The sequence below is a fragment of the Ammoniphilus resinae genome, assembly GCF_017873965.1.
Taxonomy (GTDB): Bacteria; Bacillota; Bacilli; order Aneurinibacillales; family RAOX-1; genus Ammoniphilus_A; species Ammoniphilus_A resinae.
Genome location: NZ_JAGGKT010000005.1, coordinates 1 through 115,343, shown reverse-complemented (window position 1 = coordinate 115,343; position 115,343 = coordinate 1). Strand labels below are relative to the sequence as shown.

116 protein-coding genes and 1 riboswitch (1 of these 117 running past the window's edge) are annotated in these 115,343 nt (G+C 46.0%); of the genes, 78 read left to right on the top strand and 38 right to left on the bottom strand.

The genetic code is table 11. From position 1 onward, the window contains the following. A protein-coding gene (locus tag J2Z37_RS10575; RefSeq protein WP_209810227.1) for an HpcH/HpaI aldolase family protein crosses the window boundary here: on the top strand, positions 1-237 show its final stretch. Its footprint begins 588 nt before the window's first position; only the last 237 of its 825 coding nucleotides appear in the window; the start codon falls outside the window, past its left edge; it ends in the stop codon at positions 235-237. Continuing rightward, positions 234-1,010 (top strand): SDR family NAD(P)-dependent oxidoreductase, encoded by a 777-nt coding sequence (locus J2Z37_RS10570; RefSeq protein WP_209810226.1) that lies wholly within the window; start codon positions 234-236, stop codon positions 1,008-1,010. Before J2Z37_RS10575 ends, J2Z37_RS10570 begins: the two co-directional genes overlap by 4 nt. 175 nt (positions 1,011-1,185) lie before the next feature. Here J2Z37_RS10570 and J2Z37_RS10565 read toward each other — a convergent pair whose 3' ends face one another. From J2Z37_RS10565 to J2Z37_RS10555, 3 genes are read right to left on the bottom strand one after another with little or no spacing between them, the layout of a single operon-like run. Then, on the bottom strand, positions 1,186-1,593 hold the full coding sequence (locus J2Z37_RS10565) for a cbb3-type cytochrome c oxidase subunit I (protein ID WP_209810225.1): 408 nt from the start codon (positions 1,591-1,593) through the stop codon (positions 1,186-1,188). A 28-nt stretch (positions 1,594-1,621) separates the two neighbouring features. Then, positions 1,622-2,050 carry a hypothetical protein gene (locus tag J2Z37_RS10560; protein ID WP_209810224.1) on the bottom strand — a complete coding sequence of 143 codons (429 nt, stop codon included), beginning with the start codon at positions 2,048-2,050 and terminating at the stop codon, positions 1,622-1,624. Between the two features lie 3 nt (positions 2,051-2,053). Then, complete coding sequence (locus J2Z37_RS10555) at positions 2,054-2,362, bottom strand: alpha-helical endospore appendage domain-containing protein (protein WP_209810223.1); 309 nt, start codon at positions 2,360-2,362, stop codon at positions 2,054-2,056. Between the two features lie 275 nt (positions 2,363-2,637). On the opposite strand from J2Z37_RS10555, the gene J2Z37_RS10550 reads away from it, so the two are divergent. Further along, a complete protein-coding gene (locus J2Z37_RS10550; RefSeq protein ID WP_209810222.1) occupies positions 2,638-3,015 on the top strand; it encodes a DUF4870 domain-containing protein in 378 nt (125 codons plus the stop codon). 53 nt (positions 3,016-3,068) lie between these two features. Here the strand turns inward: J2Z37_RS10550 and J2Z37_RS10545 are convergent, their stop codons facing one another. After that, entirely contained in the window at positions 3,069-3,830 is a 762-nt protein-coding gene (locus J2Z37_RS10545) for a sulfite exporter TauE/SafE family protein (protein WP_209810221.1), read from the bottom strand. A 390-nt stretch (positions 3,831-4,220) separates the two neighbouring features. Between J2Z37_RS10545 and J2Z37_RS10540 the strand changes: the two genes are divergently transcribed. The 4 genes from J2Z37_RS10540 (at position 4,221) to J2Z37_RS10525 (ending at position 7,325) form a co-directional block, all read left to right on the top strand. Beyond that, entirely contained in the window at positions 4,221-4,538 is a 318-nt protein-coding gene (locus J2Z37_RS10540; protein WP_209810220.1) for a hypothetical protein, read from the top strand. 193 nt (positions 4,539-4,731) lie between these two features. After that, complete coding sequence (locus J2Z37_RS10535) at positions 4,732-6,141, top strand: sedoheptulokinase (RefSeq protein WP_209810219.1); 1,410 nt, start codon at positions 4,732-4,734, stop codon at positions 6,139-6,141. Then, the gene (locus tag J2Z37_RS10530) at positions 6,138-6,899 is read left to right on the top strand and encodes an HpcH/HpaI aldolase family protein (RefSeq protein ID WP_209810218.1); all 762 of its coding nucleotides are present in this window, start codon (positions 6,138-6,140) and stop codon (positions 6,897-6,899) included. The genes J2Z37_RS10535 and J2Z37_RS10530 overlap by 4 nt, the downstream gene beginning before the upstream one ends. 6 nt (positions 6,900-6,905) lie before the next feature. Continuing rightward, positions 6,906-7,325 carry a VOC family protein gene (locus tag J2Z37_RS10525; RefSeq protein ID WP_209810217.1) on the top strand — a complete coding sequence of 140 codons (420 nt, stop codon included), beginning with the start codon at positions 6,906-6,908 and terminating at the stop codon, positions 7,323-7,325. A gap of 13 nt (positions 7,326-7,338) precedes the next feature. Here the strand turns inward: J2Z37_RS10525 and J2Z37_RS10520 are convergent, their stop codons facing one another. Beyond that, positions 7,339-7,752 (bottom strand): VOC family protein, encoded by a 414-nt coding sequence (locus J2Z37_RS10520; protein ID WP_209810216.1) that lies wholly within the window; start codon positions 7,750-7,752, stop codon positions 7,339-7,341. Between the two features lie 365 nt (positions 7,753-8,117). Beyond that, positions 8,118-10,031 (bottom strand): FUSC family protein, encoded by a 1,914-nt coding sequence (locus J2Z37_RS10515; protein ID WP_209810215.1) that lies wholly within the window; start codon positions 10,029-10,031, stop codon positions 8,118-8,120. A gap of 224 nt (positions 10,032-10,255) precedes the next feature. Between J2Z37_RS10515 and J2Z37_RS10510 the strand changes: the two genes are divergently transcribed. Both J2Z37_RS10510 and J2Z37_RS10505 read left to right on the top strand, forming a co-directional pair. Beyond that, a complete protein-coding gene (locus tag J2Z37_RS10510) occupies positions 10,256-10,795 on the top strand; it encodes a peroxiredoxin (protein WP_209810214.1) in 540 nt (179 codons plus the stop codon). A 22-nt stretch (positions 10,796-10,817) separates the two neighbouring features. Then, a complete protein-coding gene (locus J2Z37_RS10505; protein ID WP_245203723.1) occupies positions 10,818-11,267 on the top strand; it encodes a redoxin domain-containing protein in 450 nt (149 codons plus the stop codon). A gap of 29 nt (positions 11,268-11,296) precedes the next feature. On the opposite strand, the gene J2Z37_RS10500 is transcribed toward J2Z37_RS10505, so the two are convergent. Beyond that, positions 11,297-11,965, bottom strand: a complete 669-nt coding sequence (locus J2Z37_RS10500) for a ribulose-phosphate 3-epimerase (protein ID WP_209810213.1) — start codon at positions 11,963-11,965, stop codon at positions 11,297-11,299. Positions 11,966-12,281: 316 nt separating this feature from the next. On the opposite strand from J2Z37_RS10500, the gene J2Z37_RS10495 reads away from it, so the two are divergent. From J2Z37_RS10495 to J2Z37_RS25995, 3 genes are all read left to right on the top strand, one after another. Next, positions 12,282-13,001 (top strand): ribonuclease activity regulator RraA, encoded by a 720-nt coding sequence (locus J2Z37_RS10495; protein ID WP_209810212.1) that lies wholly within the window; start codon positions 12,282-12,284, stop codon positions 12,999-13,001. Continuing rightward, positions 12,995-13,843 (top strand): SDR family oxidoreductase, encoded by an 849-nt coding sequence (locus J2Z37_RS10490; protein ID WP_209810211.1) that lies wholly within the window; start codon positions 12,995-12,997, stop codon positions 13,841-13,843. The genes J2Z37_RS10495 and J2Z37_RS10490 overlap by 7 nt, the downstream gene beginning before the upstream one ends. Positions 13,844-14,257: 414 nt before the next feature. Beyond that, positions 14,258-15,400 carry an SEC-C metal-binding domain-containing protein gene (locus J2Z37_RS25995; protein ID WP_342453812.1) on the top strand — a complete coding sequence of 381 codons (1,143 nt, stop codon included), beginning with the start codon at positions 14,258-14,260 and terminating at the stop codon, positions 15,398-15,400. Here J2Z37_RS25995 and J2Z37_RS25825 read toward each other — a convergent pair. Beyond that, entirely contained in the window at positions 15,397-15,522 is a 126-nt protein-coding gene (locus tag J2Z37_RS25825) for a hypothetical protein (protein WP_280922195.1), read from the bottom strand. The two genes, J2Z37_RS25995 and J2Z37_RS25825, sit on opposite strands and share 4 nt — an antisense overlap. Positions 15,523-15,622: 100 nt before the next feature. After that, positions 15,623-16,576: a carbon-nitrogen hydrolase family protein gene (locus J2Z37_RS10480; RefSeq protein WP_209810336.1), complete on the bottom strand. Its 954-nt coding sequence runs from the start codon at positions 16,574-16,576 to the stop codon at positions 15,623-15,625. A 178-nt stretch (positions 16,577-16,754) separates the two neighbouring features. Between J2Z37_RS10480 and J2Z37_RS10475 the strand changes: the two genes are divergently transcribed. The 5 genes from J2Z37_RS10475 (at position 16,755) to J2Z37_RS10455 (ending at position 21,834) form a co-directional block, all read left to right on the top strand. Then, complete coding sequence (locus tag J2Z37_RS10475) at positions 16,755-17,954, top strand: CaiB/BaiF CoA transferase family protein (RefSeq protein WP_209810210.1); 1,200 nt, start codon at positions 16,755-16,757, stop codon at positions 17,952-17,954. A 21-nt stretch (positions 17,955-17,975) separates the two neighbouring features. Next, positions 17,976-18,809: an HpcH/HpaI aldolase/citrate lyase family protein gene (locus J2Z37_RS10470; protein ID WP_209810209.1), complete on the top strand. Its 834-nt coding sequence runs from the start codon at positions 17,976-17,978 to the stop codon at positions 18,807-18,809. Between the two features lie 11 nt (positions 18,810-18,820). After that, the gene (locus J2Z37_RS10465; RefSeq protein WP_209810208.1) at positions 18,821-19,843 is read left to right on the top strand and encodes a LacI family DNA-binding transcriptional regulator; all 1,023 of its coding nucleotides are present in this window, start codon (positions 18,821-18,823) and stop codon (positions 19,841-19,843) included. A 104-nt stretch (positions 19,844-19,947) separates the two neighbouring features. Continuing rightward, positions 19,948-20,727 (top strand): N-acyl homoserine lactonase family protein, encoded by a 780-nt coding sequence (locus J2Z37_RS10460; RefSeq protein WP_209810207.1) that lies wholly within the window; start codon positions 19,948-19,950, stop codon positions 20,725-20,727. 24 nt (positions 20,728-20,751) lie between these two features. Then, positions 20,752-21,834 carry a TRAP transporter substrate-binding protein gene (locus J2Z37_RS10455; RefSeq protein ID WP_209810206.1) on the top strand — a complete coding sequence of 361 codons (1,083 nt, stop codon included), beginning with the start codon at positions 20,752-20,754 and terminating at the stop codon, positions 21,832-21,834. A 24-nt stretch (positions 21,835-21,858) separates the two neighbouring features. Here J2Z37_RS10455 and J2Z37_RS10450 read toward each other — a convergent pair whose 3' ends face one another. The 4 genes from J2Z37_RS10450 to J2Z37_RS10435 form a co-directional block, all read right to left on the bottom strand. Further along, a complete protein-coding gene (locus J2Z37_RS10450; RefSeq protein WP_209810205.1) occupies positions 21,859-22,005 on the bottom strand; it encodes a hypothetical protein in 147 nt (48 codons plus the stop codon). Positions 22,006-22,073: 68 nt separating this feature from the next. After that, positions 22,074-23,369 carry a glycoside hydrolase family 18 protein gene (locus tag J2Z37_RS10445; protein WP_209810204.1) on the bottom strand — a complete coding sequence of 432 codons (1,296 nt, stop codon included), beginning with the start codon at positions 23,367-23,369 and terminating at the stop codon, positions 22,074-22,076. Positions 23,370-24,140: 771 nt separating this feature from the next. Further along, on the bottom strand, positions 24,141-24,503 hold the full coding sequence (locus tag J2Z37_RS10440) for an ArsR/SmtB family transcription factor (RefSeq protein ID WP_209810203.1): 363 nt from the start codon (positions 24,501-24,503) through the stop codon (positions 24,141-24,143). 17 nt (positions 24,504-24,520) lie between these two features. Then, positions 24,521-26,278, bottom strand: a complete 1,758-nt coding sequence (locus J2Z37_RS10435; protein ID WP_209810202.1) for a SulP family inorganic anion transporter — start codon at positions 26,276-26,278, stop codon at positions 24,521-24,523. Between the two features lie 191 nt (positions 26,279-26,469). Here J2Z37_RS10435 and J2Z37_RS10430 point away from each other — a divergent pair, with 191 nt between their 5' ends. The 9 genes from J2Z37_RS10430 to J2Z37_RS10390 all read left to right on the top strand — a co-directional run bounded on the left by J2Z37_RS10430 (position 26,470) and on the right by J2Z37_RS10390 (position 34,279). Next, positions 26,470-27,141, top strand: a complete 672-nt coding sequence (locus J2Z37_RS10430; protein ID WP_209810201.1) for a DUF421 domain-containing protein — start codon at positions 26,470-26,472, stop codon at positions 27,139-27,141. 173 nt (positions 27,142-27,314) lie between these two features. Then, positions 27,315-27,650, top strand: coding sequence for a hypothetical protein (locus tag J2Z37_RS10425; protein ID WP_209810200.1), 336 nt, complete (start codon positions 27,315-27,317; stop codon positions 27,648-27,650). A gap of 287 nt (positions 27,651-27,937) precedes the next feature. Beyond that, a complete protein-coding gene (locus J2Z37_RS10420; RefSeq protein WP_209810199.1) occupies positions 27,938-28,654 on the top strand; it encodes a FadR/GntR family transcriptional regulator in 717 nt (238 codons plus the stop codon). A gap of 38 nt (positions 28,655-28,692) precedes the next feature. After that, positions 28,693-29,631, top strand: a complete 939-nt coding sequence (locus J2Z37_RS10415; RefSeq protein ID WP_209810198.1) for a phosphotriesterase family protein — start codon at positions 28,693-28,695, stop codon at positions 29,629-29,631. Positions 29,632-29,650: 19 nt separating this feature from the next. Continuing rightward, complete coding sequence (locus J2Z37_RS10410; protein WP_209810197.1) at positions 29,651-30,706, top strand: TRAP transporter substrate-binding protein; 1,056 nt, start codon at positions 29,651-29,653, stop codon at positions 30,704-30,706. Positions 30,707-30,779: 73 nt separating this feature from the next. Beyond that, positions 30,780-31,259 (top strand): TRAP transporter small permease, encoded by a 480-nt coding sequence (locus J2Z37_RS10405; RefSeq protein ID WP_209810196.1) that lies wholly within the window; start codon positions 30,780-30,782, stop codon positions 31,257-31,259. Then, complete coding sequence (locus tag J2Z37_RS10400; RefSeq protein ID WP_209810195.1) at positions 31,259-32,554, top strand: TRAP transporter large permease; 1,296 nt, start codon at positions 31,259-31,261, stop codon at positions 32,552-32,554. The genes J2Z37_RS10405 and J2Z37_RS10400 overlap by 1 nt, the downstream gene beginning before the upstream one ends. Before the next feature lie 16 nt (positions 32,555-32,570). Then, entirely contained in the window at positions 32,571-33,356 is a 786-nt protein-coding gene (locus J2Z37_RS10395; RefSeq protein ID WP_209810194.1) for an MBL fold metallo-hydrolase, read from the top strand. 8 nt (positions 33,357-33,364) lie between these two features. Next, positions 33,365-34,279 carry a DMT family transporter gene (locus J2Z37_RS10390; protein WP_209810193.1) on the top strand — a complete coding sequence of 305 codons (915 nt, stop codon included), beginning with the start codon at positions 33,365-33,367 and terminating at the stop codon, positions 34,277-34,279. A 366-nt stretch (positions 34,280-34,645) separates the two neighbouring features. Here J2Z37_RS10390 and J2Z37_RS10385 read toward each other — a convergent pair whose 3' ends face one another. After that, entirely contained in the window at positions 34,646-35,803 is a 1,158-nt protein-coding gene (locus J2Z37_RS10385) for an MFS transporter (RefSeq protein WP_209810192.1), read from the bottom strand. Between the two features lie 175 nt (positions 35,804-35,978). On the opposite strand from J2Z37_RS10385, the gene J2Z37_RS10380 reads away from it, so the two are divergent. The 3 genes from J2Z37_RS10380 to J2Z37_RS10370 are packed head-to-tail and all read left to right on the top strand — an operon-like array spanning position 35,979 to position 39,654. Beyond that, a complete protein-coding gene (locus J2Z37_RS10380) occupies positions 35,979-38,333 on the top strand; it encodes a xanthine dehydrogenase family protein molybdopterin-binding subunit (RefSeq protein ID WP_209810191.1) in 2,355 nt (784 codons plus the stop codon). Further along, complete coding sequence (locus J2Z37_RS10375) at positions 38,330-39,178, top strand: FAD binding domain-containing protein (protein WP_209810190.1); 849 nt, start codon at positions 38,330-38,332, stop codon at positions 39,176-39,178. The genes J2Z37_RS10380 and J2Z37_RS10375 overlap by 4 nt, the downstream gene beginning before the upstream one ends. Then, positions 39,175-39,654 (top strand): (2Fe-2S)-binding protein, encoded by a 480-nt coding sequence (locus J2Z37_RS10370; RefSeq protein WP_209810189.1) that lies wholly within the window; start codon positions 39,175-39,177, stop codon positions 39,652-39,654. The genes J2Z37_RS10375 and J2Z37_RS10370 overlap by 4 nt, the downstream gene beginning before the upstream one ends. A gap of 550 nt (positions 39,655-40,204) precedes the next feature. On the opposite strand, the gene J2Z37_RS10365 is transcribed toward J2Z37_RS10370, so the two are convergent. Beyond that, positions 40,205-40,624: a hypothetical protein gene (locus J2Z37_RS10365; protein WP_209810188.1), complete on the bottom strand. Its 420-nt coding sequence runs from the start codon at positions 40,622-40,624 to the stop codon at positions 40,205-40,207. A 109-nt stretch (positions 40,625-40,733) separates the two neighbouring features. Between J2Z37_RS10365 and J2Z37_RS10360 the strand changes: the two genes are divergently transcribed. The 10 genes from J2Z37_RS10360 (at position 40,734) to J2Z37_RS10315 (ending at position 52,498) form a co-directional block, all read left to right on the top strand. Further along, entirely contained in the window at positions 40,734-41,342 is a 609-nt protein-coding gene (locus J2Z37_RS10360; RefSeq protein ID WP_209810187.1) for a nucleotidyltransferase family protein, read from the top strand. A gap of 6 nt (positions 41,343-41,348) precedes the next feature. Beyond that, positions 41,349-42,299 (top strand): XdhC family protein, encoded by a 951-nt coding sequence (locus J2Z37_RS10355; protein ID WP_209810186.1) that lies wholly within the window; start codon positions 41,349-41,351, stop codon positions 42,297-42,299. Between the two features lie 142 nt (positions 42,300-42,441). Beyond that, complete coding sequence (locus tag J2Z37_RS10350) at positions 42,442-43,341, top strand: PEP/pyruvate-binding domain-containing protein (RefSeq protein ID WP_209810185.1); 900 nt, start codon at positions 42,442-42,444, stop codon at positions 43,339-43,341. 16 nt (positions 43,342-43,357) lie between these two features. Next, positions 43,358-44,989, top strand: a complete 1,632-nt coding sequence (locus J2Z37_RS10345; RefSeq protein WP_209810184.1) for a PEP-utilizing enzyme — start codon at positions 43,358-43,360, stop codon at positions 44,987-44,989. After that, positions 44,976-46,316 (top strand): MFS transporter, encoded by a 1,341-nt coding sequence (locus J2Z37_RS10340; protein ID WP_245203722.1) that lies wholly within the window; start codon positions 44,976-44,978, stop codon positions 46,314-46,316. The genes J2Z37_RS10345 and J2Z37_RS10340 overlap by 14 nt, the downstream gene beginning before the upstream one ends. A 188-nt stretch (positions 46,317-46,504) precedes the next feature. Beyond that, entirely contained in the window at positions 46,505-47,527 is a 1,023-nt protein-coding gene (locus tag J2Z37_RS10335) for an NADP-dependent oxidoreductase (protein WP_209810183.1), read from the top strand. A 155-nt stretch (positions 47,528-47,682) separates the two neighbouring features. Next, complete coding sequence (locus J2Z37_RS10330; protein WP_209810182.1) at positions 47,683-49,431, top strand: sensor histidine kinase; 1,749 nt, start codon at positions 47,683-47,685, stop codon at positions 49,429-49,431. Beyond that, on the top strand, positions 49,428-50,162 hold the full coding sequence (locus tag J2Z37_RS10325; protein ID WP_209810181.1) for a LytR/AlgR family response regulator transcription factor: 735 nt from the start codon (positions 49,428-49,430) through the stop codon (positions 50,160-50,162). The genes J2Z37_RS10330 and J2Z37_RS10325 overlap by 4 nt, the downstream gene beginning before the upstream one ends. Before the next feature lie 494 nt (positions 50,163-50,656). Beyond that, positions 50,657-51,220, top strand: coding sequence for a TRAP transporter small permease (locus J2Z37_RS10320; RefSeq protein ID WP_425340315.1), 564 nt, complete (start codon positions 50,657-50,659; stop codon positions 51,218-51,220). Then, on the top strand, positions 51,221-52,498 hold the full coding sequence (locus J2Z37_RS10315) for a TRAP transporter large permease (protein WP_209810180.1): 1,278 nt from the start codon (positions 51,221-51,223) through the stop codon (positions 52,496-52,498). 127 nt (positions 52,499-52,625) lie between these two features. Here J2Z37_RS10315 and J2Z37_RS10310 read toward each other — a convergent pair whose 3' ends face one another. Beyond that, positions 52,626-53,546 (bottom strand): DMT family transporter, encoded by a 921-nt coding sequence (locus J2Z37_RS10310; RefSeq protein ID WP_342453811.1) that lies wholly within the window; start codon positions 53,544-53,546, stop codon positions 52,626-52,628. A 180-nt stretch (positions 53,547-53,726) separates the two neighbouring features. Here J2Z37_RS10310 and J2Z37_RS10305 point away from each other — a divergent pair, with 180 nt between their 5' ends. Next, a complete protein-coding gene (locus J2Z37_RS10305; RefSeq protein WP_209810179.1) occupies positions 53,727-54,023 on the top strand; it encodes a HesB/IscA family protein in 297 nt (98 codons plus the stop codon). A 164-nt stretch (positions 54,024-54,187) separates the two neighbouring features. On the opposite strand, the gene J2Z37_RS10300 is transcribed toward J2Z37_RS10305, so the two are convergent. Both J2Z37_RS10300 and J2Z37_RS10295 read right to left on the bottom strand, forming a co-directional pair. Further along, the gene (locus tag J2Z37_RS10300) at positions 54,188-54,418 is read right to left on the bottom strand and encodes a hypothetical protein (protein ID WP_209810178.1); all 231 of its coding nucleotides are present in this window, start codon (positions 54,416-54,418) and stop codon (positions 54,188-54,190) included. Positions 54,419-54,510: 92 nt separating this feature from the next. Next, positions 54,511-55,017, bottom strand: coding sequence for a DUF3189 family protein (locus J2Z37_RS10295; protein WP_209810177.1), 507 nt, complete (start codon positions 55,015-55,017; stop codon positions 54,511-54,513). Positions 55,018-55,176: 159 nt separating this feature from the next. Here J2Z37_RS10295 and J2Z37_RS10290 point away from each other — a divergent pair, with 159 nt between their 5' ends. The 5 genes from J2Z37_RS10290 to J2Z37_RS10270 all read left to right on the top strand — a co-directional run bounded on the left by J2Z37_RS10290 (position 55,177) and on the right by J2Z37_RS10270 (position 59,836). Then, positions 55,177-55,407, top strand: coding sequence for a FeoA family protein (locus tag J2Z37_RS10290; RefSeq protein ID WP_209810176.1), 231 nt, complete (start codon positions 55,177-55,179; stop codon positions 55,405-55,407). Further along, a complete protein-coding gene (gene feoB, locus J2Z37_RS10285; RefSeq protein ID WP_209810175.1) occupies positions 55,404-57,416 on the top strand; it encodes a ferrous iron transport protein B in 2,013 nt (670 codons plus the stop codon). The genes J2Z37_RS10290 and feoB overlap by 4 nt, the downstream gene beginning before the upstream one ends. 19 nt (positions 57,417-57,435) lie before the next feature. After that, positions 57,436-57,603: a FeoB-associated Cys-rich membrane protein gene (locus J2Z37_RS10280; RefSeq protein ID WP_209810174.1), complete on the top strand. Its 168-nt coding sequence runs from the start codon at positions 57,436-57,438 to the stop codon at positions 57,601-57,603. 99 nt (positions 57,604-57,702) lie between these two features. After that, positions 57,703-58,482, top strand: a complete 780-nt coding sequence (locus J2Z37_RS10275) for an SDR family NAD(P)-dependent oxidoreductase (protein ID WP_209810173.1) — start codon at positions 57,703-57,705, stop codon at positions 58,480-58,482. 130 nt (positions 58,483-58,612) lie between these two features. Beyond that, a complete protein-coding gene (locus tag J2Z37_RS10270) occupies positions 58,613-59,836 on the top strand; it encodes a cytochrome P450 (RefSeq protein WP_209810172.1) in 1,224 nt (407 codons plus the stop codon). A 90-nt stretch (positions 59,837-59,926) separates the two neighbouring features. Here J2Z37_RS10270 and J2Z37_RS10265 read toward each other — a convergent pair whose 3' ends face one another. The 6 genes from J2Z37_RS10265 to trhA all read right to left on the bottom strand — a co-directional run bounded on the left by J2Z37_RS10265 (position 59,927) and on the right by trhA (position 66,502). After that, the gene (locus tag J2Z37_RS10265; protein WP_209810171.1) at positions 59,927-61,024 is read right to left on the bottom strand and encodes a GerAB/ArcD/ProY family transporter; all 1,098 of its coding nucleotides are present in this window, start codon (positions 61,022-61,024) and stop codon (positions 59,927-59,929) included. Between the two features lie 15 nt (positions 61,025-61,039). Beyond that, the gene (locus tag J2Z37_RS10260; protein ID WP_209810170.1) at positions 61,040-61,279 is read right to left on the bottom strand and encodes a hypothetical protein; all 240 of its coding nucleotides are present in this window, start codon (positions 61,277-61,279) and stop codon (positions 61,040-61,042) included. 8 nt (positions 61,280-61,287) lie between these two features. Then, a complete protein-coding gene (locus tag J2Z37_RS10255; RefSeq protein ID WP_209810169.1) occupies positions 61,288-62,484 on the bottom strand; it encodes a Ger(x)C family spore germination protein in 1,197 nt (398 codons plus the stop codon). Further along, entirely contained in the window at positions 62,481-64,079 is a 1,599-nt protein-coding gene (locus tag J2Z37_RS10250) for a spore germination protein (RefSeq protein WP_209810168.1), read from the bottom strand. The genes J2Z37_RS10255 and J2Z37_RS10250 overlap by 4 nt, the downstream gene beginning before the upstream one ends. 25 nt (positions 64,080-64,104) lie before the next feature. Continuing rightward, complete coding sequence (locus J2Z37_RS10245; protein ID WP_209810167.1) at positions 64,105-65,652, bottom strand: FMN-binding glutamate synthase family protein; 1,548 nt, start codon at positions 65,650-65,652, stop codon at positions 64,105-64,107. A 208-nt stretch (positions 65,653-65,860) separates the two neighbouring features. Next, positions 65,861-66,502, bottom strand: a complete 642-nt coding sequence (trhA, locus tag J2Z37_RS10240) for a PAQR family membrane homeostasis protein TrhA (RefSeq protein ID WP_209810166.1) — start codon at positions 66,500-66,502, stop codon at positions 65,861-65,863. A gap of 388 nt (positions 66,503-66,890) precedes the next feature. Here trhA and J2Z37_RS10235 point away from each other — a divergent pair, with 388 nt between their 5' ends. Both J2Z37_RS10235 and J2Z37_RS10230 read left to right on the top strand, forming a co-directional pair. Next, complete coding sequence (locus J2Z37_RS10235) at positions 66,891-67,607, top strand: SOS response-associated peptidase (protein WP_209810165.1); 717 nt, start codon at positions 66,891-66,893, stop codon at positions 67,605-67,607. A gap of 64 nt (positions 67,608-67,671) precedes the next feature. Continuing rightward, positions 67,672-69,384 (top strand): hypothetical protein, encoded by a 1,713-nt coding sequence (locus J2Z37_RS10230; protein ID WP_209810164.1) that lies wholly within the window; start codon positions 67,672-67,674, stop codon positions 69,382-69,384. A gap of 1,531 nt (positions 69,385-70,915) precedes the next feature. Here the strand turns inward: J2Z37_RS10230 and J2Z37_RS10225 are convergent. The 3 genes from J2Z37_RS10225 to J2Z37_RS10215 all read right to left on the bottom strand — a co-directional run bounded on the left by J2Z37_RS10225 (position 70,916) and on the right by J2Z37_RS10215 (position 73,523). Then, positions 70,916-71,815 (bottom strand): DMT family transporter, encoded by a 900-nt coding sequence (locus J2Z37_RS10225; protein WP_209810163.1) that lies wholly within the window; start codon positions 71,813-71,815, stop codon positions 70,916-70,918. A gap of 90 nt (positions 71,816-71,905) precedes the next feature. Then, the gene (locus tag J2Z37_RS10220) at positions 71,906-72,805 is read right to left on the bottom strand and encodes a DMT family transporter (protein ID WP_209810162.1); all 900 of its coding nucleotides are present in this window, start codon (positions 72,803-72,805) and stop codon (positions 71,906-71,908) included. Between the two features lie 118 nt (positions 72,806-72,923). Then, entirely contained in the window at positions 72,924-73,523 is a 600-nt protein-coding gene (locus J2Z37_RS10215; RefSeq protein ID WP_209810161.1) for a TetR/AcrR family transcriptional regulator, read from the bottom strand. Between the two features lie 186 nt (positions 73,524-73,709). On the opposite strand from J2Z37_RS10215, the gene J2Z37_RS10210 reads away from it, so the two are divergent. Next, positions 73,710-74,255 carry a histidine phosphatase family protein gene (locus tag J2Z37_RS10210; protein WP_209810160.1) on the top strand — a complete coding sequence of 182 codons (546 nt, stop codon included), beginning with the start codon at positions 73,710-73,712 and terminating at the stop codon, positions 74,253-74,255. A gap of 43 nt (positions 74,256-74,298) precedes the next feature. Here J2Z37_RS10210 and J2Z37_RS10205 read toward each other — a convergent pair whose 3' ends face one another. Together J2Z37_RS10205 and J2Z37_RS10200 are read right to left on the bottom strand one after the other, a co-directional pair. Beyond that, positions 74,299-77,376 (bottom strand): efflux RND transporter permease subunit, encoded by a 3,078-nt coding sequence (locus tag J2Z37_RS10205; RefSeq protein ID WP_209810159.1) that lies wholly within the window; start codon positions 77,374-77,376, stop codon positions 74,299-74,301. After that, positions 77,376-78,758 carry an efflux RND transporter periplasmic adaptor subunit gene (locus J2Z37_RS10200; RefSeq protein ID WP_209810158.1) on the bottom strand — a complete coding sequence of 461 codons (1,383 nt, stop codon included), beginning with the start codon at positions 78,756-78,758 and terminating at the stop codon, positions 77,376-77,378. The genes J2Z37_RS10205 and J2Z37_RS10200 overlap by 1 nt, the downstream gene beginning before the upstream one ends. 282 nt (positions 78,759-79,040) lie before the next feature. Between J2Z37_RS10200 and J2Z37_RS10195 the strand changes: the two genes are divergently transcribed. From J2Z37_RS10195 to J2Z37_RS10185, 3 genes are all read left to right on the top strand, one after another. After that, a complete protein-coding gene (locus J2Z37_RS10195; RefSeq protein WP_209810157.1) occupies positions 79,041-79,610 on the top strand; it encodes a DeoR family transcriptional regulator in 570 nt (189 codons plus the stop codon). After that, positions 79,603-81,183, top strand: coding sequence for a copper resistance CopC/CopD family protein (locus tag J2Z37_RS10190; protein ID WP_209810156.1), 1,581 nt, complete (start codon positions 79,603-79,605; stop codon positions 81,181-81,183). Before J2Z37_RS10195 ends, J2Z37_RS10190 begins: the two co-directional genes overlap by 8 nt. Positions 81,184-81,291: 108 nt before the next feature. Continuing rightward, positions 81,292-81,867, top strand: a complete 576-nt coding sequence (locus tag J2Z37_RS10185) for a DUF1775 domain-containing protein (RefSeq protein WP_342453810.1) — start codon at positions 81,292-81,294, stop codon at positions 81,865-81,867. A 401-nt stretch (positions 81,868-82,268) separates the two neighbouring features. Here the strand turns inward: J2Z37_RS10185 and allB are convergent, their stop codons facing one another. Both allB and J2Z37_RS10175 read right to left on the bottom strand, forming a co-directional pair. After that, complete coding sequence (allB, locus tag J2Z37_RS10180) at positions 82,269-83,666, bottom strand: allantoinase AllB (protein ID WP_209810154.1); 1,398 nt, start codon at positions 83,664-83,666, stop codon at positions 82,269-82,271. 370 nt (positions 83,667-84,036) lie between these two features. Then, positions 84,037-84,654: a LysE family translocator gene (locus tag J2Z37_RS10175; protein ID WP_209810153.1), complete on the bottom strand. Its 618-nt coding sequence runs from the start codon at positions 84,652-84,654 to the stop codon at positions 84,037-84,039. A 222-nt stretch (positions 84,655-84,876) separates the two neighbouring features. Here J2Z37_RS10175 and J2Z37_RS10170 point away from each other — a divergent pair, with 222 nt between their 5' ends. The 4 genes from J2Z37_RS10170 (at position 84,877) to J2Z37_RS10155 (ending at position 89,392) form a co-directional block, all read left to right on the top strand. Further along, complete coding sequence (locus J2Z37_RS10170) at positions 84,877-86,025, top strand: iron-containing alcohol dehydrogenase (protein ID WP_209810152.1); 1,149 nt, start codon at positions 84,877-84,879, stop codon at positions 86,023-86,025. Positions 86,026-86,039: 14 nt separating this feature from the next. Continuing rightward, complete coding sequence (locus tag J2Z37_RS10165) at positions 86,040-87,467, top strand: NAD-dependent succinate-semialdehyde dehydrogenase (protein WP_209810151.1); 1,428 nt, start codon at positions 86,040-86,042, stop codon at positions 87,465-87,467. 64 nt (positions 87,468-87,531) lie between these two features. Then, a complete protein-coding gene (locus J2Z37_RS10160) occupies positions 87,532-88,626 on the top strand; it encodes a C-terminal binding protein (RefSeq protein WP_209810150.1) in 1,095 nt (364 codons plus the stop codon). Positions 88,627-88,741: 115 nt separating this feature from the next. Beyond that, a complete protein-coding gene (locus J2Z37_RS10155; protein ID WP_209810149.1) occupies positions 88,742-89,392 on the top strand; it encodes a GntR family transcriptional regulator in 651 nt (216 codons plus the stop codon). Positions 89,393-89,567: 175 nt separating this feature from the next. Here J2Z37_RS10155 and J2Z37_RS10150 read toward each other — a convergent pair whose 3' ends face one another. After that, positions 89,568-90,161, bottom strand: coding sequence for a nitroreductase family protein (locus J2Z37_RS10150; protein WP_209810148.1), 594 nt, complete (start codon positions 90,159-90,161; stop codon positions 89,568-89,570). 194 nt (positions 90,162-90,355) lie between these two features. Here J2Z37_RS10150 and J2Z37_RS10145 point away from each other — a divergent pair, with 194 nt between their 5' ends. Further along, on the top strand, positions 90,356-90,760 hold the full coding sequence (locus tag J2Z37_RS10145) for a hypothetical protein (RefSeq protein WP_209810147.1): 405 nt from the start codon (positions 90,356-90,358) through the stop codon (positions 90,758-90,760). 485 nt (positions 90,761-91,245) lie between these two features. On the opposite strand, the gene J2Z37_RS10140 is transcribed toward J2Z37_RS10145, so the two are convergent. Then, positions 91,246-91,977 carry an SDR family NAD(P)-dependent oxidoreductase gene (locus J2Z37_RS10140; RefSeq protein WP_209810146.1) on the bottom strand — a complete coding sequence of 244 codons (732 nt, stop codon included), beginning with the start codon at positions 91,975-91,977 and terminating at the stop codon, positions 91,246-91,248. 226 nt (positions 91,978-92,203) lie between these two features. Here J2Z37_RS10140 and J2Z37_RS10135 point away from each other — a divergent pair, with 226 nt between their 5' ends. From J2Z37_RS10135 to J2Z37_RS10110, 6 genes are all read left to right on the top strand, one after another. Next, a complete protein-coding gene (locus J2Z37_RS10135) occupies positions 92,204-93,007 on the top strand; it encodes a sensor histidine kinase (RefSeq protein ID WP_209810145.1) in 804 nt (267 codons plus the stop codon). Continuing rightward, positions 93,001-93,648, top strand: coding sequence for a response regulator (locus J2Z37_RS10130; protein WP_209810332.1), 648 nt, complete (start codon positions 93,001-93,003; stop codon positions 93,646-93,648). The genes J2Z37_RS10135 and J2Z37_RS10130 overlap by 7 nt, the downstream gene beginning before the upstream one ends. A gap of 127 nt (positions 93,649-93,775) precedes the next feature. Continuing rightward, entirely contained in the window at positions 93,776-94,315 is a 540-nt protein-coding gene (locus J2Z37_RS10125) for a TlpA family protein disulfide reductase (protein WP_209810144.1), read from the top strand. Further along, complete coding sequence (locus J2Z37_RS10120; RefSeq protein WP_209810143.1) at positions 94,312-94,998, top strand: cytochrome c biogenesis CcdA family protein; 687 nt, start codon at positions 94,312-94,314, stop codon at positions 94,996-94,998. The genes J2Z37_RS10125 and J2Z37_RS10120 overlap by 4 nt, the downstream gene beginning before the upstream one ends. A gap of 15 nt (positions 94,999-95,013) precedes the next feature. After that, positions 95,014-95,511, top strand: a complete 498-nt coding sequence (locus J2Z37_RS10115; RefSeq protein ID WP_209810142.1) for a FixH family protein — start codon at positions 95,014-95,016, stop codon at positions 95,509-95,511. 79 nt (positions 95,512-95,590) lie between these two features. Beyond that, positions 95,591-96,376 carry an HAD family hydrolase gene (locus J2Z37_RS10110; RefSeq protein ID WP_209810141.1) on the top strand — a complete coding sequence of 262 codons (786 nt, stop codon included), beginning with the start codon at positions 95,591-95,593 and terminating at the stop codon, positions 96,374-96,376. A 151-nt stretch (positions 96,377-96,527) separates the two neighbouring features. On the opposite strand, the gene J2Z37_RS10105 is transcribed toward J2Z37_RS10110, so the two are convergent. After that, positions 96,528-96,737: a hypothetical protein gene (locus tag J2Z37_RS10105; RefSeq protein WP_209810140.1), complete on the bottom strand. Its 210-nt coding sequence runs from the start codon at positions 96,735-96,737 to the stop codon at positions 96,528-96,530. A 161-nt stretch (positions 96,738-96,898) separates the two neighbouring features. Next, positions 96,899-98,005, bottom strand: a complete 1,107-nt coding sequence (locus J2Z37_RS25990; protein WP_342453809.1) for a histidine kinase N-terminal domain-containing protein — start codon at positions 98,003-98,005, stop codon at positions 96,899-96,901. 419 nt (positions 98,006-98,424) lie between these two features. On the opposite strand from J2Z37_RS25990, the gene ectA reads away from it, so the two are divergent. The 6 genes from ectA to J2Z37_RS10070 all read left to right on the top strand — a co-directional run bounded on the left by ectA (position 98,425) and on the right by J2Z37_RS10070 (position 103,313). Continuing rightward, positions 98,425-98,937 carry a diaminobutyrate acetyltransferase gene (ectA, locus tag J2Z37_RS10095; protein WP_209810139.1) on the top strand — a complete coding sequence of 171 codons (513 nt, stop codon included), beginning with the start codon at positions 98,425-98,427 and terminating at the stop codon, positions 98,935-98,937. Between the two features lie 14 nt (positions 98,938-98,951). Then, positions 98,952-100,235, top strand: coding sequence for a diaminobutyrate--2-oxoglutarate transaminase (ectB, locus tag J2Z37_RS10090; RefSeq protein WP_209810138.1), 1,284 nt, complete (start codon positions 98,952-98,954; stop codon positions 100,233-100,235). An 18-nt stretch (positions 100,236-100,253) separates the two neighbouring features. Continuing rightward, positions 100,254-100,670, top strand: coding sequence for an ectoine synthase (locus J2Z37_RS10085; protein ID WP_209810137.1), 417 nt, complete (start codon positions 100,254-100,256; stop codon positions 100,668-100,670). Next, a complete protein-coding gene (thpD, locus tag J2Z37_RS10080) occupies positions 100,667-101,554 on the top strand; it encodes an ectoine hydroxylase (RefSeq protein ID WP_209810136.1) in 888 nt (295 codons plus the stop codon). Before J2Z37_RS10085 ends, thpD begins: the two co-directional genes overlap by 4 nt. Positions 101,555-101,936: 382 nt before the next feature. Continuing rightward, positions 101,937-102,098 (top strand): hypothetical protein, encoded by a 162-nt coding sequence (locus tag J2Z37_RS10075; protein ID WP_209810135.1) that lies wholly within the window; start codon positions 101,937-101,939, stop codon positions 102,096-102,098. 420 nt (positions 102,099-102,518) lie between these two features. Next, positions 102,519-103,313, top strand: coding sequence for a sugar phosphate isomerase/epimerase family protein (locus J2Z37_RS10070; protein ID WP_209810134.1), 795 nt, complete (start codon positions 102,519-102,521; stop codon positions 103,311-103,313). Here the strand turns inward: J2Z37_RS10070 and nrdF are convergent. The 3 genes from nrdF to nrdI are packed head-to-tail and all read right to left on the bottom strand — an operon-like array spanning position 103,303 to position 106,722. Next, on the bottom strand, positions 103,303-104,283 hold the full coding sequence (gene nrdF, locus J2Z37_RS10065; protein ID WP_209810331.1) for a class 1b ribonucleoside-diphosphate reductase subunit beta: 981 nt from the start codon (positions 104,281-104,283) through the stop codon (positions 103,303-103,305). The genes J2Z37_RS10070 and nrdF overlap by 11 nt on opposite strands. Positions 104,284-104,300: 17 nt before the next feature. Beyond that, positions 104,301-106,376 (bottom strand): class 1b ribonucleoside-diphosphate reductase subunit alpha, encoded by a 2,076-nt coding sequence (nrdE, locus tag J2Z37_RS10060; protein WP_209810133.1) that lies wholly within the window; start codon positions 106,374-106,376, stop codon positions 104,301-104,303. Beyond that, entirely contained in the window at positions 106,363-106,722 is a 360-nt protein-coding gene (nrdI, locus tag J2Z37_RS10055; protein WP_209810132.1) for a class Ib ribonucleoside-diphosphate reductase assembly flavoprotein NrdI, read from the bottom strand. Before nrdI ends, nrdE begins: the two co-directional genes overlap by 14 nt. 149 nt (positions 106,723-106,871) lie before the next feature. Next, a riboswitch (cobalamin riboswitch) is annotated at positions 106,872-107,057 on the bottom strand. A 172-nt stretch (positions 107,058-107,229) separates the two neighbouring features. Here nrdI and J2Z37_RS10050 point away from each other — a divergent pair. From J2Z37_RS10050 to J2Z37_RS10005, 10 genes are all read left to right on the top strand, one after another. After that, complete coding sequence (locus J2Z37_RS10050; protein WP_209810131.1) at positions 107,230-107,886, top strand: RraA family protein; 657 nt, start codon at positions 107,230-107,232, stop codon at positions 107,884-107,886. 304 nt (positions 107,887-108,190) lie between these two features. After that, on the top strand, positions 108,191-109,489 hold the full coding sequence (locus J2Z37_RS10045) for an aspartate aminotransferase family protein (protein WP_209810130.1): 1,299 nt from the start codon (positions 108,191-108,193) through the stop codon (positions 109,487-109,489). A gap of 71 nt (positions 109,490-109,560) precedes the next feature. Then, positions 109,561-110,325, top strand: a complete 765-nt coding sequence (locus J2Z37_RS10040; protein WP_209810129.1) for an IclR family transcriptional regulator — start codon at positions 109,561-109,563, stop codon at positions 110,323-110,325. 56 nt (positions 110,326-110,381) lie between these two features. Beyond that, positions 110,382-110,726: a YckD family protein gene (locus J2Z37_RS10035; protein WP_209810128.1), complete on the top strand. Its 345-nt coding sequence runs from the start codon at positions 110,382-110,384 to the stop codon at positions 110,724-110,726. 476 nt (positions 110,727-111,202) lie between these two features. Then, entirely contained in the window at positions 111,203-111,376 is a 174-nt protein-coding gene (locus J2Z37_RS10030) for a hypothetical protein (RefSeq protein ID WP_209810127.1), read from the top strand. A gap of 146 nt (positions 111,377-111,522) precedes the next feature. Further along, positions 111,523-111,864, top strand: a complete 342-nt coding sequence (locus J2Z37_RS10025; RefSeq protein WP_209810126.1) for a hypothetical protein — start codon at positions 111,523-111,525, stop codon at positions 111,862-111,864. Positions 111,865-111,889: 25 nt separating this feature from the next. Beyond that, positions 111,890-112,771, top strand: a complete 882-nt coding sequence (locus tag J2Z37_RS10020) for a YitT family protein (protein ID WP_209810125.1) — start codon at positions 111,890-111,892, stop codon at positions 112,769-112,771. A 9-nt stretch (positions 112,772-112,780) separates the two neighbouring features. Next, positions 112,781-112,945 (top strand): hypothetical protein, encoded by a 165-nt coding sequence (locus J2Z37_RS10015; RefSeq protein WP_209810124.1) that lies wholly within the window; start codon positions 112,781-112,783, stop codon positions 112,943-112,945. 80 nt (positions 112,946-113,025) lie between these two features. After that, a complete protein-coding gene (locus tag J2Z37_RS10010) occupies positions 113,026-113,805 on the top strand; it encodes an SDR family NAD(P)-dependent oxidoreductase (RefSeq protein ID WP_209810123.1) in 780 nt (259 codons plus the stop codon). Between the two features lie 142 nt (positions 113,806-113,947). Further along, positions 113,948-115,222 carry an S-layer homology domain-containing protein gene (locus J2Z37_RS10005; RefSeq protein ID WP_209810122.1) on the top strand — a complete coding sequence of 425 codons (1,275 nt, stop codon included), beginning with the start codon at positions 113,948-113,950 and terminating at the stop codon, positions 115,220-115,222. Positions 115,223-115,343 lie beyond the last annotated feature (121 nt).

Below are 115,343 nucleotides of genomic sequence, written 5' to 3'. Positions count from 1 at the left end.
GAAACCCTGCAAACCATGGTTGATCAGGCCGCCCGAAAAAACATTGACATCATCGCTCCTATGCTGTTGGAAAGCACCCAACAGGAAATAGAAAAGTCTACCCATAAATGGCGCGACCTTGGGTGCAAAATCATCACCGTTGGCGGAGACCGGGCGATTCTTTCGATAGGATTTCGAAGCTTTTTAGACCATGCTCAAAAAGCAACTGAAGCTGCAAAAACAAAGGAGAACGTATGAAAAAATTTAGTGGAGAAGTCGCTGTTGTAACAGGTGCTGCACGCGGACTGGGCAGAGAAATTTCCCATCAGCTGGCTGCGGAAGGTGCCAAGGTCGTCATCACCGATATAAATGAGGCAGGGGTAAACGAAACGGTAGCCGCCATTAACCAAATCTACCCCGAAACCGCCATAGGGATCGTGATGGATGTAAGTGACCCGGAATCCATAGCAGCCGCCGCCAGACAAGTCGAAGAACAGCTCGATTGCGTAGACATTTTAATCAATAATGCTGCAATGCTGCGCTACAAACCGATTTTTGAACTGACGATCGAAGATTGGAAAAAGATGATGGACATCAACCTCAACGGCTATTTTTACTGCAGCAAAGAATTTGCGAAAATCATGGCCCGTGCGAACAAAGGAAAAATCATTAATGTCAGCTCGATCTCATCCCAATTGGGCGTCGCGGGTGCAGCAGCTTACTGTGCTTCAAAAGGGGGAGTGAACGGGTTGACGAGAGCTTTGGCGATTGACCTAGCACCCTACAACATCACGGTCAATGCCGTTGCGCCAGGACCGATCGAGGGGGAATTGATGAACACCATCAGCACCGAAGAAGGAATCAAAGAGCGCAGCAGCAGGGCGCTTTTTAAACGCTTGGCAACTTACGAAGAAATCGCAGGCCCTGTCGTTTTCCTAGCCTCTAGAGAAGCAAACTGGATGACAGGGACAGTGCTCACCGTAGACGGTGGGTTTTCGGCAGTGGCAGCCGGGTCGGCGCCAAAATCGTAACAAAACGTTAATAAAACCCTAACAAGTCCTTCACTCATTTTTCATCATTCCCTCCTATAATGAAAACTAGGCGGGATGACAAATGGGGTCATCAGCATCGACAGCGAAGGTTGGGGCTGGCGATAAACTTTCTAAGAAAATAAAAAACGAGCCCAGAAAGGCTCGCTCTCAAATTCTACCCCTGAATATTACGCTTTGACGAAGGGCCCCGACTAACGGTGGCCTTTAAATTTGCCACGACATTATAAACGAAAGCAATAATGCCAATCGTGGTGACCGTCGCTCCAATCGCAATCACGGGTTCGATCGCAGTATTTCCAGATTCCAGGATAATTAATCCGATCATCATAACGGGAAGACCAATGTTATGCAGCCAAAAGTGGGTTTTTGCCAATTTATTCTCTGCGATGTTAGGAAACAAATGATAAATGATACCGGCTAATGCAAGAGAAACCCACCCCAACAAGTTCATATGTGCATGCGATGGTGCGTATTGAAATTGATGCGAAATCGACATAAACATCCCCATGAAAACTGCAACGAGGAAATAAATCACGGCAATCTTAAGAAAACGAATTCCCAATATTTTCACCTCCTTTACCCTAATCATATCATCCCAAAGTCCGTTTGATAACTCCCGATGTGGTGAAATAGTCATCATTTTTTACCTTGACATGGGACAAAAGCCATGGTGGGGAGGGGGTGGGAATGTCTCCTGAAAGATACTTTTGGATTTCCCGCAACGTAGAGGAAATTTGCCTCTCGATCCTCTGGTCTTCATCAAAGAAGCGCCTGAATGCCGCACTTTGTTTCACATCTCTCCCAAGCAAATGGATTTTTTGACAATGGATCTGCCGAATCATTTGCAAAGAGAATAATAGACGTGGAAAAGATAGCGCTAGCGCCCCTTGCAACTGTTTCTGGCGACCCAAAGATTTGAGAAAACGCTGATATTCCCGTAGAAAAGTACAAAGTGCCCTTTTCATATTTAGAGTGGTCTCTAACAGTAAAAAAGTGGAGCGTTCCATTTTCCCATCCATTTCTTACTCCTCAAAATCCACCTGCATCCCTATTTGGGATACCGTTTCTAGTTTACGGAGCAAAAATAACTCTTTAAACATCAACGTTTCCATTAGACGAAGAACGGTCACGTTGAATCTTAAAATATCATTGTTACTTGGATTCGACGGAAAGTCCAAATCCTTCCCGACAAAAGCCTGCAAATTTTCCGCTTCGGCATTAATTAAATGGGAGAGGGCAATTTCTTCAAGGGCAATGGATTCCAACAAGTCAATGATCGTTTCATCGAGATCCGGCCTGTGCTTTTCTTCCGGTATTTTTGGCATACTCATGGAATCAACCCCTTTCCCGGGCGAATAAAAGAAGATGCTACATTTTATGTTCTGGAAAACCATTCGGTTCATGAAACCCGCCTCCTCCTCCCACTTCACAAAATGTGCTCTTGCGGATATATAATTCCAAAGACCCATGCATAAGATGAGATAGGAGGATAGGGAAGCGACCAAAACCGCGGTAGTTCTTCAAACTTCGCCGCGATGGCATGAACCCGGGTAGACTCCAACGGCAAAGCGATTCATCAAGAATCTTCTTAGGGGGTGTAACGATTATGAATCAACAGGAAGTGAACGATCCAAAACAAAAGGAAAAGTCTTCAACCGGGATGGATGTGAATTTGGCTGGGGTTCTTAGTTATTTACTGGGGATCATCACAGGTATCATCTTTCTTGTTTTAGAAAAGGAAAGCCGCTTTGTAAAATTCCACGCAATGCAATCCATCCTCGTATCTGTATTCTTGATCCTGTTAAACATCGTTCTTGGCTTTATTCCTATCATTGGTTGGTTAATTGGCCTTTTGGTAGCACCCATGTCTTTAATCCTCTGGATCTACCTCATGTTACAAGCTTACAAAGGGAGATGGTATAAGCTTCCGGTTCTAGGCGAGATGGCAGAAAAGCAGCTGAAAGATCAGAATTTGGATGTGTAAAGCAGAAAAACGCTCTGTCTTCTTAGAGGCAGGGCGCTTTCTCTGCTTATTCCCTATTGATTTAACGACTGCAAAAGTGAAGAGACGCCGACAATAATTAGTAGAAGGTAAACTAACTTTTTAAAATTAAGCTCGTTGATCGATTGGCGAATCGGGTGTGCCAGTAAAAGGCCGAGCAAGGTAGGCACCATTAAGATTAGCACTGTAATAAAGAGATCACTTGTCAGCGCCTCCGTATGAAAGACGAAGGAAAGACCGATTGCCGTTAAGAAAATAGTTAAAAAGTAGGCCACAATCGTAGCGAGGAATTCCTCTTTTTTCAACATCTTAATCAACACGGCAACTGCTGGAGGTCCAGGGATTCCCGCCACCCCGGTCAGCAATCCCGCTGCAAAACCTGCAAGATCAAAGCCCCTCACACGTTCCCCGCTCTCGATCGGGACTTGCTCCTTTTTCCGCTGAATCAATTGAAAGAGCACATATCCCAGTACCACGACCCCGACAATTCCTTTAAGGTGGACCGCATTCAGCATCCCGCTTGTCAGTAAACCAATGATTAACCCCGGAACCCCAAAGCCGACTAAACGGCGAACTAAGTCCCAACGCGGCCGCGAGTGATTTCTCAGCATTTGTACGGAAATTGAAAAGGAGGACAGCACAAGGCTAATCCAAATTGCTTCATACCCCGGATAAAAATAAAGCAGGATCGGCACACAAATCAGCGAGAAGCCAAATCCCGTTAAAACCTGCAGCCCCGCCGCAAAAAAAACGGTCACACCGCTTAGAAATAAAGGATATCCAAATAGATCAGTCATTGCCTCTCTCCCTAACATTCCATTTCCTTCTATCGTAGCATACTCGGGATCAGACCTCGGTCGGAATTTGTCGAATCCATCTATTTCTCGGATTAAAAAGAAAGGTAGTTACTACTTGTTTTGATTTGACCAATTTCGAAAGAGATCTGACACCGTTTAAAAGGTTTTAGCAGAGATCGATTTTTCTCTCTGGAACCAAAGGGCTAGTGGACAGAGGCCTGCAGCCCACACCCCACATCCCCTATATCCCTGTGGATCAGACAAAATCCGCCACCTTCCAAAAGAAATTTGTTGGACGATTCCTTTTCCCCTCAAGCGAAATCCATATTATGATAAATATACAACGACGAAACTAGATCCCTGGCATCACATTCGCGGGAGGTAAAGAGGATGAGCATAAAAATACAGATTAGTAATCCGATTGCAACCAAAGATGCGTTGAAAATATCTATAGAGGCCACTTATGGGGATTTATCGACATACCAAATGGAAAATTTGAAAGCGTTTATCTTGCAATTGCCAAACACATTCCAACTACTGACGATCTCACTCACAACCGATACACTGATTGATCTTATGATGTGCATGCGCTATTTAAAACAGACCCACACGTATACGTGGTTAAGAGGCGATTTTAAAAGGCTTTTGGATGAACTGGAGATAGATTTGGTCACAGCCTCTAAAAAAAAACTACAACTCAAAAAATAGGCTCCCTGCTCACCGGGTATCGAAGTAAACGGTTTAATCGGCCGCGCCGGCTCCTTCCCTAAAATCCCTTAAAATTAGTTTTCCAAAAAAACAAATTTTATAGTAAAATTTAAATGATTCAAACATGACAGAAGGGGATAGGAGCCACCGCACGTAGCGATGAGTCCCCATCCAAGAGGAAGTGACCTGAAATTTGAAATATATAACCGTTGATCTTGGCAGTACGTTTATTAAATCAGCCATATTGGACATCGAAGGGCTTACGATCACACGTCATCCGTCCTTCCCCATGCCACAAAGGTTAGAGGATACCGGAAGAAGATTTGAAGTAAGCGCCGAACAAATCTATTCGATCACCAAGCAGATTATTGACCGTTCGATCGAACAGTATGGCGAGGAAATAGGGGGGATTCTCTTTTCTACGCAGATGCATGGGTTCGTTCTTGCGGATAACCGGGGAAAACCACTGACACCGTATGTTTCTTGGCAGGATGAGCGCTGCCTGGAGGAGGTGCCGGGTCGCGCTGGCGTGAGCTATTTGCAGCACTTGGAAACCCTAATCAGCAGGGATGAAATGGAGGAAACAGGAGTCTACCTCAAAGCGCCCCTTGCTTTATGTAATCTCTATACGATGATTCAGCAGGGTTTACCCCCGACAGACAGCGGCAAAACCCACTTTTGCACATTAGGATCTTATCTGATTTTCCGTCTGACCGGTCAAAACGTCTCCCACCTGACCAATGCCGCCCCCACGGGATTGGCTAACGTGGTCCAAGTGGAGTGGGAGCAATCGTTAATTCGTAAAATAGGCTGCGAAGCATTTGAGTTTCCTAAGCTGCGGGATTCGCTGGACATTGCCGGTTTTTATTCATATCAAGGGCTCGATATCCCCGTCTATCCGGATGTGGGGGATCAGCAAGCAGCGATTTTGGGGACCTTGGCAAAACCAGGGACGGACGTGAGCATTAATATCGGCACGGCCGCACAAATTTCGATGATCCAACAGGATTTTCGTAGCGGGCATTACGAGATCAGACCTTTTTTTGACGGACAGTATTTGTATACAATTTCACGCATGCCGGGCGGGCGAAACCTCGATGTGCTGATTCAGTTTATCCAGGGGATCGGTGCCTCGGTGTTCGGGGTTCAGGTCGATAAAAACGAAATTTGGACAAGCCTTCAGGGGATCATTGGGGATTCCTCAAAGGGGTTGAGGGTGAACACCAGCTTTTTCAAAACGATGGAGGCCGATGCGGGGGCAATTAGCCAGATCACAAATGAGAATTTCGAAATCGCCACTCTTTTTGCGGCGGCTTATGAGGACATTGCGGCGACCTACGACAAGTACATCAGTGTGATTTGTGAAGATCGAGGGGCTCTTGAACGGATTGTTTTCTCCGGTGGGGTCTCGGGGAAAAATCCGAAGCTGCTTGAGGTGATTAAGCGAACGACGGGATTAGAAGGCGCGCTGCCGCCTTTGCAGGACGAAGTGTTCTTGGGCTTGTTCCGCTTGGCCCTTGTGTGTGCTGGAGTATGCGGGACTTTGGCTGAGACGGATACGTTTCTTAAAAATAAATCGATGCCGGTGGTGAGAGAGCAATGAGTCATTTGAAAATGGAGTTTGTCGAGAATAAAAATGTTTTCGGAACGATGCTTTCCGAGATGTACGTGCCGAATATTGTGCGGATTTTTAAACGGAGTGGCTTTGACTTTGTGATCGTCGATTGTGAGCATGGGTCTTTTGATTATACCAATGTGGCGAATATTGCGGCGGTTGCAAAGGGGGTCAACCTAACCTGCATTGTGCGCATTCCGAAAATTGACCGAGAATGTATTTTGAAGTATCTGGAGGCAGGGGTCGATGGCTTGTTGGTGCCGATGGTGTCTTCTGCAGAGGAAATAAAGCAAGTGGTCGACTATGCGAAGTATGCTCCGCTGGGGAAAAGGGGGATTTCTACTTTGCGTGCACATACTGACTACAATTCCTCGAATATGGCAGAGTACATTGAGCGGGCAAACCGGGATACTTTTATCATTCCGCAGATTGAGACGGTTGCAGGCCTTGAGGCGGTGGGGGAAATCGCTCGAGTCGAGGGTGTCGATGGAGTCGTTGTGGGACCAAATGACCTCTCGATGGAACTGGGGATCCTCGGCGATTATCAACACCCATTGATGCAGGATGCAATGAAAAAAGTAGCGGACGCTGCGAAGGATGCTGGAAGCTGGTCCGGAATCATTAGCTCGAATAAGAAGCTGCTCCTACAATGTCAGGATCTAGGCATGCAATTTTTCAGTTGGAACAGTGAAATCGGGATGATCATGGAAAGCGCCAAGGGCACATTAAGTTATTTGCGAGGGTAGAAATCTATGAAACCACGTATTACGGTCATTACACTCGGTGTAGACAATTTGAAAAAATCGCTGGAATTCTATCGTGATGGACTCGGGCTGCCAACGGAAGGGATCGTCGGCGAAGAGTTTGAGCATGGTGCTGTCGCCTTTTTTGATTTGCAAGGAGGCTTAAAGCTGGCTTTGTGGAACCGCAGGGATCTTGCCCATGAGGCGAAGGTGCAGGCGGGGAACGAGCCAAGCCCCACTGAATTTACGATCGGACACAATGTGGGGAGTAAAGAAGAAGTTGATCAAGTGATGGGACAGGCCGAGAAAGCTGGTGCGGTGATCACAGACCCTGCGCATGATACTTTCTGGGGTGGATACTCTGGTCACTTTCAAGACCCGGATGGGCATTTGTGGGAAGTCGTTTGGAATCCAGCTTGGGAGGAATAGGGGGGAAGTCCCCCTATCCTTCAAGACTCAATTGCCACCCGATCCCAAATTTATCCGTCACCATGCCATAGCATTTGCTCCAGAAAGTTTCCTGTAAATCCATTTTTACTTCCCCACCCTCTTTGAGCTGGTTGAATATCGAGGTGATTTCATCTCGATCCTTACTGATGACCACAAGCGTGATATTGTTGCCTTGGTTGAACTCCATCCCCGGAAAAACATCCGAAAACATCACCCGGCCCCCACAGATATGAAGCTCCGTATGCATCACCAGATTCTTTGCCTCCTCTAGCAATGGGAATTCCGGATTCGGCGGTGCCTCTCCAAAAGCCATAATGCGCGGTGCTTCTGTGGAAAAGACCTGTGCATAAAACTCCACAGCCTCCCGGCAGTTTCCATTAAAGTTGATATAGACATCGATCGCCATCTTTTCGCCTCCAATTGGTATATGATGATTACAAGGTTACAGAATTTTTTGATGAATATCAAATAGGGAAATGAGCGAACCCACAATCCGTTGAATTGGACGAAAACTGACAACCTTCAGGGACACTCTAACCATCATTAAGCTCATCAACGGGGTGATGATGACCGAAATTCCATTTAGAAGATGCGAAAACGGTCATCATTGGGGGGATGATGACCAAAATCCCGTTTTGAAGATGCGGAAATAGTCATCATCGGGGTTATGATGACCGAAATTCCGTTTAGAAGATGTGAAAACGGTCATCATCGGTGGTATGATGACCAAAATTCCGTTTAGAAGATGCGGAAATGGTCATCACCTTCCTGTCATCTACCAGCCCGCCCCTGGCAAGCCAACCCCAATGCCTCCTGCAACGCGGCGATCTCCGACTGTATCTTCGGAAACCCAGGGATCACGGGGACCGATTTCCTATCCGGCACCCGTCCCTGTTCAGTTGCTTTTGCCATATTCTCAAACACAAGCAGCAGCTGGGCAAGGTCCTCATCGGACAACACCGGACGCTCAGGGTTTATGAGGCTGGCATTCAACAAATAGCCCAACTGCTCAATGGAAAAGATCACCGGCCAGAGAAACTGCAAGGCGGTCCGATCAATCGGAATCTCCCCAAGCGCCGTCGAGAATACGGTCTTTAGATTCGCGTGGTTAGTCTGCATTTTGCGGCGTTCATTCGTTTCCGAAGCCTCACCGACAGAACCACCACCAAACAATACAAATAGAAACTGCGCCTGGCTGCGCAGGGTTTTTGCGATTAAATGGGGAAGGCGGCTGGACGCAGAGTGCCTTCCAATTAAAAAGGTACCAAGCAGGCCGATCACACAACCAATCACAATATCGATCAACCTGGCGGAAATAAAATAGGAAACATCATGCATCTGGGTCGTTGTTTCGGCGATCAACAGGGCATTCGGGGTAAAAAAAGTCGCCGCAAGGGCATAGTTTCGTACAATAAAAAGCTCAGTACAAAAGGTGAGCAGCATCATCACTAGTGCGATCACAAATCCTTCGGGCTGCATCCATAGAACAAACGAAGCAACCAGGATCCCGACAACGGTACCGATCGAACGTTGGATCGCGCGGTGAAAAGTGGTTACAATCGTTGAACCGAGCATGACCGCTGCACAGGACAAAGGGATCCAGTAGGATCGATGAAAATGAAAAGAATCCGCAATCAAAGCAGCAAACGCCAGAACAGCCCCATACCTCAAGGAAAAAAGAAAACTGACGGAGTTTTTATCGAAGGCACCTAAAAACACGTTCCGAAGCGGTGGTCTGGACAGCTTGATTTCCTGATTAATCGGCAGACAAAGAAAACGATGGGCCTCCTCGATAAGGGACATGAAATCACCAAAGGCCCTCTCATCCCCCTCAACACCCGACCCGCAAACTTCGCCCCTTTTCCCTCGATCATCGATCCCCACGGCAATTTCCCGCAACAACCCTGCAATGCTCACCGGGATCCCCGCTACTCGCTCTGAAAAATGCTCCAGCACATACAACAAGATCGCATTCGCCTGATGGTTTAAGAGCAGGAGCCGCCTGTATTCCTCCGCACTCCACCAGGGGATGTAGCCCGCCAAAAGGATCTGTTCTGCATCCCCCAGCTGCACCACAATCCGCTGCCTAGCCTCCGTCTCCAGCTTCTCCTTCCCAATCGATTCGAGAAAAGCGGCCAACTCCAGGTAAACCCTTTTCACAGCAAGCCTTTCCGGGCGATGGGGGGAGTAAAACCAACCAATCATCCCGACGACCCAGGAAAAGACGCCACCGAGCAAAACCAGTCCAGCCCGCACCGGGGCTTGTACAGGATCCTCCGGCATCCCTGTCGCCAAAGCAAATCCCAGAACAAAAAAGATTGCCGCCGGGCCAGGAATCCTTAGTGCACCGAAAATAAAAGTTGCGACAGTTCCGATCACCCCGAGCATCAGGGCTGCTCCGAGGGGATTTGGAGCCAAGAGAGTACCGAGCCCAACTGACAACGCCATCCCGATCATGACAAAAAACAGCTTTTTCGCCCGCTCGGCATATGGTTCATGAAAAACATATAAGTACGTAAAACCCACGATTCCCGCCATCAACCCATACTGCAGATTGCCGATCAGCCACCCGATCAGCACCGGTAACCCAGAACAGATGGCAGCACTGATTGCCTTCTCCCAGGGGAGGGGATTCTTTTTCATTTCAAGTGCTTGTTTCATCGTTTGCAAAAGGGAGGAAGCCATCACGACACTCCTTGAATAAACTTAAATAACGCTTCTAGCTTCTGCATTTTAATGGAAAAATATCCCGCCACTATTCAGTCAAAGCGACTCCCACACCGCCTCTCTGAACCACCGGGATAATGCCCACAGCATTGGGAAAAGGTACTAACCAAAGGGTCTCGCCAGTGTTAATATAGGGTTATACATACATTAACTTTATGAAACGACAGGAGGAACTAAAAACCATGGCACAGCGTTTAGTCGGACTGCCTGCACCTTACTTTGAAATGGAAACCGCACTTGGGAACGGGAAGGATTTTGGAAAGGTTTCACTCCAGGATTATCGGGGAAAGTGGCTCGTTCTATTTTTCTATCCATTGGACTTCACCTTTGTGTGCCCAACCGAAATCACCGCGATGAGTGATCGCTATGAGGAATTTCAGCAATTAAATTGTGACATCATCGGTGTTTCCACGGACTCCAAGTATTCCCACCGGGCCTGGATCAACACCCCGCGCGATGCGGGCGGACTTGGCAGCTTAAAATATCCACTAGGCTCAGACATCACCCATAAAGTATCCCGCGACTACGGTGTCCTGATTGAAGAGAGTGGTGTTGCCCTGCGCGGACTGTTTATCATCGACCCAAATGGGGAATTAAAATACCAAGTCGTTCATCACAACGACATTGGACGTTCCGTAGAAGAAACCTTGCGTGTACTGCAGGCTCTTCAAGCTGGAGGACTTTGCCCAGCAAACTGGAAACCTGGAGAGAAAGTGCTGTAAAAGGAAGGAGGGAGCCGACCAAATGATACCGATGCGGCTCAGAACCCCGATGCCGCCAATGGAAGGTGCGACGAAATGGTTGAACGAGGGCGGATTTCAAGCGAAAGATCTGCAGGGAAAGCCGGTGCTTGTTCATTTCTGGGCAGTGTCCTGCCAGATTTGCCATGAAGTAATGGAGGAAGTGGTCTCCTACCGAAAGAAATACGGAAGCCAAAGACTGCAGATCGTGGGTGTGCACATGCCCAAGCGAGCCGCGGATATTGATGTAGACAAAGTAAAACAAGATGTCGCCCAATATCACATCGAACACCCCGTTGCCATCGATAACCACCATAAAATTAGAGAGGCCTTTCAAAATGAATTTGTTCCGGCCTTTTACCTGTTCGATCAGGAGGGAAAGCTGAGTTTCCGCGCAGCAGGGAACAAAGGGTTTGCCAACCTCGAACCGAAAATTGAACAGCTTTTACAGTAAAAAAGGAGTGGCACATAGCCACCCCTTTCCTATTTCACCGTACTCATTTCCCGCTCAAAACGCAGGCAAGCGTCTTTTAAACCGTCCGGTTGATTAAACACGGTGTAGATCCCAGTAATCAGAATGTCCGCGCCCCTTTTCACACTTTCGTATGAATTGGGATAATCAATCCCACCGTCCACCGAAATCAAAAAGGAAGCTCCATGTTTTTCCCGGAGTGCATTTAGTTCATCTAGTCTTTGCAAGGAACCGTTCATAAACTTCTGCCCAGCGAATCCCGGCTCTACTGTCATCAACACAACATAATCGAGGTAGGGGATTAAAGGCTCAATGATTTCAATCCGTTGTGAAGGGTTGATGACAATTCCGGCTTTCATCCCCAGATCGCGAATTCTTCTCAGCAGTCGAATCGAAAAGCTGGTGCTGTCGATATGGAAGCTGACATAGTCCGCCCCATATTCCTTCAACAAGTCCACATAATCCTGAGGGTTCGTCACCATTAGATGAACGTCCGCGATCACCTGTGGAAATTTGGTTTTGATTGCTTTGACAATGCTCGTCGGCAAGAAAAGGTTGGGGACATAATGCCCATCCATTAAATCAATATGCAGGAAATTTACATTCCCCGCGATCATCTCATCGATTTGTTTCCCCATATTCAGCAGATCACAGTTGGCAATCGAAGGTGCATTAATCATTCGTGTAACTAACTCCTTTCCTACGGCCTAGCAAAACTCTGAAATTTTAGTTTTGTTTCTTTTATTTTCTCGATGATTTCCAAATCTCCTTCTGTCAGGGGAAGATTATCAGAAGCTTTCTCAGTGCCTAGTCGATTTTTTACTTTGCCTGTGCCGTAGATTTCAAAAAAACCAAAAAATAAGGATTTGACGTTTTCAGATGTTTTGTATAATAATTACAAGTGAGTCTTGCGAAAATATTTTACCAATAAAGGGATTAGAGATTCGCCGTCAAATGACAGGGTTCTAAACCCCGGGTTCAGAGGAGTGGAAAAGAATGAGATTAACAGCAGATGCATTTGAGAAGTTACACCATGTTTCAACAGCCAGTTTAACTTCAGAACTGTTGAAATTAGGCTTTCGCAATACCTTTATGAAAGGTGTTCATCCCCTAAAAAAAGGTAAGAGTCTTGTTGGATACGCTTTCACTTTGCGTTATATTCCAGCTCGCGAAGACCTTGATCTTGAGGTGGATTATGATAATTTAACCAACCCGCAGCGGATTGCTGTAGAAAAAGTTGAACAAGACGAGGTGCTTGTCATTGATGCACGTGGAGAGGTTTCCGCAGCATCTTTAGGACATATTCTTTGCACCCGTTTAATGTGCCGCGGAGCAGCAGGGGTTGTCACAGATGGAGCATTAAGAGACTATCCTTCCATCCAGGAACTTGATTTTGCTACATATGCAGCTGGAGCACATGGGACAACCAGTTCTGTACTGCACCACCCGGTTGATTTTCAAGTACCGATCGGATGTGGCGGCGTGATGGTTCAACCTGGAGATGTGATTGTCGGCGATGATGAGGGGGTCGTTGTGATTCCTTCTCAGGTAGCAGAGGAAGTCGCGCATAAATGCTATGACAGAGACCGCCTGGAAAGCTGGATACAACAAAAAATAGCAACTGGTGTGAGCATCATTAACGTATATCCTCCAAACGAAGAAACAAAAGCTGAATATAGAAAGTGGTTGGCGGAGCAAGGGGAGAAAACATGCTAGGGATTCATGAAAATCTAAAAGGAAAAGTCGCTGTCATCACCGGTGGAAGCGGTGTATTGTGCGGTACGATGGCAAAGGAACTAGGCCGTCAAGGAGTGAAAGTTGCCATTCTTAATCGCAACGCAGAAAACGGCGAAAAAATGGTCGCGGAAATTCGCAGTGCAGGTGGGGAAGCGATGTCCGTTTCCTGCAACGTACTCGATGTGGAAAGCGTAAAGCAAGCTGAACAAACGGTTCGGGAAAAATGGGGCGCCTGTGACATCTTGATCAACGGAGCAGGGGGAAACCATCCGGATGGCACCACGACCAAAGAAACTTTGTCTGCCTCGGATATGCAGAATAACGAGGTGAAGACTCTTTTTGACCTGAGCGCAGAAGGATTCGGATTTGTGTTTAATCTTAACCTTCTCGGAACCTGGATCCCGACCCAAATCTTCACCCGCGGGATGATCGGAAAACAAGGAGCGATTGTGATCAACATCTCTTCCATGAGCGCACCTAGCCCAATGACTAAGATTCCTGCTTACAGTGCAGCGAAGGCTGGCATTGACAACCTAACCCAATGGCTTGCCGTCCACCTGGCCGAGGCAGGGATCCGAGTCAATGCGATTGCACCCGGCTTTTTCCTAACCGAACAAAACCGGAGCCTATTAACCAATCCAGACGGCTCCTTGACTGAAAGATCGAACAAGATCATCACGCACACCCCAATGCGCCGTTTTGGCGTCCCCGAAGACTTGCTCGGCACCATGCTTTGGCTCGTGGACGACAGCATGTCTAGTTTCGTCACCGGAATCACCGTGCCGGTTGATGGCGGATTCTTGGCCTACTCAGGGGTGTAGGGGTTGGCTGGCAGTAATGCTAGACCAATGGCAGGACCACTAATTTTTTAGAAAGAGGCCCCGATCAGGGGTCTTTTTTAATGGAGCTCGAGGACTCGAGGTGAAAAAATGTACCCATTTCATTTTTCAGGGGGGTATCTGATCGATTTTGGCTCTCGAAAATAACCCGGTTGCTCCCGTTTGGCTTAATCAGTTACCTCAGATCCCAAAATAGCTTATCCAGGTCACAAAATCGGTGGTTCAGATCACGGGAATTAGGGTTCAGGTCACGGGAAATGAATTTCTGCTCACATTGGTGTAATCATTACAAATAAATACCCCGACCTGTATGTTTTTCGAAGATAAAGCCCCCATTTTGTTCACCAAAGTTTCAATGGTACAATTTAGATAATTAATAACAAAGGGTGGATAAACGTGGAATTTTTACAGAGAATTGAACCCCATTTACTAAATGATGACCCGCTCGTTCTAGAATTCGTCCTTCGCGTTTTAGAAGACTATCCAGCCGTACCGCCAGAGTGGACGGAGCGACTTTTAAAGGAGGCCATGCAGTCGAAGAAAAAGGAATTCCTCATTCTTTCTCACCTGAAAAGTCATTTTCTCAACGATGGCGCAGTACAAGCCCTCATTCAAGGTATGCAGCAACGAAAAAACAAAAAGTTGGACTATGAATACAAGGGGCTAATCAACAAAATTAAACCTGTGCAGGCGATGAGGTTTAAAGCAGAATTACAGCCTTTTATTAAGCGTGAAATGTGGGATTTCTATCAACTTCTCATAAATGGGTCGGAGGAGGAAGTTTGGACCGAATATGGGGGAGCCCTGGCTGAGCTTGATGGATCACCTGAGTATGATCATGAACTATTTATAAAGGCAAAAATGTTGGCAGAGGTGATCGTGCAGAACGGGTGGTTTTCGCAAAGCGACACGGACATTGTGATGAGGGAGCAATTGGAAGAGGGAGAATGGTTTACTTTTGAGGGAATTCTCAACGTGTACTACATCAAGCTTCTCCAGCAAAAAAGGTTTATTCCCCAACTATCGAGTCTGCTGGTGAGGAGTGAAGATGTTCTTTTGGAAGAGGTGTCTGATGCCCTGTCCTCCTTTCAGTCGGATGAGGTCGTTGAGGCTGTAGCCCCGTATGTAATAAATAGGGATTCGGATATTTATTCCTTTTCTATTATCCGAAATATCAAGACACCCCTTGCGACCAAGGTTTTGCTCGATGCACAGAACCATGTCGAAGAAGACAGTTGGGAACTGCTTATCGAATCACTATGCTTTCAACTATCACCGGATGTTGTCCCCACTATTGAAAAAATGGTAGAAGAGGGCTACACCTCCTTTATCACAGAACTGGAAACTAGTCTTTATGGCTTCTACAAGGTAATGGGGCTGTCACATCCAGATTTGGAAAAGTGGAAAAGGATTGCTGAGGAAAGAAATGAGAATTTCCTTCAAGACATGGGATTAGTCGAATCCAAGCCAAAAGTGGGGCGCAACGATCCTTGCACTTGCGGCAGCGGCAAGAAGTATAAGAAGTGTTGTGGAGCCTAGACAGGTACAGCCCCTTCAAAGAGGTAATGAAGGACATCCCCCCCGTTTTCCACAGGGGTTTGTCCTTCATAAGCTCGATGAAGGACATATCGCCTCGGTTTCCGGAGGGTTTTGTCCTTCATAAGCCAGATGAAGGACATTCCTCCTCGTTTTCCACAGGGTTTTGTCCTTCATAAGCTCGATGAAGGACATCCCACCCCGCTTTCCGCAGAGTTTTGTCCTTCAGACCCACTTCACACTTTCCTTTTTCTCTTCATTCACAATCAACTGAAACACATCCGGCCGAGCATAGTGCCCCACCACATCAAAGTCAAACTGGCTGTACGCAATTTCACGCAAATCGAGTTCAGCGTATAGGATCTCCTCCCGGCCGTAGACTGGTTCAATCAGGTAATCCCCGAGCGGACCGACAATCGCGCTGCCGCCGCGGCACATCTCATCAGGAGAAGACTCCAGCTCCTCATAGCAGGCGAGGTCTGTTGGATACATATCCTTGGTAAAATATTGATTGCACGACAAAACAAAACAGCGCCCCTCGGCGGCGATATGGCGGATTGTCGATTGCCACAGATCCCTCGCATCCGCTGTAGGGGTAATATAGATCTGCACCCCTTTTGAATACATCGCTGTTCTCGCCAATGGCATATAATTCTCCCAGCAAATCAGGCTTCCGATTTTCCCATATGGGGTATCAAAAACCGGCAAGGTACTACCATCGCCTTCTCCCCAAATTAACCGCTCCGAACCTGTCGGCTTTAACTTGCGGTGCTTGCCGAGCAGACTTCCATCCGGGCCGAAAAACAATACTGTACAATATAGCGTGGCTCCGCTTGATTCATGATCCCGTTCAATCACACCGATGACAAGATAGGCATTGGCCTTGCGCGCGGCTTCGCCAAGCATCTCTGTGATGCGACTGGGTACGACGACAGAACTTTCCCAATAACGCAACCAGTCCTGCCGTCCTTCCGCCGATCGTTTTCCGACGTTGGTCCCGAAGGTCAATCCGCGGGGATAGCCTGGGATAAACGCCTCTGGAAACACAATCAGATTTGCCCCTTTTACTGCCGCCTCCATCGTGAGCGCGACAGCCTTTTCCGTCGTCGCCTCACGGTCCATGATGACCGAGGAAGCTTGTACAACCGCTACCTTTACACGTTGCTGCTGTTCTGTCATGTCTACAACTCCTCCTATCCATTGATAAATCAACTACATCTATCATAGTAGAATAAATATTCAAAGTATATGTTTAGTTTAATACAAAACAAAAATTAATAATATTGACAATAATATGCACAGGTAGTACGATTTAGAAAACGATTTCTGAAATCGATTTCGAAAGGCGTGATCCCGATTGAAACCGAAACATAGACTTCCCCTGGAAGGATTGCGGGTAATCGACGCTTCTACTGTCCTGGCCGGGCCAATGCTTGCAACGTATTTGGGGGATTTTGGCGCGGAGGTCATTAAGGTCGAACACCCCAAGGGGGATCCCTTGCGCAATGCAGGGAATCAAAAAGACGGAAAGTCTCTCGAATGGAAGCTGGTTTCCCGCAACAAGAAACCGATTACGCTGAATTTCAACAGTTCAGAGGGGCAAGCCCTGTTTCGCAAACTCGCAGAATCCGCGGACATCCTAATCACCAATTTCCGGCCGAAAACGCTGGAAAAGTGGGGGATGAAGTATGAGCTGCTTTCAGAAAACAACCCAGGGTTGATCATGGTCAAGGTTTCAGGGTTTGGGGAAGAGGGTCCCTACAAGGATCGCCCGGGTTTTGGCACCTTAGCCGAGGCGATGTCTGGTTTCGCCCAGATCAATGGGTATCCCGACCGCGGTCCGCTTTTGCCGAGCATCGCTTTAGCCGATCAAGCAACAGCCCTGTTAGGTGCTTATGCCACCATGGTTGCTGTATATGAGCGGGATCGCTCTGGTGGGCAAGGGCAATATATCGATTTGCCGATTTATGAGGGATTAATGGGGATGCTTGGAAACCAAGTGATGGAGTATGACCTGCTAGGCCTCATTCCGGGTCGCAAGGGCAACCGCACGGGGTGGTCGGTCCCGAGAAATCTGTACGAAACAAAGGACGGCAAATGGGTCGCGATCTCTGGAAGTGCGCAGCAAATCGTGGAGCGAATTTTTAAAGCGATCGATCGCGAAGACCTGATCACCAATCCTAAATTTGTCAATAATCAGGTCCGCTTGCAACATGCGGATGAACTCGAGGAGATTATTGGGGAGTGGATGAAGCAGCATGATCAAGCGGAAATTATCGATCGGTTTATCACCTTTGAGGCGACGATCGCACCTGTTTATGATATCGAAGACATTATGCAGGATCCCCATTTTCAGGCGAGAGGAAATATCGCGGAAGTCCCTGATTCCGATTTTGGTTCAGTGAAGATGTTGAATGTTGCTCCGAAATTGTCCCGGACTCCTGGTCGCATCCGTAATGCGGGTCTTGACCTGGGATCTAGCAACGATGAAGTGTACGGGGAACTGGGTCTCAGTCCTGAGGAGATTGCAAAGCTGAAAGTGGATGGAATTATCTAAAGAGAGGCGGGCGGTGGAATCATGCATTATCGGAGTTTGCTTTTTACCCCAGGAACACAAAAGGAAAAACTGCTTAAATCGTTAAACAGTCATGCCGATGCGCTGATTTGGGATCTTGAAGATGCGGTGCATCCGGATGAAAAGATGGCAGCCCAGGCAACGATCACCGAGGTATTCGAGGAACTCGAAGGCAAAGCGATTTCAAAACCCATTTTCCTGCGCGTCAATGCGTTTGAAACCCCGTGGTATGAAGAGGATGTCAAGTTGGCTAGGTGTGAGGGCGTGACTGGGATCTTGCTGCCCAAGACGGAAAGTAAACAACAGGTAGGGAAAAGTTGGGAGCTGATGGGGAATCGAGGAGAAATCATCACCTTGATTGAAACAGCCCGCGGGATTTTACATCTCGAAGAAATTGCCAAATCCCCGTCGATTACTGGGATAGCCCTTGGAGCGATCGATCTCGCCGTTGACCTGGATCTCACCTTAACCGATTCAGGATGGGAGTTAGCCTTTGCCCGTTCAAAAATTGTAACCGTTGCCAAAGCGTTCAGCATCAAAGGGATCTATGACTCTGTTTTTGCAGATATCGAGAATGAGGCAAGCCTGCGGAAGCGGGCAAGTGTGGCCAGACAATTTGGCTTCAACGGACAGATGGCCATTCATCCTAAGCAGCTTTCCGTAATCCATGAGGTATATAGTCCATCGGAGGCGGACATTGTCTGGGCGAAGCGCGTGTTGGATGCGGCGGATCAGGAGGCGAAGGGGCAAGGCGTTTTTACCCTTGATGGAAAAATGGTAGATCGTCCTGTCATTGAAAAGGCGAAGCAAATCTACGCTGCTGCACAGAGAGTGTGAGAGATTTGAAGATGCGTGTAACGATAGAGGATGTGGCAAAAAAAGCAGGGGTTTCCAAATCGACGGTGTCGCGGGTGATGAACCAAAACTATCATCATATCACGGAGGAAAAGCGGCAGAAGGTTTTCCAGGCGATCCGCGAACTAGATTACCGACCCAATGCCCTTGCCAAAGGCTTGAAACAAATGAAGACCAGTACCATAGGGGTTATCTTATCCAATCTGCAAAACCCCTTTTGGATGAAGGTGCTAGAAGGGATCGAGGATCTTTGCCAGGAGGAAGGGTACAGTCTGATGATCGTCAACTCGCGGGACAATCTGGCGCGGGAAGAGGAAAATGTCAAAGGTTTTCTGATGCGACAGCTCGATGGTCTAATCATTAACCCTTCCTTAGGTCAGAATCCCGTCTTCCAGTCGCTTGAAGCCTACCACGTGCCCTATGTTTTTCTTAATCGAAAGGTGCAGGACATCCAAGCAGACACGATCGTTGTGGATAACATCAAGGGCGTGTCCCTGGCGGTAGATCATTTGGTCGGATTGGAGCGGAGGCGGATTGCCGTCTTTCTCTATCCGCCTGAGGGAATTAGTCCCCGACTGGAGCGGATTGAAGGATATTTGAAAGCATTACGCGCCAATAGGATCGAGGTGCGGGAGGACTGGATCAAAATCGTCACGAACCGGGAGGATTGTAGGCGAGAGATGCAGGTGCTGCTCGAAGCGCAGGAGCGGCCGAATGCGATCCTTTCCACAAACAATATGCTGACCTTGGATATTTTGGAATCGTTAAAGGAGTCAGGATATCGGGTTCCCGAGCAGATCGGCGTGGTCGGATACGATGAAACCGAATGGTCCAAACACCTCGACCCGCCGCTCACCACGATTGTTCAACCAGCCTATGAAATGGGCAAAGCCGCGGTGAAACGGCTGATCGAGCGAATCCGCGCGAAGGAGCAGAAGGTTCAACTGGCGGCGGAAACGATGGAGCTAGAGCCATCGCTGATTGTGCGGCGGTCCTGTGGGGGCTTGGGGGATTAACCGGATTTTCTCCGCTTATTGAAACCCGGTCCCGTAAACCCTATCCCTTCTGATCAGAAGGCAAAGAAACTATCCCATTTTCATAGATAAAAGGAGGTCAACTCATGAAAAATTGGCAAGTATACGCAATCAAATACGCTACACGTGAAGCAAAAAGCAGAGAAAACTTCTACGGTCCCAGTGATCCCCACGAGGATGACTCGATGCCGCTAGATTACTATATTTGGGTGGCGGTTAACGGGAAAAACGTAGTTGTCGTCGATACGGGATTTAATGAAACGGTTGCGAATCAAAGAGGACGAACCTTCTTCCGCTGTCCAGTAAGCGTCCTGCCTCAAATAGGAATCGACCCGGCAGATGTGTCCCATGTCGTCGTTTCGCATATGCACTACGATCACGTTGGAAACTCGGAGAAATTCCCGCAGGCCAAATTTGTCGTGCAGGAGTCAGAAATGAGCTTCTGGACCGGGAAGTATGCCTCCAAATATGGCTTCAACCACTTGGTGGAAGTAGATGATGTGGTTTACCTCGTGAAAGAAAATTTTAAAGGAATGGTTCATTTCGTGAATGGCAGCGAGGAGATTCTTCCAGGAATCACAGTGACCAAAACAGGCGGACATTCGGCCGGGTTGCAGGTCGTAACGGTAGAAACAGAGAAGGGAAAAGTGGTCCTGGCTGCGGATGCGACCCATTTTTACCGAAATATACAGGAGGACCGACCTTTTTCCGTTGTGGGGAATTTGGCCGAGATGTATGACTCTTTTGAGATTGTACGCAAGCTGACGATTCCTGAATTGATTATCCCTGGCCATGATCCACTGGTAATGGAGAAATTCCCGCCGGCAACGGCAGAACTTGAAGGAATTGTTGTACGGATTGCCTAAACATTTAAGAAAAGAGGGGAAAACATGTCCAATAAATGGTTAAGCCTTTCACTCGTTGCTGCCTTGTCTGCAGGAGTGCTTGCGGGTTGTGGGGGATCAGGAACACAAACGAATGCAGAACCCAAGCAACCAGAACCAAGCAGCCAACCGAAAAGTGAGCCAAGCCCAAGCAGCAGTGAATCGCAGTTTGAAGAAATGAAAATTGTCATGGGCCATATCCAGGCCAATTCGCAGGATTCTCCTTATCAGCAAGGAACCCAGAAATTCAAGGAACTCGTTGAAAAGGCAACCGGCGGAAAAGTCACGATCGAGATTCACCCATCAGGGGAACTTGGTGGAGAGCGAGAGATGATGGAAGCTGTGCAGCTTGGAACGATCGACATGATGCTGGCTTCGACTGGACCACTGGGGAATTTCACACCGATTTCCAATGCATTTGACTTTCCCTTTTTATTCCGTGATCGCGACCATGCCTACAAAGTGCTAGATGGCGAAATTGGTGACGAAGTGGCGGGTGAATTGGACAAGTCAGGAATTAAAGTGCTTGCTTGGGCAGAAAATGGGTTCCGAAATATCACCAACAACAAGCAACCAATTAAGAAACCGGAGGATCTCCAAGGAATCAAGATCCGCACCATGGAAAACAAGATCCATATGGAAAGCTTCACCGCCTTCGGCGCAGCCCCTACACCGATGTCGTTTACAGAATTATTTACCTCCATGCAGCAAGGCGTTGTTGACGGACAGGAAAATCCTCTGAACATTATCGTTCCGAGTAAATTTTACGAAGTCCAAAAGTATCTAACCCTGTCGGGACATTTCTACAACCCTGCTTTATTCATCATCACGAAAACCAAATTTGATAGTTTCTCACCAGAATTGCAAAAAGTCTTCCTAGAAGCTGCAGCCGAAGCACGCGACTACGAACGTGAGTTTATCCACAAGAAGAATGAAGAGTACTTGGATGTCGTGAAAAAGGCGGGAATGGAAATAGTTACCGAAGACGAGGTCGATTTCGATGCCTTCCTAAAGGCCTCACAGGAGGTCTATCAAAAGTATGACAAAGAGTACGGAGATATTATTCGCCGCATCCAGGCGGTAAAGTAAAGGAAAAAGGCTGATCCTAAGGGATCAGCCTTTATTCTCTGATTCATACGCGATTAAAACTATATTTTCATTGGCCTGATTGCGCAATTCACTTTCCAAATTCTTAATCCTCTGTATCTGCTCTGCCGTCAAATGGGCCGGTGAGAAATCAGTGTTGGAGTTGGGCTGCATCGGGTGGTCCACCTTTCTCATGATCTATAGATAAAGGTTATGGACATACGCAAAGTTTTATACGTTTCCTATGTTTGTGCAGGTGCAACGCGTTTTCGAACGACAAAGTTGTCTTCGATCAGCAGCCAATTTTGCGGGAATTCATGCCCTAATACCCAATAGAAAAATCCACGGATCCCCAATTCTTTTACTAAATTGAATTTCGCTTGAATGCTTCTGGCATCTTCAAACCAAACTTCGTGGGTCCGTCCCTGTTCATCGACATAACGGAAGAACGGAGCTTGGGAAACGGGGTCATAGCTGATTGCGACACCGTATCGTGCAGCTAATTCAATGGCTTGTTGCGGACTGATGGATCGTGCCCGCTGCCCGCCCTGTACATAAGGCAGGGTCCAGTCGTACCCGTATAATGGAATCCCCATCATGACCTTGTTTCGGGGGACAACGGAAACCGCATACTCTAAAACCCGACGTACCTGGTTAATCGGGGATACCGCCATCGGAGGTCCACCAGACCAGCCCCACTCATAGGTCATAAAGAAAATGAAATCGACGATTTGCCCATGTGCCGCATAATCGTGTCCCTCATATAATACACCTGTTTGTTCGGAACTGATTTTGGGTGCTAATGCGGTGGAAAGAAAATAGCCTCTTGGTTTCAAGCGAGCTCTCGCTTTTCGTAAAAATTGGTTATACCTCTCCCGATTTTCTGCTCCCAAATATTCAAAGTCAAAATCCAAACCGAGATATCCTTTTTGCTCCATCACCTGTATCGCTGCATCAAGTACTTGATCCTGTAAAGCGTCGTTGGTCAAGAGCGTTGTAGCTAGTTCTTGACTGAACATGCCATTTTCAAAATTGGTTAGCACCATGAGCGGTGCAACCCGGTGCCTGTATGCGGCATTAATAAATGGTTGGTCGTTGACAGGGGTCAAGCTGCCATCCCGGTTGAAGGCATAGCTAAAGATATTGAGAAAAGTTAAATGGTCACCCACATTATCGACGACCTGTGGGGTTGCCACCCCCATCCTCGGATCGATATATGCCCCGACATCTTTGGTTGGTCTTGCTTTTTGGGGAATATAGAGGCGAAGTCCTACAGGGATCTGACTGGGGTTTGAGATGTTATTAATGCGCAGGATTTCTTGGACCGTTGTATTGTACCTTCTGCTGATCGTGTACAAGCTCTCGCCGGGTGCCACCCAATGGTAGCTTCCCCAAATCGGAATGACAAGGGTTTGCCCAACAACCAAGTTGTTTGGGTTTGGAACTTCATTAGCCGTTACCAATTGGTTAAGGGGAATGCTATAAGCTTGGGATATACCCCATAATGACTCCCCTGGTCTAATTACATGGATTTGCATTTGTTCGTCCTCCATAGAAAACATTTCCGTTAAGTAAAATCTCTTCCATAGAGTATTCAGTTGTTTTAGGTTAGGTTACTGCCTATGTGGTGAAAACAGAGGCCTTTCTTTCTGCGGGGAGGGGGGATAAGGGTAAAAACATCTCTTATTCTAAAGCGAAACAGAACACATGTACTTATTTACCAAATTATGCTATACTCTAAAATGTACAAACGAATAGGCCCGTTCAAGGGTGGTCGGCTCCCTCATTCCTATGGAAGGAGGTGAGTGCTAGATGGTCTCAGTAGCTGATACAATGATGATTGCTATTTCAGCGGCAGCATTAATAGTAGGACTAGCCACTTTAATTGTTGCAATTGTGGCACTGAGCAAAAAGAAGTAGACCTCCCTTGAGCCCACACAGCCATTGGAGGTCCATTCCCTTTAATTAAAATATGGGCCGATCCCTTTAGGGAATCGATTTGTACATCTGGCTACAGGTGTTAGCGCATCTGTAGCTCTTTTTAGTATCTCCATTATATCACGAATAGAACTAGAAACAAACGTGAGAATATTAGCTTTTCATGAGTCAATGGGAGAATGGTCATAGGTCGGCAATAAAAAAGCGTTCGCTCACCAGTACCTGAGGACATTCTGAATCAAAGGGAGAATGGTCACAAATCACCAAAAAGAAATAGGATTGTGCCCACCTATCAGACCACCTTGAGCGGAATGCACTTAATTAGTCGATTAACTAACTCTCTACAATCCCCGGCATACCAGCACCCTCCCTTACTCCCTTTCCCTCATCACTCTCGTCGATGGGATTCGCACTCCTTTGTTACTGCTTAACACGGCAATCGTGTCGACCAGGTGATTATTGAAAATTTGTTGGGTTACCCGCATTAATTCAATAATCATTGGATCTCGCAAGGAGTAAATCACGCGATTGCCATCTTTGGACCCGGTGACGATATTTTTAGCCCGTAAGATCGTTAGTTGCTGGGATACTGCTGACCCTTCACTGCCAACGTGACTCTGAATTTCATTGACGTTCTTGTCGCCATCGGCCAACAATTCCAGAATTCGAATCCGTAATGGGTGTGCGAGCGCTTTGAAAAAATTAGCTTTAAACTGCTGAAGTTCCGCATTCAACTTGACCGGCCCTCCTTTCAACGCGTGATCGGTTCCCTCACTTCTGGACGAGAGTCAAAAGCACCTGAGAGGGAAGTGCATTCCCGAAAAGCAAAATGTTTGCAGCCCAAGCATTTCTCTCTATTAAGATGTTGGAGTGCAAAGTTTAAGGCTTCACCAGAATGCTCGAAAAAGTGATCTTCACCGATCAACTCATAAACGCCCATTTTTTTCAACACACTTTTCGGTTGTGGCTTCACCCCGGATATTACGATGGTTCCGTGCTTCGAGAAATCCCGAATAATACTAATTAGATGTGATGCCCCGGTGGTATCCATAAAAGGCACTTTTCCCATGCGCAAAAACAGGACGCGCGGTTTATAGTTAATTGCAGACATGATCGACTGCTCGAATGTTTGCGCTGCACCAAAAAACAAGGGACCTTCGACATTATAAATACTGATTTGCGGACAATCACGGGAATCTGTGACCATGTGGGTCGCGATTCGTTGTTGTTTATCCTGCGGATTCGGCAGGGCTTTGGCCGCGACTAACAATTCGCTCATCTGTTTGGTAAATAGTACGACAGCCAGCACCAACCCCACTTCAACGGCAACCGTCAAGTTGACCAACACCGTGAGCAAAAAGGTGACAACGAGCACGAGTGAGTCTGCAGTTTTGGTTTTCAACAGGTGCATGAATACATGTCGTTCACTCATATTCCAGGCGACGACCATCAGAATCGGCGCCATGCTGGCAAGCGGGATACTTGAGGCATAAGGAGCAAACAGAAGCAAAACAAACAGCACCATGACCCCATGCACAATCCCGGACATCGGGGATACCGCTCCATTTTTAATATTCGTTGCGGTTCTCGCAATCGCCCCTGTAGCTGGGATTCCGCCGAATAGGGGAGTGATGACGTTGGCAATTCCTTGACCGACCAACTCCCGGTTGCTATGATGGCGGCTATTCGTCATGCCATCGGCAACCACCGCAGACAATAACGATTCAATCGCCCCAAGGATGGCAATCACAAAAGCGGGTTGAATCAACTGCACGACCTTTTCTATGGTGATCTCAGGCAGTGCAAATTTTGGCAGGGTACTGGGAATATCACCAAAGGTGGAACCGATGGTTGCTACATGAGTGGGATAAAACACAGATGCCACAATGGTTGAAAGCAGCAAACCGATCAGTGGACCTGGCACTTTTGGCGCGAACTTGGGTGTCAGGATGAGCGTGACAAGACAAATTCCTGCTGTGAGTACACTGTAAACACTTATGGTATGAAAATGGACAATGATCTCCTGGATATTGAGCAGGAACCATTCGTGGCTTTTTACGCCGGTAAGGCCTAGGAAGTTTGCAATTTGACCGGAAAAAATAATCACCGCGATTCCTGATGTAAACCCAATCGTAACTGGCTTTGGAATAAATTTGATCAAGGATCCCATTTTGAAAATCCCCATTAAGATCAAAATAATCCCGGCCATAAACCCAGCGATTAAAAGATTTTCATACCCGTAGGTCAATACAACGCCAAGCAAAATTGGAATAAACGCACCCGTCGGGCCACCAATTTGAAATTTGGACCCGCCGCAAAGTGAGATCAGGATCCCGGCAATAATCGTGGTGTAGATCCCGTACTCAGGTTTCACTCCTGAGGCAATGGCAAACGCCATCCCCAATGGGATTGCGATCACCCCCACGACAAGCCCTGACAACAGATCCTTTTGAAAGCCGTGTAAAGAGTACCCGCGATATCTCCCCGTAAAAAACCATTTCTCCCGCATGAACCATCCTTCTCCACTGTTTTATTTTTGTATCTCTGTATATTTGAATATAACATAATACAAATATAATTTAAACACCATCTTAGTGATGATAATTAAAGCATGGGAAAAGGGTTATTGCTGTATGTTTTTGAGGCATTCGAGACACGATAGAAAAGGAAAATGTTCTCAGGAAAGGGGTGGAAGAACGGATGAATTTTATTTGGCACGCAATTGTGATGCTGTCCGTGGGTTTTGTGCTGATCCGAATCCTCGGAAAGAAGACCGTAGGAGAAATGACCGGACTAGAAATTATCACCCTGCTGGCGATGGCGTCGATGATCGGACACGCAATGCCCGATCATGGCGTGATGAAGACAATTATTATTTTGTGCATTTTTGTATCCCTATTAATACTCGTACAATTTCTTTCCCTGAAATATGACACCCTGGAAAAATGGATCATGGGAAAAGCCTCCCTCGTCATCCGAAACGGCACTGTACAACATAAAAACCTAAAAAAACTGCGCCTGACTGTGGACCAATTGGAAGCCAAATTGCGGGAAAAGGGGATTACCTCTTTTGCCGATGTGAAAACAGCAACCATCGAAATCAGCGGAGAACTTGGCTACGAACTGACGAAACAAGCCAAACCGGTGACCGTTGGCGAACTGGAGCAAATTCTGTACCCCTTTCAAAAACAGCTGGCCGAGCAAAACCTATTACTGCAGGAACTAAAAATGATGCACCCATCATCTTTCATCAATCCGCAGCCCCAACAACAGCAAGTGCCTGAACCCAATAAACCAATTATCTCCCCCAATCTGTTCGATGAGGTCGTATACAAACAGCACGAACTTCCCGTTGAGGAGAGATGGGATTGACTAGGGCAGAACGGAACAAAGGTGGAGGCGTCAAATCATGCGAATGAATCGAAGGATTCCATTTCTCCAAAATCAGGGGAGAATTCCTAAAAAATCAACAAATCAACCAGAATAGAAACCTATACGACCCACGACCCTCTTGCATTTACTATGGGTAGACAGGAGGGATAAATATGAAAAAAAGAGCATTGAAAGGTTTAAAAGCAGGCGTTAAACACAAAAAGGTTTCTGTCTCGGCAAAGGATGCCAAAATCAAGCAAGATTTAGGCGGTGGATTCTTCCGTTATGTTTTTTTCCGTACTATAGGCGCCAACCAATTTTACACCTTCACCTTCTTTGGCGGAAGCCAAAAAACCATTAGCGGTGGATGGTGGATCGCGAATAACACCCAATTTGTCGCCACCCCAGTCAGCAGTTACTCCCAGAATGACCGCGACTGGATCATTGTGCTATTCAACCCCACTAGTTTCGCTCGCTCAGTAGCTTTTACTTTTATTACAAAGACATAGGAAGAATATGAAAAAATAGGAAGGGCTTCTACCAACTGTATAGTTGGTGGAGGCCCTTTATTTGTATTAAGCCGAATTCGAACGTCTGATACCTTAAGGTTCACCTTTTTATCACCATTAAGTTAGAATCTACAAAATAATATAAGTATTTTAATTAACGATGTTGACTATATTTACACAATGTTTATATAATTAATACAAGTCATCAGATGTTATGAAAAACGAAAATGCTTAAAATCAAAAAAACTGAAAAAGCGAGTGATTACTAAATAGACGAGGAATACAAAATGAAACCAAACAAGATTGGCGGGAACACGTACACAGATCAGGTGATCAAAGAAATTGAGAGATTGATTAAAGAAAACAATTTAAAGCCGGGAGACAGACTTCCATCGGAATCAGAGTTAGCAAACTACTTTTCTGTAAGTAAGAGTGTTGTCCGAGAGGCCTTGCGTGTCTTGAAGACAAGTGGACTGGTCCAAAGTAAACCCGGCATAGGTGCAATTATTTGCAACCCGCCGAGCAGCATAGTGATTACTCCCATATTGTCTATGCTTCTTATAAATGATTTGAACTTAATGGATGTTTTTGCTTTACGGAGGGGATTGGAAGTGGAGGCGGCCTCATTAGCAGCTCAGAGTGCTACCGCGGAGGATTTAACCAATCTAAAGAAAAGCAATGAAGCTTTGTTATCAGCTGTTAAAAAGGGCGCCGTCGGGATTGATGAAGATTTCGAATTTCATAAACTCCTTTTTCTCTCCACATCAAATGCCATTTTCATCAAACTTTTTAATTCAATCTCCAGTGTTCTTAAAGAGGGGATTAAACAAAGTAAGTTAAAATCCATGGAAATTCCCGGTCGTTCCATGGAGGGGGTGGAAGAGCATGCAGCAATCATCCAGGCCATTGAAGAAAGAGATAGCAGAAAAGCCAGACAATCGATGAGAAAGCACTTGCAAAACAACGAGTGGCGAACCTGGAACATGGATAGTCATTGGGAATGAAAGAGGATGAAATCAGATCTTAGCCGAGGGGGATGAGGATGAAAAAAATTAGAACGGTTACGGGAGAGATAGAGATCTCCCAACTCAAATATGTTTTGATGCACGAACATCTGAAAATTGGTTATGCTGGATGGCACCTCGATCCATTCTCTCCGAAATACATAAAGGAAGAAGTGTTAAAAAGGGCAGTTGACCTATTAAGTGAATTAAAAAGTCACGGTGTTAACTGTATTGTTGACCCCTGTCCAATGGAACTTGGCAGGGATCCGGAATTTATGGCGGAAGTCTCGCAACTGTCGGGCGTCTATATCGTTTGTTCGACAGGGTTTGATCTGGAGGAAAGAGGGAATTTACTGGCCATTCGCCGTCTTTCTACAGAGCAAATTTTAGAAATCTATCTAAAAGAAGTCGAGGATGGCATTGGGGAAACCGGGATTCGCCCAGGAATTATTAAAGCAGCAACAGGCTATAACGTAATCACCGATTACGAAGAGAAATGTTTAACAGCTGCTAGTATGGCAGCCGCGCAGTCGGGATTATCGATCATAACCCATACGGAAAAAGGGACGATGGGGCTTGAACAAGTTCGCTTATTTAATCAATTCGGTGTAGCATCCGATAAATGTTTGATTGGTCATTGCTGTGCCAACCACGACCTAAGCTATCATGTGGGGATTATGGAAAAAGGGGCTTATGTTGGCTTTGATCGGTTTGGAAATAACTTTTTTGCCAAGGACGAAATGAGAATAGGAACGTTGACAGGTCTGATTCACATGGGGTATAGCAACCAACTCATGATCTCTTGTGACTCTGTCTGTCATTATATGGGAAGAATGCCTTTCCCCAAGGACTCCATTAAAAACTGGAACCCTCTCTATATTTTTAACGGGGTGATTCCAAGTTTACGAGAAAAGGGGGTAACCATGGAGCAAATAAACACGATCTTAAGTGACAATCCAAAACGCTATTTCAGCTAATAAAAAGGGGGTAATGATTATGAAATTGATGAAGAGATCTATGACACTTGTGCTGTCTCTCATGTTTGTTCTATTGACTGCCTGTGGAGGTGGGACCACTTCAGGAAATGTAAGTAATGGTGACAAGCCTAATTCAAGTGATAATGCCGAATCGATTAAATGGGATTTTGCCATTTTTGTTGGTTTAACACACCCGATGGGGGTGTTAGCAACGGATTTTGCCGATGAGGTTCGGAAAAAGACGAATGGAAAGTTGGACATTACGGTTCGACCTGCTGGAGAATTGCCTTATAAAGTAGATGAATTTGTCCGTGTAACAGGTGATAATAGCGTACAAATGTCAGACCCAATTTCCTTCTTCATTGCTGGGGATCTGGGCGCCGGTGCATTGCCTAACCTGCCGTATTTAGTAGAAAACTTTGATCAACTCGATGAGACGATGGAAGTACTTAAACCCTATGTTGAAAAAGATTTGAGTAAATTCGGTACAAAAATGCTGTATTACTATCCTTGGCCGCCTCAAAACCTATGGGGAAAAGGGGATCTCATTTCTTCGCTGGGTGATATGAAAGGAACAAAGATCCGTTCCCAGAGCCCTGAGCAATCTGTCTTTGCCGAAGGCCTTGGAGGTTCACCTGTAAGCTTGGTTACTGCAGAAGTTCCCGCCGCTGTGCAAAGGGGAATGGCTGACGCGGTCATTACCGCTGCTCTCAATATCGAAGGGTCCAAGTGGAACGATTTTCTTGACTGGGGTTATATGATCGGCTTGCAGACTCCACCTTCTTACGTCATTGTCAATCAACAAGCTTATGATTCACTGTCAGACGATGTAAGGGCTGTTTTGGATGAAGTATCTAACGACTATCAAGGAAAAGTAAAACAAAGAATGCAGGATATTGAAGAGCAAAGCAAAAAGCATCTGACAGATGCAGGAATGAAAATTGTAGACGCTCCGCAAGATGAAGTGAAAGAAATGATTAACCAATCCATTCCTTATTGGACGGAATGGGCCAAGGAAAAAGGCCCAGATGCTGAGGAAGCATTGCAAAAAGTAAGAGAGAAGCTTAATAAATAAAAAAATAAGAGAATGGTTTCGGCACCTAGCCGTTTCCATTCTCTTCCACTTTGATGATTAGAGGTGATTTAAATTGATAGACTCCATGATCCAGCGGTTAAAGTCAGCCTCCATAACGCTCTCAGTTGCGGCCTTATTTCTTATGGTATTGATGGTAATGGTGGAGATTACCGCGCGAACATTTTTTCAGTTTTCCTTCTTGGTTGTCGATGAGATGGCAGGTTATTTAATGGTTGCCATGGTCTTTTTAGGATTAATCTACTCTTTTGATAGTGAAAGTTTTGTTAGAGTAGAAGCTTTCTATTCAAAGTATACAGGGAAATTCAAGTCAACGATCGATCTGATCTTTTTAATTATTGTCTTTATCTACTCGTCTACACTGACCTACTATATTGTGAAACTCAATATTTCATCCTACCAATTAGAAAGCAAATCGTTCTCCTATATTCAAACGTTATTGTATATTCCTCAGTTATCTATGTCGATCGGGCTCATTGGCTTTTGCCTCTACTTAGTGCTCGTCATTTTAAAAAAGGTAGGGGGTAAGGCTTAATGGAATGGGGCATGTCTTTGGTGGTTTTGGTCGTTATTATGTTTACCTTTTTGATTCCAGGGGTATGGATCGCTATCTCGCTCGGGATCACAGGGTTATTAGGAATTGTACTATCAGGTCAAATCAAAATGGTCAAAACTATAAGTAATATCAGTTGGAACACAACCAATGATTTTATTTTAACAGCCATCCCCTTGTTCTTGTTCATGGGGGAAATCATTCTCGCCAGTGGAATCAGCACAAAATTTTATACTTCCATTGCCAAATGGTTAAAGCCTGTTCCAGGCGGGCTGCTTCATTCTAATATCATTGCCAGCAGTTTGTTTTCTGCTATTAGTGGGTCTAGTGTAGCAACGGCGGCAGGAATCGGTTCAGCAGCTATTCCTGAAATGAAAAAGCGGGGGTACCGTAAGGAACTGATCTATGGATCGATTGCTTCGGGTGGTACACTAGGAATTTTAATTCCACCTAGTATTGTTTTAATTTTGTACGGCTCGATCACAGAGGAATCTGTTATTCGGCTTTTCTCTGCTGCGGTTGTCCCGGGAATAGTTTTAACCTTGCTTTTTATTCTGTACACACTCTCCGTAACGCTAATTAAAAAGAATAGGGTCAAAGACGATTTCTCCACAGATATTTCTTTTCTAGAATCGTTAAAAGGGATTCTGCCGCTAGTTGCGCTCATGGTAATTATTCTTGGCAGCTTGTATACGGGGAAAATTACTCCTACCGAATCGGCCGCAGTCGGCTCCTTTCTTTCGCTAATTATTGGACGGTATCTTGGTCATCTTAACGTAAAAAAAATCGTCCTAGCCGCCAAAAATGCGATTAAAACAACGACAATGATTGTCTTTATTATGATTGGTGCGCAAATCTTTTCCTTTGCCATCGTTAGTTCAGGAATTAACCGTGAATTGACCACCTGGGTTGCCGACATGGGCTTCTCACCTCTAGGATTGCTCCTTGTAGTTTGCTTAATCTATATTATTTTAGGTTGTGTGATGGATGGACCATCAATGATGCTGTTGACGATTCCTTTGATTTTTCCTTTGATTGTTCAAGCAGGATACGATCCGATCTGGTTTGGAATTGTTCTAGTCATTCTTATCGAGTTAGGGCAAATTACACCACCGATGGGATTGAATTTATTTGTCATTCAGAGTATCGATCCCGAAAGTAAAATTAGTGAGGTCGTTAAAGGAGTTATTCCTTACGTATTGATCATGTTAGTCATGGTCGCTATATTAATTGCCTTCCCCGATTTAGCATTATGGCTGCCAAGCACAATAAAATAAGGTTGGAGGAGATCAGATGGAGATTAAAGTTCTTTTTCAAGGGTTCCCAGGAAAGCTTCAACGCGGGTTTCTAGGGTGGAGCAGTATGATTTATATATCTACCGGGAAACAAAAAATTTTAGTGGATACGGGATCTTTCGGTGATGCCCCGGAGATTCCCAAACGATTAGCTCAAATCAATGTAAAGATGGAAGAAATAGATACCGTCTTTCTTAGCCATTTTCACTATGACCATATTATCAATGCCCACCTTTTTCCCAAAGCTACGTATCTGTTATCAAGGATAGAAGCGGAATATGTAACAGGCGGTTCGGGGGATTGGGCGGTTCCGGAATACTATTTTTCTCATTTAGAGAAGACCGGGCGATTGAAGTTTATGGAATCGGAAATGTTGATTGCCGAAGGGATTAGGTCAATCTATACACCTGGGCATACGCCGGGGTTGATGTCTTTGCTGATCGAGGATGAAAGCATGCCGACAACTCTGATTGCCTCCGATGCAGTGAAAAATATCGTCGAGCTTCAAACAGGGAATGTCCCAATGGCGTGGGATACGAAGGTTAGCAAACAGACCATTGAAAACATCAAGGATCGCGTAACGCGGGTCATCCCCGGTCACGACCGTATTTTACATATCGAAAAAGATGGGGTCATTGCCTGTCATTCTGTTAAAGAACGGATTCAACTGCCGGCAGGAATTAGCGAGGTTACCGGTTTCGATTTAGGAATTTCGTCAACTACGGGAGCCGAGGAATGTCCTTGCTGCAAATCCGTAATAGATCGACGTCAGTTGCACGAATAAGAGGGGATATGGAGACAAAAACATTAAAGGGCAGATCTGCCCTTTTTATTGCTTTTCTGGTTTTCGTTTGGGGGTTAAATTGGCCGCTGGCCAAGATCGCTTTATCCTACTCGCCACCCTTGCTGTTTGCAGGTTTGAGAACACTGCTTGGCGGAGTTGCCCTGTTGCCTTTTTTAATGCTTCGATCGAAGCAAATACGTTGGCGCGAAAATTGGAATAAATATTTGATTGCTTCTGTTTTTAATATCGCTTTGTTTTATGGGCTTCAAACAGTCGGGCTAAACTATCTATCATCCGGGTTGTTTTCTGTGATCGTTTTCCTTCAGCCCGTGTTAGTTGGTATATTCTCTTCGATCTGGCTTGGCGAGTCGATGACCGCACTGAAAATCCTAGGTTTATTCCTCGGATTTTCAGGTGTAGCTGTGATAAGTATTAATGGGCTTGCGGGGCAAATATCAGCGGTGGGCATCCTGTTGGCGCTAGGCACTTCGCTTTGCTGGGCGATTGGAACGGTGTATGTGAAAAAAGCATGCGAGGGTGTGGACCCCATTTGTTTGGTAGCTTTGCAGCTTACTATTGGTGGGATCCTTTTGACAGGGAGCGGATCGTTTGCGGAAAGCTGGGCAGATATTGCATGGCAGTTGCCTTTTGTGTTCATACTGCTTTTTATCTCAATCTTTGTGATTGCTGCAGGCTGGTGGGTATTCTTCCTCTTGATCGGCTCGGGGGAGGCAAGTAAAGTATCATCTTACACTTTTTTAATTCCGCTTGTGGCGATCACGATGGGTACTCTCTTTTTGGGAGAGGAATTATCATTGTTTCTTTTGGTTGGGTTGGTCATGATTGTGATGAGCATCTATTTTATCAATCGGAAGCCTAGTGTTATAAGGAAAAGGGAAGAAAAGGTGGAAAGTATGGGATGAGGAATTTGATGGCTCGGTTTCCTTTCGCTTTAGAACCGGGCCACTAGTTCAAATAGGCAAGCGGAGTACGAATTCCGGCCTGATTCAGACAGGGAGCCCCTCTTTTTTCGAATTTGAGTCCGAATTCCGGCCTGATTCAGACAGGGAGCCCCTCTTTTTTCGAATTTGAGTCCGAATTCCGGCCTGATTCAGACAGGCAGCCCCCTTTTTTCTGAATTTGAGTCCGAATTCTGGTCTGATTCAGACAGTCGGCCCCCTTTTTTCCGAATTTGAGTCCGAATTCCGGCCTGATTCAGACATGCGACCCTGTTTTCACCGCAGTTGAGTCGCAATCGCATAGAGTGGCCCCTTAGATCGACTCAAAAATTAGTCATTCTTCTGAGGTTTCGTCCTAGACAAAAATGCCCCGCCAATCAAAAAGCTGCCGCTCAGATAAAAAATTGAGACGAGCCCGACCCAGGACCCAATCAATCCAAAGAACATGGGGGCAATAAACTGGGAAAGCCGGTTGGTAGCCAGCCTGAGTCCAAGAACCTCACCGGTCCTTGACGCTGGAGATGCATTATAGGTGGTTGTCATCGAAAGCGGCTGTCCACAACCGAGTCCTGCCCCCATCAGAGCACTCAATACTCCAAAAAGAAACACCTGGTTCGTCACAGGGAACACCAAGAAGGAAACGCCTGCGATAAGGATGGAAGTCAACAAAATCTGGTTTCTGTCGAACGACTCTGTGATCCGCCCCAGGAAAAACCTCACGGCGACCATCGCCATCCCTTGGACGGCAAGAATCCATCCGATTGCCGAAGTGGAGACACCCATCTGACTGGCATATAAAGGAAAATAGGCGATAAAGATATCCCTCGAATAGAGCACCAATGCACTAGAAATCAAGGCGCTCCGCAGTAACGGGAGTTTTAATAGAGTAAATGGGCTACTACCGCTGCCGGCTGCCTGTTCAGATTTCCCCCCAGCTACCACCTTTTGACGTGGACTGTTAGGCAGACGAAAAGCAACCAACAAAGGAAGAAGTCCCAATATAATCGCTACCATAAACACAGCCTGATGGGAAAAGTGTTCACTGATATAGCCGCCAATAACCGGCCCAATCACTCCGGCCACAGCAACCATCATTGAAAAAATCCCAAAATGATGGTCCCGAGTCTGCGGAGTCGTTGCATGTCCCAGGACATTTTGCAAGGAAATATTCACGAAAATATAAGAGATTCCGATGATTGCTTGTGATAGATAAAGAGCCCACAAGGAAGCGAATAGAAAAGGAAAAGCTAGTCCAATGAATAATCCAAGGGAACCGAACAGCACCGGCAAGCGGTCCCCAATCCTATCCGCGACCTTTCCTGCGTGAATTGCCAAAAAAAGCGGGAGAAAAGAATAGGCCGCCGTCAACAGCCCAATGTTTAAAGTGCCTGCTCCTAAATCAGAGGCATAAAGGGAAATGATCGGCCGAGTCATATAAATCATCGTTTGAAAACCAATCGAGATCATGTTGATTATGATAAAAATCATTTGGGTCACCTTTCGTGGGGAACGTAATTATTTTCTATTGTTACACTGAATTATTATATATCGAAAATTGTTTCATAAAAACTAAAAAGTTTGAATCCTCCCTCCTGCATACCCTCCCATAATCAGGAAAATATAAATCTTAGAATACGAATGTTTTTCTCCAGGAGGATTATAGATGACAACGAATCAGGGCTGGAAATCAGTTGGCAATCCTGAACAAAGAATCGATGCGGTGGAAAAAGCAGCGGGAACGGTTAAATATATCGGAGATTTTGCGATGCCTGGATTGCTGCATGCCAAACTTGTGACCAGCACGCATGCGCATGCCAAGATCCTTTCCATTCATACGGAGGAAGCCTGGAAAGTCCCGGGAGTGCGGGCGATTGTGACAGGGGAGATGTTTCCTTTTCATATTGGTCCAATTTTGGCGGACCGTCCTCCTTTGGCTTGGGAAAAAGTCCGATATTACGGGGAACCGGTCGCGATCGTCGTGGCGGATCATGAATACCAGGCGAAGCAGGCGGTGCAAAAGGTGCAGGTGGAGTATCAGCCGCTGCCCGTAGTCAATTCGGTTCAGCAGGCGTTTGAAACCGGTGCTCCGTTGGTACATGAAAATTCCAGTCAATATATGAAAATTATCAGCAACGTCTATCCGGTACCGGGGACAAATATTGGAAGTCATATTAAAATCCGCAAAGGCGACTTCCAAACGGCATGGTTGAGCTGTGAGGAAATATTTGAGGCTACGTATTCCTTTAACCTGACCGATCATGTAGCGATGGAAACCCGCAGTACCCGGGTGGAGATCACTCCTTCAGGAAAAGTCGTTGTCCATTCCTGTACCCAGTCTCCTTTTACAATTAAAAAGGTATTCAATCAGTTCTTCAATATTGCTGTCGGCAATATTGTTGTTCATGCGCCTTTGGTGGGCGGAGCTTTCGGTGGAAAAGGGACGGTGCAACTCGAGCCACTTGCTTATTTGGCATCCAAGGCGGTCGGCGGAAAACTGGTGAAATTGGAAAATAGCCGCGAAGAGGATATGATCACTTCTCCTTGTCATATCGGGCTAAAAGCAACCATTTCACTTGGGGCCACCAAAGAGGGAAAGTTGGTCGCCGGGAAATATACGTTTTTGGTTGATTCGGGAGCGTACACGGACCAGGCGGCAGGGATTACACGTGCGGCAGCCCTTGATTGCACCGGCCCATACAACATCCCGAACGTCTGGTGTGACTCCTACTGTATGTACACAAACCATCCCTTTGCGACATCGTTTCGGGGGTATGGTCATCCTGAGCTGACTTTTGCAGTGGAACGGACGATGGACCAATTGGCGAGAAAGTTAAACCTCGATCCCATTCGTTTTCGTTTGCTAAACACCATCAAACCGGGCGATACGTCCCCGACCCAAACGTTACTTGATGCCAATAATATTGGTGACGCGGCAAAATGTATTGAGCGGGCAAAAGAACTAATCCAGTGGGATCAAGGCCAAAGGCGAGAAACCGGGGAAAGAAAGGTACGCTCCAAAGGGATCAGTCTGTTTTGGAAAACCTCAACCACCGCGACAAATGCACAGGCCGGAACGGTGCTCACGTTTGAGGCAGATGGCAGTGTGAATCTAAACTGTGCGGCGATTGAGGTGGGACAGGGGGCAAAGACCGTTTTAGCGCAAATCCTCGCAGAAAAATTGAAAATGGACTTGAAAGACATCCATGTGACGATGGAACTGAATTCCCAGTACGATCCCCATCAATGGCGGACGGTGGCGAGCAGTACGACGTTTTTGGCCGGGCGCGCAGTGCTTGCTGCTGCGGAGGATGCGATTCGACAATTGAAAAAGACAGCGGGGATCGCCATGCAGTGCTCACCGGAAGATCTCGATGTGGGTGGAGGTCGCGTCTATTTGAAGGCCAATCCCGAATACGGGGTGCAAATCAAGGATATCGCGCTCGGCTACAAGTATCCCAACGGCCATACCGTGGAGGGGCAAATTATAGGGAGTGGGAAGTACGTGCAGCGGCATTTGACGCCTATGGATGAAAATACTGGGTTCGGTAAACCAGGGCCCTGGTGGTCTGTTGGCGCCCAAGCGGTGGAGGTGGAATGGGATCCAAAGGATTATACCTATAAAATTTTAAAGGCTATCACCGTCCTGGATGGCGGCACCATTATAAATCCGATGATGGCCACCCAGCAAATGCGCGGCGGCATGTCCCTAGGGCTTAGCTTTGCCAGCAGTGAAGGATTTATTTTTGACCAACAGGGGATTGTCCGAAATCCGCAGCTGCGTACCTATAAAATTATGCGCTTTGGCGAGCAACCAGAAGAGTATCTTGTTGACTTTATCGAAACGCCCAACATCGATGGACCGTACGGTGCCCGTGGGATCGGGGAATATGGTGTGATTGGTGCAGCGGCTGCTTTGGGCAATAGCTTATCGACGGCGGCTGGGGTGGAGCTGAATCATCTGCCCCTTATCCCCGAATTGATCTGGCAAGCGAAACAGGGCAAGGAGGAGGAGCTATGATCCCATTTGACTTTGAATATTATAAACCGGCCACCGTGGCAGAAGCCTGCGAAACCTATCGGACCCTCCAGGAGCAAAAGAAATCCGTTGTTTATTATAGCGGGGGGACAGAATTTATTACTTTGGCCCGGGTAAACCAGATTTCGGCTGATGCAGTGATTGATTTGAAGGGAATCCCTGAGGTGCAGGTTCTTGAAATGCAAGGGGACCAATTCATCGTTGGGTCTGCTGTTACTCTCAATCAGATAGCGGAATCTAGGTTGTTTCCTCTGCTTGCTCAAACGGTGAGAGGGGTCGCAGATCATAACTCTCGCAACAAAATCACGATCGGGGGAAATCTGGGGAGTCGTCTGTCTTACCGAGAGGGTGTTTTGCCGCTTTTGTTAGCGGATTGCAAGGTGAGGGTAGCCGGCGGGATGAAGGGGGAAGGCGAGCGGGTGGTCTCGTTAAGTGATGTTTTCGATAAACAACTTAATCTGGAGCAGGGGGAATTCCTTTTGCAAATCTTAGTCGATAAGGAGTACCTGGATTTGCCCTATGTGCACTTGAAAAAAACCAAACAATCGAAAGTCGACTACCCGCTCGTTTCGGTAGCTGCTTTGGTGAAGGACAAAGAGATCCGGATGGCTTTTAGTGGAATATGTGAGTATCCTTTTCGGCTGGGGGAGATTGAGGAAGTGGTCAATAACACCACTTTTGCCCGTAAGGAGCAGCTAAAGCAAGTGGTGGGGAAGCTGCCTGCAGCGATCCTCGATGATCTGCACGGGTCTGCTGGGTATCGCGAATTCGTGTTTAGGAATGTGGTGCAAGAAACTATCGATGCATTGGAGTGGGCACAAAAATGATCTCAAATGGCAAATCAAAAACCGTCATCGAGCTGCATGTTAACGGGGATTCCCATGAAGTGATGGTTCGTTCCGGGGATACCCTTTTGGATATTTTACGGGAACAGCTGGGGTTAAGCGGGGCCAAACGGTCTTGCGAAAACGGCGATTGTGGTGCCTGCACTGTTTTAGCCGATGGGAAGCCGATCCATTCCTGCTTGTCTCTTGCGATTGAGTCGTGCGACCAGTCGTTGATGACGATCGAGGGGCTGATGGGCTCCCCAATCCAGCAAGCCTTTGTCGACAACTGGGCGATTCAATGCGGTTTCTGCACCCCCGGTTTTATCCTGAACTGCCACGCCCTCGCCACCGAACACCCCAACGCCAGTGATGAAGTGATCGAAGAGTGGATGTGCTCTAACCTCTGCCGCTGCACCGGTTACCAAGAGATAAAAGAGGCAGTCCAGTCCGTGGTGCGGGCCTCGGGGAATGCGTAGGAATGTGACAGGTGATGAGTTATTCTAGCTAAAATTAGTGTGAACGGGGGGCCGCCCCCCTGAATTGGTAAATCCTAGTCGGGGCAGACACCTGTGGAAAAGGAATTGAAAGAATAAGGCCCCTTGGTTTCAATCATAAAATTGAGCGGACCGTAGAGCCCCTATTCAAGCTAAATACCATAAATTCAAGGGCAATCCGGACTCAAAGGCCGCTATTTAATCGTTAAGCACCAAATATCAAAGGATTTATACCCAATAAGGTCATCTGAGTCCACATCTCCCTAAAAAGAGGGGGATTTAAATCCAATAAGGTCTCCTGGGTCCCTTTTAGCATCACCAGTAAAGGGTGGCAAAGGGAATCCAGGGATAAACACCCTTTAAGGCCGTTCTACCTGAACAATGGGAAGAGTGACGCATACCCTCGCAAAGTCTCTCACCTGCACAAAAGGGATAGCGGCCACAGCTCTCCTCAACATATCCTCCCATCCATAGGCCATTCCATATCCACAAAAAAATCCCCACCACTTAGGTAGGGGACCGTCCTAGCCAATTACCCTTTCTTAAAACTGTTATTCTGGGTGTTCAATGAATCTATCAACGAAAGGGTCTGTGATGCCTGCTCAATTTGCTGCTGGACTTGTTCAAGTTGCTTTTGCTGTGCTGTTGTCGAATAAGAAACGGCCAGACCTTGCATCTGGTTCAGCTGTTGCGTCGCTTGTTGTAGTTCCATTGTGGCTTGTTGCATAGCCTGTGTGTTATATGCGGAACCGCTTTGCTGCAGTGTAGACACGGCCTGTTGCATCGACTGTGAGGCCTGCGTTTTCAGTTGCTGAAACTGCTGTTGAAGTTGGGGCTGATCAAGCTGTGCTTGCTGCTGTTGTTGCTGTAATTTTTGCTCTTGATAACTTTGCGCTTGGCTTTGGCTTTGACCCTGCTGCGCCTGATCTTGCGCCTGTTGTTGCTGCTGCACGCCGGTTCCCTCCTTGATTTTCCTAATCCTAGTCTTCTTAGAATAGATAGCTTTTATGCGCATAAAATGGTGCTATAGAATCCGGTGATGAAAGGATGTTCTTCGTAAAATGGGCACAGGCGTATACGGTATCATACTGGCTAGCGGAAACGCTATGCGGATGGGGCAGCCCAAACTTTTGCTCCCCTGGAAAGGAAGGCCCATCTTGGAGCACATATTAATAAAAACAGCAGCACTTCCTCTTGAGGGAATTCGGGTCGTTCTTCCGCAATCCAATCCAAAACTAAAGCAACTCACCCTCCATTATCCCTGCCAGCCCATTGAAAACCCCACTCCACATCTAGGGATAGGAAACAGTATAGCGCTCGCGATCCAAACCCTGCCACTTTCAGCAAAAGCCGCACTCATCCTCCTAGCAGACCAGCCGCAAATCCACACGGAGGATCTCAACCACGTCCTGAACAACTTTCAACGCAGCTATGAGCCGAAGCAAACCCTCATTTTCCAAACGAAATATAAAGACGGACAGATGGGACACCCGACCTTATTTTCACGCTCTTACTTCCAGCAGTTAAGTGAATTAAAAGGGGACGTGGGAGCCAAGAACATCATTCAAAGGAATCAACGTTACATCATTCCTTGTGAAAGTCGTTTTGAGTCCCCTCCAGATATTGATACACCTGATGATTATAGACGTTTATTAAGGGAAGGAGGCTAGACACCAATGAATGACCTGCTTCGAGCCTTGGAAATTATGAAAAAGCGGCCAACAGAGCGGTTTGTGATGGCGACGATTTTTCGTGTGGAAGGATCGGCTTATCGTCGTGAAGGGGCAAAGATGCTCATCGATGAAAGTGGAACTACACATGGAATCCTAAGCGCGGGCTGTCTTGAAGAGGATTTGATGCACCGTGCCAAAGAGGTGTTCCACACCAATCAAAGCAAAACCATGACCTATGATCTTAGAGGTGAGGATGATCTTTCATGGGGACAAGGGGCGGGATGCCATGGCACCGTCCATATTTTTTTAGAGGCAACGAGTTGGAAAAACGGTGGTTGGGACAAAGTGGAGCAGAAATTGCTGGCAGGCGTATCGGTGATTTCCGAAAAAAGTTTGGTAGGAGCTGGAACAACCATGTGGGGGGAGGACGGGGAAATCCTGTATTTTATGCAGGAAACAGAAGACAGCCCGAGGTTTGTGGAGCAATATCAGCCGAGAGAGTGTCTTTACGTTTTTGGAGCGGGACCAGATGCCGAACCAATCGTGGAATATGCTGACAAAGTGGACTTTTCCGTATGCCTCATAGATCCGCGTAGTGATCGTTGCAGCGAAAAGTACTTCCCACATGCTGAACAACGGATCGTCGAATTCCCAGATCTTTATTTACGAGCGAACTCGATACCCAAAAACAGCTACGTTCTCATCATGACCCACAACTTTCAGTGGGACCAACAGATCCTGCGTCATTTCATAAGCCATAAAGATCCCCCACACTACCTTGGCATTCTCGGTTCTAAGCAGCGGACCGAAAGATTGCTCTCCCCAAGTCCTATCCCGGATTGGATCCATGCACCCGTGGGCCTCAAGATTGGAGCAGAAGGACCGGAGGAGATTGCAGTTAGTATATTGGCAGAACTAATCCAGTGCAGGAACGGAAAGCATAGTCGAAATTAAAAGGGAACTGGTCGATGCGGTTTTCATAGGGGAGAAGCGTTATCACATTAAATTATGAGAAAAGTCCTAATCATGCATGGAATTCCTACTAATTCCATGGTAAAATTATTGTAAATTTTCAGTAAAGATTTAGGAGGCATCCGTGTATACAATCCCCTTAGAAACAGCAAGCCAGATCGAAGCGCGGCAGGTAGGTCCGAAGGCGTGGCATTTGGCACAGTTAATCCAACAGAATATTCCCGTTCCGCGGGGATTTGTGATTCGTGCAGAAGCACTCGATTTATTCCTAAAGGAAAATCATTTGAACGAGCGCATCGGGGAAGCTGAATTTCCGCAACTCCTGCAGCAATCGTTGATCCCTGAAGGAATCAAGCGAGAGCTTTTTAAATCCTACAAGCGCTTACAAGAGTGGGCCCTCCCATCTTCTTTATCTGTGGCTGTTCGTTCCTCCTCCGCTGCCGAAGATTTGCAAGAGGCATCGTTTGCGGGGCAATATGAGACCTATTTGAACGTGCATCACTTCAACGAAGTGCTGGACAGGATCAAGGCCTGTTGGGCGTCACTTTTCTCCCCTCGGGTCAGGCAGTATGCGATGCAAAAGAGGGTGAATCTTTCCTCCATGCCGATGGGCGTGTTGGTGCAACAGATGGTTTCGGCGGATGTCGCGGGGGTGATCTTCAGCATGAACCCGGTCACGCGAAATACGGGGGAGATCATTGTGAACGCCAGCTATGGCTTGGGAGAGGCTGTTGTATCAGGGTTGGTCACCCCGGATCAGTTTGTCGTGCAAAAAACGACCGGTACGGTGCAAAAGGAACTTGGGTTTAAGGAGATGAAAATGATCTCCAGTCCGGCGGGAACGGAAACGGTGGAAACAACTGAGGCGGAACAACAGCAGTTTTGCCTTTCCGACGACCAGGTGCATGCCCTGACAGAAGAGACGAAAAGAATCGAGAGCCTGTATTCCACAGCGGTGGACATTGAATTTGCCATCCAGGACGGGAAGCTTTACATCCTCCAGGTAAGACCCATCACTACATAACAAAGGGGAAAAATCGATGACGCAATTGGATGAATTTCAAAACCAGCTTTATCTAAGCGAAGAGGACAAAAAGCAGGGCTTTTGGATGCAGGACGAGGTGCACTTAGCACATGCGCTCAGCCCGCTCTACGCTTCCTACATGCTCCCGGCGATGACGCATGGGACGAAAAAGGCCTTTGAAACAGTGAAATCACCAGTCCTTCAATTTAAAATGAAATATTCCGATGGCCGTGCCTACCAGGCGACACCTCCTTATCCTGGGAATTTTGAAGAGCGTTTGGGGGAGCATCAGAAGTTTGCCCAATCCCGTTTCCCTGTAATGAAAAAAGTGCTGTTTGATTATGTTGATCAGGAGCTTCTGCCTTTTTATAACCAGCTTGACGACGCCCGTCGCGGTCCTCTGTCGAGGGAACAGGCGAGGCAGTTGGTACAGCAACTTCATGCTTTTTATGAAAGGGCCTGGGAACTCCATTTTGAAATCGTCACTCCGCGTTCGGCACTCTGTATGGCTTTGGAATCTCTTTATGGAGAACTGACGGGGGAAGAGAACGCGACAGCTGTTTATGAGTTGCTCACTGGGGTAATGAATAAGACGTTGGAAACAGATCGGGAGCTGTGGAACTTAGCGGAGCAGATGAAGGCGGTGCCGGAGGTGGCTGCGGTATTACTGAAGGAGCCTTCAGGAGAATGGCTGGCAAAGCTGAGTGAAACCGAAGCAGGGCAAGCTTTTTTGGCGAAGTTAGAGTTGTTCCTTGAGGCGTACGGGTACCGGACGCAAAATTCACATGAATTTTTAGATCCAACCTGGGTGGAAAATCCAGAGCATGTGCTGACCACGCTTTCCGAATATATCCAAAAGAATTACAGTTTTGAAGGTGAGTTTACAAAGGGGGTCCGAGAGAGGGAAAGAAAATATGAGCAAACCTTATCGCGGATGCCGGAAGGCGAGAAAAAGGCAGTTTTTGTCCAACTCTATCAGTGGGCTTTGGATAGCTGGGGGTTAGACGAGGATCACCATTTTTATATCGATGCCATGCTGCCGGCAAAATCGCGGCTTTTCTTGTTGGAAGTCGGAAAGCTGCTTGTGCAGGAACAAGTGCTGACGGAAACCGATGACCTTTTCTATCTGCACTATGATGAACTGGTGAAATGTTTAGCGGGTACACAGAAGATAGAGGCAGAGGTGATTGCCGAGCGCAAGCGCACACACGAGGAAAATAAGCAGAAAAAGGTCCCTCCCTTCTATGGAGAACCTCCTGCCGGGATGGGTGAGGATCCTATAATCTCACGGATCTTTGGTACGAAACAGCCAGAGGTGAGCCATGAAACCTTCAACGGATACGGCTCATCCCAAGGAATATATACAGGTGTGGTAAAAGTGGTGAAGGGACCTGAGGAGTTTTCCAAAGTGAAGCAGGGGGATGTGTTAGTTTGCCGCACGACCACGCCACCTTGGACAGTTCTTTTCTCGATCGTTGGCGCCGTGATCACGGATGCTGGGGGGATTCTTTCCCATGCGGGAACCGTTGCCCGGGAGTACGGCATCCCTGCGGTAGTGGGCAGTCGGGTGGCCACTTCGATCCTGAAGGACGGCGATCTTGTAACAGTAGACGGAACCAGTGGAGTGGTTACCTTTGGAAAGCGCTAAACTGCGCTGGTGTCTCTTTTTGATTCTGACTGGAACCTTCCTCGTTCCGCTCAACTCCACCATGATCGCCGTCGGGCTGCCGATCATTGCCGAAGAATTGCGAGTTTCACTTGCGGAGGCCTCCTGGATCATCACTGTCTATTTGATCGTTATGACGGTAACCCAGCCGATGGCGGGGAAATTAGGAGACATGTACGGCTATCGTCGGCTTTTTCTGGTCGGCATGGGGCTGTTTTTAGTCGCCTCTGTTCTCTGTATTGTGAGTGATAATTTGGTTTGGCTGATTTTGTTTCGCGGACTGCAGGCGATGGGTGGGGCTCTTTGCACACCGAATGCCACCGCGATCTTGCGCTATCTAATTGCCAAGGAAAGATTGGCAAAAACGCTTGGCGTGTTTGGCTTCTCCATGGGGATCGGGGCTGCTGTGGGACCGTTGCTTGGGGCATATCTGATCGATTGGTGGGGATGGACTTCGATCTTTTGGGTCAATATCCCTTTCGCTCTGGTCTGTTTGGGAGGCTGCTTTTGGTTGTTGCCTAAACTAGCAAATCAAAGGGAAGCCCAACTAGACCTACTAGGCTCCTTATTCTTGGGGTGTACGCTGGTGATGCTCGTTTTGTTGGTGACACATCCGGAATATATCGCGTTTTGGACGGTTCTGCTTTGCTTAGTATCATTGGTGTTGTTTTTCTTACAAGAGCGAAGGTGTCCCTATCCTTTGATCGACTTTGTACTGTTCCGAAATCGTCTTTTCACCTGTGCTAATCTCTCGATTCTTTTGAGCAATACGGTGATGTACAGCACAATTCTCGTCATGCCAATCATGCTCGAGAATTTATTTGGATACACCTTGCCAGAAGTCGGGATGATGCTATTTGCATTTTCTTTATCGATGTCGGTATCCTCCTGGTTAGGAGGCCAGATCTCTGAGCGGATGGGAACCCGATGGATGATCATGTTGAGTTTTTTATTGTCTGTCATGGCAACGGGGGGATACCTCAGCTTTTTATGGTTGCATGCGGCGGCCTATATGACGTTCGTCTTGTTACTTGGCGGGCTAGGCGCCGGGATCGGATTGTCAGCGATGCAAAATGCCTCCCTCCAATCTGTCCCCCGTACCGTGTCCGGCGTCGCTTCCGGAATCTACTCAACCTTCCGTTACATCGGGGGAATGTGTGCATCGGTCATGGTCAGCCTAATGTTTGGCTTCCATTGGCTATTCATCGTCTTGATGGCAATCTCCGTTGTGGGCGTGGTGGTTGGCCATGGGAGTACCTTATCCCCTTCATCCAGGAAGCAGGCTGAGGGTGGTGTTCAGGCAGGATAGTGTCGGGAAAAGGGCACCGGGGGTGTCCTTTTTTGTGAAGACCAACCCGCCCCTTGAGAAATATGAATAGGCTCTTCATAACCCCACCCAGTTCGCCAATTACCCCTAGCCCAGTCAAAATGCCATCCCCCACCAATAATTTCCTCCAAATAAAGGAAACCTAACTAAAACAGGAAGGAGCTAGTCCCATGCCAGAAACCCAAAACAAGCAAATCCTCTTAGTCTCCCGACCCAAAGGGATACCGACAACAGACAATTTCCAACTAGTGGAGCAGCCAATGCCGGTACCTGCCCAGGGAGAAGCCCTGATCCGCACACTCTATTTGTCGGTTGATCCCTATATGCGGGGAAGGATGAGTGATCGAAAATCGTACGTCCCACCATACAATCTACAAGAGCCCATTGGTGGAGGGGCCATAGGTGAGGTGATCGAATCGAAAACTCCCGAGCTTCAAACAGGGGATCTCGTCGTCGGGCCTACAGGGTGGCAAACACACGCCATAGTAATGCCCAAACAAGTCCGCAAGATTGACCCAAGCATTGCTCCCATCACCACCGCCCTTGGAGTCCTTGGGATGACGGGGTTAACTGCTTATTTCGGGCTCTTAGACATAGGCCAGCCGAAGCCTAATGAAACCGTGGTTGTTTCCGGTGCGGCAGGAGCGGTTGGAATGGTGGTGGGACAAATCGCCAAGCTCAAAGGGTGCCGGGTCGTTGGAATTGCGGGTTCTGATAATAAAATCAATTACTTGCTGAACGAACTAAAATTCGATGCCGCCATCAACTATAAAACAACTACCGATTTGCAAGAAGCACTACAAGCAGCCTGCCCAAACGGGATAGACGTTTATTTTGATAATGTCGGCGGAGAAATTTCCGACGCAGCCTTGTCCCTCCTCAATTTCCAGGCGAGGATCCCCGTATGCGGGCAGATCTCCCTTTACAACCAAGAGGAACCCGATGTAGGGCCGCGTATCCAGTCGCAGATCCTAATCAGCAGCGCGATGATGAAAGGGTTCATTGTCGGAAACTATGCCGAACGATTCCCTGAAGGCGCAGCGGAGCTAGCTCGGTGGGTGAAAGAGGGAAGTATTAAGTACCAAGAAAATATCGTGGAGGGATTCGAAAACACGGTGCAGGCGTTTCTTGGTTTGTTCAAAGGTGAAAATTTGGGCAAACAGCTTGTCAAAGTATCAGACCAGACAAAGTAAGGGGGCAACTGAAAGGTTGCTCTCTTTTTCATGTAGGAAAAGCGTAAAACTCCCGATACTGGTTCAAGTTCTACTATAGCGGCCGCCCAGTTTTTTTATTGTGCATAAACCCCTTCCTGTGCGAAAATGGGTGTTAAAAAGGAGGTGGGACAGGCATGTGGGGATTACTTCTGCAGCTCATTGAAGAAACGGCGATTATCGTGACGATCGCGTTTGTCATGACTCGGTTAAAGATTTTTCGTTTAACTTTTCAGCAGGTACCAGACCAGCGGGCGAAAATCCTGATGATCGCTGTGTTTGGATTTCTTGACTTTCTCAGCAGTTACACCGGGGTTGTTGTCCATCAGGAAAATATCCCGGAAGGTTTTTCCTTAACCCCCAATGACCTGTCCATCGCCAACACACGTCCTACGGGTATAGTGATTGGAGGATTGATGGGCGGGCCTCTCGTTGGACTAACGATTGGATTCATTACTGCGATTCCACGTGTTTTGAATGGGGAGTTTACAAGTATGGCGACCCTTTCCGCCTATCTTCTATCAGGATTTTTGGCGGGGGCGATTGGGCGGCATTTCCGACGCGATGGAAGGATCAGACCTTATCATGCTGTTTTGCTTGGAGCTTTCGTAGAGGTTATCCATATGAGTTTTGTCTTCCTATTTTCTCGGCCACATGCTCTCGCCCATGAAATGATCGAGCTCATCGCCATTCCGCTGATTCTCATCAATGCGTTAGGAAGCTGGGTCTTTACTATGATATTTGAAAATGTATTGGATGAAGAAGAGAAAACACGCGCTTTTCAAATCCGTTCATCCTTTTTAATTGCTGATAAAACATTGCCTTATTTCCGTAAAGGGCTGAACGAGCAGTCGAGTAGGGAGGCGGCCAAAATTATTCAGGAATTTTCGGAGGCAGATGCAATCAGCATTACGGATCAAACCCATGTCATTGCCCATGTTGGTGCAGGGGAGGACCATCATTTTTCTCCGGATCAGCTGATTACTAAAATGACCGAGCAGGTTTTGCAAAAAGGCGAAAGGGTCATCGCCCGCACCCCGCAGGAAATTAGCTGTCACGATCCGCAGTGTCCGCTACAGGCGGCGATCGCTCTTCCTTTGTTTGTGCGGGAAGAGACAGTGGGGTCGTTAATCTTGTATTTTTCCAAGATAAATCGTTTAGGCAGTGTGGATGAGGAGCTGGCAGAAGGAATTTCAAAACTGATTTCCACGCAGCTAGAATTAGGGGAGATCGAAAGACAAGCCAACCTTCTGCGAGATGCTGAAATTAAGGCTCTTCAGGCGCAGGTGAATCCCCATTTTCTATTCAATGCGATCAATACCATCGTGGCCATCTGCCGTACCGATGTGATGCTCGCCCGGCAGCTATTGTTGAATTTAAGCACTTATTTCCGAAGTAATCTGCAAGGGGCAAGACAAATGCTGATCCCCCTGGCAAAGGAAATTGAGCATGTCCATGCATTTATGTCGCTTGAACAGGCGCGGTTTCCAGGGCGTTATACCCTCAAAATGAAACTTGAGCCCGGATTGGAGCGGGTATCCATCCCACCTTTTGTGCTGCAGCCCCTGGTCGAAAATGCCATTGGTCACGGACTCGCCAAACGAAAGGAAGAGGCTTTGGTGGAAATTGATATTAAGCGCCATAGTCGTCATATCGAAATAACCGTAAGAGACAACGGGGGTGGGATCCCCGAGGAAAAACTTCATTTGTTGGGGAAACAAACGATTCCTTCGGTAAAAGGGACAGGCACCGCGCTGCAAAATATCCGTGAAAGGTTGAAGGGGATATACGGACCTGAGGCCTCAATGTCGATTGAAAGTGAGCCTTATCAGGGAACGTTTGTCCAACTAAAAATTCCTATTTCAGTGGAAGGGGAGTCCGTATGATTCGGGTCTATTTGGTGGAAGATGAACCCTTTGCAAGGGATGAATTGAAATACCTGCTTTCTCGGGTGAATCCTGTTCAAATTATCGGGGAGGCCGAGGACATGGAGGAAGCCTTTGCAGAAATTCAACAGCTGGAGCCTGACATTCTCTTCCTCGATATTCATTTGGCAGAGGGAACTGGACTGGATTTGGCGGTGAAAGTGGGTGAACTCGAAAAGCCCCCTTTCATTGTCTTTGCCACAGCTTATGACGAGTACGCCTTACAAGCTTTCGAATTAAATGCTGTCGATTACATTACCAAGCCATTCAGCGAAGAGCGGATTCGACAAACGATCGAAAAAGTAAAACAGTGGTTGGAGGTAAGGCCAAAAGAAGTGGGGAATAAGGCCGTATCGGAAAAATCAAAAAGTAAGTTAGCTATCTCGATTGACGGTCGAATTATTCTGCTGGATATCGGAAAAATTGCCTACATCGGCACCGAAAATCGTCAAGTCATTATTAAGACTTTGGACCACAGCTATACCGTTGATATCCCTCTCTACGAACTGACCCGCAAGTTTGAGGACTATTCCTTTCTGCGGGTGCATAGGGGCTTTATCGTCAACACGGAGTATATTACAGAGGTCGAACCTTGGTTTAACGGGGCTTATCAATTGATCCTCCAAGATGGATCGAAAATTCCTGTTAGCCGCAGCTATGTTAAAGAGGTTCGGGACTTTTTTGGGTTTTAAGCAACCGCGAACTTCCCGGCGGATTCTTTGTTCGCCTGCCCACTTAAGCGGACCGTAGGAGCCTGTCGATTCATTGGAATTAACCGGAGATTTTCCGCTTATTATTCCGATGTTCTGGTTTAAACGGGGAAGTAAGCGGAGCAAATCTCCGACTAACGTCTAGAAAATTGCGTAGAATACTATTCTCTCAAAGATTAACCGGAAACTCCGCTTATATTGGGCGAATTTCCCCTTTCCAACAAATTAGCCGGAGTTTCTCCGTTTATTGAAACCGCCCCCTCACTCAGTCGATCCCATTCCACAAAATATCATAATTAGACACCATTCGACACCAAACGCTCGTTATTCGTCCCCAATTCCAAACCATTCGTTCTGAAAATCATCCTTTTTCCCTTTCATTTATTATTATAGTTTTCATAAGATCCCCATGCACTACAGAAATAAGACCTCACACCTAAACTCTCTACGAGGACAACTAGAAGGAGGAAATGCCCTTGAAGAAAATCTCAAAGCTGTTGGATGGAATGCTCACATATGCCATGTCGGTCGCCTTGGCGTTGATGGCAATTTTAGTTTTTGGAAACGTTGTCTTACGATATGCGTTTAACTCTGGGATTACCTGGTCGGAAGAAATGTCACGCTTTTTGTTTATCTGGATGACCTTCTTGGGCGCCATTGGCGCTTTGAAAGATAACGATCACCTAGGCGTGGATCTCTTGGTGAAAAGGTTGTCAACCGGTGCGAAAAAAGTAGTGTTCACACTAAGTAACCTTCTGATGTTCTACGCGCTATGGCTCGTTTTAGATGGCAGTATCAAAATGACCATTCTTAATGTCAATAGCAAGGCGCCGGCAACTGGGATGTCTCTTTCCTTTATCTCGGGAACGGGAATTGTGATGAGTGCAGCGATGGCGATCATCCTAGTCTATCAATTATACCAGGCGCTATTTGTCAAAGGGGCCATTGATCGGCTAACGAAATCGAAAGAATCTGAGGAAGAAATTCTCGCAGAAGCTGATTACTCAAATCAGCAGAAAGCAATGGGAGGTGGAAGGTAAATGGCATTAGTTGTTTTTGTTGGCTCATTGCTTGGAGTCATGGCTTTAGGGACACCGATTGCATTTGCCCTTCTCATTAGCGGTATTGCCTTAATGATGCACCTGGGTATTTTTGACAGTCAAATTGTATCGCAAAATTTAATCAGTGGTGCCGATAACTTCCCGTTGATGGCGATCCCCTTTTTTATTCTTGCGGGAGAGCTGATGAATCGCGGCGGGATTTCTGATAAGATTATCAATTTTGCCTTGGCACTCGTTGGACATATTCGTGGCGGCTTAGGATATGTGGCGATTATCGGGGCTGTGCTCTTTGCCGGCTTGTCCGGATCTGCGGTAGCCGATACCGCAGCACTTGGTGCGATCCTGATACCGATGATGGTTAATGCAGGATATGATCGCAATCGCTCCACAGGGTTAATTGCCGCCGGTGGAATCATCGCCCCGGTCATTCCGCCAAGCATTCCACTTATCCTATTCGGCGTGACAGGCGGAGTATCAATCACCAAACTGTTTATGGCAGGGATTGTTCCAGGCTTAATGATCGGGATTGGACTTGCTGTCACCTGGTGGTACATTTCACGTAAAGAAACGACGCAATTGTATCCACGAAGATCATTTAAAGAAATTCTTATTGCAATAAAAGACGCTTTCTGGGCCCTCTTACTGCCAGTAATTATTATTGGTGGTCTACGCGGTGGCGTATTTACACCGACAGAAGCAGCTGTGGTCGCTGCTGCTTACGCTTTATTTGTAGGTTTTGTTATTTATCGAAAACTTAAGATTAAAGATTTGCATGCCATTTTCGCTATCTCGGCGAAAACATCCAGTATTGTCATGTTCTTGGCAGCTGCAGCCATGGTTTCCGCATGGTTAATCACAGTGGCAAATATTCCTGAAGTGCTATCAGATTGGTTATCACCGTTTATGGATCATCCTTTGCTTCTGATGATTATGATCAACATTATTGTTCTTATCGTTGGGACCGCCATGGACCTGACGCCAACGGTGTTGATCCTGACCCCTGTTTTGCTGCCCATTGTTATAGAAGCGGGAATTGATCCCGTGTATTTTGGAATCATCTTTATACTCAACAACTGTATTGGCTTGTTAACACCTCCAGTAGGAACAGTGCTCAACGTAGCGTGTGGAGTAGGAAAAATCGGAATGGAAGATATAATGAAAGGGATTTGGCCATTTTTATTGGTGGAAGTGGTCGTACTGATTTTACTCATTTTGTTCCCGCAGTTAGTTCTTGTTCCTCTGGGGTGGTTGACATAGATTAGGAGGGACCTCATTTATGGGTCCCCCGAAAATTATTCTACAATGACCTGATAACGGATTTTTTTTCGCTGTCAGGCCTATTTTTTTAAGACAAGTAGCCATAACGAAAAAAACTCCGTTATTCCTACCGCGTCAACCCCAACTGTTTACCCGCCACAGCTTGCATTCCAGCCTTCGGATCCCTTCTATTCACCAAGTAAATGCTGAAGGCAATCAAACCTAATCCAATAACGAGATAGAGGGTGAAAGGTTCACCCAAAAACAGTGTCCCGCAAAATACAGCAATGACAGGGACGAGAAAAGTGAAAGAAGCCACTTTACTTGTATCCCCATTTTTCATCAGTTTCAAATAGACCACCCAGGACAGAGCCGCTCCAAAAATCGCCCCATACAGCAACCCAGCTGCATAAGGGAAATTCCAGACGATATCCGAAACATTCTCCAGACTCAACCCTGCAATTGTGAGAATCACTCCTCCAAAAATAAACTGAAGGGCTAACAGCCACATAAAATCTACCTTGTAGCCCACTTTTTTCACATAAATAACCCCAAACGCCCAACTCACAGCATTAATCAATGCAAAAAGAATTCCCAAGATCGACTGCTGACCGGAAAGGCTATGAGAGCTGACAACGAGCACCCCGAGAAAACCGAGGAATAAACCGATCACCTTAACAAAAGTTAATTTTTCCTTCAACCAAAGCCAGGCAAAGATTGAAACAATCACCGGTTGCAAAAAGGTGATTACCGATGACAAGCCTGCAGGAAAATAAATCAGTCCAACTGCATTTGCCCCGTTATTAATCCCTGCATTAAAAAGTCCGGAGAGTAGAAAAATATGCCATGTCTCTTTCCACTTGATTCTTTTATAAGTCGCTAAAATAGGGATCGCAAGTAGCAACCCACCAAGCAGGGTGCGCATCCCCGCAAACAAAAGCGGTGGAGAATAAGCTAGAGCAATTTTATAAATCGGCCAAATCCCACCCCAAACCAAAACAAGAAACGAAATCATAAAAAAAGTTTTAAAACGCGAATACCCGCCCACTTCAATATCCCCTTACCATTCAATTAATAAGGTTCATTATATAACGAATTTTTGAAAAGGAAAATCGATTTTACCGCATAGAAAAGTATAAACTCCTTAACAGGAGCACATGATGATTAGGTATTTCCATCTACTTTTGGTACAATAAAACAAATCCATGCAAGTGAAAGGAGTTCTCCCATGAAATGCACCTTATCGGAAGCAGCAGCGGCAAAAATCAGTGAGGTTATCCAAGAACAAGAGGATAAGACCTTAAAACTTCGAGTGTTTATTGCACATTCACACGGCGATCATGCCCATTACGGTTTAGGCCTTGACCATCCCACAGCAAATGATGAAGTCGTGCCAACCGCCGGCATCGAAGTCATTTTGGAAAAGGGAAATGAATTTTTGGACGGAGTCATGATCGATTATGATTCGGAGCGTGATGCCTGGTCCGCCACGAATCCTGAAAAAGGGAATCACGGGGATCATTAAGAGGAAGTATCGGACTTCATTCGTCATATTTCCCGAGAAATAGAGGCAGCATTTGTCGACTTTTGAATCGCTGACCCAATGGGATAGTGGCAATAGGCAATGAAAAGTATTATCCGAACCCACATACCAAAAAAAGGGTGCTAGCCTTAGCACCCTTGTCATGATTACCACCATCGAATTCCGTGGAAAATCATATTTAATACAGAGCCAACAATTCCAAGAACAATCGCCCACCATCCAAGGCCGTTCGCTCTGCTGAATACCGTAATTAAACCGAGGACAATGGCGATACCGCCAAACAATACGGGTGCATAAAAGAAGGAGATAATACCAGCAATCACTCCGATCCACCCCATCCAAAGGGCTGAGGTGTCCCTTCCTTCCACTCGATCCATTGAAAAATCCCTCCTTTTTTATCATCGGCTTAGCTCTATTTTCTCCCTGTACAAAAACTTTATGAATCATTCCAACTGGATCTCAATGGAAGTTATCCAAATCTTTTATTATCTAGCAATAGGAGTTTAGATTCGGTGTTTTTTGCTGTATCTTTCGTAAAATGAACCAATTGAACGATATTTCGATAGGCTTGCTTAGCACCCATGATGAGCAATGGGACACCGATAAAATCTATTTTTAACCAACGTGAGAAAAGCCCTCCGAAAGTCATGGGAAGGGGAACGGTCGGTGAACAATTGGAAAAGATCACTTTTTCATTTAAAACCCCTTCATTTTGCAGCATTTCAATCAGATTATACATACCTGGGATCAATACTTTAGATCGCCCGCGTCCGACGGTATAAACTTTATTTCCCTCCTCATCAATGCCGTGTAAATACAATTTCCCTCTGTCCTTGTACACGAGCTCATTAAAATTATGTGAATTTAAAATTTCCTTTTTCGTTGGCTCTCGCGTCTCGTCTAATCGTTTTAAGTGATAGGCAGCTGCCAGAACCGAAGAATGAGTGCCCCCATAACAGTTATAGATATAGATCATGATCAAATCCCTTTCGTCAGGAGATTTCCATTATTATACCTATCTTGGTGATCATTTATAATTTTATCCAGACTATTTACGAATGATAAATTTTCTCATATAATGAAATAGCAATTATTGATAACGATTCTCATTGTTGTCACTATGGGGGTAGGGGAAATGGTTCTATCTGAAATGAAACAGGGAAGTATCGTTAAAATTTTAAATACAGATCGTGTAAGTGAAATCGTTCGTCGCCGTCTGATTGACTTAGGGATGATGGAAGGAGCGACGATTCGTATTAAACGCATTCTCCCTTTCGGAGGACCGTTTGCAGTAGAGATTTGCGGGCAATGGATTGGTATTCGTCGCTGTGAGGCAAAAAGCATTGAGGTTGAGTGGGCATCATGAATATTGCACTTGCTGGTAACCCAAATACAGGGAAGACCTCCTTGTTTAACATCTTAACTGGCTCCTATGAGTACGTGGGAAACTGGACGGGTGTCACGGTAGAGAAAAAGGTAGGGGTGTTAAAAAACAAGGTCGGACGTTTAATCGATCTTCCAGGGATATACTCCTTAAACCCCTTGTCACGGGATGAAGGAGTAGCTACACAGTTTTTGCTGTCCGAGGATTTTTCGCTCATTCTTAACATTGTCGATGCTGCGCAAATTGAACGAAACCTCTATTTAACCATCCAATTGTTAGAATACGGACGGCCGATGGTGATCGGTTTAAATATGATAGATGTTGCAAAGAGCCGCGGGTTCCAGATTGACGCCAAGAATTTGTCAAAGCGCCTTCTCGGCTCACCGATCGTTCCGATTGTTGCCAGAACCGGGAAGGGTTGTGATCAACTCGCCGCAAATTTTCAGGCGATGAAGGAGCGAAAGGTTGAACCTTTATTTATTGATTATGGTCCAGAACTAGAGCAGGCAGTTGGTACACTGATTGAAAGATTAAACCATGTGGAACTTCCGTCAAAGCGCTGGATGGCCCTACAGTTTTTCGAAGGAAACTCGCTAGTACGGGAATTGTTGCAAAAGCATATCGCTTCTTCTGAACTCACCGCGCTTTTTGAGCAAACAGAACAGCAAGTGATTTCCGGAAAGACCGGGATAAAAAACTTGCAGCAGCATATTCGTTCCGTGCGTGGAGATGTAATTCGGGCGATTTTGTCGGACTGTTTGACTAGGACGAAAGAGGTGGAATACACCTTTTCGGAAACCGTGGACCAAATCGTGACAAATAAATATCTAGGAATTCCGATTTTTCTTTTATTTATGTTTTTGATTTTCAAGTTTACTTTTGATTGGGTAGGGACACCGCTGTCCGATTTGCTTGATGCCTTTTTCTCCGGTCCACTCACGGAATGGCTGACACAGGCATTGGTAGCTGTGGGGGCTTCCGACTTTATCCAGGCCGTTCTGCTCAACGGGATTGTCGCCGGGGTAGGCGGGGTGCTTGTGTTTGTTCCGCAAATTTTTATGCTTTTCTTTTTAATCTCCTTCATCGAGGACTCGGGATATATGGCCCGGGTGGCAATGGTTATGGACAAACTGATGGAAATGATCGGCCTCAATGGAAAAGCGTTTATCCCCATGATTATTGGATTCGGTTGTAATGTGCCGGGGGTCATGGCGGCGCGCACGATTGAACAACCTAAGGAACGGTTATTGACGATCATCTTAACCCCGTTAATGTCTTGTTCAGCTCGCTTGTCAGTGTACAGCCTTTTTGTCGGGGCGTTCTTTACTCAACATCAAGCACTGATCGTCTTGTCGCTTTATTTATTGGGGATCGTCGTCGCCCTTGGGCTGGCCAAAATCTTTTCTTCGACCTTATTGAAGCAATCGTCCTCGATGTTTGTGGTGGAATTGCCGCCCTATCGGTTCCCACAGTGGCGGACGCTGATGCGCAGCACATGGGAAAAGGGGAAAGGCTTTATAAGAAAAGCAGGAACGTTTATCTTCGGCGGTTCCGTTGTGATTTGGTTCCTCAGCTATGCTGGACCGGGTGGGTTAAATGTAGATATGAATAACAGCTATTTGGCCATGATCGGCGGCTTGATTGCTCCTTTATTTGCACCGCTTGGGTTCGGAACCTGGCAGGCGGGGGCTGCCCTGTTGACTGGTTTTTTGGCAAAAGAAGTTGTCGTGTCCACAATGAACATTATCTATGTTGCTCCAGACCTGGCGACCTTGCAAGGAACGATGGCCAATTTCTATAGTCCGCTTTCGGCTTATAGCTTTATGGTGTTTCTGTTGCTTTATGTCCCTTGTTTGGCTACGGTCGCGGTTATTAAGAAGGAAACAGCTTCCGCAAGATGGACCTGGTTTTCCATTGGATATGCGCTGATGATTGCCTATTTGATTGCACTCATGATTTACTGGGGCGGAAAATTCCTCGGATTCCAATAAAGAAGAAGGAAGGATGGCCATGCTGATCAACATTCTGTTGGGAGTTCTGATCTTTGGTTATGCAGGGTGGACCCTGTACCGTTTTGTCAGGAAAAGCAAAGAAGGAAAATGTGCCGGATGTTCAATTAAAAACAGCTGCAAATCGGCATGTGACGCACAGCTTGAAGAACAGAAAGCTCCCTTATAAGGGGGCTTTTATTTTATGACTAAATAAAAACAGTTTTCTAAAATCACTATAAAGTTTATAATTATTGGGATAAAGTGAATAGGAAGGTGACTAACATAAATGGGACGAGAACTCGAAAATAAAATGATGGTTGTGACTGGTGGAAGCCGCGGGATTGGCCGGGCAATTACTGAACGCTTATTAGAAGAAGGAGCTACCGTTGTGATCGGCAGCCGCACCGAAGCGGAAATGAAGCAGACGACCGAAGATCTATCAGCCAAAGGCACTGTCAAAGGTTTTGTACTGGACGTGGCAAGTCGGGAAAGTGTGAAGGACTTTGTTGCCGCAACACTTAAAGAGGTTGGACGAATCGATGGGCTTGTCAACTGTGCAGGTGTTAACAAACGTCTTCCAGCTATTGAGTACCCCGAGCAGGAGTGGGAGCGCGTGATCAATATCAATCTAAATGGGGTTTACCGGATGTGCCAGGAAGTGGGTCAGCATTTGATCGAACAAAAAAGCGGCAAAATTATTAACATTACTTCCTTGATGTCACATACGGTTACGCCGAACCAATCCGCCTATGCGTCAGCTAAGTCAGCACTCGCGCAATATACAAAACTATTGGCTGTTGAGTGGGCCAAATTTAATATCAACGTGAATGCAGTAAGCCCTGGCTATATCTTGACACCGCTTACAGAAGGAGCTTTCGCCCAAGAAGAGTACTATAACAAAATCATCGACCAGACCCCACAGCGCCGCTTAGGCCGCCCCGAAGAAATTGCCGACGCTGTCGCATTCCTTGCATCAGGTCGAGCTAACTTTATAAACGGACAAATTCTCGCAGTGGACGGTGGATTCCTAGCTGGTTTCCCATCGATTTATGCACCAAACGCGTAAAGACAAAAGAGTGTACTCGATGGGTACGCTCTTTTTTGGGTTGGTAGGGAGTGGGACCCCCCATCATATCCCTCAACAAAATGGGGTAATCTAACACAATCAAACCAACCAAAGGAAAGGAGCAGAGACCATGGATCTATCCCCTAATACGCAACTAACTGGTCTGGCAATTCCTGTTGAAGGGATGCATACGAGGGAGGAGCGGTTAAATCCGTTTCCCTGGTTTGAAAAAATGCGTAAAACATCTCCTGTCACATACGATGAACACCGCAGCAGCTGGGATCTGTTTCGATATGACGACATTGTCGCTATACTGAAGGACCCGGTCACTTTTTCATCGGTGCGGCCGACAGCAGGTCCGGTACTTCTTGGCAGTATTATCGGCATGGACCCACCGAAGCACCATCAAATGAGGAACATTGTCAGCAAAGCTTTTACCCCCAAGGCAATCTCGGAACTTGAACCAAGGATCGCGGAGGTTGTCCATGAATTGGTGAACCCCCTAAAAACCAAACAACAAATGGATCTCATTCATGATATCTCCTATCCCTTGCCGGTCATTGTGATTGCTGAGCTCCTCGGGGTGCCGCCCGAAGACCGCCAATTATTTAAGGATTGGTCAGATGTTATAGTGAAGATGCCGGAAGATAGTACGGAAAACGAAGTACAATCCTTCTTCCGGGAAAGACAGAAAACACGCCAAGAACTGGACGATTACTTTATGAAGGTCGTAACAGAGCGGAGAAAAAATCCTCGTGAAGATCTGATTTCCCGATTGGTGCATGCGGAGGTGGATGGGCAGCATTTGACGGATCATGAGATCATGGAGTTTTGTATTCTGCTGCTTGCGGCAGGCAATGAGACAACGACCAATCTAATTTCCAACGCGATTCGCAAGTTTATAGAGGAACCCCATTTGCAGGAACAACTCAGACAGCAACCCGAGCTTATGGAAAAGGCGATCGAGGAAATTCTTCGCTATTATTCACCGGTCCTTGCAACGAATCGCGTGGTCACAAAAGACACAGAAATCGGTGGGAAGCAAATCAAAAAAGGGGATCAAGTCATCGCTTGGATCGCTTCGGCAAATCGGGATGAAAATAAGTTCCCAGTAGCGGATCAATTTAAAGTAGATCGTACGCCAAATCAACATCTAGCTTTTGGAAATGGAGCACATTTCTGCTTGGGGGCACCTTTGGCACGGTTGGAGGCGAGGGTAGCTTTGCCAATTATTTTAAGTAGCTTTCACAATATGGAGTTTCCCGAAGGAACCGAACTGACTCCCATTCCAAGTACCTTTGTCTATGGGGTTAAGGCCTTACCCGTGCAATATAATCCGGCAACAATCCATTAAAATCCTAAGAGGCTTGGTCTCTCAAGGACAAATCACAGGGAAAAGCAGTTAGAAAAGTCCTTGAGGAGCCCGAACCCCACTAATGAATAATCATCCTTTCACCTTTTGTTTTCGAATCACCGCCACCACCAGCAGGAGCAGAGGGAAGAAGAGTCCATAAGTCAGAGAATAGGGTGTCCAGACATATCTTAAAATGTAGTTGAAATAGACGATATTGGGGCTAATAATCTGTGTAAGTGCAATAAGAAGCATCCCCAGTGGGAAAATTAATGGACGATAATCATTTAGTTTAAAGGTTTGGGCAAGGCCTAATGAGGAGGCGTAGAAACATATGGTAATTTTGAAATAAATGGTCAAAAACCAGATCCCCGCCATAATCGCTTCTACCCGTTGTAAAAATCCCCCAATATTGACCTTTTTTGCCAAAACATAACTGGGATACATCTGGGTTGAAGTCAGGGACGATCCCAAAACGTAAACGGTCAACAAGGTTATGACGAGCAAAATAAAACCTCCGATGATTGTCCCCGCGTAAAAGGCTTTCCCGACTTTCTTTGTTTGCTGAATAGCAGGAATAATCATCAAAAATACCACAAGTTCAAGGAACGGTAGGCCAAGCATAGGGACTGTTGCTTGCAGAATGGGTTTTATCCCATTTTCAAAGACCGGTTCGATTCTTACATAATTCACTTGCGGAAGGAGGGAAAAAGTTAAGAATAGGATAAAGAATAAAATCCAAGGAAAGAAAATTTCTGCCGCACGGCTGAAGGTCCCCAAACCATACCGAACCCCCATCACTACAATACTAATAAAAATAATTTGAACCGCTTGAATAGGGGTTTCCGGCATAATTTGCGTAGTCATAAAATCGCCAATTTCTAGCGTTAAAGCAGAAGCCAGAATAAAGAAATAGCTAATAAATAAAAGGGAAACGATTTTTCCTAGCCATTTTCCGAGGATTTGTTCGTTGATTTCTGTCAAAGTCATTCCCGGGAATCGCCTTCCTAACGAATTATAAAGCGAGATAAACAACATCGAAATACCTGTCGCAAGAATGACGACCATCCAGGCATCTTGTTTGGCGATCCGTGCAAGGCCTGCTGGGGTAATCAATATAGAACTTCCTATGGTGAATATAATGACCAATAGGGTAAACTGATGAAGCATAATTTTTTCCTTTGCTTGCATTTCCCTCTGTCCTTTCTACTGTAATAACCGGAATATATAATCATTCAATGGCTTGTAGATGGCAGTAATCGTATCAAATGGATTTGGAAGATTGATATGTAAGGTGACAGCTGCACCCAGACCTACTGCTAAAAGCAAAAGAATAGAGAACATCCAAAGTTCCTTCTTTTGCTTTTGTTTTAGAAGTGTAGGAACCTCTATCACGCCGTTCACCAAGGCAATAATCAGGATTCCTATAACCACTAAGAATGCCATGATAAACACTACTCCTTTATTAGCTTCATAATGGGATATTTCGTTGTTCCGACGCGAAGGATATTCACGTCGACATTCACCTTGACCTCTAGTTTTTCAAATTCCTGATCCCAGTGGTCTTTCACCTTTTTCCAATAGTCTGGATTGGAGCGGTTGATTTCCTCACCAAAGCCAAATATATCAACTTTGTATTTTTGAGCCTCCGCAACAGTTTTCGTAATCATATCTTTCAGCCCTTTTTCTGCGGTTTTCTCAAGGTGCTCGATTGTTTCGGTTTTGGTCAGGTCTATCTCGCAATTGGCTTCGCCAACACTATCCTCTGTCCGAACGTCAATCTCAATTTGTGGTATTCCATTGATGACCTTTCCTTTCAACTTTGATTTGCTGCGAATGACCTCAACAGTAACTTTTCCTCCATTCGTACAAGGAAGATGGCCTACTGTGCTTTTCACATCATTATGAATATAATTGTAGGCCTTACTTTCATTTTCTGTTAACCAGCCTACCAATCGATCGCCTTTAAAAACGGCAAGGGTAGTATAAGTAAGACGTGTCGGGGGATCAATCTTTTGGACATTATCTTTACTTTCACCAACCTTTAACGGCCCTTCTTTCTCGATTCCGGTTAACACGGCTTCTTTCCCCTTGCTGATTAAATCGGCAATGAGCTGGTCCAAGGTAATATGTGCAGAAGGAGCCCAGGCATCAGCCGAAGTTTGCAAAGCCTGATACATCTGGTTTGCAGGGATCTTTTCCAAGATCGTGGTGACCTTTAAAATATCTTCCGCTTTTTGATTCCTTGCTACAGTGACAAAAAAATCGGTTCGATTCTCATGATCTCTGGAGATGAAATCCAAAGCTTCACTGATTCCTTCTTTTGCTAATTCTTCTCCAATCACAAGCATTCGCAAATGCGATGCATAGATCTTTCTTGGGGAGAGCAACGTCATTTTTCGGATGGCTTCGAACAGGGTGGCCCCCTTGGCTTGATAAACGACAACTGGAATGAGATTTCCCCCGGTGGTTTTGCTTGCTACTTCACTCGGAACGACCACTTGAGTGGTTACTAAGTATTGGTCTCCTTCCTTATCGAAACCGTAGGCCATAGCGATTGCCAGCTCGTTTAATTCCCTGCGGTTCCAGCATCCGCTAAGGAGCAAGAGAACAATGGTAAGCATGCAAAAAAACAAAACCCATTTTTTCATGATCCTTCTCCTTTCGGAGGCTTTGGTTTTGCCTTCTGGGGAGGCTGCTGACGAACGAGATTCCTTGGATGCGTGGTCTTCGACCGGGTAAATAAAGCCCAGCGGGGTAAGCGAATAATCGCATCCTTTTGGTCTGACAGGATAAACGGAGCCATTGGTGACAGATAGGGCACGCCAAATGATTTTAGACTGCATAAGTGCAGGACAATAGCGATAAGCCCGACAGTGATTCCGAATAACCCGAACGAAGCGGCTATAAACATCAGCCCAAACCGCAAAAGCCGGATGGAAATCCCGATATTAAACGAAGGAAAGGTAAAATTGGCAATCGCTGTAACGGACACGACGATCACCATCGCTGCGGATACAAGGCCTGCCTCAACCGCAGCTTGCCCAATGACCAAAGCACCTACAATCGATACCGCCTGCCCAACAGGTCGGGGCATTCTCACCCCTGCTTCACGTAATAACTCGAATGTCGTTTCCATGATTAACGCTTCGATAAAAGCGGGGAAGGGCACCCCTTCTCGCTGTGCAGCAAGGCTGATCAGCAGGGTTGTCGGCAACATCTCCTGGTGAAAAGTGGTGATGGCGACATAAAAAGATGGGCCTAAAAGAGCAAGGGCAAGGGCTACATACCGAAGGATCCGGATCAACCCAAAATCGGCCCGCTGATAATAATCCTCGGCCGATTGAAAGAACTGAACAAAGATCGCCGGGACAACGAGCACGAAGGGGGTGCCGTCGACTAGGATCGCAATGCGGCCTTCCAACAGCTCCGAAGCGATGACATCCGGTCGCTCTGAATTGTACACGGTTGGAAAAGGGGAATAGGTGTTATCCTGAATTAGTTCTTCGATATAGCCGCTTTCCAAAATTCCGTCGATATCGATATGATCTAACCTTTGGCGGACTTCTTCAACCACCTTTTCATCTGCGATTCCTTTAAGATACATGACTGAGACTTTGGTTTGCGTCACCCGACCAATCGTACGGGTTTCCATCCACAGATTGGGATCCTTGATGATGCGGCGAACGAGAGAGACGTTCGTGTGGATATTTTCCGTAAAGGCATTCTGCGGGCCTCGAACAACGGTTTGTGTTACGGGCTCAGTAATCGCTCGTTGCTCTCCGCCAACCGTACTTAGCGCTAGGCCCTGTTCACAGCCATCAACTAAGAGAACGGTTTCTCCTGACAGAAGAGAGCTAAAGAAAGTTCCATAATCTCCAATATCCTTAAGGGAACCAACAGAAAGGATTGATTCCTTCAAAAGGGGCAGGGGGTCCCGCGAGATCTTTTCCTCGACTTCCGTTCCCAGGATTTCAGTCAGCAGAGACTTCATAATATCTTTTTGTATCGTCTTGTTGTCAACCAGTCCATCGATATAAAAGATCCCAATTCGATATTTCCTGTTTTTCCCGATTTGAATCTTACGAATCATTAGGTCAGTGCTATTTCCAAGGGTTTCCTTGATTTTTTGAATGTTCTCTTGAAGGGTAGGATGTAAGGGATCAGGCTTCAAATAGTTCTGATTTTGTGCGCTGGCGGATGAAGCACCCGTTAACTTCTTTCTTATCTTTGTAAATAATCCCATAATGCTCCCTCCTTTCAAAAAGTCTTTAGCTCCGTTTAATCCTGCGCAGAAAAGCGAAGAAGTTGGTCGATTCCTTTGGCTTCTGCTCTTCCTTCGACTGTTCTCTTGGTAATTCTTTTAGCTTTTCTTTCGGTTTTTCTGTATTCACAAAGTTCATGCCCGAGGATGTTGGCGGATTAAAAGGTTCAGTGACCAAACGGACTTTCGTTACCTTGCTCGTCCATTCATCCAACGCCACCAAATCTTTGACACCGACATGATGAACCGAGGTCTTTCCCATCGCGCGGACGGCCACCTTTATTTCTTCGATAAAAGAAGTAAAAAAATTAGTCAGATTGGTAGCTGCCTCATCCTCATCAAATTGATCGGTCATACTACCTGGATAATAGACAAGTTGTGTCGGCGGTTCAAAAGGGACTGCTTTCGTCACCTGTTTGTGGGTCATCGCCCAAATGATGGAAGTTCCCATATACACAGCATCTGCTCCTAGGGCCAGGGCCTTGAGACATTCACCGGGTTGGTTAAAGCCGCCGCCAATCAATAGACTAATGTGTTCTTTTACCTGTCGTTTTTTTAGATATTGCACGGCACGGGTTAAGGCGAAGATGGTAGGTAAACCAAAATCATCTTCCAAAATAGGTGCGGCCCCTTTTGTCCCCGCCTGTCCCCCATCGATACTGATAAAATCAACTTGCGACTGGATCGCAATTTCCAAATCTGCCTCTAAATTGGCGCTGGCACAAATCTTAATGCCGATCGGTACGCCCTTTGTGATGGTACGCAGTCGTTGAACGAGTATTTTTAGATCTTTCGGCTTTTGGACGTCCGGATGGAGGGAAGGAATGACAACGGTTTCTCCTTCAGGAACCTGCAAAACATCCCGGGCCTCTCCCTGCATATATTCCGGAGGGATGAAGCTCGCCGAACCAGCAGAGGCTCCTTGCCCGAAATGGATTTCAATCGCATCCGCCTGGTGGAGGATCTCTGGTGATTTCGACCAATGCGCCGAATTGTATTGTAAGATAAAATGTTTGGCAGCTGCCCGGTCTTCCGGCAAAAAACCACCTTCACCCGTATTCGTTGCGGTTCCAACAGCTGTTGTTGCTTTTGCGATGGCTAGTCTGACCTGTTTGGTAATGCCAATCCCATAGCCTAAAGCTCCCACCAGCAACGGAATGTCAAGGATTAATGGTTTTTTTGCGCGCGGGCCAATGATAATTCTCGTCTCCACAGGTGCATCCTCAGGTGCTGGCATCGTGGAGAGTTGTGCTGCGGAAAAGATTAACCCGTCGAAATTGAGAAATTTCCGCGGACTGCCAAAGGGTCTTTCGATAATCTTTCCCGACTCTGCCCGCAGACTGTTCTCGATTACTATTCGGGGATTGGTGCGGGTCATGGCAGAGACCATTTCCCATATGTTTTCCGGATATCGATCCGACATCAATCGTTTCATAAAGCTCCCTGTAATCCATTTAATGAGTGGTCTCATAAAAACGAGGAGCAGAATCCCTGCTAACAAAATAGCCAACAGCGCACCGGTAAAAGAACCAAGTAGAAAGGAATACCATTTCATTTAACTCACCCTTTTTCTGCAGGATGGTGCCCGAACAGTGGAGAACCTTGAGTTGTTCGGTATCAAGGCTGCTTCTCTCCTTAAAAGTGGGATATCAAGGTTAGGTTACCCAAATTTTCCTAGGAAAAACATGGTATATGGGGTTTTTGAATTTTTTTAGAGGGGGTACTTTAACACACAAAAAAACAACCTGTGGTTCCACAGGTTGCTAGGGCAGTACATAAATCAAAATCGTAAAAAAGTGAAAGATCGAACCAGCAAGGACAAACAAATGCCAGATCATATGATGAAAATGGAATTTTCTCCAGACATAAAACAACGTTCCTACTGTATAAAGCACCCCGCCAGTTACAAGCAACGTCATCCCGCCGCCAGCCAGGTGGGCAACCAACGGTTTCCATGCAAATACAATGATCCATCCCATCACAACATAGAGGAGAGTGGAAGTGAACAGGAACCTTTTTGCAAAAAAGCACTTGAAGCAAACCCCAGCTAAGGCAATGCCCCAGACAATCCCGAACAAGGTCCAGCCCAGCTTGCCGCCGATCACATGGAACAAGATCGGTGTATACGTTCCCGCAATGAATAAGTAAATGGCCGAATGGTCGAAAATCTCGAACAGGTCCTTGGCTTTGCCTTCCGGAAAGCTGTGAACCAAGGTTGAAGCAAGATAAAGCAATAACATCGTCGCCCCATAAATTGAAACACTCACTGTATGACTCGCCGATCCCTCACTTGCCGCTTTAATCACAAGCAAGACGATTGCAGCAATGCTTAACGGTACGCCAATCCCGTGAGAGATCGCGTTTGCGATTTCTTCGCGTTTGGTATAAACATGTGTATTGGCCATTGGACCACCTCGTTTTTTTCGATATTTCTATTATAGAGGAACTACGCCGATTAAGAAAGCAAGAGCCTTACGGGAATAAGGGAAGGATTTACACCTATTTGTCTGGACGAAGGACTTTCTCCCCCTAATTGAACCCTCTATTGATGAGTAGTCCTGCGCCCTGTGGCCATTATCCCTTTCGCTCGGGAAGAGACTTGGCTCAAAACCAATTACAGGGGTAGCCCCTAACGCACAAGTTCCCTAGCTGACCCTCCCCAGATCCACCTCACCCTGTGCCAAAGGGATAGTGCCCACAAGCATTGAAGACTCAACCATATAGCTCACACCCTCTCACTGTGATATGCTAAAGTTACAGTGAAAAAGTTCCCAACGGAGGTGTCCCCATCCCATGTGCGGAAGATTTACTTTAGTTGCCAATCCTGAAGATTTAATGGACCGTTTCGGCCTAGATGAGATAACCTTAGACCTACCGCCTAGATACAATATCGCTCCCTCACAACTTGTCCCCGTCATCCTAGAAATCAACGGACAACGAATCCTGCGCGAATTCCGCTGGGGGTTGATCCCCGGCTGGGCGAAGGACAGCAAAGTTGGTTCCCGAATGATCAACGCCCGGGCAGAGACATTACTGCAAAAGCCTGCTTTTGGGCGTTTACTCTTATCGAAAAGGTGTATCATTCCAAGCGACGGCTTTTTCGAGTGGAAGCGGGTAGGGGAGCAGAAGCATCCTAAGCGCATCACCTTAATCGATGAAGCCTTATTTGCCATGGCTGGACTATATGACCTGTGGCGCTCACCAGAGGGGGACATCCACCAAACCTTCACCATCATTACGACCCAGCCAAATGAGCTGATGTCAACGATTCACAACCGCATGCCGGCGATCCTTCATCCTGAAAACGAAGCCGATTGGCTGAACCCTGAAGAGAGCGACCCGGAATTTCTTCAAGCATTGCTGGCCCCTTTTCCATCCGATGCGATGAAAGCTTACAGCGTCCACCCCATGGTAGGAAATCCGCGCAACGACAGCTGGGAATGCATCCAAGAAATCGAGGATCCGGACCGCGGTGAAGAACAACTTTCTTTTTTTAAGAAAAAACTGTAACGAATCGTCCTCCACGCTCGTCATAAATAGTGGAAAATCTACCAGATCTGTGGAGGGGACGAAAATGAAAACGAAAAGATGGAATAAAATTATAGTTTCTCTACTAGCTGCAAGTTTAATGGCGACTACACCTGTTTTGGCCAACGGAAGTGCGGTCCAGCAGGAACAGGCGCAGGTCATGCCGATGGAAATGAAGCAGGAGCTTTCTGCTAAGGCGAAGCAAGGCCTCGATAAACTCTATCAATTGGTACCGGAACTGAAAAACCTCGAGGTGAAATTTCAAAACTTGATGCCTGCCAACGAGTGGTCGCCGGCCGTGTGGTCCATTCAAATGGATAATCTGCCGGAAAATGGCCGACCTGAGGTTGGCGGTCTATTCAGCCACGCCTATATTGAACTGCTTGCCGATTCGGGAGAACTCAGAAGCTTTTCCATGAACGTACCAAGCTGGACTTCGAAGAAGGCACCAACAGAAAGTTTGGCCCGCAAAAAAGCTCAAGAGTTCCTGGAAGGCGTTTGGGGTAAGGAAAGACTGGAAAAATACCAGCAATCTAGCCAATTTTATATGGGACAGCACGGTTCCGCAGATGAAAATGGAAATAAGCTAGAGTGGACAACGGGCGGCGTTCAATACGAGCGTTTGATCAATGACATTCCTTACCTAGGTGAAAATATCACCATCGATATCGATCAGGCCGGACATGTTCATAATTTCTATTCCAACATCCAAGCAAATCTAGATGAAAGCAAGTTTCCAGCCCCGTTAAAAGCGATCAGCAAAGCAGACGCAGAAAAAGCATTCCTTAAAAATTTAAACATGGAGCTCGTTTACAGTGGGCAACAGCCAGTTGGAAAATGGGCAGTAGCATCTAATCAAAAAATGGAGACCAGAACTGTCCTTAAATATGAACCGACTTGGCTTGCGCAAATTGATGCAGTCACTGGAAAAGCAACAGATACCTACTACCATGCACCGAAAAAGCAGACCGTCAACGTGCAAGCAGGAGGACAGAAGCTAAAGGTGCAGTCCCTGGAGGATGCGAAAAAATTCTTTAAAGATACATTTGGAGTGGATCTAAGCAATTTACAGGTAGAGCAAAGCACTGAAGACGATCATCCATATGGAGACTACTCTCTTGTAAATTATCATTTCCATCCGGACTATTCCGTTCCACAAGAGCAGCCAATGCGTTATGCTACGATTACCGTAAACAAGAAAACGAGCGAAGTGGTCTATGCGTATATTCAGGATGAAGCGAGAATGGGGAAAAAAGCGGTCATTTCTGAAGAAGAGGCAATCAAAAAGGGCGTCGATTTCCTACAAACTTATGTTCAATCGGATGTAAAGGAGGCAGACCTACAGGTCTTTGCCCCCCACAAAATGGAAGACAACATTCCAGCCTGGGTAGATAAAAGCAAGTTGGGTGAGCAGCGAATGGATCCAGCACCGGAATACCATTTGACCGTGCGCGAGCATCATAATGGAATCCCAGTTGAAGATCGTTTTTATTCTGTAACCGTTGATGCCGTCACTGGAAAGATCAGCGGAGTCGGATTGCCGCTCGATGCGAAACGAGTGGAATTGCCAGAGGCGAAAAACGTAATCACCTCCGAACAGGCGGCAGATGCATATCTGAAGAAGTTTCCGTTGAAACTCGCCTATATTTGGGAAGATTACATGGGTCAAAAGGCACCCAAACCGCAACTTATCTACATCCCAACCTATCCAGATGGGGCGTATTATATTGATGCTCTCACCGGGAAAGTGGAAGAGTAGAGAAGAGGGGCACCGAAGGGTGCCTCTTTTTAGTATGCGCATCCGCTCGGTTGCTCTCTCCAGGTGCAGGTGGGCCTTGTCGCCGCGATATGTTTTCTTCTCTTCAAGTGCCTTAAGTTGGGGTTGGGGAGGGAAGGGGTGAATCAGAGGAAGGGGGGATTAATGGAAAGAGGAGGCTGTCGGTAGGTCAAAAGGCGTATATAACCCCGATGATGACCGTTTTCACGCTATCAAAGAGATATTTTGGTCATCATAGCCTTGGTGAAGACCGTTTTCACGCTATCAAAGAGATACTTTGGTCATCATAGCCTCGATGAAGACCGTTTTCACGCTACCAAAGAGATATTTTGGTCATCATAGCCTTGATGAAGACCGTTTTCACGCTACTAAAGAGATACTTTGGTTATCATAGCCTCGATGAGGACCATTTTCATGCTACCAAAGAGATATTATTTTGGTCATTAAAAGAATAGTTGTGGGCTTCAACGGTTTTTTAAACCTTTCTAATAGATTATGCCTCTATTGCCTGAGCTTTTTAGGGGAGATAGACCTGGAGCCTATATCAAGGTCATTCACCTCGTCCAACCGGACTGTGCTTCCGTTATCCCATTTTGGATCCTGTTTACAAATTGAATATACCAAAAATGAAAACACGAGAAAACGAGAGGAAAGAGCATTAAATTTAAGATATAGGGGTATGATTGTCGTTTTCATTCCATTTTCATAGCGATGATTGACGCTTTCATGACCGAATACCAGCTTTGTAAATAAAAGGGTTCGCGGCGATAATAAAGGTACAACAAATCAAGGAGGTCATGAAAAATGGTTAAGTTTTTTAAAGCTTTCGTTGAGTTTTTAGAAGATGCACAACGTCTACATGATGAGCAAAGCAAACGTTACCGCATGTACATGTACGAATAAGAGGTGATAAGATGAATTGCCATGATAAACCGGACCCTAATCTTTCCGCAATGGAATGATGAGGGTCATTTTTTTTGCCTGATAGAAAGGGAGAGTGCCCACAAGACCATAAAGAAGAGAGGCACAATGGCGACCCTGACTTTAGTTATAATCAGAAACTCCAGATCTTCCGTTACCCCCAGCAAGTTAAGTTGAAAACAACAGGAAATCAGAGGAAAAGGCATCAAATCTAAGATATAGCATGATGATTGTCGTTTTCATTCCATTTTCATAGTCATGATTGACGCTTACATGGCCGAATACCAACTTTGTAAATAAAAGGGTTTGGCGGGATAATTAGGGTACAATAAATCAAGGGGGTCATGAAAAATGGTTAAGTTTTTTATCGCTTTTATTAATTCTTTGGATGAGGCATTTCGCTTAAAGGCAGAACAAAGCAAGCGGCACCGCCTGAATACATATGAATAAGAGGTGATTAGATGAATTGCCATGATAAACCGGACCCTGATCTTTCCACAATGGAATGATGAGGGTCATTTTTTTTTGCCTGATAGAAAGGGAGAATGCCCACAAGACCACAAAAAAGAGGAGCACTATCGCCCCCTTTATCTTATGCGGAAACTTCTTTTTTCGCCGGGATCACTTTTGCACGACCCCATTTCATGTTAACGACACCAATTCCTGCTGCTACAAAGATGATACCTACGATTGAAATCGGTTTTAGTATTTCATCAAGGAAAAGCCAGCCGCAAAGAGATCCAATAACAGGGACAAACAATAACGAAACCGATGCTTTCATGTGCGCCCCTTTGGAAAGAATGTAAGTCCAAATGAGGAATCCAGTGGCTGAGGCCAAGACCCCGGAATACAGTAAACAAGCCACAGCAGTCAAATTCCACGTAATGGATTGTCCCTGTTCAAATAGGAGCGAATATAATAGCAAACCCATCGTTCCTATGACCATTTGCCAGGCAGTGAACTGAAGCATATCATGTTGTGCCAAATACTTTTTAACGACCGCATTGGCCATAGCCCAAGCCATCGCACCTGATAGAGCTACTAAATTCATGATCAGGGTAATTCCTGTCCAATCCATTTCTAGCAAGTTAATATCCATAACCATAATTAACCCCACAAAACCAATCCCTAAACCAAGTAGCTTGGGCAGAGTGACCCGCTCATCCATCATAAAATGGGCGAGGATCAACAACCAAAATGGCATGGTGAACGCCATAACTGAGGTAATACCGGCACCATTGTATTGCAAAGCAAGTTGATTCGTAACAAAAGGCAAAGTGGTTTGCAGCAGCCCACAGAGGGCATACCATTTCCAATCTTCCTTGCGAGGAAGCGGAATCCGCTTATACCAAACAATCGCCATAAGAACGAAAGATGCCATCACAAAACGTAGCGCCGAAAACATCACTGGAGGAAATAAATCCACGGAAACTTTCATCGCTACCCAGTTCGAACCCCAGATGAAGCAGAGCAATAGAATGATAATATTCATTGTACACACCCATTCTTTTGTTATTCATGTTGATAACCTAAAGCATAAATCAAATACCTACAAAAAAAGAGGGGCACCATCGCCCTCTTTTTAAGCGGAAACCTCTTTTTTCGTCGGTTTCGCTTTTGTTCCGCCCCATTTCATATTAACAATACCAATGCCTGCCGCTACGAAGATGATTCCAACCATTGAGATCGGTTTTAGTGTCTCACCAAGAAAAGCCCAACCGCACAAGGTACCAATAACGGGAACCAAAAGCAGGGAAACCGATGCTTTGACAGCCTCTCCTTTGGACAGGATATAGGTCCATAATAAGAAACCTAAGGCCGAAGCCAAAACTCCAGCATATAGCAAGCAAGCAACAGCGGCCCACCCCCAGGTGATCGGCTGCCCCCACTCAAAGATCAAGGAATAGATCCATAAGGCAGCCGTTCCAATGATCATTTGCCAAGTGGTAAACTGCATCATGTCATTTTGTCTGACGTATTTTTTGATAATTACATTAGCCATTGCCCAGGCGATCGCACCAGATAGCGCCACCAGTTCCATGATTAAGGTAATTCCCGTCCAGTCCATTTCTCCAACACGGATATCCATCACCATCAGCAAGCCTGCAAATCCAATCACTAGACCAATCAGCTTAGGGGCTGTGATCCGCTCGCGAAGCATGAAGTGCCCCATAATCAGCAGCCAAAAAGGCATCGTGAACGTTAAAACAGACGTAATTCCGGCATCCATGTGCTGCAGTGCAAGTTGATTGGCAATAAAAGGGGTGGTCGTCTGCAGCAGCCCGCAGAGGGCATACCATTTCCAGTCCTCCCTACGAGGAAGAGGAATACGCTTATACAACACAATCGCGATTAACACGAGTGACGACAACAAAAATCGAAAGCCCGAAAACATCACAGGAGGAAAGTATCCCACGGACAACTTCATGGCCACCCAATTTGAACCCCAGAAGAAACAGAGCAGTAAAATTAGTAGATTCATCTCTCCCACCTTTTCTCTTTTTTTGTCTCTATGTTACCTTACAGCATAATGCAGGTCAGACAATTCGTAAAATAGATAAAACTGATTCAGTGTATAGGAATTAACTATAGTAAGATGATTATTTCCATTCCGTTAAACCCTCGGCAATACAATCAATGATCACGTCCATGACCCTAGGGAATAATTCCTGACCTATTTTCTCTTTATGCAAACGAAGCATCAGAACAGCCTGAAGTACTCCAACCACAACTTCAGGGTCCTCTGCTTTTAGTACTCCCCGCTGAATTAAAGCCTGAACAAATAGGACTCCTTTTTGTTGGTTATCTTGATTAGAGTCCATAAGTAGATGCTCCGGTACTTTGCGAATCATCCGTTCATACTCACCATCTTCGAATATTTGTTGTAAAAGTGGGTTCTCATCCGCCAACCGAAACGCCTTTTGAAAAAAGGAAACGATCATTTCCTTAGGAGGTAGATCTTCCTGCAGATGTTCGCCAATTAACCGGTTTTGAATTTCTTCCTCCTTTTTTAATACGAGGTAAAACAGTTCTTCTTTAGAAGAGAAAAATTTATAAAAAGAGCCCTTACCGATCCCGCACGCTCCAACAAGATCATCAATACTCGTTTTAGCCAAGCCGTATTGAAGGAAAAGTTCCTTTCCTTTCGTTAACAGACATTGCCTGATTTGCTCTTTTTCAGTTTCAGTAAACTTTGACATCCCTAAGCTCCTTTAATATGATTTGGTGACTAAATATAGACACCGAGTCACGATGTAATTATAATGATCATATCAACGAAGAAGAGGAAAGTAAATGTGCAGGCTGCTAATAGGCAGTCGTTTTATTTCTTTAACAAGTGACTACACGACCTAAACTAGTCACCAATTTTTGAGGAGGTACTTTTAATGAGAATAGGATTAGTACGGCACTTTAAGGTGAAAAAGGGGCTCCCTGAAAAAAGGATCCTCTCTGCAGAGGAATTGACCCAGTGGTTTGCTGAGTACGATGAATCTGAAGTAGAAATAGTCGAGACGGATATGCGGGGAATCGGTTGGGAGCTATGTTATACCAGTGATCTCACAAGAGCGGTCCAGACAGCGGATGAAATCTATGCTGGGGAAATTGTGAAAACAAAGGATTTACGTGAAATTGCTTACCCTGTATTTGGGGAGATCTGGAGAGGCAAGCTGCATTTTTTTCTCTGGGCGATATTGGGACGCATTTCTTGGCATTTTCGCCATAAAGCCTATAAGGAATCGCAGAGGGATGTAGCGCAGCGTTTGAACAGTTTTCTCGATGAGTTGATGGATCAGAAGGAAAAGAACATCCTCCTCGTCGGGCACGCGGCCCTCATGATGGAAATGAGGAAGGAGTTGCTGCGCCGTGGCTTCAAAGGTCCGAAGCTTGGAACCCCGGAAAATGGGAAGCTCTATGTCTTTGAAAAAGGCTGATACGAAAAGGGAGTGATTCCCCTTCAGCATCAGCCGGTTTATCTTAAAAGTTCTGTGTTTGATCCGAAATCTGTGGGCTTCCACCATGCTTTCTACTCAACTTCCTTCGCACCCAAGCCCCAGCATCTTCAATAATCGTGTACATTACAGGGACAAAGAAGAGGGTGAACAGGGTTGACACAGATAACCCAAAGATCGTCACGATCCCGATCGGTTGCTGGGTTTCGCTGCCTTCACCTAATCCTAAGGCCAAGGGGAGCATCCCAAGAACGGTGGTCACGGTTGTCATGAGGATCGGTCTTAGCCGGCGGCTGCCTGCCCGGATAATGGCCTCGTTTCGCTCCATACCACGCTGCTTTAATTGATTGATATAATCCACCAAGATAATCGCGTTGTTGACGACGATCCCGGCGAGAATAATCATCCCGATAAAGGCGGGGAAGCTTAGCGTCAAACCTGTCGTTTTAATCCCAAGGATGACTCCAACAACTGTCGTAGGCAAGGAGAACATCACGATAAAGGGATGGATAAACGATTCGAACTGTACTGCCATCACCGTATAGACGAGGAATATAGCCAAACCAACGGTCAGCAATAGGCTGTTGAGTGATTCATTGAACTCCTGGCGTACCCCGCCTAAAGTTACTTCATATCCGGTAGGGATGGGGAGCTGGGCGATCAACTGGTTGATTTGTCGAGTGACCTCGGCGGCATTTGCCCCTTCGGCAAAGTCGGCTGTCATCGTGTACATCTGACGCTGATTTTCCCTCTGGATGGAAACCGGCCCTTTCGTTTCCTCAATACTAGCCAAAGTGGTCAAGGTGATATGCTGGCCGGATGGTGTTTCCAGCAAAAATCCCTGCAGGTCCGCAAGGCTGTCCGATTCCGCTTCAGGTAAACGAACCACCACATCATATTCCTTTCCATCTTGAACAAGGTTAATGGCAGACAATCCCTTGAAAACAACACTTAATTGATCCATGATTTGGCCTTGTGTCAATCCGTAATGGGCTGCAATCGCATCGTTAACCCGAATCGTAAATTGCGGTTGTCCATTAATGCTAGGAACCTCAACATTTTCAATTTGCGGTAGTCGTGCGAGCTGCAAGTCGAGCTGTTCAAGTAAAGTGTTTAGTACCTCTTGATCTGGACCGGCAAGACTTATCTGTAAAGCTGAACCCGAACCACCCGCTGAGCGGAAAGAACGACCCGCTGTAAAGTTTGCGCCAATAATGTTTTCCTTGAAATCTTTTTGAATCATGGCAGACAAGGAAGCAGGGGACATCTTACTTTCCTTTTCACTCACTAATTGCAGAGAAATGCTAATTTGCGTAGAGCGAATATTTGTCTGCTGCAATTTAATATAATCCTTATATTTGGTAAGGATCTGTTCTGCTTGGTCTGCATAAGCAGTAATCTGTGAAAACTCCGTCCCCTCGTCGAATCGAGCAGAAATGTTTACTCTTTGTTCTTGTGAGCGGGGGAAGGTTTCGACATCCAAAGTGGTAAAGAAGAAACAACTTCCCACGGATGCTAGAATCACAAAAAGGACCACCAGTCCGCGATATTTTAAACCTCGTTTTAATAGACGATCATAAATCCGAATTAAAAACCGAATCCAAGCTGGATCCTCATACAATTTTTCGTTCTTCGCGCTGCTCAGCATTTTTGAGGTGACCATCGGCACAAAGGTGACCGCCACAACCAGGGAAGTGGCTAAGGAGAAAGAAACAACGATCGCAAGCGGAAGAAACAGACTGGTAATATCGCCATTATTGATTAACATCAACGGTAGAAATACAACGAGAGTTGTCGTTGTCGAAGCAATAACCGCAGAAACCAGTTCCGAGCCGCCTTTAATGGCAGCTTCTTTGGGACTAGCACCATCCTGCTTGTACTTTATAATATTTTCTAATATAACAATGGAGCTATCGACCATCATCCCAATCCCCAGGGCGAGTCCAGAAAGGGTGATGACATTTAAGGTTTGCCCAGAAAAGCGAATCAGAATGAAGGTGGCAATGATCGAAACGGGGATCGAAATCCCAATGACCAAAGTCGCCCGTAAATTGCGTAAGAAAAAGAGAAGAACGAAGATGGCAAAGGTTCCACCAATTAATATACTTCGGGTTACACCATCCAGTGCGGTGCGAATAAACGTGGATTGATCGTTCACCACAATCAATTGAAGTCCATCCCCAAGCTCCTGTTTTAAATCTTCCATCGTTTGATAGATTTGGTCGGCGACCTGCACGGTATTGCTGCCCGATTGCTTAGAGATTGAGAATAACACCCCGGGCTTTTGATTAATTCGGGTTATTGAGGTCACTTCGCTCTCCGTATTCGTTATGTCCGCCACATCATCAACAGTAATGGTTTGCCCGCCCTCTAACTGAATGGTGGTGCCAGCAATCTGATCGAGGGAAGTATATTCTCCGTCCACGCGGATTTGAATCTCTTCATCCCCTTTTGGAACGGAGCCGACTGTATTTGCCGTATGTTTGTTGCGGATGGCACTCGCGACATCGCTTGCTGTTAAATGGTATTGCTTTAACAGTAACGGATCAAGAGTGACTCGCAGCTCTGCGGATCTGCCCCCATCAACGGTGACCCCGGCTACCCCAGAGATTCGTTCAAAGTTAGGTGTGATATCATTGGCGAGCTTCTCTAAGCTGGCAACGTCTTTTCCAACCAATCCCAACGTCATGATCGGCATACTATTGATGTCAAACTGTGCCACCGTGGGCGTGTCCATGCCATCTGGCAATGTTCTGCTCATTCGTGACATGCGCTGTTGTAATTCCGAAATTGCCTTGTCAAAATCAACCGAACCGTCAAAGGTCACGCGTATTCGTGCAGACCCTGTGCTTGTGGTTGAGACGATTTCCTTGACACCACTTAAGGAAGCTATCTGACTTTCCAATGGCTTGGTCACCATCCGCTCCATATCCTGAGGGGCGGTATTATCATACGTAGCGAATACGCTGGCGACCGGATTTTCGATTTCGGGATACAAATCAACCGGGATGTCGCGCAAAGTCACAGCACCTACCAGCAAGAGGCAGATGACGAGCATGATGACCCCTACTGGCCGTTGTACCGATGTCTTAATGATGTTCATTACTTGCCACCTCCGGGCGTGGAACCCGACTCATTGGTTTTGGCAGAGGGCCTTTGATCCCCTTGGCCCTGCTGTCCGCGCCTGGACCGGTCCCCCTGATCAGAGGAGGGGGTAGCAGCTGGTTTTTGTCCAGGTAGCAGCACGTTCATGCCATCTGAAAGCAATTTGTGTCCATTGACAACGAGTGCTGCACCTTCTTCAAGTTCCCCTTTGACAGCGGTTTTATCTGTCTGAGAGTTTATAGTTTCTACCTTTTTTTGCACGGCTTTTCCGTCCGTAGCGATATAGACATAAGAGGTATCGCCCTTCTGCAAAATAGCTCGCGTTGGGACAATCAGCTCATTCTTAACAAGGGTTTCGGTAAAGTTCAATTCCACGACTTCCCCGCTGGCTAGTCCCATTTGATTCGCTGTCAACTGAAGATCTACATCAAAAAGCCCATTTTCATTCGCCGCGCCACTTACAAAAACCACCTTCGCAGTGAATGGCTTATCCTGTCTCGTGGATTTGACCTGGACCTCTTTTCCCATAGGCAATAGCCCTTTTTGGTCGGCGGTCACCGCAGTCGTAATCTTCAAGTTTTCATGATCGGAAATGGTTAACAAAGCTTGCTGGCCAGAAACCTCTTCGCCAACGGTATAATTAATCGCAATCACTTCACCCGAAATAGGGGCAGTAATAACACCGTCATCCGCGATGTCCTGAGACTCTTTTAATGTTTCTTGCAGACCAATTTCAGCTTTTTTAATATTAAGCTCGGCTTCATCAATGGAAAGCTGGGCTTTTTCTTTCCCCGTTTTTATCGAGGAGGCCTCTTCTTCATATGATATTCTTGCCTCGGCTTCTGCCTTTTTCGATTGATCGAGCTCATCTAAGGAGACTGCACCGTGTTCATATAACGTTTGATTATTTTGGAGCGTTTTTTTGGCATTATCCCAGTTAAGTTTAAGTTTCTCAAGGGAACTCTGCCTTTGTTCCGTTTCCTTTTTGGCAATGAGCGCACTCTGAAGCTGCTGTTTCGCACCTTCCACCCCGATTCTTGCTGTCAAAATCGCTTCTTGTGTATCCGAGATATCCACAGTGGCTAACTTCTGCCCTTGCTGGACAATATCCCCTTTTTGCACATGTAGTGATAGAAGTTTTCCAGATACGTTAGAAACCACATCACTTTGGTACTCTGCCATGACATTTCCAAAGATCTTTTTCGTAACCGTTAAATCACCCTTCGCCACGGTTTCCACCTCAACCGCAACGGCTTGCTGGGCACTGGCCATTTGCCCTTGCCTTAGTGCACCATTCGGTCCGCCTTGTGAGGGGGCAGATGAGCACCCAGCAACCATTAAAAAGGCCATAGATAGTAGCAATCCTTGTTTACTCTTCATTTATGTATGAATCCCCCTAAAAATATAGATTAGAGTGTTTGTACAATCTGATGCCTCTTTCATTATAAGGAAGAACAATGAAAAATTGGTGAAATTTGTTCCCGACAGCAAAATATATTTTTGTTCATTCATGAGTGCTGTTAGAATTCAACAAAAGGTGGGCTTGTGTCACCAATTTTTCACATTTTATACGTTGATCTGTTTAGGTGTTTGAAGTATGGTTAAGACTGATGAAAGGATGTTTGGTTTTGTGAAAGTGTAACAGAGGGGGTGAAGCAAGGAATGCAGCGAAATGAACGACAGGAGAAGATTATGGAATTAGTTCGGAAGAAACAAACCCTGAAGATCATTGAGCTCAGTCAGTTATTTGGTGTTTCTGAGATGACGATTCATCGCGATGTGAAACCCCTTATTGAGCAGGGGGTGGTGATGAAAACCTTCGGTGGGATCGCCCTTGCAGCAAAAGAAAAGGGAGAGGGTGATGAATGTGTCATCTGTTATCGTAAAATTCAAGATCGGCTTTCCTATCGTCTTATTTTATCGAATAACCAGGTGGAATCCGCTTGTTGTGCCCACTGCGGGTTGATTCGACATGCCCAGCGTGGAAATCAGGTGGTCCAAGCGCTTTGCTATGATTTTCTCACACATACGACGATTAGCTCCCTTCACGCTTGGTTTGTCGTAGACACCTCCTTTGATCTACGCTGCTGTCAGCCGCAGGCTCTCCCTTTTGGATCGCGAAAAGAGGCCGAGCAATTTGTGAAAGGATTTGGAGGGCGTGTCTTATCTTTTGAGGAAGCACTTGAAGCGTTACAAGGGAAAAAAGAAAAGGGGCATAGCTGTCATGAATAAAGGGTGGAGAAAAGGGTGTGGCACGTTGTTCCTGATCTTGATTTTTCTTTTATCCTTTGCACCCGGTGTGTTTGCCCACGCTGTTCTGAACGAGGCCACCCCTCCTTTAAACAGCCAGCTATCCACTGCACCGAAGGAAATTCGCTATGTGTTTAATGAACGGATTGAAAGTAAGCTTTATTATATCCGAATCTATGATGACCAAGGGGAATTGGTCCCGACGGAAGAGGCAAAGCTGAGCAAGGATCAAAAAGAGATTACCTTGCAGCTCCCTCAAATGGCGCAGGGGATCTATACGATTACGTATCATGTCCTTTCCGGGGATGGGCATTCGATCAAACAATCCTCAGTCTTATCGATAGGGACTTACCAGCAGCCAAATACCTGGTATATGGGACAGATCTCGAACAGCAGCCATCATGAAGGGATCTCTGTTGACCGGATTTTCTATTATATTAGCTTTCTCTTTTTAAGCGGTTGGGTTTTTTGGGGAATGTTCCTCCCATTTTCATCGGATCAGGCTAGGAAGATCTATCAAATTTGGTTAAAAAGGTTACTCAACTTTTATTTGCTGATGTTGATTACCACAGGATTCCTGCAGATGAACAGCTCTTTAAGCGGATGGGGGCCGGGAGAAATTTACGAGCTACTGTTCCATTCATTGTTCGGCTGGACCTGGCTAGGCTCGTTGGTGTTAGGCTTGTTGGGCTATCTTGTCTTGCCGCGTTGGAAGTGGCTGGGCGCGCTGTGGATTGTGTTATGGATGATCGCCGAGGGAGTGAGTGGCCACGCAATTACCTTTACTCCGGAGCTACTGAACGTTGTGATCGATGTGGTGCATTTGTTGGCGGCAACTGTTTGGGTCGGTGGACTGTTTGTAGTGATCATCTTTTGGAAGAAGGAAAGGGAAGAGTTGGTTAGCCGGTTCCTCCCTGTGTTTAGTAGGGCGGCATTGGTCAGCATAGTGTTGATGATCCTTACGGGGGTCTTCCTAGCCTCGATGTTTCTGCCGAAGTGGAAGTACCTGTGGGAAACAACATGGGGCATCTTCTTGCTATTGAAGGTTCTGCTTGTGTTGGTAGTGTTGTTTACGGCCAGCTTGATTCGGGCAAAAATGGGGAAAGGCCAAGTTGGAGATGGGCTTTGGACTTCCCTTCGCGTTGATTTTTCGGCAATGCTCGGGATTCTTGCGATTGTCGGGATTATCACCTATGTCAATCCCGTGCCCACCAACGAACCGCTTTACTGGCATGAGATGGGCAATCTGCAGCACGTTACCACCCAGATCACGCCAAAAGCCCCCGGGGACAATCAGTTCTCGGTTAGTGTGGCGATCACGAAGGAAAGGACCACAGTGAAAAGGGTAGAGGTCTTCTTGAAAAGCAGAGATCAAGAAATGGCCCCGATTGAAGTGCCTGTTGAGGAAGTAGCGGAAAATGGGGCTGCCGGGGAAAGTCAATTCATGGTAAAAGGCCCATATCTGCCTTTTGCTGGGGATTGGACCATTGAAGTACGGATTTTAGATTCCAACGATGATGAAAAAGTCTATTCCAAAGACTTTACAGTCTATTAACTTTTGAAAGGAAGGCATATATTCATGAAAAAAAGTTTGAGAGTCATTTTATCAACCGTTGCTGTAGTTTTTCTGTTTGCAAACATCGCCGCAGCACATGTCACGGTCTTGCCGAAACAAACGACGCAGGGAACCTATGAAGTCTTCACCGTGCGCGTACCGTCAGAAGAGGACGTGCCAACGGTGAAAGTGGAAGTAAAGGTACCAGATGGCGTTAATGTCTCGCGTCTGGAGCCAAAGTCAGAATGGAATTATGAGTTGACCAAGGATGACACGGGAAAGATTACGGCGATCACTTGGACCACAACTGGGAAGGGCTTGGGTGCTACCGAGTTCGGTGAATTTAAGATGCAGGGAAAAGTGGCGGATGATGCCACTGAATTAGTCTGGAAAGCCTATCAAACATACGAAGATGGATTGCTCGTCGAGTGGGTTGGTACAGAAGGATCCGATAAACCTGCCTCGGTGACGTTGGTGGCGGCAGGAACGGGTGATGCCCACGGGCACGGTGGTGGCGCTGGCGACACGGCTCAGGGTGAGCCTGCTGGTGAGCAAGCTGACCAAGGCGAGCAGGGGACAGAAGCTGCCGCTTCGTCGTCTGCACCATATGGCATGTCGATTGCGGCCCTTGCGTTAAGCGCGGTTGCATTGGTTATGGCGATGAGAAAAAGGGGAGGCCGTTAGGCCTCTTTTTTTGGGGGAGCGGTGGGAAGGAGGGATAACGGAAAAATGTTCCGCTATTCTTAGGAATTATTCGGGAATCGCCAAAATAACGGAAAACTTTTCCGTTAAGGGTTGCTTTGGGTTGTATGTAAACGATTTCAGGATCAGATAAGGGAAAAGTTTTCCGTTATTTCTCTGAAATCGACTCTGAAAAAAGAAATAGCGGAAAAATCTTCCGCTATTTCAATAAGGTAGACTTAGAGCCCACGAAACCCGGGGAAAGGTGCTAAATCCACTTAAATTGGTAGGGGTTGGCTCCTCACCAAGGGCCCTATCCCTTCTGATCAGGGGAAACATCCCGGCTCCCACCACACTGACTCAATGGGAGAATGGCTATAGGTCTCCACAAGCCACCGCTGACCCTACTTCGCCGGCGATAGCACCACTTGCCCAATCGGCCCTGACACGATCTCCCCATCTTTCATCACAGTATGTCCACGAACGATGGTTCCCACTGGGTAGCCGGTTACTTCCACCCCATCGAAACCGCTATTTTGCGAACGGCTGTGCAAGTTCTCTCTTTTGATTACGACACGCTTACCCATATCGACAATTGTAAAATCAGCATCCGTCCCAACCGCAAGGGAGCCTTTCTGCGGGTATATCCCATACTGCTTGGCTGGATTTTCCGAACATAAGGCAACCACTTGCTGCAGTGTCAATCGACCCTCGGAAACAGCATTCAGCAGCATCGGCACCATCGTTTCCACGCCGACCATCCCAGCAGGGATCTCCCAGAGGTCTCCATTTTTTTCTTCCAAAGTATGTGGTGCGTGATCGGAACAGATAATAGATAGCACGCCATCCTGCAGCCCTTTCCAAATCCGTTCCTGATCCGCGCGGTACTTGATTGGCGGATAAATTTTCATCATGGGACCGATTCGTTCAAAATCTTCGTTAGACAAAAAGAGGTATTGTGGACAGGTTTCCGCTGTAATCGGCAACCCTTCTCTTTGTGCTTGTTCGATCACATCGACAGACCCCCCAGCGCTGACATGAAGGATATGCAGCCTTGCGCCCGTTGCTCGGGCAAAATGAATCCCGGTCGAAACGGTCACGGTTTCTGCTAAAGGAGGACGTCCTTCCAATAATGCCTCATAATCCCGGCGTCCACTCGCCAACACTTTTTCCGTCAACGATTGGATTAAGTCATTGTTCTCCGCATGGATGGCGAAGATCTTTCCTGTTTTCGCCACTTCCTCAAACATCAGGTAAACCTCTCCATCGTGAAGAGGAGGGATTACATCAGGCATCCCTGGGGTATAATTATAGGCCAACTCGTAAGTTTTGCTGTTGATCGCATAGCCCCAAAAAAACTTAAACCCGATCACACCCGCTTCATTTAAGCTTTGCAGCTTGTCCAGGTTGAGCTTCCCAAGGCAGATCGCCCACAAACCAAAGTCTACATGGGCTTTCGCCGACAAATTTTCCACCTGGGCATGGAAGTTTTCCACGTTGTTGATTGTGCGCTTTGTGTTTGGCATTTCGAACACCGTGGTAATCCCGCCAGCCGCCGCAGCCATCGTGGAAGTAGAAAAATCCTCTTTATACGTTGGACCCGGGTCACGGGAGTGGATGTGGGTATCCATTAAACCAGGGAGGACGTAGCGACCTTTTGCATCGGTCACCTCCGCAGCCTCGCCTTCCAAAGGTTCTTTGGAGATCGCCGCAATTTTTCCATCTTTTATGTAGACATCTGCTTCAAACATGTTTTGTGGGGTAACAAGTGTACCGCCGCGTATAATATGATCCCATTTCATTTTATTGGTTTCCGCCTTTCTGGTTATATGATTTTTGTGCGTCGACTATGGCTGTCGAAAATAGGGGGAGTATTGTGCCTGTCGATTGATTGTGATATAACCGGAGAATTTCCGCTTATCTTCAGGGAAGTTGCGTAGAATACGATTTTAATCAGTCTAACCGGAAAAACTCCGCTTATTTTAGTCCGAATTTCGCTTTTAGACCGATTAACCGGAATTTCTCCGCTTATCGAAACAGCCCTTTCCACTTTCCACAAGCAATCGACAGACCTAGGCCTATATACTTTTCAATAAGGGGGGCTCCCCCTATTCGTGCGGGAGGCCGATCCCTTTTTAGCCCATTATTCCACCAACTCAGGAGAAAAACAAATCAGCCCTTCTCCTGCAAAACCAACTGCAAGCCCAAGCCAATGTAAATCGCTCCAACCGCCTTATCCTGCCAGCCCATAAACCGCGGGCGAGACGTAAGCCACTTTCCCAAGCTCCCGGCCAACACCGCGAGCAAAGAAGTATAGAGGATACTCATCAAAACGAAGACCAGTCCAAGCGTCACTAGTTGAACGGCAACTGAACCTTGATCAAGCCGGACGAATTGAGGAAGGAAGGCGAGGAAGAAGAGGGCAGTTTTCGGATTCAGCAGTTCGATAACCACCGCTTGGCGAAAAGCCTGAGCCGAAGAAATTGGCCTAACCTCCGGCAGCCCGTGCCCCTCTGATCCCTTCCGACTCCACAACATCCTAACTCCTAAATAAACGAGATAAGCCGCCCCAAGATATTTGATCATTTCAAAGACAAGTGCAGAGGTCATAATCAAGGCCGAGATCCCCAGTGTCAAAGCAATCGTATGCAGCAGATCACCGACCGCGATGCCAACCCCCGTCCAGATCCCAACCCGTCGCCCACCAGAAACACTTCGTGCAACAGTCAGCGTCACCGCAGGACCTGGGATCAGAAACAAAGCCAAGACAACCAATATAAAAGTGAGCACCTCGTCCCGCCTGCCCCTCCCTTTTTTCTCCTATTTTACCATGAAAAAATCACCAACCACCTACAATATTTCTACCGCTCTAACCAAAAAATAATATTCTTAAAACACAAATGATTGTACAAATTTATAAAATGCGTTATGATACTAATATATTAGATATTACTAAACAAGTTAGAAGCATCATGATTGTCACAAAACTAGAGTAAAGGGATGGAAAAGGGTATGATTTCTAACTTCATTTGTCCAACAGAAATCTTTTTAGGCGCTGGCTCGCTTAAGCAGATCAAGGCGATCATTCAGCAAGAGCAATTCCGCAGAGCGATGATTGTCACCGATAAAGGGGTTCTCAATGCTGGGCTGATTCAACCCATTATGGATGAACTTGCAGAAGTGAATTGTGAAGCAAGCGTATTCGATGGGGTGGAGCCCAATCCTACGGACATTGTCGTGAATCAGGCATTTGTCGCTTTGACCAACGAACGGCCAGATCTGTTGATCGCAGTTGGCGGAGGAAGCTCGATGGATACAGCAAAGGCAATCGGGATTCTAGCAACAAATGGTGGAGACATCATTGATTTCAGAGGAGTTGGTAAGGTAAAAGAGCCGATTCTTCCTGTCATAGCGATCCCAACCACAGCTGGAACCGGCAGTGAAGTGACAACGGTTACAGTAATCACAGACACTAAGATGAAGCTGAAATATTCCGTTGGAGGACGGAACGTTGCAGCTCGTTGGGCACTTGTCGATCCTGAATTAACCTTAACGGTGCCGCCGCATGTTACCGCTGCCACAGGTGTGGATGCCTTAACACATGCAATTGAGGCTTTTACATCAAAGATGTCTTACTCTGTGACAGATTCCTTAGCCAAAGAATCGATTCGCATGATCGCAGAAAACCTTCGTACAGCGGTCTATCAAGGAAATAACTTGGAAGCTCGTTCGAAAATGCTGGAAGGCAGCCTGATCGCTGGTCTTGCATTTAACAATGCCAAACTGGGATTATGCCATGCCCTTTGTAATCCGCTAGGAGCCCATTTTAATGTGCCGCACGGTGTGGCCAATGCCATTCTTTTACCACATTCCACCCGATTCAATCTGCCTGCACGGACAGCGAAGTATGCTGAAGTGGCCAAGTTGATGGGAGAATCTACAGAAGGCTTGTCACTAAGCGAAGCCGCAGAAAAAGCAGTCACCGCGATTGAACGTCTGATCAAAGATGTAAACGTTCCCGCGAAGCTTTCTCTGGTAGGCGTTACGGAAGACTTCTTGCCGCGGATGGTGGAGGAGTGCGCAGATAACCCGTTGGTTAGCATCAACCCACGCACAGCAACAAAAGATGATCTACTTCAAATTTATAAAAACGCATTCTAAGGAGGAGTAAATACATGTATATTAACGGAAAATGGATCGAAAAAGGAATTGGCGAAGTTGTTGTAAAGAACCCTGCTACAGGTGAAGTTGTTGGAACTGTTCCAAAACTAGGAAAAGAACAAATCGAAGAAGCGATTAATGCAGCAGATGAAGCATTCAAAACGTGGTCTCAGCTACCTGCGATCCAGCGCAGCAACTATCTTTATCGTGTTGCAGAAATCATGCGTGAAAGAAAAGAAGATTTAGCTCGCATTGGTACCCTTGAAATGGGGAAATCCTTAATCGACATGCGCGGTGAAGTACAGGCTGCGATTGATTATGTACAATGGTATGCAGAAGAAGGTCGTCGCGTATACGGTGAAACGATTCCGTCTAATGCAGCAAACAAGCGCGTATCTGTTTTGAAGCAACCAATTGGTGTTGTGGGTGCGATCACTCCTTGGAACTTCCCTGTTTCCATGATCACTCGTAAAATCGCTCCAGCAATCGCTGTGGGATGTACCGTTGTTGTGAAGCCTGCAAGCCAATCGCCGCTTTCGGCTAAATTGATTTTTGAAATCTTCGAGCAAGCGGAAATCCCTGCAGGGGTTGTCAACTTGATTCAAGGAGATGCAGGGCTTGTATCTCAAACATTGCTGCAAAGTCCAAAAGTGAAAAAGCTTAGCTTCACTGGATCTACCGAAGTAGGGAAGAAGTTAATTGCAGGTTCAGCAGACACCGTTACCAAGCTTTCTTTGGAACTTGGCGGACACGCTCCTTACATCGTATTTGAAGATGCCAATATCGATCTTGCAGTTGACAGCCTTGTTGCTGGTAAATTCCGCTGCGCGGGACAAACTTGCGTATGTATGAACCGTGTCTATGTTCATGAGTCCATCGTGGAAGAATTCAGCAACAAGTTGGTAGAAAAAGTAGCTCAATTAAAAGTTGGAAATGGTTTGGATCCAAACACCAGTGTTGGTCCTTTGGTTGATATGAAAGGCGTACAAAAATCAGAGGAACATGTTCAAGACGCTGTGTCCAAGGGTGCAAAAGTATTAGTCGGTGGAAAGCGCCCAACTGCTCCAGAGCTTGCTAATGGTTCCTTCTATGAGCCAACCGTTCTTGGTGGCGTAAACGAATCGATGTTGATTTCTTATGAAGAAACATTTGGACCAGTGGCTCCAATCATTACTTTTAAATCCGAAGAAGAAGTGGTTGAGAAAGCCAACAACACGCCTTACGGACTTGCTGCTTATTTCTATACCAATGATATATCCCGCAGCCACCGCGTCTCTGAGCAATTGCAATTCGGTATTGTAGGTGTGAACGATTCGCTTCCAATCCATGCAGCAGTTCCGTTCGGCGGTATCAAGGAAAGCGGATATGGAAAAGAAGGCGGACACCACGGAATGAAGGAATATCTCATTGAAAAGTTGGTTTCTGTACGCATTGGTGACTAGTGTTTTTTAGGTTTATTTAGCGGGGGTTCAAACCCCTACTGAATAAACTTAAAGCCCCCGGCGGATGCCACAGATTTTCAAAGGTGGTTTTTCGAGCCAGCTCGAAAAAATCTGGGCGCAAATACGCCTGGGGGTATTTGATCGAGGTGAAGAAATGGCGAAAAAATATAAGGTAATCATCACAGATTATGACTTCGGAAATATCGACGTAGAAACAAACGTATTAAAGGATGCTCTAGGGGATGCGGTCGAGGTTGTCGGTTTGAATGCGAAAAGTGAAGAAGAGCTGATCGGCCCTGCAAAAGATGCAGACGCGCTGATTGTCCAGTATTCACATGTCGGCCGCCGCATCATCGAAGAAATGCAAAAAGGAAAAATCATCGCCCGCTATGGCTCCGGTGTGGATATTGTCGATGTGGAAGCCGCTTCAGAACGCGGGATTATGGTGACCAACGTGCCGGATTATTGCCACCAAGAGGTCGCAGATCACGCTGTCACACTGCTGCTTACCTTGATTAAAAAAATTAAAGTTTATGATAACAGGGTACGGACAGGCGAGTGGAGATGGCAATCAGCGAAACCCATCTATCGGATGCAGGGAAAATCAGTGGGGATTGTTGGTTTCGGACGGATCGGGATGGAAATTGCGAAAAGAGTCCAAGGGTTTGGCATCAAACCCTTGGTCTACACTCCCCGGATGACGCCGGAGAGGGCCAAGGAGTATCAAGTCGAATCCGTATCCTTCGAAACGCTCTTACGGGAGAGTGACTATATCATTCTGCAGGCTCCATTAACCTCGGAAACGTTGCACTTGCTAAGTGATCGTGAATTTGCGATGATGAAGGATCAGGTGATCCTCGTCAATACCGCACGGGGGCCGATGATCGATGAAGCGGCATTGATTCGAGCACTGGAAAGCGGTAAAGTAGCTGGAGCGGGTCTCGATGATATTGAAGAGGAACCAGCCAAACGCCGCGATTGGAAACCGGATTCAAAGCTGTTCAATTTTGAAAATGTGATCGTCACGCCACACGCTGCCTATTATTCCGAGGAATCCATTATCGAATCCCGGCGCAGGGCTGCTGAAGAGGTGGCACGGGTGTTAAAAGGGGAAGCTCCACATCACCTGGTGAATCAAGCGACGATCCATAGCAAGTAGACTTCGGGGAATCTGATTTTTGCGGCTCGGGATGAGAGAGTATAAGTTAGTTAAACGAATAATGAAATTCGGTCCCATAACAAAAGATTTAAACACATAGGCGGTGGAACGAAAAATGGAATCAGGTTTTGACAATTTATGTCTCAACGACCGAGTCTATTTATATCTTCGTGATCAGATTATCCAAAATAAATTAAAGCCGGGAACGCGGATCCATTACGATGATTTCACCCAGAAGCTAGGGGTTAGTCGGACGCCTCTGCGTGATGCCCTAAACCTACTGCAACAGCAGGGGTTAGTGGAGGTCAAACCGCGTTCCGGTTCCTTTGTTGCCACACCAAAAGTCAAGGACATCGAGGACATCTACGATGTACGAAAGCCCTTGGAATGCCAAGCGATTCGGCTTGCAGCGAAACATATTCCAAAGGTGCGTATTCAAGCGCTGCTGTTGGAGGCAGAGGAAGCGGAGAAGGCCCTGAAAAATGGGGACGTTGAACCATTCTTCGAGGCAGACCGGCACCTTCATGATACGATTATTACTTATTCGAATAACAGTCGGTTAATCTCCATCATGGAGACCTTGTCGTCACAGATCAAGTGGTTTGGGGTGCTCAACACGACCAACTTTGATCGCCCATTTCAGGCTAATGAACAGCATAAGGAAATCCTCAAAGCCCTAGAAAAAGGGGATATAGGTGCGGCAGTAGAAAGCATGGGAAGACATATTGAAGAGATTAAGGAATGCATTATTGCGGATTTTTCATAAGGTGGGACCTGGGGTCCTGCCTTTTCCTATGTGATGGTGAGGGTTCTCAAGGACAAATCAACCAAGTTTTTGATGGGAAAAGTTCTTGAGGAGGGTTCTTAAGGATAAATCAACCAAGCCTTTGATGGAAAAAGTCCTTGAGGAACCTTCTCAAGGACTTTTCGCTTTTACTTAACTATTTCACCACTCGACCAAATCCACCTTCAAACATCAATTCCTTCACAGGTCGGCGCTGCGACGGGTTTTCCCTTTCTTGAAGGGCTTCTGGTAGCGCTGCTTTTTCCCCTTGGTAGCCAATAGCAATCAATGCATCGATTGCATAATCCTCAGGTATATTTAAAATTTCCCGAGCCTTCTCAAAATCAAAGCCTGTCATCGGATGGGTGATCAACCCTTTTCTCGCCGCTTCCAGAGCCAGAAAACCCCAAGCCGCACCAGTGTCAAAGGCGTGTGATGGAATTGGACCATTTTCATTGCTTGTTTTTGAGATAATGAGGGCAAGCACAGGTGCCTTTTTGCACCATGCAAGATTAAATTCTGAAATAAACGGATGAAAAATCTCTCGATCTTCCTTTGTCCTTGCAATGATGAATCGCCAAGGCTGGTGATTAAACGCAGAAGGGGCCCACCGTGCCGCTTCAAAAAGGCTAAGCAGAACGTCCTCAGGAACCTCCTTTTCTGAAAAAGATCTAGGTGACCAACGACGTAAATTTACAGGATCAATAGCAAAGTCTGCTTGGCGAGAATTTTCTAAAACAGTACTGCTCATGATGTGTTCCTCCTCTGAAATGATTACCTTTTAATAGTTACTATAAATAGTGTATCAAAGTTTAATTAGTTGATCAACTAATTAACGGTTAGACCCCGCTAACGCCTTCTTATTCTCTTCAAATGTAACTTTTTTACAACGATACTCGTCTAAACCAAATGGAGATACCAAAATTGCCTATGAAAGGAAGCATAATGAAAAGATTGTTATTGTTTTTATTCAGCTGTCTATTTATCACAGCATGCAGTTCAACCACAGTAAGCGATGGTGTCGTAGAGTATAGCGGTGACGGAAAGGATTGGACTGCGAAGTACATTTACGATGCCGATTTATATGAAGAAAAGAAGGTCAACTGGGTGGAACTCGAATATAAGCATCAACAAGAGCCCCTGCCTGAATTAAAGGGAGTCCACATTGAACTAGAAAGTCGGGAAGGAATCCTGGAAGGAAATCTTGCCGACATGGTTGTTGAAACGGAAGGAAACAAAATTCGCTTCCTCGTTGGAACGATCAATCGAACAATGAACAAAGAGGACAAGATTAAACTTAATCTAGAGTTTTCGGATAAAAAAGACAAGATTGTACTTAAACACCGGTGATATTTTTAGAAGCCGGTATATCCGGTATTGCGACCGAATTTGGCGATCCCTGTACGAGAGGAAGACCATTTTCAAAAAGCTGAGCTAAAGGGAGAGTATCCACTAGTGTTTGATGGAGGTTGGCTAGGAAGCTTGAAGGACCGGAGATTAAAATACCGTTGAAGTGGTAGGGAATTCGAGTAAGTCGGACAGAGCAGGGGGATTTTTCTCAAATAGGGCCTCCTCAGTCCGTTCGCCAAATCAAGCGGACCTAATAGCCGCTATTTTTACCAAAACGCCAAAATTCAAGGGGCATCCGGACCCAGAAGCCCTTATTCCGCCGTTAAGCATCTAATATCGAAGGTTCTAAGGCAAATAAGGTCTTCTGGGTCCTCCGCACCTCAAGAAAAGGGGGATTTTACCCAAATTAAGGTCTCCTCGGTCCGTTTGACAAATCAAACGGGCTGTGTCATTCGGGCAGACTCCTGACCCTAGGGTCTTCCATCCTACCGCATCAACAATCCGCCATTGACGTCAATCGTCGTCCCCGTGATGTAATCGGATAGTGGTGAAGCCAAAAAGTATACAGCCTTTGCCACGTCTTCCGCTGTCCCCAGGCGCCCCAACGGCACAGAAGCAGGGTCGTCGCCGCGGCCTCTGGTCATGTCGGTTTCGATTAAGCCAGGGGCAACGTTGTTGACGTTGACACCATAAGCAGCGCCATAGCGGGCAAAGGCTTTCCCCAAACTAATAATTCCGGCCTTGGAGGCTGTATAGTCTGGGCTGACTTTGAGTCCGCCGAGCTGTCCAGCCATCGAGGCGATGTTGACAATTTTTCCCGACTTTTGCTCCACCATTACACGCATCGCTGCTTTGGAACACAAAAAAGTTCCCCGCAAATTAATATCCATCACCCGGTCCCATTGTTCCACAGCCAGGTCAAGCATCGGCTCGGCACTTAGCACCCCCGCGTTATTCACAAGCACATCGATTCTACCATGCTTTTCCTTTACGGTTGCCACCAGCCCTTCCACGGATTCCTCACTCATCATATTGACTTCCATAGCAAAGGCTTGTCTACCCTTATTAACCAAGGCATCTGCAACCTTCTTGGCATTCCCCAAATGAATATCAGCGATCACAACCAATGCTCCTCGCTCGGAAAGAAGATCGGCAGTAGCAGAACCGATCCCTCCGGCACCCCCGGTGATCACTGCAACTTGATTAGTTAGATCCATCGTCATCTCGCCCCCCACATTGTTTTTTTCAGTATACCTTAGATATAGGGGCGGACCCAGTCGAAATTTACCGATTTCAACCAAAAAGGTAATGGACTTGGGTGCGGTCACTCTGGGAGTAATAGTCTACTAATTTGGACCGAGGTTTGACACTGTATAGTAACGAATCGTTCACAGCTTAAAAACGGTTGCATTTGATAAAATAAGGCCAAAGGGGGACATATCCATGACACTTCGCACCCTAAAAATAGCTGCGATTCTTTTTCCGCCGATCTTCATAGGGGGGTTTGAATATTTGCGTCACGAAGTTTTGTCTGAACGTTTATCCATGGAACTAGGGAATTGGATGACGACATTGATTTCGCTGATCCTTTCCTATTTTTTTGCCAGCTTCATGTTTCATGTTATCGAGAAAACTAACCGCCGGCTCAGTGAAGAACAGACGAAAAGGGCGATTTATGAAGAACGGGAAAGGGTCGCGCGGGAACTCCATGATGATTTGGCGCAAATCTTGTTTTTCCTGCAGGTCTCTTTAAAAAAGGGGAAGGTTGAAGAAGCCGGATTTGCGGTTTCTGAGTTGGACAACCACCTTCGGCAAGCGATTTTTAATTTGCGTTCGAAGCCCGAGGATACAATTGTTTTTGAGGATCGGCTGAAAAGGTGGGTGGAAGAGTGGAGCACGATGACCGGGATTAAAATGCAACAGTTGGAGATCACAGTCCAGCCTCAATCCTTTACTTCAAGAGAAGAAATTCAGTTGTTTGCGATTGTTCAGGAAGCCTTCACCAACATCAGGAAGCATTCACAGGCGACAGAGGCCTGTATCAAATTTATTGCCGATCACGAAAAATGGAGCTTAACGATATCCGACAATGGCCGTGGGATTGATCCACAACCCCAAATTCCCCCACAAAAATACGGATTATCGATCATCGGAAATCGAGCCAAGGAACTGGGCGCAACGATGGAGTTCATCAACACCGCCAGCGGTGGCACAGAATTAAAGCTAGTGAAAGGGAGTAAATCATGAAGTACCGTGTTCTTATTGCCGATGATCACCCCATGGCCCGCAGGGCAATTCGCAGTGTAATGGAAGAAGATGACGCTTTTGAACTTATAGCGGAGGCGACAAATGGGGAAGAAGTCCTCTCACTTTGTGAAGAGCATCAACCCGATTTGGTGCTGATGGATATTCGCATGCCAGGGATCAATGGTCTAGAGGCAACAAAACAGATCAAACACCGCTTTCCAACGATCAAAATCGTGATGCTGACTGTTTCCGATGATGTGGCAGATTTGTTCACGGCACTCCAATTTGGTGCCCAGGGATATCTATTGAAGAATATGGACCCTGATGAGTGGCTGGCCTATCTGCATGCCCTGCTTGACGAAGACCCTGAGGTTTCACGGAAAATGGCCGATCGTCTATACCATCAATTTCGCTCAGGTCAACATGCAGTTCAGCCTGACCTTAACATCCTGACTCAGCGGGAACAGGAAATTCTCATCCATGTTGCCAAAGGAGAGACCAATCGGCAGATCGCTGAACAGCTTTCCATTGCGGAGAATACCGTGAAAAATCATCTCAAAAACATGCTGGAAAAACTATCACTCGAAAATCGCATTCAATTAACCGCCTATGCCATCCGGCATGGTTTGCTGCAAAAATGAGAGCCTGCAAAAGGGCTCTTTTTTCATGTCAACAAACTGTCACCAAACGCCCCTCTGAATAGCCCACTTGAGCCATGTGCAGCCTCTGCCCCGGCTTTTATACTGAAATCAAACGGAGGTGTTATTGATGAAGAAAGGTTTAAATATCGCTATTCTGCTGGTATTCCTTGTCTGGGCCGGATACTTCGTTTATGCCAATTTCTTTTATGGAGGGATCGGAAATGGGACGAAGGATCTGACAACCATAGATTCTTTGGAAAATGGGCAGGCAGTGAACCTAAATGATTATCTCGGGAAGAAAAAGTTGATCTTGCAATTTGTTGCGGTTCCTTGTGACTGCTGCAGCTATACGATTCCTTTTATGAAGGAAATCGCCGAGGAACAGGATGAAATCCAGTTAATTACCGTTGTTTTCAGTGGAAAGGAGAACAAGATCGCGGAGAAATTTGCGGAATACGAGATGAATTATCCTTGGGGACTCGACCTCGATCGCAGTATCGCCAACCACTACGGGGCCACCACCTCACCAACCTTTGTCTTCTTTGATGAGAAAGGAAATCTGTTGGGGAGCTACCCCTATGTCGTAGCAAACAAAGAATCCCTGCTGAACAACTATCAAGGCTACTATAATGATTACTACCAAAAAAAGGGCAGTGAAAAGCTATGAATCTCCTAATCGCCTTTACTTCGGGGATTCTCTCCTTTTTATCACCCTGTATCGTTCCTTTAATCCCAAGCCTGCTCGCAATCATCGGGGGCATCTCGGTGGCAGAACTGCAGCAAAATCAATTTTCTAGAAAAACGGTGTTTTACCGCACTCTGATTTTTGTCATTGGGATAATTGTTCCCTTCGTTCTCTTAGGGATGTCTGCCTCGGCATTGGGTAGCATGCTAGCCAGATATCAAACGATCATCTCGCAGTCTTTAGGCTTTGTGGTCATTTTGTTTGGGTTGCATCTACTTGGTATCCTCGAATTTAACTTTATGCAAAAGGAATATCGAATGGACAGCCTGTTTGCTGGTAAGGGTGGAAAAATTGGTGTTTTTCTCATGGGGCTCGCCTTTGGTTTTGCCTGGACGCCTTGTGTGGGGCCGTTCTTAGGGTCGATCTTGGTTCTCGCAAGTAACAGTGCAACCGTGTGGCAGGGTGGATTCTTGCTTTTGATCTATGGCTTAGGACTTGGAATTCCCTTTTTACTCATCGGTCTGGTTAGCACATATGCCCTTAAGCAATTAGGAAAAGCGAAGAAATATATGCGCCCGATTACCATTTTTAGCGGGATTCTCTTGATTGGCATCGGGATCCTGATCGTCACTGGAAAACTCGTCTATCTAAATCCATTAGGATAAAAGGAGAGGGAGAACATGAAAAAATTACTTATGGTTTGCACGATTTTCACATTAGGTTTGATGGTCGGCTGCAGCGGTGGGGATTCAGCGGGTTCGCCTTCTGATCAGGTGGGATCGGCATCTGCTGATGCACCAGTAAAACTAGAGGATATCAAGGTAAGTTTGGAAGCAGCAAAGAATCCAGTGCTGACAGGGGAAATGACGTTGTATACGGTGAAGCTGCAGGATCAAAAGGGTAACCCCGCAGCTGTGGATAGCGTACATGTATATTTGAACATGGACATGATGAACCACCCGACCCAAGGGACGATGAAGGAAGCCGGGGAAGGAGTTTATACGGTGGAGCTTCCAGTGGGGATGGAAGGAGAATGGTATACAATCATTACCCTAAGCAAAGGGGATATGAAAAGAGAGATTAAAGAGTTCAAGGTCCAGGCAAAAGGGGAGAAGCACATGGACCTGATGACTGGGTATAATGCCGATAAGGATGAACAACAACCACCCAACCACTAAACTCTGACTTGAAACCAAGCCCATTTCCTTGTAATCTTGAGTTGGAAAACAACAACAAAGAAATGTGAGGCTTAATTCGATGATTAAAGCAATCTTTTTTGATTTGGACGATACGCTGTTATGGGACCAGAAGAGCGTACAGGAAGCATTCTGTGCTACCTGCGAGGCAGCAAAGCAAAAGTATAATCAGCTTGACCCGGCCGTGTTGGAGGAAGCTGTTCGCAAAGAGGCAAGAGAACTGTATGCCTCCTATGAAACCTACCCATTTACACAAATGATCGGAATCAACCCCTTTGAAGGATTATGGGGGAACTTTCTCGATGACGAGGAAAACTTCCGCAAAATGAAGGAGATCGTACCCAACTACCGCAAGGAATCCTGGACAAGAGGATTAAAAGCCTGTGGGATCGACGATCCCGAATTCGGACATGAACTGGCTGAACGGTTCCCTGCTGAGCGCCGGCAAAAACCGTTTGTTTATGAAGAATCCTTCCAAGTCTTAGACGAACTAAAAGGGAAGTACAAGCTGTTGTTGCTCACCAACGGATCACCCGATTTGCAAAACACCAAACTGACAATTACACCTGAGCTTGTTCCTTACTTTGACCACATCGTGATCTCTGGCGCATTTGGCCGAGGTAAACCTGATCCATCGATTTTCCTCCATGCCTTATCCTTAATGGGATTAGATAAAGAAGAAGTGATCATGGTTGGCGACAACCTGATGACCGATATTCTTGGTGCTACCCGTGCCGGGATTAAGTCGGTCTGGATCAACCGTCACAACAAGGAGCGCAATGAAGTGATCCCAACTTATGAGATCAAGCACCTTGAAGAACTGTACGGGATTCTTGAAAAATTATAAGTCAACGGACAAGGGGGTCAGACCCCTGTCGAAATTTGTTGAATGGATAGTGTAATAATTCCTATACATTTATACAGGAATATCGATTCTACAAATTTCGACAGGGGTCTGACCCCCAATATGCGCAGCTAAATGCGGATTCTCTATTCGGTTACTCATCTCCCGTTTTACTTGGATCTGCCTGTGGACGCGGTTGACGAGTAGGGATCGGCCTGCCGTCTTTAGTCTTCGGAATGATAAACTTCCCTTTACTTTTCTTGCTGACCACTTTCCCCCTTTTCGCGGCCTTTTTAATGCTTTCCCGCTGTTTTTTTAACTTTTTTAACCGTTCTCTTTGCTTTTTATCAGCATCTGTTGCCATTGTTTCCTCCCAGGTAAGGGGGTCGGACCCCGGTCCAAATTTGTCGAATGCGGTGGGTATTCAGAACCCTAAAACGTAAATAGGATTGTTTCTCCAACAAATACCGACAGGGATCTGACCCCGGTTTATACTTTTAGCATGGATCAAATCTTGATAAATTATTAGGATTCACAACCTTTTGGTAGAATGATATGAAAGGTTGTCCAATCCTTATCAGACTCACAATGGATGGTTCCATTATGCTGCTCGATAATTTTTTTGCAAACATATAAACCAATCCCAGTTCCCAGCTTTTTTGTAGAAAAGAAGGGTTCAAAAATCGTCTGAATTTTATCCTGTGGGATCATCGGTCCATTGTTCGCAATGCTTATGTGAATGGAATCCCCATCAATGTATCCTTTAATTCGAATCGATTTTTCATCACATTCACTAAGGGCATCTAGAGAGTTCAGAATGATATTAACCAGCACCTGCCGGAATTCCTCGTGAAAGGCATAGAGTTCGATGGAATGGTCAATATCCTGATCAACCATAGCATCCGTTGCAACCAGGATAGGATATAGAAATTCCAACGTTTCTTGAAAGGTTTGCGCTAGATTAAACTTGATTCTGTCCTTTTCGATGACACCCTTTTTTGATACAAGTAAAAATTGATTGATCCGAAACTTCAACTGATTGAGTTCTGTAGTAAGAACATCGAGATATTCCAGATCAGGATATTTTTCCCGAAGCAACTGGATAAAGCCAATGACAGAAGTCAGAGGATTCCGAAATTCGTGAACAAAACTAGAAGACATCTGCCCCAAAATCGTCAAGCGATCTTTATGGGTTTGATCAATAAAAGAGTTTTTCTCCTGTAAAAGCTGTGCTTTGACCTCTGTATAATTATGAACGGTAAAATATAAGAACTTGTCAAAGCAATAATTAATCTTATTGATCACTTCATGGAGTTCCTCAGCAGACAGGTTCATAAAAGGCAAATGCCCGAGGATCTCACTTCTTCCGAGATTCACGTTGTAGACATATTCCCCAATATTGATGTTTGCTTTGAGCCGTTCCATCGCCACTTTATTTGCAAAAAACTGGATCTTTTCCACATCCGTTTGATTGTTCAGGAATGATATCACCATGGTGAGCATGATTGAACCATTTGTTCTAATCAAATCCTTATACGGATCATTGGGATTGATCATGACTTTTTGCATCCAATTGTCCAAAAGAACGTCCCGGTTCACCTCTAAATAGTCTTGAACACATGTTTTTTGCACAACAATGCCCCCCACACGATTTCACTCTTTATTTTATCTTAGAACGGAAAAAATGGAAATAACTCGCCGAAAATTTGTCCAACTTGTCGAACAAGTTCTGTTCAAACGACTGATTTGGCAAATCAGGAGGATCTGGGAGGATCCTGAACGAACTGGGAGGAAAAAGGGAATATAGGCTCCTGAGTCGTTCTCAGTCAAGAATAGGAAGTTACTTCCAAAATAATCCCTTTATATCAAGGGTGAGCGATTGGTCAAGGTGTGTTAAGATTAATTAGAGAAAAGGTAAAATTCAGCAAATGGGAAATGGTGCTCGTTACGAGTAGAAGCGAGTCCACTAAAAATGGCGAAAACTTCTTAGTTATTTGAATAACTATCACCTAAGCTCATTCCCATTTTCGATTTAAAGGAGGTGAAAACGAATGTCGACAAAGACGCTGAACAAAGTCATTCTGCGCGAACCGCGGATGGAAGACGGCGGACAAATTTGGTCTCTTGTTAAGGATACTGGTGTACTCGATCTGAATTCTTCGTACAGCTACTTAATGCTTTGCGAATTTTTCAAAGAGACCTGTGTCGTGGCTGAGCAGGATGGGGAGGTCGTCGGATTTATATCTGCCTATCTGCTGCCAACTAATCAGGATACCATTTTCGTATGGCAAGTTGGTGTGGCTGCATCGCAGCGTCGGAAAGGATTGGCGGGTCAGATGTTGGAGGAGCTCTTGCAACGCAAAGCCTGTGACAAGGTTCGCTATCTGGCAACGACCATCTCACCATCTAATCGGCCATCGCAATCCTTGTTCCAAGCATTGGCCCGCAACATGAACACGGAGTGTGAAGTGACAGAGGGGTTCCCAAAGGAGCTGTTTCCGGGTGGTGGCCACGAGTCGGAAATGATGTACCAGATTGGTCCGTTTAAACGAAAACGAATATAACTAGGGGGGATTTGATGGCAGTTCAAGAAAAACTGCGTTCACCATTACATGTCTTTGAGCGATTCGAATCGGAGGTTAGAAGCTATTGCCGGAGCTTTCCCACGGTTTTTGATAAGGCCAAAGGATCCAAGCTTTGGGACCGCGAAGGACGCGAATATATCGATTTCTTTGCCGGTGCTGGGGCTTTAAACTATGGCCACAACAACCCACAGATGAAGGCCAAAATCATCGAGTACATGATGGACGACGGGGTCACCCACAGTCTCGATATGGCTACGGTAGCAAAGGAAAAGCTGCTGCAAAAGTTTCAAGAGGTGATTTTACAACCACGAGGGTTCGAATACAAAGTCATGTTTCCCGGACCAACAGGGACCAATTCCGTAGAAAGTGCGCTAAAGCTTGCCCGCAAAGTGACGGGGCGTGAAGTGATCATGAGTTTCACGAATGCTTTTCACGGGATGACGATTGGCTCCTTGGCAGTTACCGGAAACAAATTTAAACGAGACGGGGCGGGCATCGCCTTACCGCATACCCTCTCTATGCCTTATGAAAATTATTTCGGCGAAGACGTTGATACGATTGATTATATGGAGCGTTATTTGGAGGATAACGGAAGCGGGGTGTCTTTGCCTGCTGGGATCATCCTTGAAACCGTTCAAGGAGAAGGCGGAATCAATGTGGCCAGCTTCGAGTGGATGAAAAAGGTGGAGGCCTTCTGCCGGCGTTGGGGGATCTTGCTCATTGTCGACGATGTTCAGGTTGGCTGTGGCCGAACGGGAACCTTCTTTAGTTTCGAGAAAGCGGGAATTCAGCCGGACATCATTTGCTTGTCTAAGTCAATTGGCGGATTCGGGATTCCACTAGCTCTTACGTTGATTAAACCTGAGCACGATGTTTGGGAACCCGGTGAACATAATGGAACCTTCCGTGGACATAATCTCGCTTTTGTCGCAGCGACTGAGGCCCTTTCCTATTGGGAAGACGATCAGTTTAGCCAAGAGATTACGAGAAAGGGTGAGATGGTGGAAGCTTGCCTGCAGGGACTTGCCGAGCGCTATCCGGAGATGGAGGCGAAAGCACGGGGCAGAGGACTAATGCAAGGCATTGAAATTGGGGTCGAAGGGCTGTCTGATGAGATCTGCAAAGCCGCTTTTGAACGCGGACTGATCATGGAAACCTCCGGACCAAATGGGGAAGTAGTAAAGGTGATGCCGCCTTTGACCATTGTTGAAGAAGAGTTGAAACAAGGGCTGCGGATTCTTGAAGAAAGTTTTGCAACTTGTAAACAAAATAAGTAGAAGGGAAGATAACTAGTTATGATCGTAAAACATTTGAATGAAATCATTGGAACAGTAGACGATGTCGATACAGAAACATGGAACAGCCGCCGTTTCCTTTTGAAGAAGGATGGTATGGGCTTTGCACTGAATGATACGGTTATTAAAGCGGGGACAGAAACGTTGATTTGGTACAAAAACCACGTGGAAGCGGTGTACTGTATCGAAGGGGAAGGTGAAATCGAGGTGATCAGTGAAGGGAAGGTTTATCCGATCACCCCCGGAACCATGTATGCCCTCAATGGCAATGAGAAGCATTACTTGCGTGGAGGAAAAACAGATATGCGCGTGGTTTGCGTGTTCAATCCCCCATTGACAGGTCGCGAGGTACATGATGAGGAAGGTACTTATCCATTGGTCGAAGAGGAGCCCGAGTTACAGGGGGGACGGTCATGAATGTAAAGGTGGAAAAGGATCTGTATCTCTCCCGTGAAAGCGGGCATTCGGAGATCGTTCCACGCCTGGACCCCGTTGTGTATTTGGATCAGGCGGCGGGTTTGGCAGATGGCCCTCTTGATTCGGGGCAACTGGGCTTCTATGAGGGCAATGGGTACCTTCACATGGAAGGTTTCTTTTCCGAAGAAGAAGTGCAGGGGCTGCGTGATGAATTAAATCGGCTTTGGGCGGTGAATCAGGACTCGGCGGCTGACGAGGTCATTCGCGAACCTCAAAGCCAGGAGATTCGCTCGATCTTTGCCATCCACGAAAGCAGCAAGGTTTTTGGGGAGCTGTCACAGCATCCACGAATTCAGGGGATTGTTAGGCAGATTCTCGGCAGCGAAGTATATGTTCATCAGTCACGGATTAACTACAAAAAGGGATTCACCGGTAAAGAGTTTTATTGGCACTCAGATTTCGAAACCTGGCATGTCGAGGATGGAATGCCCCGCATGCGGGCGTTGAGCTGTTCGATTTCACTCGAGGACAACTACGAATTTAACGGACCACTGATGGTCATCCCTGGATCACATCGGGATTTTATCAGCTGCGTCGGACGTACGCCAGAGAATCACTATAAAGAATCTTTGCGTAAACAAGAATACGGGGTCCCTGATCAAGAGAGCTTGACCTCGTTAGTGCAAAAGTACGGAATCAAAAGCTGCACAGGTCGAGCTGGCTCCGTCACCTTTTTCGATTGCAACATCATGCACGGCTCAAACGGGAACATCACCCCCCTGCCGCGCAGCAACGTGTTCCTAGTATTTAATAGCGTGGAAAATCGGTTGGTCGAACCCTATTCGGGGCAGAAACCGCGACCGGGATATATTGCGAAACGATAGATTTGTTGGCGGGGCCTTTCGGGGCCCTGTTTTTTATACTGTGGTTCATTGCCGCCACAGTTACTGGCACTTTCCTGTGGTTCATTGCCGCCACAGTTACTGGCACTTTCCTGAGGTTTACTGGCGGATTTAAGATGATTACTGGCAATTTTCGAGGTTTTACTGGCAAAATGGGGATGAACCCGGCCAAAATATGAAGACGGAGGGGGTATCATTATAGTGTGGTTAAAATTAATTTGTATTTATTGAAACCACCAAGCAAATCATCTCCTATTTTAAAATTTACTGGCTCATTAAATAGGTTTACTGGCGTTTTCAGATGGTTTACTGGCATTTTTAGGGTGATTACTGGCAATTCTTTTGAAATGTCTTATTATATACCTTGGGTGGTATATATATTTGTGATCGATCTGTGCATTCAGCAATCACTACAAGGGCAGTAGCTTGTCGATTAGAAAATACGGTCATTTTTATATTGATTACGGTCGTTTTTCAGGCTTTTACGGTCGATTTTCCAATCGATACGATCGAAATGGATAGTTAGCGAGAAAAGAAGGAGGGTATCCAGTAGATGATTTGAATACTATTGAAAAAATATTCATTTTTACTTTAATGAAATAGCAGGTAATCAATATAACCCCGAAAAATTATCTCCTTTCACAACCAAATGGTGTATTTACAGTCATTTTCAAAAGGTTTACGGTCGAATTAATAGGGGTTACGGTCATTTTTTTTGGGGTGTCTTCTGTTATACCTACACAGGTATAATATCCGGCTGTACGGACTATCCCATCTGATCAGAGGGCAACAGGTGGTTGGAGATCAATCCCAAGGCACTAGTAGTCCAAATATCTCCTGACAAAAGGGGAGAGTGTGCCCACAAAGTCTGCAAATACAGCCACCACCCCACTACCCAGAATATTTTCATCCAATTATGAATAAATCTTACGAGGGGGGGACCGAAATGGAAGGAATCCGTTTAAAGTGCTCATTAGATGAAAAGCAGATCGCCGACCGACTCCGGTACAATCCTGAAATACTTGAAATTCAGCTGTTTGCTGAGGACTTGAACCATCCTGAGCGGTTGATCCAAACCACTCGCCAGTTAAAGCAAAAGGGGATCCGTGTCTATCTGCACCATCCGATGATCTACCGCGGTCGATTTCTTGATATAATCAGTTCCGACCGATGGATGCGGGAGTATTATGATTGGTCCTGTCAAACACTCGCCCAAATATGTAAACAAGAAGATATACTCTGTGTCGTCCACCCACACTACTCCGAGTCGGAATGCTCCTTTTTTCATGACAGCAGACTCCGAAAAAAAGTCAGACAGCGAATTGAACAAATCCTGGCAAGGGGAGGAGAGTACTTTCTGTGGGAAAACACGGTGAAAGGGATTTTTTCGCAGCAAAATCCCCATTTTTTCACGGAACTCATCGAGCCGCTCAACCTCCCCATTTGCATGGACATCAGCCACGCCTTTATCGCGCACCAAGGTAGCAACCAAAAGTTGCAGCAAACCCTTGAGCAAGCAGGGCCCTACGCCGTCTATTACCACGTAGTGGACAGCATGGGGGAAACCCATGACTCCTTGCCACTGGGTCAGGGGAGAATCGACTGGCAGATGGTGAAGCCTTATCTACAGGGGCGGGAATACATCTTTGAAATTGGCTTAGCGGATCATCGGGATTGTCGGGCCATGATCGAAAGTGCGGGTTACCTCAAAAAAATCGAAGAAAGGGCCATCAATCTTTGACGGCCCGCCCAAAACAAAAATCCTCATCACGCAGCATCTCTACATGCAGTGCACGGTGATAGGAGTTGCCTTTCAAACTAAAAAAATCATGGTTTTTCGAATCCGTCCGCAGCCCATTCTCGACAATCGGGTTGATCTCTTCATCCGCCCACAAAGCCTCAAAACCAAGGTTCATCAACGCTTTATTGGCATTGTAGCGAACAAACGCCTGCACATCTTCGACCAATCCAATCCCCGAATAAATTTCCTCCGTATAAGCAACTTCAATCACATATAACCGGGCCAACATCTCATCCGCCTCATTACGAACTTCCACTTGCTCCTGAGCCGACAACCCAGCAAATACCTCCTGAGCCAACAGCCCAACGAACACCCCGTGGATGCTTTCGTCGCGCAGGATCAACTGAATAATCTCACCACTCGCCGTCATCTTACCATGCCCACTCAAATAAAGGGGGTAAAAGAATCCACTATAAAATAGAAAAGACTCCAAGAACACACTCGCCACCATCGCCAAATACAGATCCTTCCTAGCTACCTCTGACTTAAACAAACGACGGTAGTACCCCGTGATCAAAGAAGCTTTCTCACTCAATAAAGGATGCTGTTCCACCCAGGAGAAAACCTCCTCAATCTCCGAGCCTGAGCAGAGCGTCGTAAAGATATGACTGTACGATTTTGCGTGGATCTCCTCCATCGCCCCCATGAAGGAAAGTACCGATTTCGCCTGGAGATTGTCCACATGAAGCAGGATCAAAGGCATCCCTTCGCCCCCTTGCTTCGTATCTAAAAGGGTCAGCCCACCGAGCACCTTTTTAAACGTTTCCCGCTCCGCCGTCGCTAATCCCGCCCACGTATTTTTATCCGCAGAAACCGGGATTTCCTCTTCCGTCCAAAACTGCTGAATGTTCTGATTCCAAAACATCCGCGAATAATCATCCTCCGGTTTATTCCAATTGACCGCTTTCATCGCAACAAAACCCCTTCCTACACCGAACAAGCGATGCACTCCTCAATTCCTTTTTTTCTCGTTCTCGTGTAATACAAACTTTTCAGCCCTTTATGGTTCGCGTAGATATAGTACCGAGCAAGCTCCCTTGTAGACACATCGCTGTTCACATACAAAATCGTGGAAATTCCTTGGTCCACATGCTGCTGAATCACCGCGATCAGGTCGATTAGCTTAAACATATCCATGTTGTAGGCGGATTTGTACAGCAAAGCATTTTCCGGCGATAAAAAGGGGGCTGGATAGTAAGTCGTCGAATTTTCATACGTCCTCGTTTCAATCTGCTCGACAATTGGCATCACCGAAGATGTCGCGTTTTGGATATAGGAGATCGAAGCCGTGGGCGCACAGGCCAACCGATAGGCGTGGTACAAGCCATGATCCCGCACTTGCATCTGCAGGCTTGCCCAGTCCATCACACCAGGAATGTAGATCCCCGCAAACAAGTTCTTAACCTTTTCCGTTTTCGGCTCAAAAGACTCCCCCAGATAGCGTTGAAAATAAGCCCCTGTCGCATAATCGGACTCGGCAAATCCCTCAAACGTGACACCCCGTTCCCTGGTGATTTGCATCGATTTTTCCAGGCTGTAAAAGTTCACCATCATAAAAAAGGTATTGGCAAAGTCCTTGGCTTCTTCACTCTCGTAGGGGATCCGATTTTTACTCAAAAATCCATGCAGATTCATCACACCTAGCCCCACAGAGTGCAACTCCCGATTGGCCTTGCGGACACCCGGGGCAACTACGATATCGCTCAGATCCGATACTGCCGTCAACATCTCCATCGCCGTGTGGACCGATTCGCGGAGCAGGCCGCTTTCCATCACGTTGACAATATTCAAAGAGCCCAAATTGCAGCTAATATCCCGCCTGATCCGATCACCTTCGCCGTAATCATGGATCGTTGAAGTCTCCTGCAACTGAAAAATCTCTGTGCACAGGTTGGACATTTTCACTCGTCCGAGCCCTTTTAGAGGATGCTGTCTATTCGCATTGGAGATGAAAATCAGGTAGGGATAGCCGCTTTCCAACTGCAGCATGGCAATCTTTACGAGCATTTCACGAGCACTCATCACCTTCTTTTTCTTAATCTCAGGGTTTCCCAGCAGCTCCTCATACATCAAATCAAGATCCATGTCGTCGAGGTGCTGGGCGTATGCCTTGTAAACGGAGTAGGGAGCAAAAACATATAAATCCTTGTCCTGCGCAGCCAGCTCAAAAAATTTGTCCGGACAGATCAAACCAATGGAGAGGGTCTGCAGGCGTGACTTTTCATCCGCATTAATCTTTTTGCTTTCGAGCAACTCTTCGGCATCCCAATGAAAAATATTGATGTACGCGGCCCCAGCACCTTTTCGCTGTCCCAACTGGTTTACATAGGAGAAAGCATCCTCCAGCATTTTCGCAACCGGCATGATGCCACTCGAGGCGTTCGCAATTCCTTTAATCTCTTCCCCGCGGGACCGCAGCTTTCCAAGATTGAGCGCAATCCCGCCCCCAATCTTGGAGAGCTGCATCGCCGTGGAAAGGTTGTATGTAATACTGTTCAATGAATCATCCAACTCTAGTAAGTAACAAGAGACCATTTCCCCGCGACGCGCTTTTCCCGCATTTAAAAAAGTCGGCGTTGCCGGCTGATAGCGTTGTTCGATCATCGCTTGTACGAAATCACGAGCCTTTTTCGCGTCTCCTTGTGCCAAACAGAGGGCAACAATCACAATGCGATCTTCATAGGTTTCAAGAATCAGCTCTTTATCATTTGTTTTCAAAGCGTAATCCCGGTAAAACTTAGATATCGCCATATACGACTGGAACTCAAATTGATAGCTGTAGACAAACTGCAACAGCTCCGTAATTTGGGCTTTCGTATATTGATTCAAGACATCGTAATAGTAATGGCTGTCGGCAATGAATTCTACTTTTTCTTCAATCGACAGAGGGGAGAGGCCAAGCTCCTTATTAAATTCCCGAACCGCTTCCTGGTCCTTCGCTAGATTAAAAAAACCATCCTCCCGCTGCTGCATAATCTGATTGTTCAACTCAATATGTTTCAAGCTGCTTCACTCTTTCCTGAAAGATTTTAAGATCGTGTTCGGTGCCGCTTAATTCAAATTTACAAACTACTGGAACCTGATATTGTGCTGCAATCGTGTCAGCACTTCGCGCATAAGAGTCGCCCCAATTCTTGTTTCCTGAGGCGGCGACCCCGCGCAAATGGTGGTGATTCTGCTCGAGAAATTCCGTCACGACTGAGGGAACCTGTCCAAAACCTGTAGTGTAAGTAACCAAGACAAAGGGTTCGTCCATAAGCAAGTCCTCTTTAATTCGAATACTTTGTCGATCCAACTTGGCGATAAACCGTTTTACATTTCCAGTTTTTGAGGCGTAGACAATGTTCATCAGTGGATCTCCTTTCTATTAACAACAAAAAAGGGTATTTTTACCTCTCTTGAAGAAAAGGTGAAAATACCCTAGTTATACTCGTAAACTAGTAATCTAGAAGCTGTTAAACTTCCGATCATAACACCACCTATCTCCCGTAGGTCCATTTCCGTGCGTTAGAATAGGCAGGTCTCCTGGCTTAAGAATCCTCATCATAACAGCCTTCCCAGATCGACCAGTGGCTTGCTTGTTATGACTCCTCTTTTACAGTGGCGGGACCGCGTCGGAATTACACCGATCTTCCCTTTTCAACCTTGCGTTAGGGCAAGGTCACCTATTCCCACAATATGTAGTTGTTTATATGAACTATAGAACGAGATCTAGGGGTTGTCAAGAGGATACACTAAAAGATAACAGAACTAATCTAACTAGATGTATTTAATTGACAATTCACGTTATTTAAAATAAAATATATTTAGTATCTTAAACATAATTCAGTATATTGAATAGGGTGGAGGGAATCAAATGTCAAATCACGAGTTGTTTCCAATTATGAAAGAAAAGCTATATACAGGTGTCATCAGCGATACGCTTGATGATCTAGGTTATCGAGACCAGGTAATGCGGGGAAATATTCGCCCAATTAATGAAGATTGGGTGGTAGTAGGAAGCGCCAAAACGGTCCTGGCCGCGGATGTCTACCATATCCACGAAAACCCCTATGATAAAGAAATTAGCGCTCTTGACAGCATCAAGCCTGGGGAAGTCGTGGTAGCTTCCGTTAACAATTCCAAGCAAAACGGTCTGTGGGGAGAGCTGTTGTCCACTGCAGCGAAGATGCGAGGCGGCACCGGGGCGATTATTGGCGGGTTGATTCGTGATACGAAGCGCATTTTGGAGATGGATTTTCCTGTCTTTTGTACCGGCTTCAAACCCGTTGACTCAAAGGGTCGCGGCATCGTTATTGACTATGATTGCCCTGTGGAAGTCGGTGGCGTTTTGGTCAAACCAGGGGATATCGTCTTCGGCGACCGCGATGGAATCATCGTGATTCCCTTGCAAATCTTTGAAAAAACAGTAGAATTGGCGCTGCAAAAGGTAGAAAGCGAAAACAAAACGAGAGACGAATTGTTAGAAGGTAAGCTGCTCCGTGAAGTTTACGAAAAATACGGCGTGCTATAGATAAAGGTGTGGACCTCCAGGATGGGGTCCTTTTTTTGAAGCTGCTGTAATTTGTGAAGATCAAAATGTCCAGTGTAATTGGCGGAAATGAACTTCATAAAATATAAATCGTGAAGCTCTACTTCTCTTCATATCTTCCAAAGGTAATTATCATAAAATACGTACTATTTAATACAATATTCTTATAAAGATCATTTAACATACTGAACGGAATTTACAATACAAGATAAAAGAGGTGACAAATCACCAAGTCTGGAAGATAAGTCATATCAGAAGGACGAATAAATACTGGAGGAGAATATCTATGAATTTGAAGTTAGATAAAAGCAGTAAACTCTATGAAGAAGCAAACCTGTATACGCCAGGGGGTGTCCATACATCGATTCGCAATGTGGAACCGCACTTGGTGTTTAATCGGGCGGAAGGTGCTTACATATATGATGTGGATGGGAATCGCTACATCGATTATCAGGCGGCTTTCGGACCATTTATTTTAGGGCATAACAATCGTTATGTGAATAGCAAGGTCATCGAGAATCTTAGTAGAGAGGATTTATTTGGCACCGGAACGACGGAACTGGAAATCGAATTGTCAAAACTAATTTGTAAACATGTCCCTTCGGCAGAGCAGGTTTTATTTTGTAATTCAGGATCTGAGGCAACTTACCATGCCATTCGCTTATCCCGAGCGATTACGGAACGGACAAAAATAATCAAATTCCAAGGCTGCTATCACGGCTGGCATGATTATGTTGCCCGCAACATGCTGAGTCCCTGGGATAAAATCGGCAAGCGGGACCCGGGATCCGCCGGGATGCTGGATGAAGCAATCGACAATACTCTCATTTGTACCTTTAATGATTTGGAGGATGTAGAGCAAACCTTTAAGCAAAATCAGGGTCAAATAGCTGCCCTCATTGTCGAGCCCATTCCCCATAACATCGGCTGCATCCTGCCGCAGTCGGGTTTTCTTGCTGGGTTAAGAAAATTATGCAGCGAGTACGGTGCCTTACTCATATTTGATGAAGTGATTACAGGTTTTAGACATGATCTTGGCGGATTCCAAAAAATTGCAGGAATCACTCCAGACATAACCACGATGGGAAAAGCGATGGCTAACGGATTTCCCATCGCTGCGATTGCCGGGAAAAAGGAGTATATGTCCCGATTTAATACCCAGCCTGGTGGGGATGTATGGTTTGCCGGAACGTACAATGGGCATGCTGTGGGGACATCAGCGGCACTTGCAACCATGCAGTTGATGGAAACCGCACCAGTTCATAAGCACGTATTCCGGCTAGGGGATAGAGTCCGCGTAGGCATTCGTGACATCCTTGACAGATTAGGAATCGAAGGTTATGTGGCAGGGTTCGGATCCGTGTGGACCACCTATTTTATGAACTTCGAGCCAAAAAATTATATCGATTTGCAACATAACGATGCGGAGTTCTACGTTAGCTTCCGTAAAAAGCTGCTTGAGAAGGGAATCTTTAAACTACCAATGAACCTCAAGCGCAATCATATTAGTTATAGCCATACTGAAGCGGATATCGATTACACGTTGGATGTCATTGAAGCGGTATTGAGGGAAATGAAAAAGTGAATTAGCCAAGGAGGAATTCTGCCCTACGTGGTAAATAAAAACATATGACGAAATTTGTAAAAGGAGTCGGAATGAAAAAGTACAATGTTCCAGCCCTCGATAAAGCATTTTCAATTTTAGACTATCTGGCGGATTCTTCCGGAGGCTATACGATTACCGAAATTCATACCCATTTGCAGATTCCCAAAGCGACCGTTTTTACGATCATGAACGTCTTGGAAGAATTAAATATCGTAAAAAAAGATAGCACCGGAAAATACGATATCGGTCCAAAACTCTATCATTTAGGGATGAAGTATCTTTCCAAAAATAATCTAATGGAAATCTCCCGCCCTCATCTCATCCAGTTGATGGAAACCATCGGTTATACCGTGCACCTAGGCGTTCTCGATGAGGGAAAGGTTCTGTATATTGATAAGTTTGAGCCCAATACGTTTATTCGCTTTTCAACGTTTCCAGGGATGCGCACAGATATCCATATTACTGGACTTGGCAAAGCGATTGCGGCATTTTTGGATGAGGAAACACTTCGTCAGATCTACCCCAAACCGATTCTCCAGGGGTATACTGCTAAGACGATTACCACTTTAGAAGAACTCCGAAAAAGCTTGCAAGTTGTTCGTGAAAAAGGATACGCCATTGAGGATGAAGAGGGAGAAATCGGTGTCCGTTGCATCGGCGCCCCGATTTTTGATGCGCGCGGCGAGGTGATTGCAGGTGTTAGTGTAGCCGCACACATCTCACAGCTGACTCCAGATCTTTTCGTAGGGATAGGGGAGAAGGTTCGAGGAGTGGCGAGACAGATTTCAAAGGATCTTGGGTTCAAGATTACATAATTAAGGTGATTAATCTAATACTAAGAACACCATACAAAAAAAGGAGTGGTGTTCTTTTGCGTAAATTTGCTATGACTTTGGCAGCGAGTATGCTTTTAACTGTAACCATGTGGGGAGGAGCTGGCCTAGTCCAGGCGGAAGAAAGCGTAGTGACCGACTCAACAGGGGTAAAGACGGAGCTCACTGAAAAGCAGAAAAGTGAAATCGCTGCTCTCTACAAGGATATCTTTGCCAAGCGGAAAGAAGTCGTGAACAAATACAAGGAATACGGCGTGATTACTGAGGAAAAGGCGAATAAAATCCTCTCCCGGCTCGATAAGTATCAGGAGAAACTTGAGCAAAATGGATACATCCCGCATTGGGATAAGCACAAGAAAAAGCATTCGCATCATAATCATTAATAGGGGTCACTTAACGCGTGAAAACGTAGAAGAACGCGCTTAGGCACACGGAAATTCCCGTTACAAGATACGAAAACTGGAATTTTTTTAGTTTTTTCACCAGGGTATATTTATGAAGGACAAAACTTTGTCGAAATGTCCTTGATCAGGGTTATAGACAAAACCTTGTCGATACCGGATCGAAATGTTCTTAAGTCCTCGGTTCTCAACCCTCTTCTTTATTTATTAGTTGATTAACTAACTTCCTCCAATGTCAACAGCTCTGCTTTCTTACGCATCTTCATCCATGGTGTCCCCAATTCATAAATTAAGGAGATCCTCAGAGTTTTTCTCTTCTTTCATCCGAACATCAAAATATATAATAGCGTTTACAATAGTTACAAATTCGTGAACTTTGTTGAAATTTGTCGATGGGTATAGTATAGTTTAGATATTCGAAATTGGTTAAAAATTCAACAAGACAGAAGGTGACATACATGAAATTTATCGATCGTAACTGCAGAAATTGCGGAATTACACTTACCGAGTTTGAAGCACAGGAATATGCCTTATGTATAGATTGTCATAGAGAAGAAAACCCAGTCCAAAAGAAAAGCACTATGCAAGTCGTTAGAAAGATGAAAAACAAGAAATTTGTAAGTGTAAATTAACCAGAAAACGTTCCGAAAATGGGACGTTTTTTTTCTGGGAAAATAAAGAGTTTTCGTTAAAAAGTACATATGATAAAATAGGAGAAAGGTTCTTTCTATTGAAACAAAAAATTCTATGATATGGGGTGTTTATGGAAGGACTTACGATGAAAAAATTGATCATTAAATTAGTTCTCTGCATGTTATTTCTGCTGATTTTTGGCTCCCTCCATTCACATACGGGTGAAGTCAATCATCACAACAGTTACTTAGGTGCTATTGAATATAACGAATATGGAAGTGTGGTTACACAGAATAAGCTGAAGGATTTAGGGTTTGAACCTCTTGACATCCCGTTCCTCCTGACGTTTTTGATTGATATTACCGACTTTTCCCTCCCTTTGATACTTTTATATCCATTCATTAGGCTAAAAAAACTGCTTGATAACTTGATCCCATCCTATTTTCAATCGAGGCTCTTTGTTCGTCGACTCCTAAAACTTTCTTAAATTAAGAAATGAAGGGGGAAGATACATGGAGCAAAGCAGTCATCAAATTGAACACAAAAGAGTTCCTGTCTCGAAATTAGTAAGAAGAACGGTCGGGATTTTCATCGGCGCTGTTTTTTTGTCGGTGGGGCTCGAGATTTTTTTAGTTCCGAACAATATTATTGACGGAGGAATCGTTGGGATATCCATTATTTTATCCCATTTGTCAGGTTGGAAAATTGGTCTGTTTTTATTCTTTCTCAATCTTCCATTTTTACTATTAGGTTATAAGCAGATAGGCAAGACATTTGCGCTATCCACTTTATTTGGAGTTACCGTGATGTCGATCGCTACGACGCTTCTTCATCCTGTCCCTGTGTTTACACATGATCCACTGCTTGCCTCAGTGTTTGGCGGAATCATTTTGGGGATTGGGGTCGGTCTTGTTATCCGGTATGGTGGGTCCTTGGACGGAACGGAGATAATAGCCATTCTGTTTAATAAGAAAACGCCGTTTTCCGTTGGGGAGATTGTAATGTTTTTCAATTTGTTCATTTTGGGAAGCGCAGGATTTGTTTTTGGTTGGGACCACGCAATGTATTCCCTGATTGCCTATTATATTGCCTATAAAATGATTGATATCACCATTGAAGGGTTTGATGAATCCAAATCGGTGTGGATTATCAGCGATTATCATCAGGGAATCGGGGACGCTATTTTAGCTCGTTTGGGACGCGGAGTGACCTATTTGGACGGAGAGGGCGGTTATTCTGGGGACGAGAAAAAAGTGATTTTCTGTGTTATCACGCGATTGGAACAAGCCAAGCTAAAGTATTTGGTTGAGGAGATAGATCCCTCCGCTTTTCTTGCGATCGGAAATATTCATGATATTAAGGGCGGGCGCTTTAAAAAGCGCGACATTCATTAGGTGATGATGATGTATCGGAAAAAATGTCCTCATTGCGAAAGAGTCATGTATCGGAGGGAAGACGTTGATGTTTGGAAATGTCTGTTTTGTGACGCTGATTTAACAGATATTGAAGCGGAATTCATTGAAAAAAAGAAACCACCGAAGAAAGGCGGATTCAAGCGATTGAAATAGAGAATGAACTGTCACTCTCTGGTTAATATTCTGAATGTTAATGTTATAATGAAACCATCAGAAAACTAGGAGTGATAGTTATGGATCTCGAACTTAATGGAAAAGTAGCAGTGGTGACAGGTGGGACACGGGGGATTGGAGCGGCTATTTCGCGGCGTCTGCTTGTTGAGGGGGCAACCGTGGTTGTCGGGAGTCGAACAGAGTCGGACATCGAGCAGATCGTTCAAGAACTCTCACCCCTTGGCCGTATTGAGGGTTATGTGCTGGATGTTGCGGATAGCGGCAGTACGTCTTCCTTTGTAGAAAGAGTGATCGAGCGCTTTGAACGTATCGATATTTTGGTAAATAATGCTGGGGTGAACCGAAGACTTCCCGCCCTTGGCTATCCTGAGGAAGAATTTTCGCGGATCCTAAATATAAACCTGACAGGTGTTTACCGTATGTGTCAGGATGTTGGAAAGCATATGACCCGTCACCGCTACGGGAAGATTATCAACATTGCCTCAATCATGAGCCATACTGTCGCACCGTATCAATCCGCCTATGTGGCTGCCAAAGGAGCACTAGCCCAATACACCAAGCTCCTTGCTGTCGAGTGGGGTGGTTACAATATTAATGTGAACGCCGTGAGCCCAGGTTTTATTGAAACGGATTTAACCGCCAAAGCCTTATCTGACGAACAATTCAGAGGGGCGATTCTCGCACAAACCCCAACGAAGAAGCTAGGTCTTCCAGAGAATGTAGCCGATGCCGTCGCCTTTTTAGCATCTGAACGTGCAACCTTTATTCAAGGACACCTGCTCGCAGTGGACGGCGGATTACTGTCAGGCCTACCAACCATTACGCCACCTGCGTTGTAGAGAGATATCAGACCAATATCCTGGATGTTGGTCTGATTTTTTAGTTCTAATAGACTAAATCCCAGTGTGAATATAGTTTTTTGAAACCATTCCAAGTTTCATGCGTACAATTTAGTAAATACTTTTTCTGGAGGCTATGTTTATGAAACGAAAGCTCTTATCTTTATCCCTATCATCATCCCTTTTGGCTGGGGCACTTATGGGCGGAAGTATGGCAGCAGCCGCGACCAATGACTCCGATTCCATTACGCGTGGAGAGTTTATCAAAACGATCGTGGATCAGCTGCAATTTCCTTTATATGACTCTAGCATTACATTGCCGAAAGATGTAAAGAGTGAATCTCCTTATGCCAACGCCATTCGGATTATGCAAGAGCGTAAGGTGATCTACGGGTTTGGTGACGGAACTGTGCGTTTGGAAAATACCCTACATAAAAATGAAGCCTATACCATTATTGCTAGAATACTAGGAATCGATGCCGAGAAAGCGCCTGAAATTCTGGCAAAAGACTACGGAGTTGTTCTCGAAAACGAGGTTTTGTCAGAAGACGAAGCTCGTAAAGCCATTGAACAAGCCCTTACGAGTGATCCGGTTGCCCACGAATGGGTAGTTAAATCCTCAGAGGAGATGGAAAAACAGGATTCCTTCAAAGCTGTGATGCAGCAAAATATGAACATGTCCTTTAATGAGAAAATCCCGGAAAATAATAATCAAGATTCCATGACTTTTTCAATGAACATCGAAATGGCCTACAAAAAGGACAAAGGATTCCATATGGTCTCCACTTCAAAACTGCCGCAAACCCTGCCAAATGGCGGTGCTGAGATGAACATCGAACAGTATTTGGTTCCTGAAGGCATGTTTATGAAGATGGTCAACCCAGAAACCAACGAAGAAGAATGGATTAACATGGGCAACCAAATGCCATTCACCTTCGATCAATTGATGGAAATGCAAAAGGAAAGCGTCTCCTACAATCAACAAATGAACAATAAATATGTTTTCTATCGTGATTTAGGGAGCGAAACCGTTGATGGCAAAACCTTGCACAAAGTTGCCTATCAAGGACGCTTTGCTTCGATGCAAGAAATGATGAATATTACCAAGGACTTGATTTCCACCCCAGAAATGCAACAAAGCCTAATGGCTGGACCTGGCATGGACAACATCTCTATGTCCGGAATCATGTGGATCGATGAAACTACCAAGCTTCCAGTGAAGATGACCGTAAGCATGAACATGGACCTTCAGCCATCCGCAGAACAACCGATTAAGGGAATGAATATGGAAATGTCCGGAACCTATCAAGACTACAATAAAGTAGAGGACATTGTCCTTCCAGAAGCCGCAAAGCAGGCGAAAACGCTAGAATTGCCAAGTGCTGAAGATGTGGAAGCATATAAAGTAACGGAATAAAAGAAGCAGAAAAAAGAGGTAGCCTGATAAACTGGCACCTATGTCAAGGACACTATAAAAAAAGAGATTAAGCCACTAAAAGATGATTCCTGTATTGAATAGGGGTCATCTTTTTTAAGTT

Bases quoted from the DNA above. Each gene is read 5' to 3' on its own strand.
- J2Z37_RS10560 (WP_209810224.1), bottom strand. From the start codon at position 2,050: ATGGATGGGAAAATGGAACGCTCCACTTTTTTACTGTTAGAGACCACT.
- J2Z37_RS10115 (WP_209810142.1), top strand. From the start codon at position 95,014: ATGAAAAAATTACTTATGGTTTGCACGATTTTCACATTAGGTTTGATG.
- J2Z37_RS10370 (WP_209810189.1), top strand. From the start codon at position 39,175: ATGATCTCAAATGGCAAATCAAAAACCGTCATCGAGCTGCATGTTAAC.
- J2Z37_RS10515 (WP_209810215.1), bottom strand. From the start codon at position 10,031: ATGGCTTCCTCCCTTTTGCAAACGATGAAACAAGCACTTGAAATGAAA.
- J2Z37_RS10020 (WP_209810125.1), top strand. From the start codon at position 111,890: ATGGAGCAAAGCAGTCATCAAATTGAACACAAAAGAGTTCCTGTCTCG.
- J2Z37_RS10345 (WP_209810184.1), top strand. From the start codon at position 43,358: ATGACGCAATTGGATGAATTTCAAAACCAGCTTTATCTAAGCGAAGAG.
- J2Z37_RS10120 (WP_209810143.1), top strand. From the start codon at position 94,312: ATGAATCTCCTAATCGCCTTTACTTCGGGGATTCTCTCCTTTTTATCA.
- J2Z37_RS10470 (WP_209810209.1), top strand. From the start codon at position 17,976: ATGCATTATCGGAGTTTGCTTTTTACCCCAGGAACACAAAAGGAAAAA.
- J2Z37_RS10415 (WP_209810198.1), top strand. From the start codon at position 28,693: ATGAAAAAAATTAGAACGGTTACGGGAGAGATAGAGATCTCCCAACTC.
- J2Z37_RS10265 (WP_209810171.1), bottom strand. From the start codon at position 61,024: ATGCAAGCAAAGGAAAAAATTATGCTTCATCAGTTTACCCTATTGGTC.
- J2Z37_RS10295 (WP_209810177.1), bottom strand. From the start codon at position 55,017: ATGATCTATATCTATAACTGTTATGGGGGCACTCATTCTTCGGTTCTG.
- J2Z37_RS10005 (WP_209810122.1), top strand. From the start codon at position 113,948: ATGAAACGAAAGCTCTTATCTTTATCCCTATCATCATCCCTTTTGGCT.
- J2Z37_RS10290 (WP_209810176.1), top strand. From the start codon at position 55,177: ATGGTTCTATCTGAAATGAAACAGGGAAGTATCGTTAAAATTTTAAAT.
- J2Z37_RS10015 (WP_209810124.1), top strand. From the start codon at position 112,781: ATGTATCGGAAAAAATGTCCTCATTGCGAAAGAGTCATGTATCGGAGG.
- ectB (WP_209810138.1), top strand. From the start codon at position 98,952: ATGGCAGTTCAAGAAAAACTGCGTTCACCATTACATGTCTTTGAGCGA.
- J2Z37_RS10360 (WP_209810187.1), top strand. From the start codon at position 40,734: ATGGGCACAGGCGTATACGGTATCATACTGGCTAGCGGAAACGCTATG.
- feoB (WP_209810175.1), top strand. From the start codon at position 55,404: ATGAATATTGCACTTGCTGGTAACCCAAATACAGGGAAGACCTCCTTG.
- J2Z37_RS10385 (WP_209810192.1), bottom strand. From the start codon at position 35,803: ATGATTTTTATCATAATCAACATGATCTCGATTGGTTTTCAAACGATG.
- J2Z37_RS10140 (WP_209810146.1), bottom strand. From the start codon at position 91,977: ATGGATCTAACTAATCAAGTTGCAGTGATCACCGGGGGTGCCGGAGGG.
- J2Z37_RS10330 (WP_209810182.1), top strand. From the start codon at position 47,683: ATGTGGGGATTACTTCTGCAGCTCATTGAAGAAACGGCGATTATCGTG.
- J2Z37_RS10555 (WP_209810223.1), bottom strand. From the start codon at position 2,362: ATGAGTATGCCAAAAATACCGGAAGAAAAGCACAGGCCGGATCTCGAT.
- nrdI (WP_209810132.1), bottom strand. From the start codon at position 106,722: ATGAACATTGTCTACGCCTCAAAAACTGGAAATGTAAAACGGTTTATC.
- J2Z37_RS10250 (WP_209810168.1), bottom strand. From the start codon at position 64,079: ATGGGATTATTTACAAAGATAAGAAAGAAGTTAACGGGTGCTTCATCC.
- J2Z37_RS10335 (WP_209810183.1), top strand. From the start codon at position 46,505: ATGCCAGAAACCCAAAACAAGCAAATCCTCTTAGTCTCCCGACCCAAA.
- J2Z37_RS10325 (WP_209810181.1), top strand. From the start codon at position 49,428: ATGATTCGGGTCTATTTGGTGGAAGATGAACCCTTTGCAAGGGATGAA.
- J2Z37_RS10010 (WP_209810123.1), top strand. From the start codon at position 113,026: ATGGATCTCGAACTTAATGGAAAAGTAGCAGTGGTGACAGGTGGGACA.
- thpD (WP_209810136.1), top strand. From the start codon at position 100,667: ATGAATGTAAAGGTGGAAAAGGATCTGTATCTCTCCCGTGAAAGCGGG.
- J2Z37_RS10085 (WP_209810137.1), top strand. From the start codon at position 100,254: ATGATCGTAAAACATTTGAATGAAATCATTGGAACAGTAGACGATGTC.
- J2Z37_RS10260 (WP_209810170.1), bottom strand. From the start codon at position 61,279: ATGGCATTCTTAGTGGTTATAGGAATCCTGATTATTGCCTTGGTGAAC.
- J2Z37_RS10540 (WP_209810220.1), top strand. From the start codon at position 4,221: ATGAGCATAAAAATACAGATTAGTAATCCGATTGCAACCAAAGATGCG.
- J2Z37_RS10545 (WP_209810221.1), bottom strand. From the start codon at position 3,830: ATGACTGATCTATTTGGATATCCTTTATTTCTAAGCGGTGTGACCGTT.
- J2Z37_RS10045 (WP_209810130.1), top strand. From the start codon at position 108,191: ATGAATTTGAAGTTAGATAAAAGCAGTAAACTCTATGAAGAAGCAAAC.
- J2Z37_RS10460 (WP_209810207.1), top strand. From the start codon at position 19,948: ATGAAAAATTGGCAAGTATACGCAATCAAATACGCTACACGTGAAGCA.
- J2Z37_RS25825 (WP_280922195.1), bottom strand. From the start codon at position 15,522: ATGAAGGACAAAACCCTCCGGAAACCGAGGCGATATGTCCTTCATCGA.
- J2Z37_RS10125 (WP_209810144.1), top strand. From the start codon at position 93,776: ATGAAGAAAGGTTTAAATATCGCTATTCTGCTGGTATTCCTTGTCTGG.
- J2Z37_RS10530 (WP_209810218.1), top strand. From the start codon at position 6,138: ATGAGTCATTTGAAAATGGAGTTTGTCGAGAATAAAAATGTTTTCGGA.
- J2Z37_RS10455 (WP_209810206.1), top strand. From the start codon at position 20,752: ATGTCCAATAAATGGTTAAGCCTTTCACTCGTTGCTGCCTTGTCTGCA.
- J2Z37_RS10215 (WP_209810161.1), bottom strand. From the start codon at position 73,523: ATGTCAAAGTTTACTGAAACTGAAAAAGAGCAAATCAGGCAATGTCTG.
- J2Z37_RS10305 (WP_209810179.1), top strand. From the start codon at position 53,727: ATGAAATGCACCTTATCGGAAGCAGCAGCGGCAAAAATCAGTGAGGTT.
- J2Z37_RS10505 (WP_245203723.1), top strand. From the start codon at position 10,818: ATGATACCGATGCGGCTCAGAACCCCGATGCCGCCAATGGAAGGTGCG.
- J2Z37_RS10395 (WP_209810194.1), top strand. From the start codon at position 32,571: ATGGAGATTAAAGTTCTTTTTCAAGGGTTCCCAGGAAAGCTTCAACGC.
- J2Z37_RS10355 (WP_209810186.1), top strand. From the start codon at position 41,349: ATGAATGACCTGCTTCGAGCCTTGGAAATTATGAAAAAGCGGCCAACA.
- J2Z37_RS10255 (WP_209810169.1), bottom strand. From the start codon at position 62,484: ATGAAAAAATGGGTTTTGTTTTTTTGCATGCTTACCATTGTTCTCTTG.
- J2Z37_RS10390 (WP_209810193.1), top strand. From the start codon at position 33,365: ATGGAGACAAAAACATTAAAGGGCAGATCTGCCCTTTTTATTGCTTTT.
- J2Z37_RS10410 (WP_209810197.1), top strand. From the start codon at position 29,651: ATGAAATTGATGAAGAGATCTATGACACTTGTGCTGTCTCTCATGTTT.
- J2Z37_RS10165 (WP_209810151.1), top strand. From the start codon at position 86,040: ATGTATATTAACGGAAAATGGATCGAAAAAGGAATTGGCGAAGTTGTT.
- J2Z37_RS10520 (WP_209810216.1), bottom strand. From the start codon at position 7,752: ATGGCGATCGATGTCTATATCAACTTTAATGGAAACTGCCGGGAGGCT.
- J2Z37_RS10300 (WP_209810178.1), bottom strand. From the start codon at position 54,418: ATGGATCGAGTGGAAGGAAGGGACACCTCAGCCCTTTGGATGGGGTGG.
- J2Z37_RS10465 (WP_209810208.1), top strand. From the start codon at position 18,821: ATGCGTGTAACGATAGAGGATGTGGCAAAAAAAGCAGGGGTTTCCAAA.
- J2Z37_RS10380 (WP_209810191.1), top strand. From the start codon at position 35,979: ATGACAACGAATCAGGGCTGGAAATCAGTTGGCAATCCTGAACAAAGA.
- J2Z37_RS10200 (WP_209810158.1), bottom strand. From the start codon at position 78,758: ATGAAGAGTAAACAAGGATTGCTACTATCTATGGCCTTTTTAATGGTT.
- J2Z37_RS10195 (WP_209810157.1), top strand. From the start codon at position 79,041: ATGCAGCGAAATGAACGACAGGAGAAGATTATGGAATTAGTTCGGAAG.
- J2Z37_RS10220 (WP_209810162.1), bottom strand. From the start codon at position 72,805: ATGAATCTACTAATTTTACTGCTCTGTTTCTTCTGGGGTTCAAATTGG.
- J2Z37_RS10525 (WP_209810217.1), top strand. From the start codon at position 6,906: ATGAAACCACGTATTACGGTCATTACACTCGGTGTAGACAATTTGAAA.
- J2Z37_RS10445 (WP_209810204.1), bottom strand. From the start codon at position 23,369: ATGCAAATCCATGTAATTAGACCAGGGGAGTCATTATGGGGTATATCC.
- J2Z37_RS10450 (WP_209810205.1), bottom strand. From the start codon at position 22,005: ATGCAGCCCAACTCCAACACTGATTTCTCACCGGCCCATTTGACGGCA.
- trhA (WP_209810166.1), bottom strand. From the start codon at position 66,502: ATGGCCAATACACATGTTTATACCAAACGCGAAGAAATCGCAAACGCG.
- J2Z37_RS10170 (WP_209810152.1), top strand. From the start codon at position 84,877: ATGATTTCTAACTTCATTTGTCCAACAGAAATCTTTTTAGGCGCTGGC.
- J2Z37_RS10190 (WP_209810156.1), top strand. From the start codon at position 79,603: ATGAATAAAGGGTGGAGAAAAGGGTGTGGCACGTTGTTCCTGATCTTG.
- J2Z37_RS10025 (WP_209810126.1), top strand. From the start codon at position 111,523: ATGAAAAAATTGATCATTAAATTAGTTCTCTGCATGTTATTTCTGCTG.
- J2Z37_RS10205 (WP_209810159.1), bottom strand. From the start codon at position 77,376: ATGAACATCATTAAGACATCGGTACAACGGCCAGTAGGGGTCATCATG.
- J2Z37_RS10510 (WP_209810214.1), top strand. From the start codon at position 10,256: ATGGCACAGCGTTTAGTCGGACTGCCTGCACCTTACTTTGAAATGGAA.
- J2Z37_RS10110 (WP_209810141.1), top strand. From the start codon at position 95,591: ATGATTAAAGCAATCTTTTTTGATTTGGACGATACGCTGTTATGGGAC.
- J2Z37_RS10270 (WP_209810172.1), top strand. From the start codon at position 58,613: ATGGATCTATCCCCTAATACGCAACTAACTGGTCTGGCAATTCCTGTT.
- J2Z37_RS10135 (WP_209810145.1), top strand. From the start codon at position 92,204: ATGACACTTCGCACCCTAAAAATAGCTGCGATTCTTTTTCCGCCGATC.
- J2Z37_RS10490 (WP_209810211.1), top strand. From the start codon at position 12,995: ATGCTAGGGATTCATGAAAATCTAAAAGGAAAAGTCGCTGTCATCACC.
- J2Z37_RS10210 (WP_209810160.1), top strand. From the start codon at position 73,710: ATGAGAATAGGATTAGTACGGCACTTTAAGGTGAAAAAGGGGCTCCCT.
- J2Z37_RS10050 (WP_209810131.1), top strand. From the start codon at position 107,230: ATGTCAAATCACGAGTTGTTTCCAATTATGAAAGAAAAGCTATATACA.
- J2Z37_RS10495 (WP_209810212.1), top strand. From the start codon at position 12,282: ATGAGATTAACAGCAGATGCATTTGAGAAGTTACACCATGTTTCAACA.
- J2Z37_RS10160 (WP_209810150.1), top strand. From the start codon at position 87,532: ATGCCACAGATTTTCAAAGGTGGTTTTTCGAGCCAGCTCGAAAAAATC.
- J2Z37_RS10245 (WP_209810167.1), bottom strand. From the start codon at position 65,652: ATGAAATGGTATTCCTTTCTACTTGGTTCTTTTACCGGTGCGCTGTTG.
- J2Z37_RS10425 (WP_209810200.1), top strand. From the start codon at position 27,315: ATGAAAAAAAGAGCATTGAAAGGTTTAAAAGCAGGCGTTAAACACAAA.
- J2Z37_RS10500 (WP_209810213.1), bottom strand. From the start codon at position 11,965: ATGATTAATGCACCTTCGATTGCCAACTGTGATCTGCTGAATATGGGG.
- J2Z37_RS10430 (WP_209810201.1), top strand. From the start codon at position 26,470: ATGAATTTTATTTGGCACGCAATTGTGATGCTGTCCGTGGGTTTTGTG.
- nrdF (WP_209810331.1), bottom strand. From the start codon at position 104,283: ATGAAAGCGGTCAATTGGAATAAACCGGAGGATGATTATTCGCGGATG.
- J2Z37_RS10155 (WP_209810149.1), top strand. From the start codon at position 88,742: ATGGAATCAGGTTTTGACAATTTATGTCTCAACGACCGAGTCTATTTA.
- J2Z37_RS10315 (WP_209810180.1), top strand. From the start codon at position 51,221: ATGGCATTAGTTGTTTTTGTTGGCTCATTGCTTGGAGTCATGGCTTTA.
- J2Z37_RS10435 (WP_209810202.1), bottom strand. From the start codon at position 26,278: ATGCGGGAGAAATGGTTTTTTACGGGGAGATATCGCGGGTACTCTTTA.
- allB (WP_209810154.1), bottom strand. From the start codon at position 83,666: ATGAAATGGGATCATATTATACGCGGCGGTACACTTGTTACCCCACAA.
- ectA (WP_209810139.1), top strand. From the start codon at position 98,425: ATGTCGACAAAGACGCTGAACAAAGTCATTCTGCGCGAACCGCGGATG.
- J2Z37_RS10570 (WP_209810226.1), top strand. From the start codon at position 234: ATGAAAAAATTTAGTGGAGAAGTCGCTGTTGTAACAGGTGCTGCACGC.
- J2Z37_RS10280 (WP_209810174.1), top strand. From the start codon at position 57,436: ATGCTGATCAACATTCTGTTGGGAGTTCTGATCTTTGGTTATGCAGGG.
- J2Z37_RS10030 (WP_209810127.1), top strand. From the start codon at position 111,203: ATGAAATTTATCGATCGTAACTGCAGAAATTGCGGAATTACACTTACC.
- J2Z37_RS10420 (WP_209810199.1), top strand. From the start codon at position 27,938: ATGAAACCAAACAAGATTGGCGGGAACACGTACACAGATCAGGTGATC.
- J2Z37_RS10070 (WP_209810134.1), top strand. From the start codon at position 102,519: ATGGAAGGAATCCGTTTAAAGTGCTCATTAGATGAAAAGCAGATCGCC.
- J2Z37_RS10225 (WP_209810163.1), bottom strand. From the start codon at position 71,815: ATGAATATTATCATTCTATTGCTCTGCTTCATCTGGGGTTCGAACTGG.
- J2Z37_RS10150 (WP_209810148.1), bottom strand. From the start codon at position 90,161: ATGAGCAGTACTGTTTTAGAAAATTCTCGCCAAGCAGACTTTGCTATT.
- J2Z37_RS10375 (WP_209810190.1), top strand. From the start codon at position 38,330: ATGATCCCATTTGACTTTGAATATTATAAACCGGCCACCGTGGCAGAA.
- J2Z37_RS10105 (WP_209810140.1), bottom strand. From the start codon at position 96,737: ATGGCAACAGATGCTGATAAAAAGCAAAGAGAACGGTTAAAAAAGTTA.
- J2Z37_RS10145 (WP_209810147.1), top strand. From the start codon at position 90,356: ATGAAAAGATTGTTATTGTTTTTATTCAGCTGTCTATTTATCACAGCA.
- J2Z37_RS10550 (WP_209810222.1), top strand. From the start codon at position 2,638: ATGAATCAACAGGAAGTGAACGATCCAAAACAAAAGGAAAAGTCTTCA.
- J2Z37_RS10040 (WP_209810129.1), top strand. From the start codon at position 109,561: ATGAAAAAGTACAATGTTCCAGCCCTCGATAAAGCATTTTCAATTTTA.
- J2Z37_RS10400 (WP_209810195.1), top strand. From the start codon at position 31,259: ATGGAATGGGGCATGTCTTTGGTGGTTTTGGTCGTTATTATGTTTACC.
- J2Z37_RS10275 (WP_209810173.1), top strand. From the start codon at position 57,703: ATGGGACGAGAACTCGAAAATAAAATGATGGTTGTGACTGGTGGAAGC.
- J2Z37_RS10235 (WP_209810165.1), top strand. From the start codon at position 66,891: ATGTGCGGAAGATTTACTTTAGTTGCCAATCCTGAAGATTTAATGGAC.
- J2Z37_RS10230 (WP_209810164.1), top strand. From the start codon at position 67,672: ATGAAAACGAAAAGATGGAATAAAATTATAGTTTCTCTACTAGCTGCA.
- J2Z37_RS10480 (WP_209810336.1), bottom strand. From the start codon at position 16,576: ATGACAGAACAGCAGCAACGTGTAAAGGTAGCGGTTGTACAAGCTTCC.